The organism is Holophagales bacterium, assembly GCA_016699405.1.
Taxonomy (GTDB): Bacteria; Acidobacteriota; Thermoanaerobaculia; order Multivoradales; family JAGPDF01; genus JAAYLR01.
This window is the reverse complement of sequence record CP064972.1, coordinates 3,064,257-3,179,599: the sequence shown is the minus strand read 5'-3', so window position 1 is coordinate 3,179,599 and position 115,343 is coordinate 3,064,257. Positions and strand designations below refer to the sequence as shown.

The window sequence follows — 115,343 nt, the reverse complement described above, 5'->3', positions numbered from 1 at the left end:
GACCGACATCGCCCTCGCCTCGTCCCAGGGAGGCCAGCTGGTGGCCGACCGCTCGAATCCCGACTTCTACGTGCGCGGCTGGGAAGAGTCGGTCGAGCCGGAGGAGATGCGCGGGCTCCACGTCGAGCGGGAGAATCTCGTGGTCCGCGAGATCATGACGCCGGCCGTCTACTCGGTGCCCGAAGACACGCCGGTCTCGCGCATCGCCGAGACGATGATCGACAGCCACATCCACCGCGTGCTGGTGACCCGCGGCGAGCAGGTCGTCGGAATCGTCACGTCGTCCGACCTGCTCGGCCTCCTCGTCGAGCCGGAGTAGCCGCCTCGAGCAGCGGCAGGTACTGCTGCTCCTCCTGCGCGAAGTGCAGGCGCAGGATGGCGTGGAGCCCGTAGAGCACGCGCCGCAGATCGCGCAGGTCGTCGCCCGCCACCTCGCCCGGCGGCAGCTCGTCGAGCATGCGGCCGAGCAGCAGCGCGTGGTGCCGGATCTCCAGGTGCATCCGCTCCATCGGCGCCGTCGGATCGTCGCCGCCGATGCGCGCAGCCACCAGCGGGTAGACCTCGGCATCCTCGCGCTCGTCGTGCGGCAGGAGCTCGTCGAGCAGGAAGCGCCGTGCTTCCACCAACTCGGCGCGCAGTGCCTCGGGCGACATCCCCTCGAGCCGGTCGGCGGTACGCCGCAGTCCCTCGACGCCCGGCAGCAGTTGCCGGTGCTCCTCGCGCGTCCGCTCGCTCTCCCCCATCGCCCCGGCCTCGACCTTCGGCACGCGATAGACGAGCGCCCGCAGCGCGTTGAGGATCACCAGGACGTCGATCGCCTCCTGGGCCACCGCGCCGGCGATCGGCGGCAACTTGCCGAACGCGGCGGCGACCATGCCGGCAAGCGAGAGCGCCATCCCCGCCACCACGCTCTCGCGGGCGATGCCCAGCGAGCGCCGGGCGATCGCCTTGGCCTCGCCGAGCCGGTCGAGACGGTCGACGGTCAGCACGATGTCGGCGGCCTCCGAGGCGGCCGAGGCGCCGCGGGCCCCCATCGCCACGCCGACGTCGGCGGCGGCGAGCGCGGGCGCGTCGTTGACGCCGTCGCCGACCATCACCGTCGGCCCGTGCTTGCGCTCGGCGAGCACCGCCTCGACCTTCTCCTCCGGGTCGCGCTCGGCGAGGACGAGGTCGGCCCCGACCGCGCCGCCGACGACCGCGGCGACCTCCGGGCGATCGCCCGACACCAGGACCACCCGCCGGATCCCCGCCCGGCGGAGCGAGCGGATCGTCGCCACACAGTCCGGGCGCATCGGGTCGTAGAGGACCAGGGCGCCGGCGAGGCGACCGTCGACCGCGACGAACACCGGCGTGCCCCCTTCGAGCGAGCTCTCGCGCCGCACCCGGCGCACCGCCGGGTCACGTCGCAGCCCGGAGTCGGCGAGGACCCAGTCGAGTCGGCCCAGGGCGACCCCACGTTCTCCGACGACGCCGCGGATTCCGGCGCCCGCGATCTCCTCGACCGCGGTCGGGAAGGCGAGAGCGATCCCGCGCTCACGCGCCGAACGCACCACCGCGGACGCGAAGACATGCAGCGAGACCTGGTCGAGCGAGGCGGCAAGGCGCAGCACCTCTTCCGACGGCAGCTCGGAGAAGGTCTCGACCGTCTGGAGCGTCGGGTGCCCGGTGGTGATCGTGCCGGTCTTGTCGAGCAGCAGGATCTCGGCACGCGAAAGCGCTTCGAGCGCGCCACCGCCCTTGATCAGCACGCCGCGCGACGCGGCGCGCGAAATGCCGGCAACCAGCGCCACCGGCGCGGCGAGGATGAGCGGACAGGGCGTGGCGACGACGAGCACGGCGAGCGCCCGCAGCGGGTCACCGGAGAGCGCCCACGCCCCACCCGCCACCGCGAGCGAGAGCGGCAGGAAGTACACGGCGTAGCGATCGGCGAGTCGGGTGAACGGCGCTCGCGCCTGGCGCGCCTCCTCCACCAGGCGGACGATCGCCGCGTAGGTCGAATCGGCGGCGCTCGCCACGGCGCGCAGCAGGAACGGACCGCCGGCGTTGACCGTGCCACTGGCCAGGCGGTCGGACTCGAGATGCTCGACCGGACGCGATTCGCCGGTCAGGTTCGACTCGTCGAGCACCGCCGTGTCGCCCTCGACCAGGCCGTCGACCGGCACCGTCTCCCCCGGCTTGACCAGCAAGAGGTCGCCCGGCACCACCGCGTCCACCGGACGGGTCGTCCAGACTCCTTCTTCGAGACGATGCACTTCGCGCGGGGCGAGCGCGATCAGGCGGTGGAGCTCGCGCTCGGCGCGGTCCCCGGCGAAGGCTTCCAGGGTCTGCCCGCCGGAGAGCATCAACGCGATGATCGCCCCAGCGAGGAACTGGCCGAGGGCGAGGCAACCGATCATCGCCAGCAGCGCGATGACGTCGACGCCGATCTTGCCCTTGCGCAGGTCGACGAAGACGGCCCAGAGGAGCGGCGCGAGCGCCATCGCCGTCGTGGCACCCCAGATCCACGAGGCGACGGCCGCGGCACCGAGGAGTGCCGAGGCACCGCCGGCGAGAATTCCCGCCAGCGCGAGAATCGCGACCACTCGAGACATCGGGAGCTCCTTCGGAACGCGCCCTCAGGCGGCCGGGACGGCGTCCGCCGGCAGGTGATGGCGGAACCAGTCGCCGGCCAGGCGACCGACCTCTTCACGCCCGCGAGCCGTCTCCGGTCGTGCCTCGAACGGCAGGACCAGCACTTCGGCGGGAGCGCCGAGGCGACAGAGGGCGCCGACGGTCAGATCGAGCACCGGCTCGTCGTCGGCGTCGACGAGGAGCAGCGTCGGCGCGTGCACCGCCGGCAGGTGCGGGCGCACGAGGTCGGCTCGACCTTCGAGCGAGACGATCGCCCGCGCCAGCTCCGGCTCGCGCGCCACCGCCAGCAGCGTCGCCGCGACCAGCGTCCCCTGGGCGAGGACGCCGAAAGGGAGCGCAGCGAGATCGGGCTCGGCGCGCAGGGCGAGGATCGCCTGGGAGATCCTTCCCGAGAGCAGCTCGACGTCGTAGCGCAAACGACCCGAGAAGTGGTCGAGCGTCTCTTCCCAGCGCGTCAGCAATTCGACCTCGGCGACCGCGAGCGGCACGTCGAGCAGCGCAGCGGCCATCGGTTCGGCGTCCGGCGAGGGCTCACGCCGGGCTCCCACGGTGACGCGGAGCACCACGCCGAGGGGCGATGCCGGTCGGCGCAAGCTCCCCTCGAGGGCAGCCTCGCCCGAGCCGACGGCGATGAGCCGCTGCTCGATCCTTCGTGGGGTTGTCGTCGTCTCGCTCCCGTCCATGCCGGCCTCTTCCGGTCGCCCAAGGTTAGGCGGCGCTCCAGGGCTTGTCGCCGGTTCAACGGGTGGCGCCCGGCACCGCCCTTTTCGGGTAGTGCAAAACGCCGACCGGGCACTTCCGCCGCACCCTCGCGCGGGTCGCGCGCAACCGCCCTAGAATCAGGCCATGCCGACCTACCACCTCCCCGACGAGACGCCGGTCGTGCAGTTCGACCCGCTCCTCGAGCTTTCGCCCTTCGACCTCTTTCGCCGCCTGCGCGAGGCGCGCGGCCCCCGACTGGTCGACGTGCGTCCAGCGCTCGGCACGACGACGCTCGCCGGGGCCGAACACCGGCCGGACCCGAGCTGGGAGCCCGAGGACGAACGCGAGACGCTGCTCTTCGACGACGACGGAACGCTCGCCTGCGCTGCGGCACGTCGCCTCCAGGCGGCCGGCTGGGAGCGCGTCCGGGCGCTCTTCGGCGGTCTCGAGCTCTACGAGTTCGCGCTCGATCCGCAGGTCGTCGGCGAGAACACCTACCTCGTCCCGGTGGAAAACCCTCGCGGCGGATGACGCGCCCCCGTCGCAGCCTGTAACATGACGCCATGAGTGAGTAGTTCTCGAGCGGCCTAAGTCAGGAGGGCCTGATGAAGCGCGTGGTGACAGCCATTCTCGGCGGCGGACAGGGCGCGCGGCTCTTTCCCTTGACGCGCGATCGCGCCAAGCCCGCGGTGCCGGTCGGTGGCAAGTTCCGGCTCATCGACATTCCGATCAGCAACAGTCTGCACGCCGGCATCGACCGGGTGTACGTGCTGACCCAGTTCAACAGTGCGAGCCTGCATCGTCACATCTCGCAGACCTACCGGTTCGACGTCTTCCGCGGCGGCTTCGTCCACGTGCTCGCCGCCGAGCAGAACCTGACCAACCGCGACTGGTACCAGGGGACAGCCGACGCCGTGCGCCAGAATCTGCCCCGGCTCGGCGAAGGCAAGGCCTCGGAGATCCTCATCCTCTCGGGCGACCAGCTCTATCTGATGGACCTGCGCGAGCTCGTCGAATACCACCGCGAGCGCGGCGCCGACTTGACGATCGCCGTCAAGCCGGTGACCAAGCGCGAAGCCACCGGCTTCGGCATCCTCCACCTCGATCGCTCCGGCGAGGTGGTCGAGTTCGTCGAGAAGCCGAAGGACGAGGCCCTGCTCGCCAAGCTGGCGCTCGACGAGGAGACGCAGGCGGCGCTCCCGCATCCGGCGCCGCCCGGCTCGTTCCTCGCCAGCATGGGCATCTACGTCTTCAAGCCGGAGATCCTCGAAGAGCTGCTGGTCGGCACGCCACACACCGACTTCGGCCGCGAGGTCATCCCGGCCGCCCTGGGGAGCAAACGCGTCTTCGCCTATCCCTACACCGGCTACTGGGCCGACATCGGGACCATTCCGAGCTTCCACCAGGCGAACCTCGACCTGACGCTGCCGCTGCCGTCCCTCGACCTCTACAGCCCCGACTTCCGCATCTTCACCCACGCCCGCTTCCTGCCCGGCGCGAAGATCACGCAGTGCCTGGTCAACTGCTCCGTGCTCTGCGAAGGAAGCATCATCACCGGCTCGCGCATCTCCGACTCGATCGTCGGCATCCGTGCCGTCGTGCGCTCGGGCTCGGTGATCGAGCGCAGCGTCGTCATGGGCGCCAACTTCTACGAGCGGCTCGAGGCGCCGAGCGGCGACGTGCAGGTCGGCATCGGTCGCGACTGTCACATCCGCAACGCGATCATCGACTTCAATGCCCGCGTCGGCGACGGCTCGCGCCTCGTCAACGTGCACAACGTGCGCGAGCACGACGCCGACAACTACTCGATCCGCGAAGGGATCATCGTCGTGCCGAAGAACGCGGTCATCCCGCCGGGCACGGTCATCTGAGCGGCGAGCCGACTTGCCCCCGCTGAAGATCTGCCAGGTCACCGCCGAGCTCGCACCGTACGCCAAGACGGGCGGGCTCGGCGACGCCGTGGCCGGCCTCGCGCGCATGCTCGGAAACGCCGGTGCCGACGTGCGCATCTTCCTGCCGCTGTACGCTCCGATCCCACGGCAGGGGATCGAGATGAAGCCGGTCGACTTCATCCGCGACGTCGCGGTCCCGCTCGCCGGCGGCGAGGTCCGCTTCTCGGCCTACGTCACGCGGCTTCCGGCGAGCGTCGTCGACGTCTACCTGATCCACTGCCCGACGCTCTACCACCAGGACGCCGTCTATGCCGCGGGCTGGGACGAGCACCTGCGCTTCGGCCTGCTCGCCCGCGCGGCGCTCGAGTGCTGCCAGCGCATGGGCTGGTCGCCGGACATCGTGCACTCGCACGACTGGCACGCGGCGCTCGCCCCGGTCTACCTCAAGACCGTCTATGCCTGGGACCGCCTCTTCGCCGACACGCGCAGCGTGCTGACCCTCCACAACCTTGGCTATCACGGCGTCTTCGGCGGGCACACGGTCGGCGAGCTGGGGCTCGCCCCGTTTGCCGGCTCGCTCTTCCAAGACGACCTCGCCGCCGATCAGTTGAGCTTCCTCAAGACGGGCATCCTGCACGCCGACGTGCTCACCACGGTGAGCGAAACCTACGCCCAGGAGATCCTCACCCCCGAGCACGGATTCGGCCTCGACCCGCTGCTGCGCGCCCGTGCCGACCATCTCGTCGGGATCGTCAATGGCGTCGACTACGGAGAGTGGAGCCCGGAGAGCGACCCGCACCTGCCGTTCCGCTACACGCGCGACGACCTGACCGGCAAACGGAAGATGAAGACTGAGTTGCTCGCCCGCACGGGGCTCGTGGGCGACGAGCGGACACCGGTCCTCGGCATGGTGACGCGGCTCACCCCGCAGAAGGGGATCGACCTCTGTGCCGAAGCCCTTCCCGCGCTGCTCGCCGCACGCGACATGCGGCTCGTCGTCCTGGGGAGCGGGGAGCCGCGGTACGAAGAGCTCTTCCTGCGGCTGCAGGCCGCCTTCCCCGGCAAGGCCTGGTACTACCGCGGCTACAACGAGCCACTCGCCCACTGGATCGAGGCCGGCGCCGACGTCTTCCTGATGCCGTCGCTCTACGAGCCGTGCGGCCTGAACCAGATGTACAGCCTTCGCTACGGCACACCGCCGGTCGTCCGCAAGACCGGCGGTCTGGCCGACACCGTCGAGCTCTACGACTGGGAGCGTGCCTCCGGCACCGGATTCGTCTTCGACCACTTCACCTCCGCGGGTCTCGCCTGGGCGATCGACTACGCGCTCGGCACCTACAACTACCCTCTCGCCTGGCGGGCCCTGCAGGCCCGCGGCATGGCCCAGGACTTCTCCTGGGACGTCCAGGGACGCAAGTACCTCGAGCTCTTCGAGCAAGTGCGCGGCGGGTAGGACGTCCCCCTTCCCCCTGGGGAGGTCCCGCCGGGACGAAAAGCAGGGAAGAGGGAAGAACAGGGAAGAACCCTGGCACCTCCCTGCCTGCCTGCACCCACCTGCCCGAAAAGGCTGAAGCGGCGCAGGTCGGAGTCAGTCTGGTGGACGACGGGCGAAAGCGGCTCAGGATAGAACCCTGGCACCGTGCCCGGGAGCACCGTGCCCGGGAAAGAACCCTGGCACCGTGCCCGAGCGGCGTGAGATTCGGCGATCGACTTTCGTCCTTGTTGAATATGGGACGACACCTTCGTTATTTCCCCGAGGGGGCCCTCGTGGAGATCACCTGCCGCACGCTTCAGGGCCGGCTCCTGCTGCGTCCTTCGCCGCGCCTCAACGACCTCGCACTCGGCGTCCTCGGGCGCGCCCAGGCCAGATACCAGCTGACGATCCACGCCTTCGTCGTGCTGTCGAATCACCTCCACCTGCTTGTCTCTCCAGAGAGCCCCCAGCAACTCGCCGCCTTCATGGCCTTCTTCTCCGTGAACCTCGCCAAGGAGGTCGGTCGGTTGCACGAGTGGCACGGAACGATCTGGTCGCGGCGCTACCAGGCCATCGTCGTCTCCGACGAAGAGAGCTCTCAAGTTGAACGCCTGCTCTATCTGCTCCGCCATGGCGTCAAGGAGCACCTGGTCGCTGATCCGCGAGACTGGCCCGGTGCAAGTGGATTGGGAGCCCTCCTCGACGGCAGCCCAATCGAGGGTACCTGGATCGACCGGACGCTCGAACATCGCTTGCGCCGACGGCTTGGGACCTTCGATCCGCGCGCCTGCGAGTCGCGAGAGACGGTGCATCTCTCTCAACTCCCCTGTTGGCGATACTTTTCCCCGGAGCAGCATCGCATGCGGGTTGCGGACCATATCCGGATCGTCGACGAGGAGGGGCAGCGACTGACGGAAGAGCGAGGTTCGCCATTCGGCCGCGAACGCGTCTTGCGCCAGCATCCCCATGAACGACCGATGAGGACGAAGCGCACACCGGCCCCTTTGGTGCACGCCGCGACGAAGGCTGTCCGCCAAGCCCTCGTCAACGCTTACCGCGCCTTTCTCTCGGCCTATCGTCACGCCGCCGACTTGCTCAAGTGTGGCGACCGGCTCGTCCGCTTTCCCGAAGGGGCATTCCCCCCGCCGTTGCCAGCAAGCGGCTAGCGCCCACCGAGCTCAGTCAGGAGAGGGGTAGCGTTTCCGAATCAGGACGCCGAGAGACGTGTGTCATGAGCGCAAGTCTGAAGCGCGCTACCATCGGCCGATCCGAGGCTGGATCTCGAATCCAGGCGCTCGGAGCGCCCTCAGGCCGCCTCAAGTCGCGGACCGTTCTCTTGACTATCGAAGAGCGCGCCGCAGAGGAGACCGAGAGCGAGCAGTCCAGGGCGGAATCACGAAAGATCGCTGGCACCTCGATGCTACTAGCACCTCGATGCTGCTACGTCTCCTCTCCAGTCGCCTCACTCGCTCAACACAACTGCTCGAGATACACCGGCAGCATGCGTTGCCAGGTCGACCAGTCGTGGTGCCATTCCCCACCCCAGGGGTCGACGCGATTGGGAATTCCCTTTGATCCCAACAGTTCGGCCATTCTCCAGGAGAAATCCGGGTGTTCGAAACGGCCACCGCCGTAGGCGAGGAGCACGAAGCGGCGACGCAGCCTCTCGAGATCGGCGCCGCCGAGGCTAGGCAGGAAGTGCAGCGGCGAAGCAAAGTAGAAGTCGTCGTTCCACGAGCCTTCGAGCAGCGGCTCGAGGTTGAACGTTCCGCTCATGCAGAGCGCCGCGCGAAAGAGATCGGGATGGCGGCACAGCGAGGCGAGGGCATTGAAGGCGCCGAGCGACGCACCAGCAGCGACGATCGAGTGCCGCCCACCGCAATCCTGAAAAATCGCTGGCACCATCTCGTCGGCGACGAAGCGGTCGAAGGCATTCTGCTTCCACGAGCGGTGCCGGATGTCGCCCTCCTCGTGCACCCAGGCGCGACCCGCCAGGTCGTCGCAGCAGTAGAGCTTGATCCGGCCCGCGGCGAGCAGTGGCGCCACCGCGTCGACCAAGCCGAAGCTCTCGACGTCGCGCGCCGCTCCGCCCGCCGTCGGAAAGAGCAGCACCGGGGCGCCGTAATGGCCCCACGAGCGCACCTCGACCTCGGCGCCGAGGTGGCGCGAACGCCAGACCTCGCGGCCGTTCAACGCGACCGCCCGAGCCGATCGGCCTCGGTTCTGCGCCAGAACTGCACGAGACCCCAGAAGTGCTCGGTGAACTGCTCGACCTCATGCGTCGGGAAGAGCGCCGCCACCTTCCGTCGTACGGCATCCTTCGCCTCCGCCGTGCCGAAGAACTCCCAGGCCACCTCGTCGAGGTGGGCGAGATGCGTGGCGCAGAACTCCTCGAAGCGCTCGGTGTCGAACCGCTCGCGGGCGATCGCCGCGTAACCCGCGAGCTTCTCGGCGAACGGCACGTCGCGCCGGGCCACCGCGAGGTACGGCTCCCAGTCGAGCGTCTTGCGCATCCGCCGGCCGGTCGCCGCCGCGAAGATCGCCCAGCGGATCTTCGCCTTGACCAGCCAGGGGAAGTGGAAGTGCAGCGACGTGACCTGCGAATCGGGGCAGGCGTTGGCGAAGTCGATCGGGTAGAAGACGCCGTCCTGGCGCAGCGACTCGCAGGAGTTGAAGTCCCAGCCGAAGAAGCTGTTGATCGTCAGCACCGTGTCGCACAGCGTGCGGTATTCCGCTCCGTCGACGAAGTCGAAGTCGACCTTGTAGCGATCGTGCAGCGGCGCTCCCGGGTCGTAACGGATCACCGCGACCTGCGGACCGACGGCGAGCGCACGCACGAAGAGGTCGAACGGCAGCACCGCCTTCTGCAGGTGCATGATGCGCGTCCCGCTCGCGTCGTAGGCAGAGGCGAGCTGTTCCGGACCGTCGACCTTGTTGACCCCCACCCACGCGCCGCCGTCGTAGGGTTTGATGAACGCCGGGTAGCCCACCGCCTCACCCACCTTGGCGAGGTCGAAGAGTCTGGCGTAGCGCTCGAGCGTGACCTGCAGGTCCTCGCGCGGCTCGTAGGCCTTCGGCGGCAGCAGCCACGTGTCCGGAACCGGAAAGCCGAGCCGCATCATCGCCGCGTAGCTCGTGTGCTTTTCGTTGGCCTGGATCGACCACGGGTTGTTGAGCACGTAGAGGTCGTCCATCACCACCGCCTTCTTGATCCACTCGCGGCTGGTGTGGTACCAGTGCGTCAGGCGGTCGAGCACCACGTCGTAGCGACAGCCCTGGCGCAGGTCGAACGGCTCGATGCTCACCCGCTCGACCTCGATCTCCACCGTGTCGCCACCGATCGGCATGGCGAGGTCGAGCCGCTCGACGATCTGCTCGAAGCAGATCGGCCAGCAGAGATCGGCACCGAGCGACAGTCCGATCCGCTTCGTCACGTTGGCCATGGACGCCCTCCTCTCGAAAGCGGCGGGGAGTCTAGCAGCAGCTCCCTACTCGTAGACCATCCAGAGCGGCCCGGGGAAGAGCCAGGATAGCCCTTCCCGCAGGCGATCCCGCCAGTTCTCCCAGTTGTGACCGTCCCACGCCTCGACGTAGCGCACCTCCATGCCGGTGCGCTGCAGGATCGGCACCATCGAGCGGTTCTCGTAGATCAGCGACTCGTAGATGCCGCAGGAGACGAAGACCCGCTCGGCCACACGCTGCGGCTCCTCGCGAAAGCGGTTAACGAATCGCACCACCGGGTCGAAGACCGGCCCGCGGCGACCGGCGCCGATGTCGGCGAAGGCGAACGAGCCCGACTGCAACAGAAGACGCCCGAACCGTCCCGGATAGCGCGAGGCGGCGGCGAGCGACGCCACGCCGCCGAAGCTCGCTCCCATCAGGCCGCGTTGCGCCGGCTCCCGCCGCAAGGGGTAGCGCGCCTCGAGCGCCGGCAGCAGCTCCTCGGCGAGGAAGCGCGCATGACCCGGGTGATCGGCGTACTCGACCAGCCGGTCCGACGACGTGGTCAACGCCACCACCATCGGTGGAATCTCCAGGCGGTGGATCAGGTTGTCGAGCACCGTGCGCAGCGACGAGTAGCGCAGATAGTCGCCGCCGTCGTGGGCGACGAGGAGTGGATAGCGCCGGCGGGTGCGGAAGCGGGCCGGCAGGTAGACGTCGACCGGAACCGTCCTGCCGAGCCCCTCGCTCGCCACTTCGAGCGTCTCGAGGGCTCCCCGCCGCGCTTCGTCGTCGGGCAGCGTCCACTCCGGGCGCTGATAGGTCGCGCCGTGGCAGACCGAGTTGGCGCCGAACGGATCGTTGGCGAGGTGCGGATTGAGCGGATCGAGCACCAGTCGCGACCGGGTCTCGCCGCGCGGCACGATCTCGAGCTTGTACTCCACGCGCGAGCGCGGCGGCAGCTCCTGGATGAAGTACCAGAGGTCGGTCTCGCCGAGCCGGGTGAACGGCTGAGCCGAGGGCAGCCCGAAGACCCAATGCTGGAGATGCACCGACTCGGCCTCCCCGCGCCAGACGAAGGTGGCCGAGGAGCCCTCGACCAGCGGGAAGGCGTGCGCCGCCAGGAAGGCGTCGACGTCCTCGCGGCCCAACGCACCGCGGCGCTCGAGCTCGCGGATCGCCAGGGTCATGCCCGCTCCTCCGCCAGATCGACCAGGGCCCCTTCGGCGGTGAGCTGGCGGGCGCCGCGGGCATCGCGCAAGGCGAAGTTCTCCCAGGTGATCCGACCGCCGTCGTCGAGGGCCACCACCGCCGCCGGAGCGAAACGGCGGGCGAGCAGGGCGACGCGCAAGGGGTCGGCGAGGTGCAGGCGGCGGCGCGCGTGCGGCAGCGGAACGATCCCCTGGCAGAGGCCGAGACCCTCCTCGAGCACTTCGGCGTTGCCGGCGCCCTGCGGCGGCGAATCGTGGAACAGCACCAGCCGGTCGGTCGCCACCATCGCGCCGCCCGACCAGGCGAAGATCGGCATACCGCGCAGCGTCCGGTCGAGGCCGAAGAGGCGGAGTCGGTTGAGCAGGACGGCGACATGCCCGCCGGCGATCCCGACCGCCTCGCACGAACCGAGGGTGCGCCCCAGGGCTTCGACGTGGCGTGCCACCGCCGGGCGGGACAACGGCTGCCAACGCTCGTCGAAATCGCGCCGGATCTGCCGCAGACGTCGCCGGTGGTGCTCGTCGAGGTCGCGCAGCGACTCGAGGGCGTGGCGGCGCTCCGGCTCGAGCAGCGCCGGGTCTCCTCCCTTTCCGAGCAGCGCCCGCGCCGCCTCCTTGGCGAAGGCGAGGCGCTGCCGGTAGAGCTCCTGCAGGCGGCGCAGGAGGTCCTGCCGTTCGCGGTGCGCCGCGAAGAGCTCCGGATCGGCGCCGAACGCCTCCTCACCGCGTGCATAGAGCAGCAGGTTGACCGTCCGCCCCTGCAGGTGGTCGCGCAACTCGTCGTCCTCGCGCTCGCGCTCCTGCCAGCCGGCCGAGACGACGCCGATCCGCCCTTCGATGCCGGCGGCCCGCACGGCCTCGCCGAGGGTGCGGGTGAAACGCTGAGGACCGAGCAGGACGACGGGAGCCATGGGCTAGAATCCTAATGTCGAAACCGCCAGCTCGTCACCGCGCGGAGAACGGAGAGCTCATGCACGTCCTTCTCGTCGAGCCTCGCTTCCCTTCGAACCAGCGTCAGTTCGCCCGGGCGCTCTTTTCCGTCGGCGCCCGCGTCACCGGCATCGGCGAGGCCCCCATCGAGCATCTCGACGCCGAGCTGCGCGGTTGGCTCTACGGCTACGAACGCGTCCGTTCGGTCGTCGACGAAGGGGCGCTGCTCGACGCCGTGCGCCGCGTCCAGCGCCGCGAGTGGGTCGACCGGCTCGAGGCGACGGTCGAGGCGCACATTCTCACCACTGCCCGCGTGCGCGAGGCCGCCGGGATCCCCGGGACCTCCGTGCGCACCGCCTACCTCTGCCGCGACAAGCCCGCGATGAAAGAGGCGTTGCGCGCCGCCGGCATCCCCACGGCGCGATCCGCCGGCTGTTCCTCCAGCGACGAGCTGCGCGAGTTCGCCGAGTCGACCGGCTTCCCGCTGATCCTCAAGCCGCGCGATGCGGCCGGCGCTTCGGGAACCGAGCGACTCGACAGCGCCGGACAGATCGAGGCGGCGATCGAACGCTGGGGGCTCGACCGCGGCGGAAGTGTCGCCGTCGAGGAGTTCGTCGAAGGGCACGAGGGGTTCTGGGACACGATGTCGATCGGCGGCACGGCGACGCACGAGTTCATCTCGCACTACTACCCGAACGTGCTCGAGGCGATGCGGACGCGGTGGATCTCGCCCCAGGTCGTGGTGACCAACCGGGTCGATGCGCCGGGCTATGGCGAGCTGCGCGAGATGGGCCGCAAGGTGATCCGCGCCCTCGGCATCGGGACCTCGGCGACCCACATGGAGTGGTTTTTCGGACCGCGCGGCCTGAAGTTCTCCGAGATCGGATGCCGCCCGCCGGGCGTCGGCGTCTGGGACCTCTACTGCGCCGCCAACGAGTTCGACCTCTACCGCGAGTGGGCCCACGCCATCGTCCACGGCAGCCCGGCGAGCGCCCCGTCGCGCCGCTTCGCCGCGGGGATGATCGCGCTCCGGCCCGACCGCGACGGCGAGATTGCCGGCTACTCGGGCGTCGAGGAGATGTTCCGCGAGCACGGCGAGTGGATCCTCGACTCCCATTTCCCCACCCCCGGCACGCCGACCCAGCCGGTGGAGGCCGGATTCATGGCGAACGCCTGGGTGCGCGCCCGCCATCCCGACTTCGACGCCCTGCGCGGCATCCTCGACGCCATTGGCCGGACCGTCCACGTCTATGCGCGGTAGGAGGCCTGCGATCGAACAACCGTGCGAGCGGTTCCCGCGCCCGAGGTCGCGATTCCCGCTCTGCCTCCGCGTCGTCGGGTAGATCGGCGGCAAGAGCTGTTCCGCCCCCGAGACAGCGAGCGGCCAGGAGGTCTCCTATGAAGCTCCTCGTTCTCACCCTGCTCTTCGCGGTCCCCCTCGGCGGCAGGGCCGCAGCCCTCTCTCCGGAGCTGCCCGATCCCTCCGGCTTCCGCACCCTGCTTTCGAAGGCGGCGCTCCCGGCCGAATTGCGCGATTCGCTGCACCGCTTCCTCGCCGCGCCCGCGGTGAGCGCCGGCCTCGAAGGGGAGCAGCAGCCCCGGCTCGACGATCTCCTGGCTGACCCCGGGGAGCCGTACCAGGCGACCGACACGGTCGTCCTTCCCTCGCATCTGGCGCCGCGGCGGCTGATTCTCGCCGGTGACGGCACGGCGCCCTTCGTCGCCTACGAGCACGGCGGCATCGCTCGACACGGCCACCTCGTCTTCTTCGCGCGGCGCGACGGCACGCTGCGGGTCGAGCGCCATCTCACCTTCGCCAGTTCCTCGCCGCGCCCCGAGAAGCTCGATGTCGCCGCGCTCTGGCGCGAGGTTCGCAACGGCCACCCCATGCCGGCGAGGGACCGCGACATCTGACCCTTCGGCGCCGCGGAGCGCCCCATCTCGTTTGCGGGACGCTCGGCGACCGACGCCCGAGCTCGCCGGACGGGCGCTCGCGCGATCTCTACCGGCTGCGCAGGAGAACCGCCGTCCGCGGCGGAACGGCGAGACGAGGCGACGGCGCGAGCGACTCCTCCCTCCCCTCCTCACGGATGTCGTCGGGGCTCTCACGCGAGGTGTCGACGACGCGCAGCCAGCGTTGCCCGCGTGGGGGCTGCGGCAGGGCGAGCTCTCGCGGCTCGGTGGCCATGTTGAGGGCGAGGAAGACGTCGCAGTCCGGTGAGGCGGCGTGCTCGCCGGCGAGGTGCATGGCGAAGGCCTGCCCCCGGGGACCCCAGTCGGGACGGAACGGCTCGGCGCCGTGCCAGGAGACGTCGGGGCGCGAAGAGGCCGTGCTCCCGGCCCCGCGCAGGAAGTCACCGCGCCGTAGCACCGGGTGCGCGCGCCGGAAGGCGATCATCAAGCGGACGAAGCGCTGCAGTCCGGCGTGGCGCTCGTGCAGGCGCCAGTCGACCCAGCTCAGCGGCGTGTCCTGGCAATAGGCGTTGTTGTTGCCGCCCTGGGTGCGACCCATCTCGTCGCCGCCGAGCAGCATCGGCGTCCCCTGCGAGACGAGCAGGAGGGTCAGGAGATTGCGCGTGTGCCGTCCGCGCTGGGCCAGCACCTCGCGATCGTCGCTCGGCCCCTCGACGCCGTGGTTGAGCGAGAAGTTCAGGTCGCTCCCGTCCCGGTTCTCCTCGCCGTTGGCCTCGTTGTGCTTGCGCTCGTAGGCGCCGAGGTCGGCGAGCGTGAAGCCGTCGTGACAGGTGACGAGGTTGATCGAATGACAGGGCTGGCGTCCCGACGTCTGGTAGAGATCGGCGCTTCCCGACAGGCGCGTCGCCACCCGCCCGGCGAGCCCCGCCTCGCCACGGACGAAGCGGCGCATCTCGTCGCGGAACTTGCCGTTCCACTCCGCCCAGCGCCCCCAGGCGGGGAAGGTCCCGACCTGATAGAGACCCGCAGCATCCCAGGCCTCGGCGATCAGCGTCGTGTGGGCCAGGACCGGATCGCCGGCAATCTGCTCGAGCAGCGGCGGGTTGGCCAGGACTTCGCCCTGCTGGCCACGACCGAGAATCGAGGCGAGGTCGAAGCGGAAGCCGTCGACGCGCATCTCGGCGACCCAGTAGCGCAGGGCGTCGAGAATCATGTTGCGGACCACCGGGTGGTTGCAGTTGAGCGTGTTGCCGCAACCCGAGTAGTTGCGCGGCTGCCCCGTCTCCGGGTCGAGCATGTAGTAGACCTTGTTGTCGAGCCCGCGGAACGAATAGACCGGGTCTTCAGGCCATCCCGCATGCTCGGCGGTGTGATTGAACACCACGTCGAGGAAGACCTCGAGACCGGCTCGGTGCATCTCGCGCACCAACGTCTTGAGCTCCTGGACTTGGCGGCCGTCGCGACCCGCGGCCGCGTAGCCGGCCTTCGGCGCGAAGAAGCAGATCGGGCTGTAGCCCCAGTAGTTGAGCAGGCGCTCGCCGGTCTCCGGGTTCTCCCGTTCCACCTCCAGCTCGTCGAACTCGTAGACCGGCAGGAGCTCGACAGTGGTCACGCCGAGATCCTTGAGATACGGGATCTTCTCGATCAGGCCGAGGTAGGTGCCGGGATGGGCGACCCCCGACGACGCGTCGACGGTGAAGCCGCGGACGTGGAGCTCGTAGATCACCTTGTCGGGGAGCGGAATGCGAGGCGGCAGCGTCCCGTCCCAGTCGAAGTCGTCGTCGACCCAGAGGGCTCGCCGACGATTCCCGCCGTCGCCCGCGGGCTCCCCGTGTCGCACGTAGCGCACCGCCCACTCGCTGCCGCCGGTCAGCGCCCGGGCGTAGGGGTCGCTGAGCAGCCGGGTCGGGTCGAAGCGGTGAAACCGGTCGCTCGGCACTGGATGGCGGTCGGCGCGCCAGCCGTAACGGACATCGGTCGACAGCCCCTCGACCTCCAGATGCCAGACGTCGCCGGTTCGGTGAACGCCCGGATCGAGCGGAATCTCGAGCACCGGCTCGTGCTCCCCACTGGCGAAGAGGGCGAGCGTCATCGCCGTGGCGTGACGCGAGAAGACAGCGAAGTTCAGTCCCAGCCGCGTCTGCGACACGCCGAGCGGCAGCGGCCGACCGCGGTGGAGCCGCGGCACGCCGTCGATCAGGCCGAGAACCGCCTCGCGATGGGTACCGTTGCCGGGGTGGGCGGGCATGCACCCCGGATGATATCGATTGTTCGGCGTGAGGACTTGCGGCACGGGGCCGATCTCCTGCACCATCCGAGAGGCCGGACATCCCGCGAGGAGTCGGAGCATGGAGCATCGGGAGGAGCGAGAGGCGATCCTGGCCGCGGCCAGGCGCGCCGTGGCGGTGGGGCTGACGCACGGCACGTCGGGCAACCTCAGCGTGCGAGCGGGCACGGGGATGCTCATCACCCCGACCGGTCTCGAGTACGACTCGTTGACCGCTCCCGACGTGGTGCGCATGGGCCTCGACGGCGTCGTCGCGGCGGGCGAGCGCTGCGCGCCCTCTTCGGAGTGGCCGATGCACGCGGCGGTCTACGCCGAGCGCCCCGACGTAGCGGCGATCGTGCACGGGCACTCCCCCGCCGCCGCGGCCTTCTCCTGCCTCGGCCGCGACCTCCCACCCTTTCACTACATGGTGGCCGCCGCCGGCGGCGATTCGATCCGCTGCGCCCGCTACGCCCTCTTCGGCACCCGCGAGCTGGCCAGGAACGCCCTCGAAGCCCTGGCGCGGCGACGGGCCTGCTTTCTCGCTCACCACGGCTTCCTCACGCTCGGGGCGACGCTCGACAAGGCGCTCGCCCTCGCCGTCGAGCTCGAGTTCCTCGCCGAGACCTTCTTGCGACTTCTCCCGCTTCGCGAGCCGCCACGCCTTTCGGGCCCGGAGATGAAGAAGGTCATCGACAGCTTCGCGACCTACGGCCAGCAGCCGAAGACTTCCAAGCTGTAAGCGAAAACGAAGAGCCCGGCCGTCAGGCCGGGCTCCATGGTGAGGTGCGTCGATCGGTCGCCGACCGCGCTACGAGATCGTCCCGTCCTCGTGCACGGTCCAGACGTCGCCCTGGTTGAAGAGCTGCTCCAGGGTGCCGGCGCCGCGGCGATCGGTGAGGGCCCGGTTCTGGCTCGCCACCACGCCCTCGAACGTCGGGTGGTCGACGTCGCGCAGCACGCCGATCGGCGTCGGGAAATCCGGCGGCGACAGCTGGGCGATCATGAACGACAGCGTCGGGTTCTCGCGCGTCGCGTCCCAGACCAGGCAGTCGTCCGGACCGAAGCCGTCGGCGAAGCGGATGACCTCGAGCTCGGTCCCGTTGTGGCGGATGCCACGGTCCTTCGCCTTGCCGAAGACGAGCGGCTTGCCCTGCTCGAGCGCCAGGATGGCGTCGTCGCGAACCTCCTTCTCCGTCATGTAGGTGAAGGCCTTGTCGTTGAAGATCACGCAGTTCTGGTAGATCTCGAGGAAGGCGCTGCCCTGGTGCCGGGCGGCGGAGCGCAGCGTCTCCTTCATGTGCGGCAGCATGACGTCGACGGTGCGGGCGACGTACGTCGCTCCGGTGCCGATCGCCACCGAAAGCGAGTTGAACGGGAAGTCGACCGAGCCGTCCGGCGTCGACTTGGTCTTCTTGCCGAACTCGGAGGTCGGCGACGCCTGCCCCTTGGTCAGGCCGTAGATCCGGTTGTTGAACAGAAGGATCTTGACGCCGACGTTGCGCCGCAGCGTGTGGATGAAGTGGTTGCCGCCGATGGCGAGCGCGTCACCGTCGCCGGTGGCGATCCACACTTCGAGCTCCGGGCGCGCCAGCTTCAGGCCGGTGGCGATCGCCGGGGCGCGGCCGTGGATGGTGTGGAAGCCGAAGGTCTCCATGTAGTACGGGAAGCGGCTCGAGCAGCCGATGCCGGAGACGACGACGAACTTCTCGCGCGGCACGCCGAGCTCGGGGAAGACCGACTGGACGGCGGTGAGCACCGCGTAGTCCCCGCATCCGGGGCACCAGCGAACTTCCTGGTCCGACTGAAAGTCCTTGCGGGTGAGGGCGACGGTCTCAGTGGGCATTCTTCGACTCCAGGACCTGCTTGATCTCGTTGAGGATCTCGAACCGGTAGTACGGCTTGCCCTTGACCTTCGGGAAGCTCAGGACGTCGCGCAGGTAGCGAGCGCGAATGAGGAACGCGAGCTGGCCGAGGTTCATCTCGGGGATGAGGATGTTCTCGAAGCGCGACAGCACCTCGCCCAGGTTCTTGGGGAACGGGTTGATCCAGCGCAGATGGAGGCGGCTCACCTTCAGCCCCTCCTGCCGCGCCAGGCGCACGGCACCGTCGATGGCGCCGGCGGTCGAGCCCCATCCCAGCACGAGGAGCTTGCCTTCCGGCTCACCGTCGACCACCACGTCCGGGATGTCGGCCACCACGCGCGCCACCTTCTCGGCGCGGATCTTGACCATGTACTCGTGGTTGTCGGGATCGTAGGAGACGTGGCCGCTGCCCTCCGCCTTCTCGAGACCGCCGATGCGGTGTTCGAGCCCCGGCGTTCCCGGGATCGCCCAGGGCCGCGCCAACGTGACCGGGTCCCGATCGTAGGGGTGGAACCCGTTCGGGTCGACGCGGTAGTCCTTGCGCAGATCGGGCAGGTCTTCCGGCTTCGGCACCCTCCACGGCTCGGAGCCGAAGGCGAGGTAGCCGTCGGAGAGCAGGATCACCGGGGTCATGTACTTGAGCGCGATGCGACAGGCTTCGACCGCCGAGTCGAAGCAGTCGGCCGGCGACTTGGCGGCGAGCACCGGGAGCGGCGCCTCGGAGTTGCGGCCGAGCACGGCCTGGAAGAGGTCGGCCTGCTCGGTCTTCGTCGGCAGCCCGGTCGACGGACCGCCGCGCTGCACGTCGACGATGACCATCGGCAGCTCGACCATGATCCCCAGGCCGATCGCCTCCGACTTCAGCGCCATGCCGGGACCGCTGGTGGCGGTCACCGCCAGCGCTCCGCCGTAGGCGGCGCCGATCGTCGCGCACATCGCCGCGATCTCGTCCTCCGCCTGATAGGTGGTGACACCGAAGTTCTTGTAGAGCGTCAGCTCCTGCAACACGTCGGTCGCCGGGGTGATCGGATAGGCGCCCTTGAAGAGCGGCAGGCCGGCCCGGTGCGCCGCGGCGATGCAGCCGAGGGCGATCGCCGAGTTGCCGATGATGTTGCGATAGGTGCCCGGCTCGAGCTTGGCGGGCTCGATCTCGTAGCGCACCTGGAAGATCTCGGTGATGTCGCAGTAGTTCCAGCCCGCCTTGAGCACCTTGATGTTCGCCTCGGCGAGCTTCGGCTTGCTGGCGAACTTCTCTTCGACCCATTGGATGGTCGGGTCGAGCGGCCGGCTGAACATCCAGTAGACCATGCCGAGCGCGAAGAAGTTCTTGCAGCGCTCCTGGCTCTTGGTGTCGAGTCCGCTGTCCTTGAGCGTCTCTCGGGTGAGCTTGGTGATCTCCACCTTGAAGACACGGTAGGCGTCGAGGCTGCCGTCCTCGAGCGGGCTCGCCGTGTAGCCGGCCTTCAGCAGGCTGCGCTCGTCGAACTCGGCGGTGTTGATGATCAGCACGCCGTTGCGCTTCAGATCCTTCAGGTTCACCTTGAGCGCCGCCGGGTTCATCGACACCAGCACGTCCGGGGCGTCGCCCGGGGTGTGGATGTCGCGGTCGGCGATGCGGACCTGGAAAGCCGAGACGCCGGCCAACGTGCCGGCAGGCGCGCGGATCTCGGCGGGGAAATCCGGGAAGGTGGCCAGATCGTTGCCGACCAGCGCGGAGGTCGAAGTGAACTGGGTTCCGGTCAGCTGCATTCCGTCGCCGGAATCACCGGCGAAACGGATGACGACATCGTCGAGCTTCTCGGAGGCGACCTCGCGGCGTTCCGGCATTCCGGAACCTGCAATCGGCAAAGTCATGAGGTGGAACTCCCTGCGGATGCTTGGTTTGCCTGCATGGGCGCGGACTCTAGCACGCGCTGGGAGGCACTTCCCCGCCTGCCGGGGTGGGCGCCTGGTCGCCGATTCGGCAGGGAGAAATCCACTCCGGGGGGCGCAAGACGAGGCGCGGGGCGGCGTGCGGAGGTCACGCCACCCCGCGTCGGAGAACGTTCCCCGACGATCCAACCGACCGACCCTGGCGGCTGATCGCCTCCGACGACACCAGTGTGCCTCTTTTCAACGGACCGCTCCTGTCGGCTTCTCCGCTGGTCCACGGTCGGATCGTCCGTCATGGGGTGTAGGACGGAGCCGGACGTGCGACCGCGCCCTGTCGGACGGTCACCGACAGGACCTCGCGCCTTCCGCCGATTCTCCGCGCTTTCCACCGGTCCTAACCTGTCCTCGAACCCAGGGCGATGAGCCCGCCGAGACCCGGAGGATCGGTCATGACCAGCAAGAACCAGCTTCCAAGAGCCCACAGCAGCCGGATCGCGGCGCTGGCGCTTACCCTCGCTTCGTTCGCCGTCTCACCCGCTCGCGCCAATCACTGCGAGTTCATGGCCCTGCTGGGCGGTAGCGGGGACGAGAGCATCACCAAGGTCCTTTCCGACAGTCAGGGCAACCTCTACGTTGTCGGATCGACCACCTCGGTCGACTTTCCGGTCGCCAACGCGCCGCAGGCGACCCTCGGTGGTGCCACGGACGCCTTCCTGACGAAGATCGATCCGAGCGGCTGCACCATCCTCTTCTCCACCTACATCGGCGGCTCGGGGATCGACGAGGCGAATGCCGCAGCGTTCGACGGAAACGGCGATCTGTGGATCGCCGGCAAGACCACCTCGCCCAACTTCCCGGTGCTTTCGCCGACCTACGACGCCACGTGCGGCACCGACGGTCTCTGCAACGGCGGGGCGAGCGACGCCTTCCTCGTCGCCTTCGATCCTTCCGGCCAGAAGGTGGCGGCGACCTACTTCGGTGGCAGCCGAGACGATCAGGCAACGGGCGTCGTCGTCGAGTCGTCGGGCCTGGTGACCCTGGTCGGGCCGACCACCTCGACCGACCTGCCCCTGCTCGCTCCTACGCAGCGGGCCCTGATGGGCTCGACCGATGCCATGGTGGCGCGCTTCACCACCGAGCCGTCCTCCCCGACCTCGCTGACCCTGAAGCTCTCGTTCTCGACCTACCACGGCGGGCGGGCGCTCGAGCGGGTCGCCGCGGCCGCCCTGACCACCAAGGGTCTGCTCGTGGTGGTCGGCAGCACGCAGTCGATCGACTTCCCGGCGGTCAATCCCCTGCAGAAGTCGGGCCTGCGTGGCACCGACGACGCCTTTGTCGCCGCGTGGTCGCTTGCCGATCGCAAGCTCGTCTTCTCCAGCTACCTCGGCGGGGACCGGGTCGATTACGCCAGGTCGGTCACGGCGATCGGCACCGAGGTGGTGATCGGCGGGCAGACCTGGTCGACCGACTTTCCGCAGGTCGGCGCGACCACAGTTCCCCGGCTCGGACCGAGTGACGGCTTCGTCACCCGGATGAACGCCGGCAATTCCGTGGTCGTCTACTCTCGGCTCTTCGGGGGCACTGGCGCCGACAGCGTCGAGTCGGTCGCCGTCAACGGGCTCGCCGAGGTGCTGATCTCCGGGGCGACCTCGTCGCTCGACCTGCCGGTGACTCCCGACGCCGAGCAGCCCCGCTTCGCCGGCGGCAGCACCGACTCCTATTTGGCGCGGATCGCGAACAGCACCCAGGAGGTGGCCTACGCTAGCTACATGGGCAGCACCAACACCGACCTGGCGACTGCCAGCTTCGCGCTGCCCGACGGGTCCTGGTTGATGGGCGGTCGGATCGAGCTCGACCCGGGCCCGGAGACGCTCGGGATGTGCGATGGCTACTACGCCCTGATCGGTCCGACGGCCAAGATCCGCCGCTAGGCGAACGCAGCTCGGCCGCCGACGGCCGCCACCGCGGGCCCGCGATCACCACGGTCGCGGGCCCTTGGCGTTGCCTGGGGCTGGCTCCCGTCCGGCGAGTGCGTCATACTGACCGGGCGATTCACGAATCCAGCCGAGAGCTCCTGCTGATGCCGGCTTCTCGCCCCCCGCGCCGTACCCCGGGATCTCCCAGCGCACGAAAACCACCGACTCGGCCGGTCCCGAGCCCCCCGAGCTCCCGGCGCACCCGGGCGGACGATCCGACTGCGGTCCTCGAACAGGTCGAGCGCGTGGCGCGACAGTGGCGAGCGGCCGTCGATGCCTCGAGCGAGGCGATCTTCATGCTCGATCCCGACCATCGGGTGCGTCGAGTCAACCGCAATGGCGCCGAGTTCGTCGCCCGCCCGTACCTGGAGATCGTCGGCCAGCGCATCGAGGACCTGCTCCCCACACCGCTCCTGCAAGCTTACGCTTCAGCAGTGGTCGTCGAGGGAGAGCACCGCGTCGAACTCGAGGTCTGGCTGCCGGCGACTCGCCGCTGGTTCCGGCTCACCCTCGACCCGATCCGTCGCGACGAGCCGGGGCTCGACGGGGCCGTGCTCTCCTTTGCCGACGTCACCGCGCGCAAGCTCGCCGAACGGGCGACGGCGCGGGTCCTCGATCAGCGCCAACGCTTCGCCACCCACCTCGTGCGAGCGCGCGAAGAGGAGCGAGCGGCCATCGCCCGCGAGATCCACGACGAGTTGGGCCACGCCCTGACGGCGCTCAAGCTCGACCTCGCCTGGATGACGAAGCGGCTCCCCGCGAACCATCCCGAGTTGGCCGAGCGGATGACCGCACTGGTGGGCTTGACCGACCACACCATCGCCGCGGCTCGCCGGCTGACCACGGAGCTGCGACCGGCCATCCTCGACGACTTCGGACTGCCAGCCGCCATCGAATGGCTGGGCGAGCAGTTTTCGCGTCGCTACGGCATCCCCGTCGCCTTCGTCCGCGAGCCCGACCTTCCCGACGCCCCGACGCCGATCGCCACCGCGGCGTTCCGCATCGTTCAGGAGGCCCTGACCAATGTCGCCCGACACGCCGACGCGAAGCGCGTCGACGTCGCCCTGCGTCACCGCCTCGCCGGCCTCGAGCTGACGATCCACGACGACGGACAGGGGTTCTCTCCCAGCGCCCGGCGTCGCAGCGGATCGTTCGGGCTCATCGGCATGAACGAACGGGCAATGGCGGTCGGCGGGTCGCTGACCTTGCGCTCGCACCCCGGCCGTGGCACGACGATTCGAGTGCGCCTGCCGCTCCTCAGGAGAAAGCGATGATCCGCGTCTTCCTCACCGACGACCACGCCATCGTGCGCGAGGGGTTGAAGCGAGTGCTCTCCGACGCTCCCGGCATCGAGGTGATCGGCGAGGCGTCGAACGGACACGAGGCGCTCGATCGCCTCCGATCCGTCAAGCCCGACGTCATGGTGCTTGACCTCAACATGCCGGGACGTGGGGGCCTCGAGACGTTGCGCGAGATCCGCGATCAGTACCCGAAGGTCCGGGTCCTGGTTCTCAGCATGCACCCGGAGGACCAGTTCGCTCTGCGCGTGCTGCGCGAGGGGGCCCGCGGCTACCTCAACAAGGGTTCGGCGGCCGAGGACCTGGCGCCGGCGGTGTTGAAGATCGCGGCAGGCGGAACCTGGGTCAGCCCGGCCCTGACCGAGCGGATGGTCGAGGTGATCGGCGGCAAGAACGAGGAGCAGCACGAGAAGCTCTCGAGCCGCGAGTTCGAGGTGTTGCGCGCCCTCGCGCGCGGTCGCACGGTGTCGGAGATCGCCGGCGACCTCTTCCTCTCGGTCAAGACGGTCAGCACCTACCGCACCCGCATCCTCGAGAAGATGGAGCTGCGCACCACTGCCGAGCTGATGCACTACGCCATCGAGCGCGGCCTTGTCGACTAGCCGTCGACCTGCTGGCTAGGCGACCGGCGCGGCGGGCTGACCGGCGGCCTGACGCGCGGCGCTCACCAGGTCGAACGCCTGCCGGCGCATCGCGTTGCGCTTCGCGGCCTCTTCGGGGAAGCTCGGGCGATACCCGAGACGGTCGGGGTCGACCGTGTACGGCTTCATCAGGTCCTGCTTGCCGACGATCGACTGCTCCCGACTGTAGAACGCCATGTCGTAGTTGTTCGACATGATGATCGCCTCTTCCGGGCAGGCATCGACACAGTAGCCGCAGAAGACGCAGCGCAACATGTCGATCTCGTAGACGATCGGGTACTTTTCGACGTTGACGTCGGGCTGCTCGGCGGCCTCGATGCGGATGCAGTCGGCAGGACAGTTGGTGGCGCAGAGGAAGCAGGCGACGCACCGCACCGAGCCGTCGGGACGGGTGGTGAGGATGTGGTGCCCGCGATAGCGATGGGAGTACTCGCGCCGCTGCTCGGGGTACTGGATGGTCACCGGCTTGCGCAGGCGGAAGAAGTTGCCGAGGAAGTGCCGCATCGTGATCAGCAGACCCGGCAGGAGCGGCAGGTAGAGCCGCTCGGCCACCGTCATGCGACGTGGCGATACTTGCCGCGGGTGATCCTGGATGCCCGGCTGGCCGAGGGCGTCGGAGTTCATCGGTCGAGCTCCCCCGCGATGATGTTGAGCCCGCCGAGCGTGGCGATCACGTCCGAGACGGTGTGCCCCTTCATCAGCGTCGAGAAGGTGGAGAAGATCGGCAGGCAGGGCGGCCGCACCTTGACGCGATACGGTTTGGCTCCCCCGTCGCTCAGGATGTAGAAACCGAGCTCGCCGTTGGCCCCTTCCGTAGGCACGTAGCACTCACCGGCCGGGACCTGGATGCCGTCCATGATCAGTTTGAAGTGGTAGATCATCGACTCCATCTGGTTGTAGCAGGCCTCCTTCGAAGGAAGCGCCACGTGCGGATCGTCGACGATGTACGGGCCCTCGGGCATCCCACGGTCGAGCAGCTGGCGGATGATCGACAGCGACTGCTTGATCTCCGCCATGCGCTGGCGGTAGCGGTCGAACACGTCGCCGCCGTGGAAGACCGGAACCTCCCATTCCACCGTGTCGTAGAGGTCGTAGGGATGGGCGCGGCGCACGTCGTAGCCGACCCCCGAGGCCCGCAGGCAGGGGCCGGTCCAACCCCAATTGACGGCATCCTCTCCGCTGATCGCGGCGATGCCGACGGCGCGGTCGAGGAAGATGCGGTTCTTCGCCACCAGGCCGTCGACGTCGTCGACGAGCGGCGGCACGGTCTCGAGCAGCCGCCGGCAGTGCGCTTCGAAGTCGGGCGGCAGGTCGGCGAGCAGTCCGCCGATCCGGCAGGCCGACACGGTCAGGCGCGCCCCGCACACCGACTCGAGCAGCCCGTAGATCTCCTCTCGCGGCTGGAAGAAGTACCAGAAGTTGGTCAACGCGCCGAGGTCGACGAGCGTCGAGCCGTTGGCCACGCAGTGGTCCATGACGCGCGAGAACTCGGAGAGGATGGTGCGCGCCCAGACCGCCTTCGGCGGCACGACGACCCCCAGCATCTTCTCCACCGTGCGGCAGTAGGCGACGTTGTTGATGAACGAAGAGCAGTAGTTCAGCCGGTCGGTGTAGGGGATCACCTGCTGCCAGCTGTGGGTCTCCGACATCTTCTCGAAGCAGCGATGGAGGTAGCCGACTTCGACCTCCGAGGCGACGATCTGCTCGCCGTCGAGCGTGGCGACGAAGCGGAACGTGCCGTGCATCGCCGGATGCGAAGGGCCGATGTTGATCGTCATCCGCTCGAACATCGAGTCCTCGGTCTCCGGGGCCTCGGGCTTCGGATGGAAGATCTTGTCCTCGGTGAGGATCCAGCGCCGCGCCGGGTCGTAGTCCTTGCGCAGCGCGTGCCCCTGGAAGCCGTCGTGACAGAGGAGCCGGCGCAGGTTCGGGTGGCCCTCGAAGCGCAGCCCGAACATGTCCCAGGCTTCGCGCTCGAACCAGTCGACAGCCTTCCAGACGCCGACGAGCGAGGGCAGCACCGGGTCGTCTTCGCGCACCCGCACCTTCAGACGCAGCCGCTCCGCCCGTGGCACCGAGTAGAGGTGATAGACCGCCTCGAAACGCTCGTCACGATCCGGGAAGTCGACGCCGCAGAGGTCGAGCAGCATGTCGAAGCGGGTCGCCGGGTCGTCCCGCAGAGCGCGGGCGAGCTCCGGCAGGACCTCCCGAGCCACCACCCAGGTGGGCTGGTCGAGACCCTCTTCGGGGACGACGCTCCCGGCAGGGAAGCGCTCAAGCAGCGGCGTTGGCATCGCGGTCGCTACCGGCACGGGCCTTCTCCCTCTTGAGCCGGGCCTTGCGGTCGCGGCCCACCTTCTCCTTCAGTTGCAGGATGCCGTACATGAGCCCTTCGGGCGACGGCGGACAGCCCGGCACGTAGACGTCGACCGGAATGATCTCGTCGATCCCCTGCATGACGTGGTAGGCGCGGTAGAAGCCGCCCGAGCAGGCGCAGGCGCCCATCGACACGACCCACTTCGGATCGGGCATCTGGTCGTAGATCTTCTTGAGCACCGGAGCCATCTTGTCGGTAATGGTACCGGCGACGATCATCAGGTCACTCTGGCGGGGCGAGAACCGCACGACCTCGTAGCCGAAGCGCGACATGTCGTAGGTGCTGGACACCACGCCCATGAACTCGATCGCGCAGCAGGCCGTCCCGAAGGGAATCGGCCAGAAGGAGTTCTTCTGCGCCCAATCGGAAACCGCCGAGAGCTGCGTGGTGATCCAGGATTCCCCGGTAAGCTGCATGGGCCCTCCCTTGGGCGGCGCGCCGGGCGCGCGAGCTCGACGATCCTACCGTAGCTCGACGCGCGGTCCAACGTGGTCGAAGGCGCGACCGTCAGGCGACAGGGAGATCGCCGAGACTCCGCCGCAGCTCGACGGAGAGCTCGCGCAGGCGCGCGGCGTGCCGCTCCTGCGCCGCCATCACCGAAGCGAAGACCTCGCCGGTCGCGGCGTCGACCTCGCGCTGCATCCGCGGGTAGAGCGACTCGTTCTCGTAGCGCTCCTCGGCGAGCGCGGTGGCGAGATCGTGCCCTTCGCCGCGCACCTGGCCGGTCGCCTCGAGTTGAGCGATTGCCAGCGCATCCTTCTCGGCAGCCAGCTCGAGCCAGGCCTTGGCGAGGTTGGCTCGCCCGTCGCTCTCGGCGCGCCGGGCGTAGGCGCGGAAGCGGGCGGCGGCGGCCGCCTCGGCGGTGAATCCGGTCTTCAGGTACTCTTGCCCACGAGGCAGTCGCGACACCTTCTCCTCCTTGCCTGGGGCGCCCCGGACGACCGCGGCACCCCGCATGCGGTCGGGGCGATTCTACCAGGGAGAAGGGGCCGCTCCTGCCGCCAAACTCCGCGTCCTTGCCTGCGTAATCTCCCCAGGGACTCACCACCTTGCCGATGAAATCCACCTCCCGTCGCTCGCTCGCGCTCGCCGCGGGCCTGGTCGTCTCGGCGCTCCTCGGCCTCAGCGACTGGCCGGTGCTCGCCCCGCTCGGCAAGGCCGTGGCGGCGCTCCTGGCGCTCGTCGCCCTGCTCTGGACGGTGCGCGTCGTCTGGCGGCGGCTGCTCTGGCGCGTCGGTCGCCGCCTGGCGTTCTCCTACTTCCTCGTCGGCGTGTTGCCGATCCCGATGCTCGTCCTGCTCATCGTCGTCGGCGGCTACCTGCTGTCCGGGGCCTTCCTCGGTCACCTCTACCGCGATGCCGCGAGCTCCGTGGTCGGCGAGCTCGCCGCCACCGCCGAGTTGGCGGCGACGAGGCTGCAAGCGGGCGACGCACCCGCCAAGCTCGTCGCGTCGCGGGCCGACGACCCGGTTCACCTGGCGATCTACCGGCAGGGGCGACGGGTCGCCGGCAGCGAGCTCGCACCCTCCTCGTTCCCCGCCTGGATGGTCGGCGCCGAGACCCCACGCACGACACGACGTGAGCCGAATCCGACGTTCGTCGCGCTTGCCGACGGCACGCTCGCCCTCGCGACCGCGCGCCTTCGCGGCAGCTTCGGCGTCGTCGCTCTCCGCTCCAACGGGCTCGACGAGGCGCTGCAGGCGGCGATCGACGCACGCGTCAGCCTCTTCCGCTCCGACGACCCACGCCGCAAGCCGGTGACGTTCTTCGAGTTCGGCGGCCGGCGGGTGGCGCTGCGGCAGTTGCGCTTCGGTTCGACCCCGGCCGAACGCGCGGCGTTCTACGCGCGCTTCCCTCCGCGGCTGGCCGGAGCGCCGAGCTGGCGCGAGCGGCCCTGGATCGAGTGGGTGGAGCTCTCCGGCGCGGTGCGCGCGCTCGACTCCGGCACCGAGGTGGCCGACTACGCCGCGGCGGCGCTCGTCGCCTCGCCGGAGGCTCTGCGCGAGCACCTGCTGGCCAGCTCGGCGGAGGTCGACACGACCGCCTGGCTCCTCTTTCTCGGCCTGGCGGCGGTGCTGCTCGACATCTACGTGGTCGCCGCGGCCATCGCCCTGACGATGATCTTCGGGCTCTCGCGCGCCGTCAACCGGCTCTCGTCGGCGACCGAGGCGCTCCGGCGGGGCGACTTCCAGAACCGCATCCGCGTCCGGCGCCGCGACCAGCTCGGCGAGCTCCAGAGGTCGTTCAACGCCATGGCAGCGCATCTCGAGGAGCTCGTCGCCACGGCGGCCCAGAAGGAGGTGCTCGACAAGGAGCTCGAGCTGGCGCAACGCATCCAGCAGGACCTGCTGCCGCGCGAGACCCTCAAGCTCGCCGGCGTGCGCTTCTCCACCTCCTTCGAGCCCAGCGCCGCGATCGGCGGCGACTACTTCGACATCCTGCGCATCGACGACACGGCGATCGCCGTGGTGATCGCCGACGTCGCCGGGCATGGACTCCCAGCCGGTCTGCGCATGGCGATGCTCAAGGCCGCCCTGCGCATCCTCGTCGAGAACGGCGAGACGCCGCGCAACACGCTCAGCCGTCTGGGAGACATGATCCGCTCCGAGCGCCGGACCTTCGTCACCGCGACGCTCGCCCGCTTCGAGCCTGCCGACGGGCGCCTCCTGCTGATCAACGCCGGCCATCCGCCCTGCTACCGCATCCACGCCGGCGGCGTCGAGGAGATCCTGTTGCCGAGCCCGCCGCTCGGCCTCCTCGGTCAGGCGTTCGGCGAGCGCGAACTGCGCCTCGGCGACGGCGAGTCGATGGTCTGGCTGTCGGACGGACTGATCGAGGCCCGCAACGCCGCCGGCGAGCCGTTCGGCTACGAGCGGGTCGCCGCCGCACTGGCGGGACCTGCCACTCCGCCCGAGGCGGTGCGCGACCGCCTGCTCGCCGCCGTTCTCGCCTTCATCGGCAAGGAGCCGGTCGAGGACGACCGCACGGTGGTCGTGCTCTCCTACCGCCCGGAAGTCACGCCGAAGAGCTCGTAGACCCGCCGAACGTAGCGCCGCGTCTCCCGGTACGGCGGCACGCCGTCGTAGCGGTCGACCGCCCCTTCGCCGGCGTTGTAGGCGGCGAGGGCCAGGTGCAGCCGCCCGGCATAGCGGTCGAGCAGCCAGCGCAGGTAACGTGCCCCGGCCTCCAGGTTGCGCGCCGGGTCGAAGAGCTCGTGCGGCGTCACGTCGAAGCGCAGGGCGGTCGCCGGCATGAGCTGCATCAGCCCTCGCGCCCCCTTGTTCGACACGGCTCGCGCCCGGTAGCCGGACTCGGCGGCGACGACCGCGGCGATCAACCGCGGGTTCAGATCGTGCCGCTGACCCGCCGCGGAGATCTCTGCGCCGAACGGCCGCGCCGTCGTGTCGGCATCGGGCACGAAACGCAGGCTGAAGGGAGAGAGCGGCGCCGGAGGCTCGGGCTCCTCGACCGCAGACTCCTCGATCTCGTCGTCCACCACCCGCTCGACGCGGAGCAGGGAGAGCTCGATCCGGCCGCCCGCGGCGAGCTCGAGCTTCGCCCGCTCGCCGACGACCTCGTAGGAGCGCACCTTGAGAATGTCGCCCCCGGTCAGAACGACCAGGTCGGCGCCGCTCGGTGCGACCGCGAGCAATCCCGACGCCACCGCCGCCCGCAGGAGGGCGTGCCACCGGAGGTCGCCGAACCGCCGCTCAGGCGCGGGGATGGAATCGGTCATAGACCCGCTTGAGTCGTTCGCTGTGGACGTGGGTGTAGATCTCGGTCGTCGAGATGTCGGCGTGCCCCAGCATCGTCTGCACCGCGCGCAGGTCGGCGCCGTGCTCCAGCAGATGGGTGGCGAAGCTGTGGCGCAGGGCGTGCGGATGGAGATCGGCGATCCCGACGGCGCGCCCGTAGTCGCGCAGCAGTTTCCAGAATCCCTGGCGCGTCATCGCCGCGCCCCGCCGGTTGACGAAGACGGCGTCGTGACGACCGCGCGCGAGCTGCGGTCGCACCTCGCGCAGATAGCGGCGCAACCACTCCTCGGCGGCCTCGCCCACCGGGACGACGCGCTCCTTCTCCCCTTTGCCGAAGGCGAGCAGGAAGCCGCTGTCGAGGCGGAGCTGGACGAGCCGTAAGCCGACGAGCTCGGAGACGCGGAGGCCCGTGGCATAGAGCAGCTCGATCATCGCGCGATCCCGCAGGCCCGCCGGCTCGGTGACCTCCGGCGCCCCGAGCAACGCCTCGACCTGTCCCTCGTCGAGCACCTCGGGCAGGTGGCGCAGCGTTCGCTGGGCGAGCAACGGGAGTGACGGGTCGTCCGCACGCTCGCCCCGGCCGACGAGGTAGGCGTAGTAGCCACGGATTGCCGCCAGCGCCCGATTCACCGATCGCGGCGCGATCGCCCGCCCGCGAAGCCGGCGCAGGTGCGCCGCGAGGTCGGCCGCGTTTGCGCCGAGCGGGTCGACGCCGAGCCGCTCGAGATCGTCGCCGAGCCGCACGAGATCGCCGAGATAGGCCGAGGCGGTGCGCGGCGACAACCCCCGCTCGAGCTCGAGCGCCTCGACGAACGCCGACAGGAGCCGGCGCCAGGGCGCCTCGGAAACCTTCACGCGAAAAACGGTCGCGCGTCCCGACCGACGAACGGGTTGTCGCGTCGCTCCGCCTCGAGCCAGGTCTCCGGACCGTGCCCCGGCCAGAGGAGGAAGTCGCCCTCGAGCGCGAAGAGCTTCTCGCGAATCGAGCGGACGAGCGCCTGGGAGTCCCCCCCCGGGAGATCGGTTCGCCCGACGCTGCCGCGAAAGAGCGTGTCCCCGCAGACGATCTGCCGGGAGGTTCGCTCGACGAGGCAGACGCCGCCGGGGGTATGCCCGGGCGTGTGCAGGATCTCGAGCGAGAGACCGGCGACCTCGAGCCGCTCGCCCTCCACCAGCCATCCTGCCGGCGCCGGACAGGGACGCGCTCCGAGCAGCGCTTCGAGCTCGGGCCACTGGGGTGCTTCGAGGTATGGCAGGTCGGCGCGATGGATGCGCACGCCAATGCCGAAGCGCTCGGCGAGGTGAGCGCAGTGCGAAATGTGGTCGACGTGGCCGTGGGTGAGCAGGATCGCCATCGGCTTCCGCCCCGAGTGTTCGATCGCCTGGACGATGCGCGGGCTCTCGGCTCCCGGGTCGACCACGGCGAGCTCGGAGCCCGAGGCGGCACCGAGCAGGTAGCAGTTCTCTTCCAGGGGGCCGACGGTGAGTCGTTCGATCCACATCGTCGCTATTCTACCGGCCCGGGCCGGCCCCATCGGCGGAGGGCATCGCCAGCGCCCGCAGGTAGAAGCCCTGGTGCCCGGTCGCCGGGTCGGGACAGACCACGACGCGCCAGGTCGCCTCCTGCCCGGAACCCTCCACCTCGACGCGAGCCCCCTGGCCAAGCACCGCTCCGGAGACGCGACCGAGCCGGACCAGCGGCTGGCCGTTCAGCCAGAGAGTCCCCGGGCCGGCCGGCGAGAACTCGAAGCGCCGCCTCCCGAGCCAGCCGGGCTCGCGGCTCTCGAACCTCGCACAGCCGCCATCGGAAAGGACGCGCCGGGCGTCGACATAGCCTTCGAGCCCGCGCAGCGCGGGATCCTCCGGTCGCGGATAGGCGACGGTCGCCGGCGGGCCGCTGTCGCTCCCCGCATCCCCGAGCTCTGTGGGGGACGCCGGCGCCGTTCGCCAATCGAGACGAAACGCCTCGTTGCGCCCCGGGGTCAGACGGAAGAGGCCACTGCGCCCGTCGTGGAGCGCCACGATCCGAGGATCCTCCGCGAGCCGTGCCAGCAGAGCCGGGGCGGTGCCCTCGCGCTGCAGCGCGAGATGATCGCTTTCGAGGATGGCGGCCGTCAGGAAGACCGGATCGGGCTCCGACCCGTCGAACAGCGCTTCGTGGGCCGCGAGCTTGTCCGGGTACGGCAAGGCGGTGAAGACGGGGTCGAGCATCGCGAGGTAGCGCGCCTGGGGAGCGAAGAAGAAGAACACCTCCGCGTAGCCCCAGTGAGCCGCCACGCGCGCCCCCGCCGGCATGGCGCGGCCGAAGGCCGCCCAGTCGGCCTCGCGACCGGACCGCGGTCCTCCGCCGACGAGCGTCTCGGCGGCCGCGGAGAGCGCCGCAAGCGAGCCGACCAGCGTGATCGCCGCCGCGACCGCGCCGAGCGGTGCGCTGCGCCCGCCGGGAAGGGGCAGACGCGCGCCGGCCGTGCAGCCGCGCGCCGCGAGGCTCCAGGCGATCGCCACCGTGGCGAAGCAGTAGAAATAGACGCCGAAACGCCACATCGCAAGGTACATCACGCCGAAAAGCGCCGCCGCCACGACGAAGGGTCCCGCATCGAGCCGCCCTCGCTCCGGCTCTCGCGGCACCACCGGACGCCGCGCCGCCCAGACCGCGACGGCGAGCAGGAACCAACCGAAGTTCGCCCCGAGCACCACCGACGCGGGCGCCGGGAGGATCTCCGCGCCGACATCGAGCACCCCGCGCCAGCGGAAGAAGGCAATGTTCTGCGCCGCCCAGATCGCGAGGTTGGCCGGAAACTGCGGGTGGGCGACGAGGCCGCCGGTCACCCCGAGGGTCGTGTAGAGCGGGACCGCCCAGTCGAGGTGCCGCTCGCGTCGCCAGCGGTCGAGCCACCAGAGGGCCGCCAGACCGAGGAGCAGGTGGAAGGCCGTGTACGAGAGCGCGAAGAGCGCACCGATCGGCGCGAGCCAGCGCGGGCGCCGTGCCGCCGCCGCCCAGGCGGCGAGCAGAAGCAGCGGCAAGGCCAGCAACTCCGGTCGGAGCCGCGCCAGCCGCGAGGTGGCATCGAGCGAGAGGAGCGCCACCGCGAACGGCGCGAGCAGCCCGAGCCGACCGATCGCTACCCAGGAGAGATAGCCGATCAGCGCGAGCGACAGGGCCGCGAGCAGCGCCAGGGCAAGGCGCCCCCCAGCAGTCGAGGTCCCCTCGACGACGAACGGCACGAGGAGCCAGTGAAAGAGCAGCTCCTTGTCGCCGAAGCCGTCCCGCATCAGCGAAAACCGCGCCCAGGGAAAGGTCGCGAGGCCCGGTGCGTGCGCGTACTCGCGCGCCACCGCCAGATGGTAGTAGGAGTCGAGGTCGGGCAGCTCCGGGACGCGCCAGGCCAGCACGCCCGCCAGCCCGGCGAAGAGCACGAAGCTCGCGGCGAAGAGCGCGACGCGGGAACCGAGCCGATTCGCCGGAGTCAAACGCGCCGCCTCCGCCGCGCCCGGCTCAGGGCGATCCGGCCTTCGAGTGCAACCGGCAGAGCTCGACGATCTCCGCCTCCGACAGCACCTCGGTGGCGGACTTGGCGCGGCGGAAGATCGCCTGGACGAGATCGGGCGGTGCCGAGAGCCCGCGCTCGGTCAGCCAGTAGACGACATTGGCCTGTCCGCTCATCGGTCCGACCTCGACCTCCTGGCGCCGGCCGATCATCGCCGCCGGAATGCCGGAGTAGATCCGGTCGGCGAGCCAGTCGTCGCCCTTGGCCTTCGCCTTGAGGATCGCGGCGGCGTGGATCCCGGTCTGCGTCCGAAAAGCGTCGCGCCCGACGATCGGGTAGTTGTCCGGAATCGGAATGCCGGTCGTCGCCGCGACCTCGGCACAGAGCGCCCCGAGCCGATCGAGCGGCCGATCGATCCAGCCCATGAGCTGGAAGTTGACCAACAGCTGGTCGAGCTGTGTGTTGCCCACCCGTTCGCCGATGCCGAGCAGGGTCCCATGCAGGCGGTCGGCCCCGGCCTCCGCCGCGGCGATCGCGTTGGCCACCGCCAGACCGCGGTCGTCGTGGCCGTGCCAGTCGACCTCCACCGCCACGCCGGTGGCGTCGACCACCGAGCGGATGAACCGCGTCACGTTGCGCGCCCCGACCGGCGTCGCATGCCCGACCGTGTCGGCGATGCACACCCGCCGCGCGCCGGCAGCCACCGCCTCGGTGTAGAGCCGCCGCAGATCCTCGGGCGCGGCGCGGGTGGTGTCCTCGGTGACGTACATCACCGGCAACCCCTCGCCGACGGCGAGCTCGATCGCTTCGCGGGTGAGCCGCAGCATGCGGTCGAGCTCCCATCCCTCGGTGTACTGGCGGATCGGACTCGAGCCGAGGAAGCAGGCGACCTCGATCGCCAGGCCGGTGCGCTGGGCGATCTCGACGATCGGCTCGATGTCGGCGCGCACGGTCCGCGCGGCACAGTTGGGCGAGATCGGCAGCCGCCGCTCGGCGATCTCGCGCGCCAGCCGTTCGACGTCGCGCGCCACGTGCGGACCGGCGCCGGGCAGACCGATGTCCAGCGCGTCGATGCCCAGCTCGACGAGCCCGTGCAGGATCTCGACCTTCTGCTCGATCGACGGCGTGCGCACCGAGGGCGACTGCAGCCCGTCGCGCAACGTCTCGTCGTTGAGCAGCACCCTTCCGCGGGCCGGAAGCGGGAGCTCGCCCGCGCGGTTCCAGTCGTGGACCAGCTCGCTCTCGCGCGGCTGCATCGACAGGCCGCCGTTCAGCGACGAGCGGCGGCCGGCGCGGCGATCGCCCGCGCCAACCGGTCACCGAGCTGCGACGTGGTGAGGGTACCGCCGAGGTCGACCGTGCACTCGCCGGCACGGAGCGCCGCGGTCACCGCGGCCTCGATCTCGCGTGCCGCCTCGGCGTGGCCCAGCGTGTCGAGCATCAGTCCGGCGGAGAGCACCGCACCCACCGGATTGGCGCGTCCGGTGCCGGCGTGCTTCGGCGCCGAACCGTGCACCGGCTCGAACATCGACGTCCGTCCGGGATGGAGGTTGGCCGAGGCGGCCACCCCCAGTCCGCCCTGCAGCGCCGATCCGAGGTCGGTGAGGATGTCGCCGAACATGTTGTTGGTCACGATCACCTCGAACTGCTCGGGCGCTCGCACCAGTTGCATCGCCAGGGCGTCGACGAACATGTGCGACGAGGCGATCGACGGGAACTCGCCCGCCACCGCGGCGAAGACGCGCTGCCAGAGGTCGTGCCCGAAGCGCATGACGTTCGACTTGTCGGCCATGCACACCTTGCTCCGCCCGTTGGCGACGGCCCACTCGAAGGCGGCCCGGATGATGCGCTCGACGCCCTTGCGCGTGTGGATCTCTTCCTGCACCGCCACCTCGTCGGCCGTGCCCTTCTTGAAGAAGCCGCCGACGCCGACATAGGCCCCTTCGGTGTTCTCGCGGAAGACGAAGAAGTCGACGTCGGCCTCGCGCTTGTCCTTGAGCGGACAGAGCCGCGCGTCGAGCAGCTTGCAGGGGCGGAAGTTGATGTAGAGATCGAGGTTGAAGCGCGTGCCGAGCAGGATGTCGGCGGCGTGCCGCATGTCGGGGATCCGCGGATCGCCGTAGGCGCCGATGAAGATCGCGGCAAACTCGTCGCGGTAGCGCTCGAGCGTGCCCGGGGGAATGCTCACGCCGGTGGCGAGATAGTGATCGGCGCTCCAGGGTTCGTGAACCAGCTCGAGCGGCAGGCTCCAGCGCTCCGCCGCAGCTTCGATCACCTTCACCGCTTCCGCCGTCACGTCCCGTCCGATGCCGTCGCCGGGCAGCACCGCGATGCGCTGCGGACGGCGATCGCGGGGATCGACCGCACCTTGTGAAGTCATGGCGGCGGATGCTAGCACAGCGATTTCGCCCGTTCGGCGGCGCACCGTCGCCGCAGCATGCGGCGCAGAAGGACGAGGTCAGTCGAAGCGGAGGAGGTGAATCACACCGCGGCCGTCCTCTTCCGACAGCACCAGGACTTCCGGCCGCGCGTCGCCGTCGAGATCGACCGCGAGGACCTCCGGACGCTCGGCGAACGCCCCGGCGCCGCCCGGAGCGAGGCCGGAATGCCTTTCAAGATCTAGGCGCGAGCCGATGGCTGATCCGGCAGCGCTCCACGGCAGCCAACCTCACTCTGAAGGCGGGCGCGAGAGCTTTCTCTCTAGGTCTCGAATCTCGTCGCCCAACTGAACGAACCGCCTAGCCGACTTCTTCACCTCGCGTCTCGCAAAGAACTCCCTCGCCTCGGCTGAGAGGGCAGGAGCTCGTTTACCCTCCCCGATCTCCACAAGGTAGGCTTCGAATAGAGAACGATCGACTTCCGCCACGGCACCCGTCAGGAGTTCGCGAGCCCGAGCCATCGTCGAATTGGTCGACTCAGCCCCACTTTGACTCACAGCTTTCGCAATCGGAGCACCACCGTACTCCCGATAAAGCGTATCGGCGATCTCCGTCTGCTCGGCGCGCAGTTCTCGCAGCCTGTTGCGTTGCCAGTTGGGGTCCTTGGCGCAGCCCCCATTTGCAAGGGAAGCGACGACAAGAGCTGCGCAACCCACATGCCGAAACCACAGGCGCCCACACCCTCCGGCAAATGCCCCAGCAGCCTGAGGTGTCCTAACTGCACCCTCAAAGAACGGCATCTCAACCTCCTCTCCCGGCTACACAAGATCAACCGCTAAGCGCTCCCTCTGCGGTCCTTGATCTTCCTTTCGATCATTCTCGACTGCGGCCGGAACACATTTGACGGTCTCGCCGGATCTGGCTTGAGAATTCGGCGCACGCCCCCCCACACATGCAAGCCAAGGAGCCTCGCCGCGAGAGATACCGGCGGACGAAGGGCTCTCCATTGCGGCTGCGGAGTCCCTCTTCATCCGACGAACACTGGCACTGTGCTCGTTCGTGCCACACGATTCATCGAATCGCTGAGCTGCACGTCGAGGGCGTAAGAGCCGAGTGGCGCCCTAGCTGGTATCGGAAGGTCAATCGTGGTTTCAACGATACCTCCCCCGTTGTCCAAGGGCTGAAGGTTTGAGATGCTCGATGCCGCCTCGTCTCCGTTCGCCAGCTTGAAGGTGAGTGCCGCCCTCACTTGGATGCTGTCCGAAGGGTTGGGGGAGATTGCCAGCCAAGTTACGCGAATCTGGGAGGTGTTGCCTGGAGCCACTTGTGCAGGTATCGCCTCGACACTAGTAATGCCGAGATGGAATCCCTGCGAAGGTTGGTAGTTTGCCGTTCTGACAGCCTCGTCTCTGTTGGCGAGCCTTCTGTCCTGAGCTCTTCCTATTGCATAACCGACGCCGGCACCCGCTGCAGCACCGACAGCTGCATAGCCAACGATGTTGTCCTTGTGCCCGGTCGCAACCGCGACGACAGCTCCAGCGAGCCCCCCGAGTATCGCTCCGATCTGGGAGGCTTTCCCCGTGCGGGAAGTAGCACAGCCTTCGATCGGGACAAGTAGGACGGTGAGAATAGCAAGAACCGACAGACCCTTCCTCATGGCGTTCCCCCTCCTGGTCGTTTAGCAGGTCGAACCTGTTTCGATGAAACACCAGGGCTGAAGCCCTCAAAGGCCTCTTTGATCCGCCTGATCGCCTCAAGGCGCTGAAGACTAGCCTTCTCGGCAATGTCTGGCGGCGCCGTGGGATCCGCCATGATTCGAGAGGCGGCGTCTCTCGCCTCGATGAGCTGGTTGTTGGCCAGCTCTGAATCGATCACAGCGATCTTGTCCCGCCAGGCCTTAGCTTCCTGTCCCGCTGCCAGGGCGGCTACCCGCGAACTGACTTCCGCTTCGGCTACCTGCCGGCCAAGCGCAGCTAGCGTCGACAGCTCGCTGGCGATCTCTGCGCCCAGGCCTGCGCACTCCGTCGATGCCACCCCAATCTGCGTTCTAGCTTCCTCGAACCTCTCCTGAGATTGAAAGACGGCGATAGTCTCTCCAAGACCTTCGACTATCGACTTGCAGGCCTCCACCCTTCTCCTTCGCGCCGTCTCAGCAGCATCCTGCTGCTTCCGAGCCTGAGTCGCCCGCGCTAGCTCAGCGCTTGGCCGGGGCTCTCGCGCCGCCGGCGTTAGACTCACCTGGACGAGGGGAGGCGTCGGTATCGGAGTCGACACACTTCCGCCGCGTGAGTTCACTACTCCGGAATCCGTCGACTTCACTGACGCTGGTACTCGGCTTTCTCGGATGAGAAACGCCACAGCGATGAAGGCGGTGGCGATCAAGGCGGTCAGTTGTGCGATTCGCCGGAGGCCTTCGAATCGCCGGTCTCCCTTGTCCACTAGCCGCTCTGGCCTGGAAAAGCCAGAGTCGCCCCAGGGTACCGAAATGAGCTGCTCAGCAAGCGTCTTCCCCACTGGGTGACCCAGTGCCTGTAGGCCACGCCCCACGAGTGTGCTGTGAACATAGTCAGCGACCTCGGATACGCGGAGATTCTGAGAGGCCGCATACTCGAACAAGGCGCGGGTCTCAACCGGCTGGAGTGTGCGATCGACCAGATAGTCCGAGAGCTTCTCTTCAAGCCGTTCCTGGGCTCTCTTTCTACTTTCGGCTTCAAGCTCCTTGAGAACATTCTCGATTGCCTCAGGTGTCTCAAGTCGCTCGAAGGCTTCTCGGAGCCGCTTTGGGTAGCTCTCAATGAGCTTCTCACTCTCGTGCTCACCTCCGTACTTCCGGAGGATCATCGACCTCGACCCCGACATCCTCATGAAACCGAGCTTCTTCGCCCAGAAATCACCAATGAGCCGGTAGTGGGCAGCTATCACCTCGGCAGAGATCGCTGCGGCCTGTCGATGGTCCAGGAAAAGAACTTCAAACGGATTCGTCGAGGTGATCGTGGTCCAACCACCAGTGGGTTCGTCGAAATCAGGAGGAAGCTGTGTGAGGCCTCCCGTCCTGGTCGCGGCACGAATTTGGTCTTCGAGAGCACAATGCTGGGGAGGCGCAGCCGGTTCGCCTGATTCGAACTCTGAAAGATCGAGGCGCAGCGTCGAGGCTTCACGGAAGTCGGTTGGCACGTCTCTTGGTGCTTGGCGAGGAAGTGACACGACCCCCTCAGTTCCGCTGGGAAGTGCGAGATCCGCGTCCTTTTTTTCCCGCGGAAGGCCCGGCAGAGTTGGTTCAGGTCGGTCGTCAGGCCGCTTCACTTCGCCTCTCCGTTTCTTCTCCCTCGACAGTACAAAGCCTCTTGGTCCCGGGGACCGGCCTCGGCCATGCTCTTGCGGTGAGGTTCTCTCGCTGAGGAGAGAAAGAAGAGATGACAAACTCCTTGGTAGGCACCAGCCTCAGCAACAATGACAAGCTGCGACACTTGGTCGAACCAGTTCATGCGTGGACTGTGAGGGAGGCAACTCTCTCCCTTAGAAGTGCGAGACGTCGCCCGAACTGAAAGTCCTCGTTCTTAATCTCCAATTCCCGGCGGCCATGGGGCGGGAAGTCGGCCAGCACTCTTAGAATTCCGTCCGAACTCCATGCCATCTCGATTCGGACCTGTCCCTCCGGGTTGTTCAGCTCGAGGCGACCGCGCAACTCACACTCGTCAGGCGCTCGCGATTCGCCCTCGTATACCTCCAATACCGCGCCCGCGGGAGCCCGATAGCTGCGCTCGGCCGTGACCGGGACTCGAGTGTCCCTCTCAACGAGGCAGTCGACCCTGGGTCTCCCGTCCTCCAAAACCTTGACTCCCATTCCGTGTGAAAGGACATCTGAGACGTCCTCGCGATGGACTCCGTACAGGGCAGCACCAACCGCGATTGCCGTGTCGTAACTGAATCCCTCAATGTGTCGCTGCACCCTCTTCCCGGAGACCCTCTCGATCATCTCCGCGATCATGGGCATCCGACAGGAACCACCTGCGAGTACAATCTCGTCGATATCAGACCATCTCACCCTTCGAGTACCAGCCTTCGTCTCGATGCTGACCTCGTCGAAGAGCGTTTCGCAGATTGCTCGGCATCGATGAAGAAGATCCGTTGAGCGCTCCTCGAAGTAGAATTCATGATTCTCTCCCGAGGGCCGCACTCTCAAAGACGAGTGAGTAGACTTGCGATGGAGTGTGAGTACCAAGTCCTCTCCGCCGTGCGTCATGGCGACTTCAACCTGCTCGCATTCGCTTAGTTCGTGCTTCGCTCGCCTCGCGTGTCTCTGAAGCTCGAACCCCCGTTCCTCGGGAACGTGAACTCCCGTTGCGCGGAAGGCAGCAGCAGCTAGGTACCTCTCGATGAGATCATCGAAGTCCTTCCCGCCGAGCGAGTTGTCTCCGCGAGTCGCCTCAACCGTGGCAACTCCACTTGCCATCCGGAGGAGGGTCGCATCGAATGTCCCTCCACCGAGGTCGAACACGAGGATGCGCAGCTCCTCCTTCCTGCCCAGGCCAAAAGCGAGGGCTGCTGCAGTCGGCTCGTTGATCATCCCGACTACACGAAACCCTGCAGCCTCCCCAGCCAGTTTCGTTTCGTTGCGCTCCTTGTCCCCAAAAGACGCAGGAACAGTAATCACAGCGTCAAGCGCAACCTTCCGATCGTCTGTCTCATCGAGTTCTCCTGTCTTGCGAAAGTGCCTGATGGCCTGCTTCTTCAGGTACCGAAGGAGAATCGCCGACATTCCCGCCGCGCCGAACTTGAAGCCTCCAACCTCATAAGGGGCCGCCCCTCCATGTGCAGAGTCGAGGGGCTTCCCAATGTCGCGCTTGAACAACTCGAAAATGGTATGCGGGAGAACTCCTTTCCTCTCCACAGCTGCGCAGCCAACATACGCATCTCGCCCGTCAAACGAGATCACGGATGGGACCTCCGTATTGCCTTGGCCGTCTCTTATGACGGTTGGAACGCCGCCGTCGCCCACGCACGCGACGCAGCTGAAGGTGGTTCCGAGGTCGATTCCAACGAGAGGCATGTTCCGTGCTCCAGGGCTCCCCGCCACTTCCCCTCAGATCAACGTCCCGTCTGTTCGAAGGACTCGCCGAGCAACTGAAGCAAGGTCTTGACTTCCGAGATGAAGACGGGCTCGACCTCTCTCTTTGCAGGTGGCTTCCCTGACTCAATAATGAACTCACCTCGGATTTCACCCTCAATGAGGGCTCTCTGAGATGGGCTTAGGGTGACCTTCGCGTCCTCTGAAAATAGCCCCAAAGCCACGCCACAGTAGTTCACAATCTCGAGAAAGCGATCGAATCGCCTCATGGTGGTGTTCTGGAAGGTCGTCCCGCCTGCTTCTGGGAAGAAGCGGGCAGGCGACACGGCTTCAAACCACGACACCGCGCCATGCAGGTCCTCACAGTCTTCGCCGAGCACGAGTCCCGCAGCCGACTGAGCGCCGCTACCACCAGGTGGAACTCTGAGAGTCGCAGGCCGCGGACCCTGCTCCTGCCGCGCTGACGACTGGTCCATCACGACTAGACCTCCAGCGACCTCGCTCTTGTACCGCGGCGACTGCTTCTGGAATAGCAAGGCCTCATCGAGAATAGCCCCGGCGTCGTCGAGCGCATTGATTAGCATGGCCTTGAAAAGCTGTGCCGCGGAGCCCTCCTCAGAGAAGCGACCAAAATCTATCCAGGAGATCAGGCGGGCCGCGTTTCCGCCCCAGTGCATTTTCAGGTTGTCGCGACCGATTTGACGGAGGAGCTCTCCCTTCGCGCCACAGGACTGGGCTGCGTCGGTGCTTGCGAGTAGCGAAGCCGAGTAGAAAACGATCGCTGCGAACTCCACGGCCAAAGTGCGCCGGAGCCACATGACTTCCGGGCGATTGGCGTGGCGGATCAGCCCTTCGCGGATGAGCGCCTCATTCTGCCGAAGCACAAGATTAAGTCGCGCTGCAAACTTGCTCGACGAGAGGTTCTTCTCGCCGAGAGCGACAGCGGCAGTTTGAGAGAACAGCAATTCTCGCAGCGCGTGGTTTCTCTGAATCAAATCCGACACCTGACGACCGGCGAGTTTAATGGAAGCGTCAAGTGCGATCCTGTTTCGGAACCACAGACTGATGTCGGTTGTCCCCCCTCCAACGTCGAGGCAAAGAGCAGCGAGCTGAATCTCCGCTCTGTCTGAACGATTGGCGATGATTCGGTCGCTAGCGAAGAAGTGGCCGGCGGCTTGTCCCTCGATCCCGAAGGAAATGTCCCGAAATTCGGTCCTCCCCGCGTCAGCTGCGCCCTGCTTCACGTTAAGGACTCGCGTAGTCTGGTCTTCGAGGAGTCGCTGACGGACTCGCGACCAATCCTCTCTGAAGAGACCTATCATCAGCGGCGAGAAGGCCTTCGGATAGGAGCAGAGGAGTTGACAGGTACTGGGGCGCTCCCTCGCGACCTCGAGCAGGATCAGGAACAGGATGCTCTCAAGAAAGAGGTCCGTCTTGCGATCCGTCTCGTTCCACTTAATGTCTCCGTGGACCTCGTTCGGTAGTTGGAATTCCGGCGGATCTTTGCGAGGGAAGAAGGCGAAATAGTCCAGGAAGAGATGGTCACGGCTCGCAAGGCTTAGGAGTCGCAAGGTCGTCGCAATCGGGAGTTCGACCTTCTCGTTTGGAACGAACTCTCTAAGGAGGACTTCACTGGCCGCTGCGCCCCCCGTACTTAGTGAGCGAAGGTGCGACGGAAAATCGAAGCTCCATTGCTCGGCCATCGCGCCGCCATCAGCTGCATCAAGACGGTAGATGTTCGTGTTAGAGGTTCCAAAGTCTATTCCGACATGGAGCTGGCCTCCCCTGCGCTGGCTCGCCGCGTCGTCGGTCCTCAATAGCAGTACTACTCCTGCTGAAGCTCTGCCTTGAGCTGAGTCCTGAAGCTCCAAATCGACGGCTTCAGGGAAGGGATCATCGCCCATCATCTGAACGGTTCGCGTTTCCCCCCTCTCGCGCTCATCCAGAAGAACCGACGGCGCTCCTGCCAGCGGCGAGGCGACTAGGTCGGCCAAACCGTGCTGGAAGAGGTAATAGCGTCGCCAATCAGGCCCGAGGTACTGAGGGAACAAATACAGGACTGGGGGCATCACCTCTCTGATTCGCCCTTCTCCCTCCATCGGAGCCTTGTACTTGTACAACTTCCGGACCTCGACGGATTCGGCCACCTTGCCGTCCCAAACGGGAAGTCGGAAGGAGAACACGACTCCCGCTTCGGTGGCGCTGTATTCGGGCCGGAGCACCTCGATCAGACTTCGAGGTGCAAAGAAGTCGAGTATCTCCTTCCTGAACGGAAGTACGAACTTTGCGTCTTTGTTGCCTGCGGCTTCCGACTCCGGAAGAAACGCTCCCCCGCCTTTGGCGGCAATGAGTGTATCTGTCAGGAAGAACTTCTCTGGCCTTATCCAAATGGCGTCGCCAAGGTCCTCTCGATCGATGACGCTACCCTTGTCGGCGGTGAAATGCCGAGCGATAGCTCCTTCGGGATCAGCCACTGCGCCGAGATGGGTTGATCGCTTGGTGCGCCACACTTTGACGTCGCGGCCGAGAGTCTGAGACGAAATCACCACAATGAATGGGTGCTTGGTGCGGTTTCGGCCAGTACGGAGAAGGACGTCGGATGGCGAAGCGCCGGTGTCTTCGCCGGCCTCCAAAGGCCGGAGAACTTCTCTGTAGATTCCATAATCTCGGAGACCCAACGCCGTATCGGCACCAAGGTGATACTGGCTGACCTCCACGGGAAGGGTGGCCGACAGGCTCGCCCCCCCCCCCAGATCCTCCAACCAAGCCTTCACGAGACTGTTGATGTCCGCGATTGCTTCGTCCTGTGATGCAAGAGGCCTAAGGCGATGCTCCAATTCCCGAACCCACTTCGCCAGATACTCCCTGTCCTCGCCTCCATCCGGAGGCCTCAGGACGCCCTCCCGATGAAAAAGCGAGGGGTATTGGCGGAGCTGCTCCGCGTACCCAGCTCCCGTATATACGAGAGTGGCCGGGGACAACGCACCCAAGGGGATTTCCCTTTCGCGCGCCTGAGCCGGCCGATAGCAAATGAGAAAGACGTCCTCCCATCGATAGGGTCTTCGCGGCTCTAACTCAATCGGCCTTGGGCTGAGGCGACGAAGCGCTTTACTGAACAGACCGTCGTCCGTCCGAACCGGCACGATGGCGACTTCTTCCTTGTGTAGCTTGGAGAGAGCCAACAGGCTGAGCAGCCCGCGCCACTCTTGGATCAACTCCGCTCGCAACGGGTGCTTGGAGTCCCGTCGCAGCGCCGCCTGAAAAGTGAGCGGCCGCGCCCAGATGTCTGGCACTGAGCTTAGGCCTCGGCTCTTGGCCTCGTCGCTCACCAGGAGCCCAGCGCTGATAGCCTTCAGCACTCCTGCCGAGTTGTTGCTCCACAGAGCAGCCCGGGCCACGCTCGCAACATTGACACCCTTTTTCTCATCAAGCGCAGGAAGGTACAGGTGCATGTTTGTCGTCATCGCTCACCTCATTCCCTGCGGACCGGGGACTTTCAACCTGTCCTGAGCAAAGCGCCTCGATGCAGTGACGAAGCCAGAGAGGAGACGATTCGCGGCGTCAGCGCCCCGCTGGGGCGCGGTATCTGGGTAGTTGAGGACAGAAATGAACCCGTTGAAGTCTCCCCCATCGGTTCCTCTCACTACCTGACCAACACCTCGCTCGTTAACTTGACGTGGTCGCGGCTGCTTCTCGGACCAGAGCTGCTCATCGAGCAGCGCCCCGGTCTCTAGTAGCTGAACCCGATCGTCACTCGACATTCCGGCCAGCCACCGCAAGTAGTTCTTTCCAAAGGCCGCGGCTGCCTCCACCTTCTTTCTTTGAGTGGAAGATTTCGGATCGAACCGCTCTAGGTCTTCGCGCTTGGGATCGATCTTGAACCACTCCTTGTACCAAGTTGCCCCGGCGTCCGATGGTCCGGTGACCTCGAGGCCGTAGGTACTGACGGCGTACGCAAAAAGCGTCATCCCGATCATGTTGAAGCGGAAACGCTCCTGTTCCGCCCGAAGCGCTTCTTCGCGGCGTGTCACCGGCAGGGACTCGAAGGTCACGATCTCGTCGTTGCGGGCCGCAGTGAAGAAGCTGCGCACTGCTGGCATCGGCTTCGAGTTCTCCCAGAAATCTAGGGTCGCCAGCGCTGCGGCTAGCTCCACATAGTGGGGCCGATTGTTCTGATTGTTCGCGCCAGCGCCGAACTCGCCGACACTCTGCGCCAACTTGTCTCCCAAGAGGTAAAGGTCATCAAAGACGAGTTCGGTATCACGAAGAGCGTAATAGTCGAGCGCAGCTCGAGTGGCAAGAGGAAAGTCCTTCCAGGTCACGAACAGCTTGTCGGCCTGGCTCGCCGGCACATTCGAGTCGAAGGTGAAGTAGGGCAGAACCAGACACCCACCAAGCGTTACACGACTCTGCTCCCCGAGCCTCGCCTTTTCGTGGTACTTGATGAGATTCCTCGACCCAAACGTCGGTACCCCGGCCGCCCCTGTGCCGCCAAATATCGATCCCGCGAGGAACACACGCGCATCCCCTGGTGCGGGAACCTTCGACAGATCGTCCCAGAATGACCGCCAGGGGTCTTCCTCGTCTGCGGGGTGCGCCATTACTGCTGCGCCGATCGACGGGTGCCCCCGGAACCCCTCATTCAGTTCCGTGGCCAATTCCTGAGAGGTGAAGAGCACATCAGCGAGTTGAGCCAACGGGCGATTCTGCTGCTCGAGGATTGGATACTTGATGTGGGCCGCCAGCGTTGCATCGTGCTTGGGAAGCACGCTCCACACGACCTTCGTAGCGTCAGGCGGCGTCAAGATCTCTGTTCCGAACAGGCCATCGATACCGCCACCTAGGAGCTTGCGAACATCCCGATACTCGTCGAGCAGCTTCTTCGTTCTGGCTAGGTTCCCGTTGTTTTGATCTGGGTCAACCAGGAAGAAGAAGAACTCCCGCGGCCCTTGGCCAGCAGCGCAGAGGTGGATAAGCGCTTCAGCAACGCGAGCGCCCGTACCTCCGATGCCGATGTAGTAGTAGCGTGCCATCGCCCCCTCCCGCCCTCAGCGCCTACCCAACATGCAGTACATGACCCCGCGTGGCGACAGGAGCAGCGACGCAACCCAGAATAGTACCCAGGTCAGCAAGGATGACGAGATGACAAGGAGCAGATAGTCGCGAGCGATGAAGCTCTCGTCCGCAAAGCTCAGGACCACACCGGCGACAGCACCAACGCACGCGATCAACTCAACGAAGAACCAGACGTTCCAGGTCCTGCGCGCTCCAGGCATATCACCAGCCGTTTTTTCGCGACTCCCGTAGAAGAACCAGTGAGCACATCCGGCGAACCCCACCAATGCGGCAATCGCCAAAGTCACTCGGAATACCCGTACGAAGTCGACCGTGGTTGCCTGGGCTAGCGAGATGCTGTCGGCTAAGTAGTTCCCGAGCGGAACGCCACAAATGGCCCAGAGGACTCCAGCGAGTGTGAGTGCGACGATGTAGTTCACCGGGGAAGTTCGCATTTCTTCTCTCCTCAACCGAGTTTCTTGACCGTCACGAACGCTCTTGCGAGCGGAGGGGGCTGCACCGCGAGACTGGCCCCAATCAGCTCGTCGACCAACCGCTTCAGGTTTAGGGTCTTGGCTGGGCCATCGGCTGGTGTTGGATTGTCCGACGAAAGCTCTGAAACCCAACTCGGTGCCGTAAACGCACCTGCACCACCGACCCGGAAGAGCAATTGAAACTCATACTCCCCAGGAGGACCGGGCAGATCGAGCGCGATAGTCGTCGAGACCTTGTTGCCAATGGCAGTCGCGGTGAGGAGTTTCAGTGCCTCAGTCGGCTTACCGGCCATCCCTCTTGCTCCGGTACGAACCTCGATCTGGATGCCCGTTGGGTCGACTACTGGGGATGCCATGATCGGGTCGTACTGAAAGTCGACGCGAAGTACCCCTCCAGTTCCACCTCTTCTCAAAGCGAACTCGAACTCGTCGGCGGCGCCTGGCGCATGACGAAGATTCAGGTCTTTGGAAGTCGGGTCCTTGCTAACAGCTACTGAGTAGTGCCGCACGATCTTCGGAGAGACCAGCAGGAGCCTATTCCTGTCGATGTAAGGCCTTGCGGAGAGGAGTTCGACCAACTCCTCGATTCGGTCCTGCTCGCCGAAGAACAGAAGATAGAAGGGGCGCCGCGTTCTTGGGTTACCCGGCGTTGACTTGTAAGGGAACGACGGAACGCGTGCATCAAAGACCATCCCGTCGAATTCGCTCATGACGGGGAGAAGTCCAACGCTGCACCCTAGTTCGAGGCAGTTCCTCCGGATCTGAGAAACCACGAGGTTCACATCGTTGTCATGTTGAAAGAGGTCCGTGACGACAATCGCCACAGCTTCGCTAGCGGTGCTCGCCGGCCGCCCGACCAAGGTGCTTGCGGCCAGCGGGCCGGGCCTTGGGCCCTCTCTCAGAAACACCTGGTCGATGTTGGTCTGTTTGAAAATGCCGGGTTCGTTGTAGAACACCGCCCCCTTGGCACTTCGAAACTCGTCTCGACTCACTTGGCGAATCGCCTCGCCGAACTTGAAGTACCGCACCGTGGAGTCGCGGAGTCGATTCTGAACGGCTCCCTCAAGCTCATCGAGAAGTGTCAAGTACTCACTCCTCGGGTCGACTGCGAAGCCTGCCATAGAGGGAGTTGCATCCAGGCACACGTCAACGCGCACGGACGTCGCCAAGGGTTTTCCCGGCGCGGTAATGGAAGGGTCGGCCAGGAGTTCTAACTTGCTCGGGACCTTCTTCGTGTTGCCACAGCCGGTACAGACAACGACAAGTAGTGCGATGATTGCCAGCGTGGAATGGGCAAGGTACGGACACCGATTCCGCTTCATGACCCCCCCTCCTTCGACCCCCAGCGACTTCAATGTTCCAGCGAGGCGACGAGCCCAGGCTTGCGCATCCCGATCCGCAAGCGGCCGACTACGCGTCGGCACAACGGTAGCACACAGAGACAAGAAGTCTCCCGCCCCGTCAGGTAGGGTTCGAGTTTCGCTCACGAGAGGGAAGGGCCACGAAAGAACCGCTCCGATTCTGCGATCTGCCTGTCGTCTAGGGATCGTCCGCCGCGCCGCCAACGCGGCGACGAATGAACTCCCGACAGGACACCTGTCCTACCACCCCTGGGCCCAGGGACCTCAGTGCCCATCCTGCTCGACGAAGAATGAACTGAGAAAGGTCGGACTGCCCACAGCAGGCTGCACCCGGCTAGCGCCTGCCAGAGGAAGCCGGCTCCGACCTGGACGAGGGAAGGTCCCGCCAGGACCTGCTCGATGTCGAGCTCCTATCAACGCGCTCGCCGGAGAGGCTGATGGCAAGCGGGGTGTCGTTTCGCCGGCGGTGAGTCGTACCTCAATAGCCTCCCGCGGCTCAGCGGCAAGGTCCAATGCGACCAGGCGACGAAAAGCAGCAGGTCGCGTCGCCCGTCGCCGTCCAGATCGACGCCGAGAAGCTCCGACGGCGCGCCGGAAAGTTGCAGCGACACGCGCGTCGTCGGCAGCTCGCGCGCCGCCGCTCCAGCTTGCACACTCCCGTGGAACCCGAGCAGCAGGCAGAAGACGAGGCGACCGGCGATCGAGTGGCGCATGTCAGGAGAACGCCGAAGCGGGCTGGCGATGACGCCGCCTCAACCGGGCGCCGGCAGATGCGCGGGCAACGCCTCGCGCACCGACGTCCCGAGATCGAAGGCGAACGGCACGCGCGGACAAAGGAACGCCGAGTGCGGACGGAGCCAGAGCGCGGGATCGGCGTCAGGCAGCGCCTCGGCAAGGAGGCTGGTCTCGGTCACCGCGACACGAACCGGGGCGTGCTCGACCGTCGGGTGGAACGCCTCGACCCGGCGCAGCCGGCCGCCGAGCAGCCCATAGCCACGGGGTCGCTCGCGGAAGTAGGCCACCGCCTTCTGCCACGAGCCAAGATCCGGCCCCGGCCCCGGCGCACCGGCCCCCGGCTGGGCCTCGAGGCGCAGCGCCGAGCCCGCGGCGACCGACCAACGCCAGGCGTCGAGGTCGGCGCCGAGACCGCGCGGCGGGAAGTCGAGCGACGCCGCCATCGCCGGCTGATGGCCGACGAGGCGCGCCCCGGCCACCACCCAGGCCGGCACCAGCATGCGCAGGAAGAAGACCGACGCGATGTCGTCGCCGTCGCGCACGTAGAGCCGCAGGTTGCACTGCGGATAGGCGAGTTGGAGGAAGGGCGCGAGCTCGTGATGCAGCTCTTCCTGTCGGAAGAGCACCGCCGAGACGAACGCCTCTCGACGGCTCCCCTCGCCGTGTGCTTCGACCCGCAGCGGCTCCGGCAACGCCGGCACCGCCTCGACGGGGATCGCCCAGTTGAGGTAGAGGCAGTCGCGGATGACGGTATGGAGGATCATCGGCACGTCGGTCGCCGGCAGAGTGGCGGCCGGCGGCTATTCTCCCCCGGTCGACCCGCGCTGGCGAGACCGCAGGTCACGAGCGCACCGCCGACTCGCTCAGCCGGACACCTGGATCGCGCGGCCGAGATGGCGTTCGCCGAGCTCGCGGGCACGGCTGCGCAGCTCGCGCTCCCACAGCGCCTTCTCTTCGGCCGGCAGGAAGGCGTGGCGGAACCCGGCGAGGGCGAGCTCGGTCAGCGTCTCGGCGCTCCAGCCGAGCTCGTCGTGGAGGCGTCCGAGCTCGCCCGGCAGGTCGATGGCGAATAGCGCCGGATCGTCGGAGTTGATCGACAGCTCGGCCCCGGCCACGCGCAGTCGCGCGATCGGGTGGCTCCGCAGGTCGGGCGCCACTCCGAGCAGCAGGTTCGAGGTGGGACAGAGCTCGAGCGGCACGCGGTCGGCGACGACCTCGGCGAGCAGGGCCGGATCCTCCACCGTTCGCACACCGTGGCCGATCCGCTCGGCGCCGAGCGCCAGCGCCGCCCGCACCGAGGTGGGACCGGCATGTTCGCCGGCGTGCGCGACGCGATGCAGGCCGCGTCGCTCCGCTTCGGCGAAGTGCGGGGCAAACGGCTCGCAGGAGAACCGCGCTTCGCTGCCGGCGAGGCCGAGGGCCGCGACGATGCCGCGCCGCGCGCCGGCGAGCGCCCACTCGAGCGTCAGGTCCGCCGGCGGCACACCGACATTGCGCACGATGTCCGGGATCAGCCGGAGGCGCACTCCGGTCTCCTCCTCGCCGGCCGCGATCGCCACGGCGACCGCGTCGAGCACCTCGCCCGCTTTCGCACCGTTGGCGACGTGGGTCGAGATGGTGAAGTGCGCCTCGCAGTAGACGATCCCGCGGGCGGCCTGAGCGAGGAGGAAGTCGCGCACCAGACGCGCGAAGTCCTCCGGATCGCGCAGGCAGCGCGAGCAGGCGAGATAGACCTGGACGAAATGCTCGAAGTCGCGGAAGCGGAACCAGTCCGTGAGCCCCGCCTCGTCGTCGGCCGGCAGCGCGACGCCGTGGCGTCGGGCGAGGGCGAGCAGCGTCGACGGGGCGATCGCACCCTCGAGATGGACGTGGATCTCGGCCTTCGGCAACTCGCGGAGAAAGGCCGCGATCCCGTTCGAGGCGCCGCTCATCCTCGGGCGACCCGCTCGCGCAGTCGATCGAGAACGGGCGCCGGCACGAGCCCGGAGAGCTCTCCCCCGAGCGCGAAGACCTCCTTGACCAGCCGGCTCGAGAGATAGATGAAATCCTCGCGCGGCATCATGAAAACGGTCTCCACCCGCGGATTCAGGCGCCGGTTCATCAACGCCATCTGGAATTCGTACTCGAAGTCCGAGACGGCGCGCAGGCCGCGCACCACCGCCTGGGCGCCGATCTTCTCCATGAAGTCGACGAGCAGCCCGGAGAAGCTCTCGACCCGGCACCACGGCTTGTCGGCCACCAGATCGGCGATCATCGCGACCCGCTCGTCGAGAGTGAAGAGCGGGCGCTTCTCTTCGTTGCGCAACACGGCGACAACCACCTCGTCGAACATCGGGCGGCAGCGCTCGATCAGATCGAGATGACCGTTGTGCACCGGGTCGAACGAACCCGGGTAGACGGCGATGCGGCGCGTCTGCCGGTTCATCGCGAGCCCTCCGAGAGATCGAAGGCGACCTGATTGAACTGGGCGTCCGAGACCCGCAGGAGGACGAACCTCGCACCCGCCGGAACGTCGACGACCAGCGATTCGTGCCGCCCGTCGAGCAGTCCGTCGCACGCCACGGCCGGTCGCCACTCGCCGCCGTCGACGCTCGCCTCGGCGGTGCGCAACGGCGAGAGCTCGTCTTCCACCTCGACGACGACGCGCCCCGCCTCCCGCCGCGTGGCGATGCGGCGCGGCGGCGTGTGGTCGACGACGATCGGCTCGCTCGTCCGTTCGTCGACGAGCGGCTCCTCGCCCGGATTGCCGCGCCGGTCGCTCGCCCTCAGACGGAAACGGTAGAGACCGTCGGGCAACGCCGCCGCGTCGAACGAGAAGTACTCGTCGGTGGTCGGCTCGCCCATCGGCAGCCAGCGCTCGGCGCCCTCGGGACGGAAGGCGAGCTCGTACTCGAGCGGGTCGCCGTTCGGCTCGTCGACCTTCCAGCGCAGGGTGCGATAGCCGAGCTTGAAGAGCGGCTTGACGCGCCCGTCTCCCGACGAGTCGACCGGCCGAAGCGTCGTGAACATCCCACCGCGCGCGGCGTGCAGCGGCTCGAACACCTGCTCGGCCGGGTTGTAGCCGGTCGGCACCAGGATCTGTCCCGGCTCCATCGCGCCGAAGCGCTCGACGCGCGGCCGGAGGTTCTCCTGGCGATAGCTCACTTCCACCGAGACGAGCCGTGGCGTCGCGGCCCCATCCCCTGTCAGCTCGGCCCGCCACTGCAGGTAGCGTCCAGGGCGAATCGCGCTGACGGCGATCTCCCGCCCCTCGCGCGGGTCGCTCCAGGCACTCCAGCTCTCGTCGGGGTCGGCCGTGCCGCCGCTGCGCAACGAGAAGCGCACCCGTGTGCCGACCGGACTCTGTCCGAGCCAGGTGAGCGTCCCCCAGCGCGCCACCTGCCCGGCATCGAGCGACGGACTCGTGAGCACCGCCGACGCCTCGCGACCCGCACCGAGCCGATAGAGCGCCGCACCGTTCGTGGTCAGCACGGCCGGTCGCGTGCCGCCGGCAAACGCGACGATCTGGCGCTCCTCGAGGTCGCGCTCGAGCACCAGCCGCGGCCCAGGCAGGGTAAACAGCCGCCCTTCGACGCCCGTCGCCACCCAGAGGCGGTCGGCGTACCAGAGCAGCGCGAAGACCGTGTCCTCGGCGAGCTCGTCGACGCGCTCCACCCGGCCCGCCGCATCGCCGCGCCAGATCTCGCTGCGCGGCCCCTTCCCCGCTGCCGGTCGAGCGGGCGTCGGCGCCGCGGCAGCATCCCCCTCGGCGGCAACGGTGACGGTCACCTGGGGCTCGCCGGAGGGGCTCGCGTCGGCCGACGGGCTCGCCGGCGACGGCGCCGCCGGCGCAATGCGTGCCCCCGGCTCGACCCAGCTCGCCTCCGAGGTGACTGCCGCGGCGTACCAGCTTCCCGCGGGCCCTTCGACGAGGGCCGCGATCTCGGGTTGCGGGGGATCGACGAGCGTGCGGACGGAGCCGTCGACCTGGCGTTCGAGCAACAGCCCCTGGCCGGCCGTGCCGATCAGCAGCGACCCGTCGGCGCGCCGCAGGAGCGCACGCACATGCGTGTCCACCCCGTCGAGCAGACGCTCGGACTTGCCGTCCGGATGCACCCGGAACAGGCGGCCGTGCGTCCCCGTCGCGACGAGCAGCGCACCGTCCGGCTCGACGACGAGCGCCCAGACATAGTCCTCGCCCGAGGTGAAGAGCGTCTCGGGCTTGCCGCCCTCTTTCAGCCGATAGACCTTGCCGCGCGGTGAGGTTGCCGCATAGATCGTCCCCTGGCCGTCGACGGCCACGGCGAAGACCTCCGGCTCCGGCGCGGTGAAGAGCACCGTGACGTGGCCGTCCGGCTCGACGAGCAGTACCTTGCCGGCGTTGCCCGTGCCGACGATCCAACCCCGCGGGTGCGCGGCGACGGCCAGGGCGAACGGCTCGTCGAAACCGGCGATCCGGTCCATCTTCGCCCCGAGCTCGATCGCGCCCACCGGGTCGAGCCGGACCCGGTCGAGCGTGCCGCGCAGAAAATCGACCGCCGACTGGACCTGGAAGATGCGCACCGGCGCGGCCTCAGCCGCCGCCACCACGACGAACCCGGCAGCGCCGGCGAGAGCCGCCACGGCGGCGAGCGTGACCAGACCGCCGCGACGGACGAGAGAGCGGATTCGCATCAGGGCTTCTCCTTGCCGACGAGCACGCTCGGCCGGCGGACCTCGAGCTCGACTCGCGCCATGCCGACGAGCGGCGCGGCGAGCGGAACGCGCACCCGCTGGGCCACGGCCAGGCGCAACGGCCGCTCGTCGGTACGACCGGCGACCAGGCCGCGCAGCGACTGCCAGGTCCCTGGGAGCCGCGGCAGCGTTTCGCCCGGCGAGGCGACGCCCCGTGCCGGCAGGAGACCGAGCACCGAGAGCTCACGGCGCGTGGAGAGCGAGCCGAGGACGGCGAGCGCCTGGTCGAGCGTCGTCGGATCGACCGGCTCGGCTTCGAGTTGGGCACCGTCGATGCTGGCGCCATCCCCGACCAGGAGCGAATAGCGCCCGGCCGGCAGGTCCGCCGGCAGTGTGATCTCGACGCGGCGCCGTTCGGCGGCGCCACGGAACGGCGCGAGCGTCACCTCGATCCCGAGGCGCTCACCCGCCCGGACCAGCGCACGATCGGGCCGAACGGCGAGCAGGGCGACCGCCCGGGGCGCCGCGAACGGCTCGACGGCGAGCTCGGCGCGCTCGAGCGACGCGTCGGCGAGCGGGTTCGTCGTCAGGTACGAGGTCACGGCGACCAACCAGTCCACCATCTCCTTGGCCGGGGCCGCTCCGTCGAAGCTCTGGGCCATTCGCAGCTCACGGCCGTCGGCGAATACCAGCCGGAGCTCGGCGTCGACGCTCTCGGCCGCCACCGCAGCCGCCACGTCGAGCGCCCCCACGGCGCTCGCCGCGATCAGCGCGGGAAGGAAGCGCGAGACCTGCGCGATCCGCACGGCGACCGTGCGCCCCGCCGGCCCGCCGACGCGCACGACGAGCCGAAGCATCGGGGCTGCCGCGCCGATCCGGCCGCGAACCCCGGCGCTCTGGTCGAACACCAGGGCACCCACCACCGGCCCGGTATTCGAGAGCTTGAACGAGCTCGCCTGGCTCGCCACCACGGTGATGATCTCCGCCGTCGCCATCGGCAGAGCGGTGGCACCGAGCCCGATGAACGGATGCCCGAAGGCGAGCAACTCGTTGCCCCGTCGCTCGGTCACCGTGCCCGTCGCGGCGATCTGCAGATCGCCGTCGACCAGAACTCCGGCCACGGCACTGCCGTCGCGGAGCTCTCCGACCGGCGCCCCCGAGCCGCCGCTGCCGAAGGCGCCGAGCGGCGCGAGCGCCTGCTCGAGCCGGGCACGCGAGGCGATCGGGAAGCCGCTCGCCGTCCAGAGCAGGGCGGGAGCGCCGCCGCCGGGACGACTGGCCGCCGTCGCCAGGGCCGCGAGCTCACGATCGGCGAGGTCGGCCGGCAGACGCAGCGCCGCGAGGTCGACCAGCGCCAGGCGCGGACCGGCCGAACGCGGAGCGACGGCCTGCGCACCGCTCGCCGCCCCACCGGGGATGGCGCGCATCGTGTCGATCGGCGTGATCCCGGCGAGCGGGTCCTTGCCGAAGGTGAAGCCGAACGAAACCGCGCCGGCGAGCCTGCCGTCGATCCACACCGGGCTGCCGCTCATCCCGGCGACGACCCCGGTGCGCTCGAGATCGTGACCCGAAAGCCGTGCCAGCAGATAGCTGGTCCCCGGGGCGACGTTGCGCAGGACGCCGACCACCTCGATTTCGAAACGTTCGGGCTCGGCTCCGGCGAACACCGAGATGCCGTAGCCGCGCTGGCCCGGCCTCGCCTCGTCGACGTGGAAGGTCTCGTCCGCCGACCTGGCGGAGGTGGACGCCAGCAGCGCCAGAGCCACCCCCCACGCTCCAGCGTGGCGGCGAAGCCGATGCCTCATCGTGCCACCTCCGCGAGCAGACGCTCGGCGGGGAAGCTCCCGGCGCGAACGATCCTCACCTCCCCACGCTCGACCGCCACCAGCGTCGAAGGCAACCCGCCCGCCAGCTGGCCACCGTCGACGACCCAGTGCTCGCCCGGCTGCTCCTCGAGCCAACCGGCCACGACAGCGGGGTCGAGCATCGCCGGTTCGCCGGAGAGGTTGGCGCTCGTCGCGGTGAGCGGGCGCCCGAGCGCGGCGAGCAGCCTCCGCAGGAGCGGATGCGCCGGCACGCGGACGGCCACCCGCGGCTCGCCGGCGCTCGCCGCGAGCGGTGCGGTGAGCGGCAGGAGGAGCGAGAGCGGCGCCGGCCAGAGGTGGGCGAAGCGGACCAGAGCCTCGGCCCGGCCATCGACGGGAAGGCTCGCGACGGCGGCGGCGGCGCCGACGACGACGGGAAGCGCCTTGCCTGCGTCGCGTCCCTTGAGCGCCATCAGGCGAGCGACCGCGGCCTCGTCGGCGGGATCGACCGCCAGCCCGTAGCTCGACTCGGTGGGGATCGCCACGATCGCTCCGCGGTCGATCGCCGCCGCCAGCTCGCCGATCCCCTCGCCCTCACGCCAGAGACGAACGGCGCTCATGCGCGCGGCCTCCGTGCCGCCTCGAGCATCTCGGCGGCATGCGAGCGCGTCCGCTTGGTGATCTCGGCACCGCCCAGCATTCTCGCGATCTCTTCGACCCGCTCCTCGGCGGAGAGAGCCCGCACCTCGGCGAAGGTCCGTCCCCCTTCGACGCGCTTCTCCACCTTGAAGTGCCGGTCGGCGTGGCAGGCCACCTGCGGCAGGTGGGTCACGGCGAGGATCTGCCCGGCGGTCGCGAGCCGCTGGAGCTTGCGACCGACCGCCGCCGCAGCCGCCCCGCCGATGCCGGCGTCGACCTCGTCGAAGACCAGCGCCGGTCCGCCGGCCACCGCTTCCCCGCGCGCGGCGAGCTGCAGGGCCAGGAAGACCCGCGAGAGCTCGCCCCCCGAAGCGATCCGCCCGAGCGGTCGCGGCTCTTCGCCCGGGTTGGGCGAAAAGGCGAAGACGACGGCGTCGAGCCCGGAGGAGCCGAATTCGACCGCTCGCCCGTCGATCTCGAGCGGGCTGTCGGCTCGCGCGCGCCGTTCCAGGCGGACGGAGAGACGAGCCCGTTCGAGCGCCAGGTCGGCCAGCTCCTCGGTCAGCCGCGTCGAGAGCCCGCCGCCCCAGCGTTCGCGCCCCGCCGACAGTGACAGCGCCGCCCGGCGATAGTCGGCGAGCGCTTCGGCGATCTCCTTTTCGAGATCGTCGCGGTGGCTCTCGTCGTGCTCGAGCTCGCCGAGCTCCTCGGCGATCCGCGCTCGCGCGGCGAGCAGCTCGACCGTCGACCCGCCGTGGCGCCGCATCAACCGCTCGAGGCCGGCGAGACGCTCTTCGATCGCGTCGAGCCGCCCCGGCTCGTCGTCGCCCGACGGCAGGAGGGTGCGCAGCTCGCGCGCCGTCTCGCCGAGGCTCGCGGCGAGCTCGGCAAGGGTACGGGCGGCCTCCTCGACCCCCGGCTCCCAGACCGCGACATCGAGAAGCTGCTCGCGCGCTCCGGCCAGGCGGTCACTCGCCGAGGACTCGCCGTCGAGCAGCAGGTCGAGCGCGCCGCCGAGCCCGCGTTCGATCGCCTCGCGATGACGCAGCTGATCCCGTTCGCGCCGCAGCTCGTCCTCCTCGCCGGCGTGCGGGCGGACACGGTCGATCTCGCCGAGCTGGAAGCGCAGCAAATCGAGACGCTCGGTGCGCAGGCGCGCATCGCCGCGCAGCCGCTCGAGGCGCGCCGCGAGGCCAGCCCATCTCTCGTATGCCTTGTCGACGGCGTCGAGCAGCGCCGCAGCCTCGTCGCCGCCGCTGCGATCGAGCCACGCTCGCTGCAGATCCGGCACCGCCAGGCCGAGCTCCTCACGCTGGCCGTGGATGCGCAGCAGGAGCGGCGCCAGCTCGGCGAGCAGGCGCAAGGTCACCGGCTGGTCGTTGAGGAAGACGCGATTGCGCCCCTCGCGGCCGATCTCGCGGCGCACGACGATCTCGGCCCCGTCGACCTCCACACCGGCCTCGCCGAGCAGCGCCGCCGCCGCGGCGGCTCCGGGACCCTGCAGCCGGAAGACGCCGCTCACCGCCAGCTGTTCGGCTCCGGCGCGCACCAGATCGCTCGCCGCGCGCGCCCCGCCGAGCAGCGCGAGCGAGTCGACGACGATCGACTTGCCGGCGCCGGTCTCGCCGGTGAGCACGTTGAGGCCGGAGCCGAACTCGACGCTGGCTCCGGCGAGCACGGCGAGGTTGCGGAGGTGCAGATCGACGAGCACGACGGGATCTCCCGAGTCGCGACGCTCAGCCGCGGCGGAAGGAGGGCACGTACTCCGGGTCCTCCTGGGACCGCCGCTCCGCCATCAGGAAGTCGTAGAAACCGCAGCGCGCCAGGCCCGGGAAGGCCCGGCAGATGTGCGGGCGCGCCTGGTAGACCGTGCAACGTCGGGTCTCCGGGTCGAGGAAGCGGCACGCGTTGCCGAAGATCTCGTCCTTGCGATGACGCAGCACCCGTTTCGTCCCTCCCTCCACCGGCTTGCTGAAACGCGCGGCGGCGGTGCGCTCGGAGAGACCGAAGTGGCGGGCGAGTCGGCGGATGTCGGCCGCCGTCACCTCGATGTGCTCGTAGGTGCAGCAGTAGGCGGGGCAGTTGGAACAGTCGAAGAATTGCCGGTGCGCGGACACCGGCGCATTCTACCCGCCCGGCGAGCCGGGACGAGGGCGCCGACGGCCGAACGGCAGGATGCGTCGCTCGCCGGCGGCCGGCGGGTCGATGCACGCCCGCTCCATGCCGGCGGCACACGCCGTGGCGAGAAAGCGACCGGCAAGGTCCGGTCGCCCGGCGCGCGTTCCCACGACCATCGCCGCTTCGAGTGCCAGCGAGCCGCGCTGCGTCCCCGCGTCGACGATCGCCCGGTCGAAGGCGCGAGCCGCACCCTCCACGTCGCCCGACATCGCCAGCTCCTCGGCCGCGAGTTGGGCGACCTGCGAGCGCTCGACCTCGGCGAGCGATCCCGCACTCGATTCGAGCATGCGCAGGGCCCGCTGCGCTGCCTCGGCATGATGGCCGTCCCAGCGCTCGACGACCGCCGTGCCGAACTCGGCCTGAGCCGGGGTCAGCGAGCCGGCGGAGCGCGCCTCGGCGAGCAGGCGCGCCGCGTCGCCACGCACATCCCCGAATGCGAAGGCCAGCTGCCAGGAGGCGCTGCTGTCGAGCGCCCCGGTGCGCAAGACCAGCCCGGGATTGGCCATCGGCGAGAGGCTGCGGGCCGCCTCCTCGGCGGCGCGGTCGAGCTCCTGCCGCGCCTTCGCCAGGTCGCCCGAGAGCCACGCGAGGCCACCGCGCGAGAACGCCTCGAGCCCGGCAGCGAGCGCTCGCTCGCTCTCGCTCCTCGCCGCGCTCGGCGCCAGCTCGGCGACCGAGGCGAGGAGCTCGCGAAAGTCGCGTTCGCTCAGGCGCCGCGTCGGTCGCAGGAGGCCGGAGGCCCGCTCGCCGACGTGTTTGATCGTCGTCAGGCCGCGCACGAGAGGGGCCGCCGGCGCAGCGACGAGCGCGGCCCCGGGGGCTCCCGGCCGCGGCTCGGCCGCCGTGTCGACCGATGGCGCGGCCGGCGGCGTGGCAGGCGGGGCGGACGGCGTCGCGGCGACCATCGACGCGCGCGGGTCCGGCGGCGGCGCGACGTCGGTCGCGCTCCCTCGCGGGACGAGCGGCGCGCGCTCCGTCGGCTTTCCCGCGGGCGCTGCCGTCGGTGTCGGCAAGGCATCGACGGCGGCGTGACGGGCGCTCGATGGCGGCGCGATCGGCGTCGCCGCCGGATCCAGCTCTCGATCCATCGCCCGGTTCTCGGACGCTCCCGGCGTCGGCTGCGGCCGGAGCCACGACCAGCCGAGCCCGACGACGACCGCGGCGGCGCCGAGCAGAGCGAGCGTCACCCAGATCGACGAACGCCCGCCCCGCGCCACTGCCACCCCGCCGCGGGCGAGCGGTACGCGAGGGCCCCCCGCCTGGGTGCCCGCGCTCGGCGTCACCACCGTGGGCTCCTGGCCGAAGCGGCCGGCCGGAGCGGGCTTCAACGAGGTCGCGGCGGTCCACGGCGCCGTGATCCCCGCGGCCTGGGCGAGCTCCACCGCGAAGGCGACGCAAGTGTCCGGCCGCTCCCCGGGCTCCTTGGCCAACGCGCGTTCGAGCACCCGATCGAGCGCCTTCGGCAGTGCCGGGACCTTGCGGGTGATCGGCGGCACGGGCTCGGTGACGTGGCGGTGGAGCACGGCGAGGGCGCTGTCGCCGCGGAACGGCGGATCTCCGGCGAGCAGCTCGTAAGCCAGGACGGCGAGCGCATAGCGATCCGAGGCCGGGCTCGCCGTCTCGCCCCGCGCCAGCTCCGGCGCCATGTAGGCGGGAGTTCCGACGACCGCACCGGTGGTCGTCAGCCGGGTCGACGACTCGGCCGACTTGGCGATACCGAAGTCGGCCAGCGAGAGCCGGCCGTCCTTGCCGACGAGGACGTTCGACGGCTTGACGTCCCGGTGCAGGATCCCCTCGCCGTGGGCCGCGTCGAGGGCTCCGGCGAGTTGCCCGACCCACTCCACGACCTGCTCCACGGGGAAGCTGCGACCCTCCATCCGGTCGGCAAGCGATCCGCCTTCGAGGAGCGGCATGACCAGGAAGGCCACGCCATCCTCCTCCCCGAAGTCGTAGACCGGCAGGATGTTCGGATGGTTGAGCGCCGCCACCAGGCGCGCCTCGCGGAGGAAGCGCTCGCGGAAGTCGGCCTGGGCGGCGAAATGCGGCAGGATGAGCTTGACCGCCACCGCGCGTCCGAGGCTTCCGTCGGTGGCGCGGTAGACCTCGGCCATGCCACCGCGACCCAGCGGCTCGCCGAGCTCGTAGCGCCCCACGCGCTGACCGGAACGGTTGTTCGACGTCATCGTCGTCTGGACCTAGCGCCGACGGATGAAACCCCTGGACGACCCGTCCCCTGCGGGGGAGGTCGACGCGGGCGATCACGACGGAGCGGCGGCAATCCTCTCCGGTCCGCCGCGCTCACGCAAGAGGCGGCCCGGTCAGTCGGCAATTCCGGCGAGGGCGAGGAAGCGGCGCAGCAGGGTCGAGGCTTCGGGCGACGGCCGCAGCGAACGGCGCAGCCGCTCGAGCGCCTCGGGGTCCGGGAGGTAGTCCTCGCGGTAGGCCCGCGCCCGCTCGATCATGCGCGCCGGATCGAGCTCGACGTGGAACTGGGCGCCGTAGACGCGGGTCGCACCGAGGCGGAACGCCTGGTTCGGACAGCGCTCGCTGCGGGCGAGCTCGATCGCGCCCGGCGGCAGATCGACGACGCGATCGTGATGACCGAGCTGCGCCGCGAAGCGCCGTGGCAGACCGGCGAGCCAGGGGTCGGCGGCACCTTCCTCCGTCAGCTCGACGTCGAAGGTGCCGATCTCGCTCCGCGCCGCATCGGTGACCACGCGCCCACCCAGCGCCTGGGCGATGAACTGGTGACCGAAGCAGGAACCGAAGAGCGGCCGGTCCGCCGCCGCGAGCTCGCGCACCAGCCGGCCGAGCGGCGCAGTGAACGGATGCTCGTCGGTGACCGAGTGGGCCCCGGCACCGCCGACGATCACCGCCGCGAAGGTCGAGCAATCGTCGCCGGTGATCTCCGGGCGCTCGACGAGGTTCCAGAAGGCGAAGCGTTCTCGCGGCAGGCCGCTGAAATGGACGAAGCAGTCGCGCTCCTGGAGCTCCGGGAGCTCCTGGTCGCGGATCTGCAGCAACAGCACGCGGGGTGGGGAGGCGGTCATGCCGAGGGTCGCGGACGACCCGACGCCGGCGCTCGAGCGCCGGCGCCGGTCGACGCGTCTATCTTCCGGTGATCCCCAGGAAGGCGCGCATCACGTGCACGGCGACCTCCGGGTTCTCGCGCAGGCGGCGCATCGAGTAGGGGTACCAGTCGCGCCCGTAGGGGACGTAGACGCGCAGGCGGTGTCCGGAGGCGATGAGGATGCGCCGCAGCTCGGGATCGACACCGAGCAGCATCTGGAACTCGTAACGGTCGCGCGGCACTCCGAGTCGTTCGACGAGCGCCGCTGCGCCGCAGGCCAGGTGCTCGTCGTGCGTCGCGATGCCGACGTAGACGCCCTGCCGCAGGGCCTTTTCGAGCGCCGCGAGGAAGTTCAGGCGCACCGTCTCGTAGCCCTTCCAGGCTACCGCCCGCGGCTCGATGTAGATCCCCTTGCAGAGGCGGATGTTGGCGCTCTCGGCCGGCAGCGCGGCGATGTCGGCGAGCGTGCGTCGCATGTAGGCCTGGAAGACCACGCCGAGGTTGCCGTGCCTGGGCTGCAGCTCGTGGTAGATGCGCAGCGTCGCATCGGTGGTGGTGTGGTCCTCCATGTCGATGCGCACGAAGTTGCCGTTGCGCTTCGCCGCCGCGGCGATCCGGTCGACGTGGTCGCGGCACACCTTCTCGTCGATCTTCAGGCCGAGCGAGGTCGGCTTGATCGAAATGTTGGCGTCGAGCTTGCGCTCGGCGATGGCGGCGAGCATCCTCTCGTACTCCTCGACGTTCGCGACCGCCTTGGCGGGGTCTTTCACCTCCTCGCCGAGCAGGTCCATCGTGGCCATCGCCCCCTCGCGGTTGAGGTCGGCGATGGTCGCCAGTGCGTCGTCGAGCGTGCCGCCGGCGACGTAGCGCGAGGCCACGCGACCGACGATGAACTTCGGCACCCAGGGAAGGGTGTGGACGATCAGCCCGTGCAACAGGCTCATGGTGTGGCCCTCCGGGGCGCCCGCAGGCGCCGCGGTCAGAGCGCCGTCGCGGCGGCCGTCGTCGGCTGTGGCTCGTCCACCACCCAGCGCACCGCCCGCGAGCATGGGCAGACCCCTCCCACCCGCCGCAGCGCCGGCATGTGCGCCGCCGCCTTCTCGCGCGGCAGCGAGCCGGACGAGACCTGGTCGAGCAGGGAGAGGAACTCCTGGAAGTCGCGTCCGGCCAGATACGACTCCGGCAGGACGCGGCGGAGATGGGCAACGAACTCGTCGCGCGACACGAACGCCTGGCCGTCGACACCCACCATCTGGAAGGCTGGGACGCCGCGGCGGCGAAAGAAAGCGATGTGAGGCAGCTGCAGCAGCTCTTCGAAGGCGACGCCGCGCTCGCTCCCCCGCCCGGCCTCGAGCCGGGCGAGCGTCGCCTCGGCCTCGCCGGGCGTGAGCTCCGGCAGCCGGGCGCGCAGGAAGCGCAGGTTGAGGTCGCGGACGAGCTTGCGCAACTCCTCGTAGTACTGGGACTGGGCCTCGTCGTTCTTCATCGGCTTGAAGCCCCAGCGCACGTTGGTGCCGCCACCGCGCTCGTCGCCGAACATCTCGAGCCCGCGCGGCACCCACTTGTTCAGTACCTTCTGGATCATCTCCATCGAGATGGCGATCCCGCCCTGCGCCGCCCGTTCGACCCAGCGGCGCAGCGGGACGACGCCGGCTGCGAGGTGGAACGCCTCCTCGCGCAGCATCTGCGGCATCGACTCGGCCATCGGCGAATAGGAGGACACCTTCTGCATCGCCAACTGGTACTTGCCGACGCGGTCGATCAGCGCGCAGAAGACGACGTTGTCGACGAACGAGTCGAAGTCGATGTTGAAGGCGCCGAGCACGTGCGAGCCGGTCCGCATGTCGAGGATCTCCTCGACCAGCTCGCGGCTTCCGGCGCCCGTCGCCGCCGACCAGTCGTCGTCCACCAGGAGATGCAGCATCTGGTAGCCGTGCCGCAGCTCCTCGGCCATCATGCGCAGGATCCAGACCTGCTCTTCCTCGTCGGCAGCGCGCGAGAGGGTGAGCTGGTGCTGCTGGATCGAGCCGAACTCGGTCGACGCCTGGGCGCGGATCATCGCGAACAGATGGCGCGCCTGCTCCTCGGGGATCGCCGTCGCCGAGGTCCACTTCGCCTCGCCCTGGCGCTCGCCGCACTCGACGACGCCGCACATGCCGCATTCGCGGTAGGCACAGAGCTTGAAGCGCGGCTCGCGCGGGAAGTGCGTCTCCCATTTGTCGACCAGAAAACCGTAGTCGGGCAGGTAGAGATCGCGGAACCGCTCGACGGCGGCGTGATACGGCTTCGGCAGGAGGGTCTCGGTCATGCTCATGAGGGAGGCTCTCCGGATCTCGTCGCGTGGATGGACGGGAGTTGGCTCACAGACGCTTGAGCAGGGGGCGGATCGGCGCGGGCTCGAAGCCGAGGGTGGCGAAGAAGGACACGAGCTCCGGGCGGCTCTCCTCGACGAGGGTGCGCACCGCGGCCGCGCCCTGTGCTCGGAAGTGGGCGAAGAGCGCCTCGGCCAGGGCTCGCCCGACGGCCTTGCCGCGATGCTGCGGATCCACCCCGAGCACCTCGATCCAGCCTGTCGGCTCGGCGAAACCGAACTCGCCACGCCGCACCTCGCCGAGCATGAAACCAGCCACCGTGCCGTCCACCTCGGCGACGAGAGCTCCCTCCGGGTCGCGGCGCAGCCAGGTGGCGACGCGATCCTCCCAGAAGCGCGGGTCGTAGCCGCCGCCGGTCGTCTCGACGATCCGCACGACCTCGGTCAGGTCGAGCTCGTCGAGCGGGCGGACGCGGACGGTCGCAGCGGAAGCCATGGATCCTGCTCTCCCCGGATCGGGCGCTCCCGGACGGGAGCCCTCGACGATTGTAGCGGCTCGCAGCCCCGCGCCGCCAGCGCCGCGCGACGAAATCGCGATCCGAGACGCCGGATTGCCGAGCTTGCCGGTCCGCAGCTGCCGCTCAGCCGCGCAGGCTGCGTCCGACCTGCTCGTGCGCGTGGTAGCTCGAGCGCACCAGCGGACCGGCCTCGCAGTGGGTGAACCCGATCTCGGCCGCGAAGGCGCGATAGCGCGCGAACTCGTCCGGGTGGACGAAGCGGTCGACCGGCAGGTGCTCGCGGCTCGGCTGGAGATACTGCCCCAGCGTCATCACCTCGACACCGGCGGCGCGGATGTCGCGCATCGTCGCCTCGACCTCGTCCGGCAGCTCACCGAGCCCCAGCATGATGCCGGTCTTCACCCGCCCGCGATACGAGCCGGCGTCCCGCCGCCGACTCGCTTCGGCAAGCAGCGCCAGCGACTGCTCGTACCGGCTTCCGGGCCGCGCCGTACGATAGAGGCGTGGCACCGTCTCGACGTTGTGCGAGAAGATCTCCGGCACGGCGGCGAGAACCACGTCGAGCGCTTCGGGCACCCCGCGGAAGTCGGGAGTCAGTACCTCCACGCTGCATTCCGGCACCCGACGGTGAATGGCGCGAATCACCGCCGCCCAGTGCGCCGCCCCGCCGTCGTCGAGATCGTCGCGATCGACCGAGGTGATCACCGCGTGGCGCAAACCCATCGTCGCCACCGCTTCGGCCACGTGCTCCGGTTCCTCGGCGTCGACGCCCGGCTTCGGACGCCCCGAGGTCACGGCACAGAAGCCGCACCGCCGGGTGCAGATGTCGCCGAGAATCATGAACGTCGCGGTGCCGTGCTCGCCCCAGCACTCGTAGATGTTCGGGCAGCGAGCCTCCTCGCACACCGTGTTGAGCTTGAGGCGCGTCACCAGACCGCGGACCTTGTGGTACTCCTCCGGTGTGGCCAGCTTGATGCGCAGCCAGGAAGGCCGCCCCTCCCGCCGCGCCCGCGCCGCCGGCGCGGCTTCTGCTTCCACGGCCTTGCGGCCGATCGTGACCAGTGCGTCGCTCATCGCCCCGAGTCTATCAAGGGGCCGTCGACATCTCAGGAGAAGGACCGCGTCGAGCTCGACGCTGACAAGACCCAAGACGTCTGGGTAAGAAACAGCGAGCCACGAGGCACGAGGCTGCACCTCGATGGAGTCGCCGACGAACGGACGCGACGGCGATTTGTCTCGGGATTCGAGACCCCGGCCGCGATGTCCCCGCCGGCGAGCCAGGAGGTGCTTCTTCGGTCGACGCGATACCGACCCGCCGCCGCCGTGCTCGCGGGAGTCAGAAGAGGCGCGGCGGCCAGTTTCCCCACCCAGACGTCTTTGCGTTTTCTAGCCAGCAACCTCTTCCGGCTCGCTGGCGGCCTACGCGCGGGCCACCGGCGAGCGGAGGGTCACGTCTCGAAATCGAGCGCGACGTCGAGGGCGGGGGCGCTGTGGGTCAGCCAGCCGACGGAGATCAGGTCGACGCCGGTCTCGGCGATCGCACGGATCGTCTCCGGACGGACGCCGCCGGATGCCTCGGTGATGGCGCGGCCGGCGACCCGTTCCACGGCGCGACGCAGCGTGGCGACGTCCATGTTGTCGAGCAGCACCGCCTCGACGCCGACCGCCAGCGCCTCCTCGAGCTGAGCGAGGGTGTCGACCTCGACCTCGATCCGGACGAGGTGGCCGACGTGCGAGCGTGCCTTCTCCACCGCTGCGCGCACCGAGCCAGCCACCGCGAGGTGGTTGTCCTTGATCAGCACCGCGTCGTCGAGACCGAAGCGGTGGTTGACGCCGCCGCCGCAGCGCACGGCGTACTTCTCGAGCGCCCGCAGGAGCGGCGTCGTCTTGCGCGTGTCGGCGACTCGGGCCCGCGTCCCCTCGATCCGCCGCACGAGGTCCTGAGTCGCCGCGGCGATACCGCAGAGGCGGCCGAGCAGGTTGAGCGCGGTCCGCTCGGCGGAGAGGAGGGCCCGCGCCTTCCCGGTGAGGCGAGCGAGCGGCGTGTCGGCCGCGACCTCGTCTCCGTCGCTCGCCAGGCGCTCGAACGTCATGCCGGCGTCCAGGAGAACGAAGGCGTGCAGCGCCGCCTCCAGCCCGGCGATGCGGCCGGCGCCCCGGGCGACGACGGACGCCCGCGCGAGCGCCGCGGGATCGACGATCGCCTCGGTCGTCAGGTCGCCGGCGCGCCCGAGGTCTTCCGCCAGCGCCCGCCGGACGACGTCGTCGTAGAGCAACGGCGAGAGCGAGCTCATTGCGCCACCGCCGTCTCGTCGCGGTCGGATCTCCCGAGAGGTCGAAGGCGCGGATACGCTCCGTCGAGCTCGGCAACGGCGAAGCTGCGCTGGGCCAGCCGTGCATCGGTCGCCGGGAAGTCGCAGCGGAAGTGCCCTCCGCGACTCTCCTGGCGCGCCCCAGCCGCCGCGGCGATCAGCCAGCCGGCGGTGGCGAAGGCGCCGAGCGAACCCGGAGGCGCCGGCGTCACCTCGCGAGCGAGCCGTTCGACCGCCTCTGCCAGTCCCTGTCCGTCCCGCACCAGCCCGACCCGCCGCCACATCAGGTCGCGCAGCTCCGCCTCGCGCTCGCCCGAGGCCGCAGGTCCTTGCGGCAGCTCCGGCAGCGCTTCCCGTCGCGCCACGGCCGCCAGCTCGGCGTGCGCCAGGTCGCGCGCCACCCGCGCGCCGAACACCAGGGCTTCGAGCAGCGAGTTCGAAGCCAGCCGATTCGCGCCATGCACGCCCGTCGACGCGACCTCGCCTGCCGCCCAGAGCCCCGGCAGGGAGGTCCGTCCCTCGCCGTCGGTGGCGATCCCGCCCATGTGATAGTGCGCGGCGGGAGCGACCGGCATCGGCACGAGCCGCGGGTCGATGCCGGCGGCGAGGCAGGCCGCCAGAACCGTCGGGAACCGCTCGGCGAAGCGGCTACCTACCGCCTCCCGAGCGTCGAGGAAGACCCGTCGCCCCGCCTCGAGCTGCCACCAGATGGCGCGGGAGACGACGTCGCGCGGAGCGAGCTCGGCGAGCGGATGCTCGTCGACCATGAAGCGCACGCCCCGCTCGTCGACCAGCACGGCACCCTCGCCGCGCAACGCCTCGGTGAGCAGCGGCAGGGGATCGGCCCCGGCAGCGAGCGCCGTCGGATGAAACTGCACGAACTCGAGGTCGGCGAGCACCGCCCCGGCCCGTGCCGCAAGCACCAACCCGTCCCCAGACGCCTCCGGAGGATTCGTCGTGTGGCGGTAGAGCCGCCCGATCCCGCCGGTGGCGAGCACGACGGCCCGCCCGCGGTGCAGCACGCGTCGCCCGTCGTCGTGGCGGGCAAGGACGCCGACCACCCGACCGGCGGCGAGCACGAGCGCTTCGGCGTGCGCCGGGGCGAAGGTCCGCACGCGCGGCTCACGCCGCACCGCCTCGACGAGGGCGCGGAGGATCTCGCGCCCGGTCGCATCGGCGGCATGCAGCACGCGGCGACGCTGGTGCGCCGCCTCCTGCCCGGCGGCGAGCGAGCCGTCGCTCGCGCGGTCGAGCCGGGTCCCCAGGGCCAGCAGGCGTTCGATCGCCTCCGGTCCCGATTCGACCAATCGCTCGACGCTGGTCGGATCGCACAACCCGGCACCGGCGGCGACGGTGTCGGCGGCATGGAGGGCTGGCGAGTCGTCGCTCCCGACCGCCGCCGCCACTCCGCCCTGCGCCCATCCTGTCGCCGCGCCCTCACCGAGCGGCGCCTTGGCGAGCAGCGTCACGCCGCGATCCGCGGCACCGAGCGCCGCGGTGAGGCCCGCCGCCCCGGCGCCGACGACGATGACGTCGCTCCAGAGCTCTTCGCCGACTTCGCGACTGCCGACGTTCATGGCTCCTCCCTTACCGCCCCTTACCCCGCCCGACGGCGAGCATCCGCTCGACCGCGCGGCGCGCCCGGCGCGCAAGCTCCGGCTCGATCTCGACACGATGGGTCAACGTCTCGAGGCTGCGCTGGATGCGCGGCAGGGTGATGCGCTTCATGTGCGGACAGAGGTTGCAGGGCCGCACGAACTCCACGTCCGGGAACTCCACGGCGACGTTGTCGCTCATCGAGCACTCGGTGATCATCGCCACCCGCGGCGGACGGCGGTCCGCCACGTAGCGGATCATCCCGGCCGTCGATCCGACGTAGTCGGCGGCGGCGAGCACCTCCGGCGGACACTCCGGATGCGCGATCACCGACACGTCCGGCCAGGCCTGCCGGAAGAGCGCCACGTCGGCGGCGGTGAACCGCTCGTGCACCTCGCAGTGCCCCTTCCAGAGCACCACGTCGACGTCGGTCTGCGAGGCCACCCAGCGGCCGAGGTACTCGTCCGGGAGGAAGATCACCTTCTCCACTCCCAGCGACTCGACGACTTCGACGGCGTTGCCCGAGGTGCAGCAGATGTCCGACTCCGCCTTCACCTCCGCCGTGGTGTTGACGTAGGTGACCACGGGGACTCCCGGATGGAGCTCGCGCAGGCGACGGATGTCGGCGGCGGTGATCGAGTCGGCAAGCGAGCAACCGGCGGCGAGATCGGGGATGAGCACCGTCTTGCCCGGGTTGAGCACCTTCGCCGTCTCGGCCATGAAATGAACGCCGCAGAGCACGATCACGTCGGCCTCGGTCGTCGCCGCCTGCTCTGCGAGCGCAAGCGAATCCCCCACCAGATCGGCCACCCCGTGGAAGATCTCGGGCGTCTGGTAGTTGTGCACCAGGAGGACCGCGTTGCGCTCCCGCTTGAGGCGCTGAATCTCGGCCACCACCGGCGCGTGCAGCGCAATCTCGGCGGCGGGCAATACCCGCGAGAGACGCGCCCGCAACCCGGCAGCCGCCGCTTCCACGGCGAAGTCCGAGGTGAAGGCGGTCTCGGGAATCTCGATCGTCTCGGTCGCACTCATCGTTCGCTCCCTGCTCCCGTTCAGCGCCTGCTGCTAATGCTCCACCTGAGCATAAGGAGGACCAAGAAAAAGGCCGACCTGCTCGGCGCACTTAGACTACGAATGAGCATAAGCAGTTGTCAAGAGGCCGAGGCTGAGGAGCCCAGGCTCCTTCGCCGCCTGGAGAACGCTCAGGAAGAGCGAGCCCCGTCGAGGCGTGAGCGCAGCGCCGGGATCTCGCGCTTGAGCGCCAGCACCGTCCCGGTGTAGCGCCGCAGCTCCTTGACGAAGCTGGTCTTGCTCTCGCCGGTCAGGCGCTGGAGGTAACGGACGGGGAGCTCCTCGACTCGCCAGCCGAGCAGGTGCCCGGCGAGCAGGAGGCGGATGTAGTAGTCGCCGTAGCCGTAGAAGAAGTCCCATTGGCGCTTGAGGGCGAGGATCCGCTCCCGCTCGGCGACCCAGAAGCCCGCCAGGTTGTCGGTGGTCGAGATCCCGAGGGTGCGGCGGACGAAGAGATTGAACGTCCGGCTGCAGTGGTAGCGGAAGCGGTGCCCCGGCATGTCGCCGCCGGAGAGGAAGCGCGAGCCACCCACGAGGTCGGCCTTCCCCATGCCGGCGAGCAGCCGCGGCAGCTCGAGCGGGTTGTGATTGAAGTCGGTGTCCATGGCCAGGACGAACTTGCGACGCGCCATCTCCACGCCGTCGCCGATCGCCGTGCCGAGCCCGGTCCCCTTGGCGCGGTGGTGGAATCGGACGTGCCGGTAGGGCTTCAGCCGCTCGGCCAGGTAGGTGTCGCTGCCGTCGACGCTGTCGTCGACCACCAGCAGCTCGAACTCGCCGCCGGTCGGCGGCTCGAGGATGGCCAGCAGCGTGTAGATCAGCAGCTCGACGTTCTCGCGCTCGTTGCGCGTGGGCATGATGACCGAGAGCACGGAATCCTCCGGGGCGACGGCGAATCTCAGCCGTCGATCCGCTCGAAGACGAACCAGCTCTCGAGGCCGAGGAACATCGTTCCCCGTTCGAGCAGCCGGAATCGGCCGGCGGAGAGCGCCAGCACGCGACGCACGCTCGAATTGCGGAACATGAAGGCCGGGCGCAGCTTCTTGATGCGCAGCAGCTCGAGCGCCGTCAGCGGCAGGCGAAAGGTCTGGTTGGGGGTGAAGAGCGCCAGGCGGCCGCCCGGCACGAGCGCGGCATGGACCGTCGCCATCGCACGCTCGGGGTGCGGCAGGAACTCCCAGCAGTCCATGAGGACGATCGAGTCGAACGGCTCGTCGAAACCGGTGGACTCTTCGACGTCGGCACAGCGGACCAACGCCTCTCCGTCGAGCCCGAGCGCCGCGAGCTTGGCCCGGGCCGACTCGCACATGCGCGGCGAGTAGTCGACTCCGAACGCCTCGACGCCGCGCCGGCGGAGCTCGGCGAGATAGCCACCGGTCCCGCACCCGACCTCGAGCACGCGCCCGGGGCGAGGCGCGAGCGCCGCGAGGTAGCGCTCGATCCCCTGGGCGAAGAACCGGTGATTCCGATCGCGGTCGTAGGCCGCGCTCAGCTCGTCGTAGTGGCTGCGGACCGCGAGGTCTCCCAAGCCGGCGCTCCCAGGGCTCGCCGCACGGCGTTGGCGACCCGATCGATCTCGTCCTCGGTGAGCGTGGTCGCCGAGGGGAGGGTGAGACCACGCGCACCGAGTCGATCCGCGACCGGGAAGCTCTGCCCCGGTCGAACGAGCTTCGCGTACGGTGGCATGTGGTGCAGCGGATAGAACACGGTGCGCGAGTCGATGCCCGAGGCGGCTAGCGCGTGGGCCAGCGCATCGCGGTCGAGCGACGAGCCTTCCGGCAGGACCAGATTGAACATCCAGAACGAGCTCGACGACCGGCGGGTCTCCGGCGAAAGGAGCAGACCGAGCCCGTCGAGACGCTCCCGGTAGCGCGCCGCGTTGCGACGACGCGCGGCGACGAGCTCGCCGAGGCGTTCGATCTGCGCCAGTCCGACCGCCGCCTGAAGGCTGGTCATCCGGTAGTTGAAGCCCACCTCTTCGTGCCAGTAGCGGCGGGCCTTGTTCATCCCGTGGTCGCGGAGAAACGACATCCGGTCGGCGAGATCGGCCCGCGAGGTGACGCAGGCGCCGCCTTCGCCCGTGGTGATCGTCTTGTTGCCGTAGAACGACAGACAGGCGATGTCGCCGAAGCTGCCGATCGGCCGGTCGTCGAAGCGGGCGCCGAGGGCCTCGGCAGCGTCCTCCACCACCGCCAGGCGATGGCGCTCGGCGATGGCGAGCACCGCCTCGAGATCGCACGGATGTCCGTAGAGATGGACCGGAAGAAGCGCCTTGGTCCGCGGAGTGATCGCGGCCTCGACCAGGCTCGGGTCGAGACCCCAGTCCTCCTCGCGCACGTCGACGAGCACCGGGGTCGCACCACAATAGAGAACGGCGTTGGCCGTCGCGGCGAACGTCAGGTCGGGAACGATCACCTCGTCTCCCGGACCGATTCCCAGAGCGGCCAGCGCCAGGTGGAGCGCGACGGTGCCGTTCGAGGTGGTCAACGCGCGCTTCGTTCCGGTGGTTTCGGCCAGCGCCTCCTCGAAGCGATTGACGTAAGGGCCGATCGAAGAGATCCAACCGCTCTTCACGCAGTCGACGACGTACTCGAGCTCTCTTCCACGCAGGTCGGGCTCGGCAAGCGGGATGCGCTCGCGGACGGCCGGAGCGGCGGTCGGTTCGGAGGATGCCATGCGGGGCGCTACGCTAGCAGCCTGCAAGAAGCTGGGCAACGCTCCCTTCGGGTAGGCGGCGCTGAGTCCGGCCGGAGCCGTGGGACCCGACGGAAGAGCGACCCGCTCGCCGTGCCGGCCTCCTTTCGAGGGGCCTCAACCGGGGTGGCGGGTGCCGGGCAGGCCCACGCCGGGCGCCGGCCGCTCGCGAAGGACGTCGCGGCGGAAGCGGAAGAGCCCGGCGGGGCGCCCGCCGGTCCGCGTCTCGACCTGCCCGGTACCCTCGACCAACCCACCCTGCTCGACCAGGCGGCGGAAGTTCTGCTTGTGCAGCCGCACCCCGGCGAGCGCCTCGACCGTGCGCTGCAGGCGCGACAGGGTGAACGCCGACGAGAGGGTCTCGAAGACCACCGGTCGATAGCGCAGCTTGCCGCGCAGGCGCCCGAGGGCCGAAGCCAGGATCCTCCGGTGGTCGAGCGCCATCGCCCGGCCGAGGGTCGCCTCCCCTCCCGCCTTCCCGCGTCGCAGCGTCGTCTCCCCCGTCCGGTCGCGCTTCGCTTCGGCGACCTTCTCGACCTCGTAGAGCAGCTCGTACCGGTCGAGCACCCGTTCCCCGTTCCACGGTGCACCACCCAGCCCGAAGGCGATGTCCGCCCGCTCGCGGCGCTGGGAGCGCTCCGCCGGCACCGCCTCGACCCAGCGGTCGAGCGCCGGGGCGATCGATTCTTCGATCACCGACGGGCGACCGTCGCGCCAGTCTTCCCAGGGGAGGAAGTCGTAGACGTCGAGCCAACTCGCCCCGGCCGCTCCCGATGGCGGCGCCTCGCGCACCAGGGCCAGGTAGGCGATCGAGATGACGCGGGGGCCGCCGGCGCGCTCGGCCGGATCCCGATCGCGGTTCCCGAAGGTGTAGAGCTGTTCGACGTAGCCGAGACCCAGGCCGGTCTGGGCGCGCACCCAGCCGCGAAGGGCGAGCTCGAGCGTCCGGTCGGCGTCGGGCTCGAGCGGACCGAAGGGCAGGCTCCATTCGCCGTCGCGTCCGCCGAGCCGATGCCCCGGCTCGCGCACCGCCAGTAGGCGCGGCGCCTCGTCGGTGACCGCGACGATCACCGCGTTGAGCCCGATGACCACCTCGCGCGGCATCGAGCTATCCCTTGATGACCCCGAGAGGGCGAAGCCGGGCGACCTTTCGGCTGATCCCGGCCCGCTCGACGACGTCCACGACCTCGGCGACGTCCTTGTACGCCTCCGGCATCTCCTCGGCGATCGTCGCCATGCCGTCGGCCATCACCACCACACCGCGCTCGGCGAGCTCGGCCTTGAGATCGCGCCCGCGCGCCGCCGCCTTCGCCTTGTGGCGCGACATCCGCCGGCCGGCGCCGTGGCAGGTCGAGCCGAAGGTCTCGGCAAAGCCGCGCGGCGTGCCGACGAGCACGAAGGAGTAGCGCCCCATGTCGCCGGGGATGATCACCGGCTGGCCGACCTCGCGGTAGGCCGCCGGCGTCTCCGGATGCCCGGGCGGATAGGCGCGCGTCGCTCCCTTGCGGTGGACGCAGACCTGGCGCCGCCGACCCTCCACTTCGACGGTCTCGAACTTGGCGATGTTGTGGCAGACGTCGTAGACGACGCCGAGCCCCAACCGCTCCCACGGGCGCCCCAGCGTCGCCGCGAAGCTCTCGCGCACCCAGTGGGTCATCACCTGCCGGTTGGCAAAGGCGAAATTCGCCGCCGCCGACATTGCCGCGAGGTAGCGCCGCCCCTCCTCCGAGCGGATCGGCGCGCAGCAGAGCTGCCGGTCGGGCAGCTCGATGCCGTGGCGTCGCGCCGCGTCCAGCATCACCTTCAGGAAATCGCTGCAGACCTGGTGGCCGAGACCGCGTGAACCGCTGTGGATGAGCACGGTGATCTGGCCGGCGAAGAGGCCGAGGGCGTCCGCGGCGACCGGGTCGTGGATCTCGTCGACCACCTGGACCTCGCAGAAGTGGTTCCCCGAGCCGAGCGTGCCGAGCTGACCGCCCCCGCGCTCGAGAGCGCGAGACGAGACCTCGTCCGGATCGGCACCGCGCAACCTCCCTCCCTCCTCGATGTGTTCGAGATCGGCGGCGACGCCCATCCCCTCGCCCACCGCCCACGCGGCACCCCTCTCGAGCACCCGCGAGAGCTCGCGCGGCGGCAGCTTGAGGTCGCGGCGGCCGGCGCCGACCCCCGTCGGCACGTTGCGGAAGAGCTGGGCCACGAGCTCGCGCATGCGCGGGCGCACCTCGTCGACCGAGAGCTCGGAACGCAGCAGCCGGACGCCGCAGTTGATGTCGTAGCCGACGCCACCCGGCGACACCACCCCTTCGTCCACATCCATCGCGGCCACCCCGCCGATCGGGAAGCCGTAGCCCCAGTGGATGTCGGGCATGGCGATCGAGGCGGTGAGGATCCCGGGCAGGTGCGCGACGTTGGCCACCTGCTGCAGGCTCTCGTCGCGCTCGATCTCCTTCATCATCGCCCCGCTGGCGTAGACGATGCCGTCGACCCGCATCCCGCCGTGCCGCGGGATGCGGTAGCGCCATGGATCGAGCCGTTCGACCTTCACGAATCGCTCAGATGTCGAAGATCACCTTGGCTCGCCAGAGCCCGTCGACCTGCTCGACGCTCAGTGCGTGGTAGGTGATCGCCTTGACAAGCACCTTGATCGGGTGGCGCGTCGCATCACGTCGCTCGCCGGCCGCTTCGATCTCCGCATGCCACTCCGAGCCGCGCTGCTCGGCGACCACGCGTGCCGAGCGTGGCAGGAAGCCGCCGACCTCGAAGCGGTAGAGCAGCTCTTCGAGCACGCCGTGGAGCAACAGGTCGGGGGATTCGGCAGTGACGGTGAGCTTGCGCACTTCGTCGTCGCCCAGCTTCTCCGGCTCGGTCACGATGGCGGTGAACGCCGCGATCGCCTCAACGATCAGTTCGGCTAGGGTCGGGGCTTCGGCGGTGAAACCCACGTCCCCGGTGTGGTCTAGGAAGTGGAAAGACACAGGCCTCGTACCTCCTCGGCTGGCACTGCGATCATTTCGCGCTCGAACCGGGCAGCGAACGCCGGCACGAAACGCTCGGCGACCTCGGCGAGCCCGGGCTTCAGCCCTCGCTCGCGCTCGATCGAGGTCAGGGTGACGCTCGGCATGCCGCAGGGGACGATGCCGGCGAAGTAGGCGAGATCGGTCGTCACGTTGAGCGCGAAGCCGTGCGTCGTCACCCAGCGCGACAGGTGGATGCCGAGGGACGCGATCTTGCGCTCCTCGACCCAGACGCCGGTCTCCGCCGTTCCCTCCCCGGGCGCGGCAGCGATGCCGTAGCCAGCGAGCGTGTCGACGAGGGAGAACGACAGATCGCGCACATAGCGCCGCACGTCTCGGCGATCGGGGTTGAGCGAGATCACCGGATAGCCGACGAGCTGCCCGGGGCCGTGGTAGGTCACCTGTCCGCCACGGTCAGTTTCGATCACCTCGACGCCACGCGCCTCGAGCCAGGCGCGCGGCGCCAGCACGTCCTTCTCGGTGGCGTTCCGCCCCAGCGTGTAGACCGGAGGATGCTCGAGCAGCAACAGATGCTCTTTCCCCTCGCCGCGTTTGACCCCTTCGCGCACCGCCAGCTGCAGGGCCAGCGCCTCGGCGTAACCGACGCGCCCGAGATACGTCCACAGCGTCTGTCGCATGGACGCATTCTATTCCTGCGAAGCCCGGGGTGCCGGGGGTGGGAGGGCGACGCACCTGCCGCAGCAGTGGTCGCGATCCGCTCGAGCCGCGACGCGATGGAACGCCTGTCGCTCGGATCCCGCGCAGCCCTTCTTGGCGACGAGCGCCCAGTGCAGGGCGCGACCCCGGGTGGCGCCGTCGCTGATCCCCCGGGTCCCGCCCTGCGGGCCGCCTCAGGCGTACGGCTCGAGCTCCGGCCAGGGGCCGAGAAGTGCCTTCTTGACCGCGTTCATGAAGTGGTCGGCGTCGGCGCCGTCGACCAGGCGGTGGTCGTAGGTGATGCCGAAGTAGGCCATCGGCTTGATCACCAAGTGGTCGTTGCCGTCGGCGTCGGTCTCGACCATCGGCCGCTTCTCCACCATGCCGATGCCGAGGATCGCCACCTGCGGCTGGTTGATGATCGGCGTGCCGAAGAGCGAACCGAAGACGCCCGGGTTGGTGATCGTGAAGGTCCCGCCCTTGACCTCGTCGGGCGAGAGCTTCTTGGCCCGCGCGCGGTCGGCAAGATCGTTGGCGCCCTTGGCGAGGCCGACCAGGTTCAGCTGATCGGCATGCCGCAGCACCGGCACGATGAGGCCCCAGTCGAGCGCCACGGCCATGCCGAGGTGGATGTCTTTCTTGAACACGACGTTCGTGCCGTCGATCGAGGCATTGAGCTTCGGGTTCGCCTTCAGGCCGGCCGCCACCGCCTTGAAGATGAACGGCATGTAGGAGAGCTTCGTGCCGTTGACGGCGGCGAACTTCCCCTTGGCCTTCTCGCGCGCCGCGTGGACCTTCGAGAAGTCCATGTGGAAGACCGTCGTCACGTGCGCCGAGGTGTCCTTCGAATAGCGCATGTGGGCCGCGGTGATCTGGCGGATCTTCGACATCGGCTCGATGGTCACGTTCTCGTTGGCCGTGTAGGCCGCGACGTGGAAGCCGGTGTCGACCTTCCCGCCCGCCGGAGCCGAAACGCCGGCCGGAGGCGGAGCCATGGCAGCCACCGCGGGGGCCGGCGCCACGGGCGCCGGCGCATTCTGGCGTCGTTCGAGGAACCCCTCAATGTCCTGCTTGGTCACCCGGCCGTGAATGCCGGTGCCGACGACCTGGGCGAGGTCGACTCCCTCCTTCGCCGCGATCGAACGGACCAACGGGCTCGAGAAGCTGCGCAGGCGCTCCTGCAACGCCGCCTGCGGATCGTCCGCTGGGGCCGCTGCGGCCGCCGGTGCTGCCGGCACGGGGACCGGGCTGACCGCCGAGGCCGCGGCAGGCGCCGCCGCGGCAACCGCGATCGGGGCGGGAGCGGGCTCGGCAGGAGCCTTCGGTGCGGGCGACACGGACCCTTCGCCGCCGGCGCCGATGCGCGCGACGACGGTGTGAACGGGCACCGTCGCGCCCTCGGGGAAGAGCACCTCGAGCAGCACGCCAGAGTCCGGGCTCGGGATCTCGGCGTCGACCTTGTCGGTCGAAATCTCGAAGAGCGGCTGGTCGCGCTCGACCTTCTCGCCGGGCTTGACCAACCACCGGGTGATCGTTCCCTCGGCGATCGACTCGCCCATCTGCGGCATCACGACATCGCTGGCCATCGTTCTCTCCGTCCGTTCTGCAGGTTCAGTAGGCGAGCAGCTGGCGCGCCTTCGCGATCAGTTTGGGGACATCGGGCAGGTAGGCCGCTTCGAGCGGCGGGCTGTAGGGCACCGGCGTGTCGGGGCAGCAGAGCCGGGCCACCGGGGCATCGAGAAAGCCGAAGGCGAGCTCGGCGATCCGCGCCGCCACCTCGGCGGCGAAGGAACCGGTCTGCGGCTCCTCGGAGAGCACCAGCGCGCGGTTGGTGCGACGCACCGAGGCGAGCACCGCCTCGTCGTCCATCGGCTTGAGCGTGCGCAGATCGACGATTTCGAGCTCGATCCCTTCCCCGGCGAGCGCGGCCGCCGCGTCGAGGGCGACGTGGACCATCGCGGCCCAGGTCACCACCGTGAGATGGCGGCCCGCGCGAGCGATCCGTGCCCTGCCGAGCGGCACGATGCCGTCGCCCTCCACCAGCTCCTCTTTGATTCGGCGATAGAGGAACTTGTGCTCGAGGAAGATCACCGGGTTGGGATCGCGGATCGCCGCCTTGAGCAGACCGCGGGCATCCGACGGAGTCGACGGCGCGACCACCTTGAGGCCCGGCGCATGACAGTAGTAGCCCTCGGGGTTGCCGCTGTGGAACGCCGACCCGTGCACGCCGCCACCCGACGGGCCACGCAGCACCAGCGGCACCTTCTGGCCCCAGCGATAGCGCGACGTACCCGCCGCGTTGACGATCATGTCGAAGGCGTTGGCCATGAAGTCGATGAACTGAAACTCGACCACCGGCTTCATCCCCATCATCGACGCGCCGATCGCCGCCCCGACGAACCCCGACTCGGAGATCGGCGTGTCGATCACCCGCTCGGGACCGAAGCGGTCGAGCAGGCCTTCGGTGACCTTGAAGGCGCCGCCGAAGCGGCCGATGTCCTCGCCGAGCAGGAAAACCGTCGGATCCGCCGCCATCTCTTCGGCGAGCGCCTGACGAATCGCCTCGAGGTAGGTGGTCTCGCTCACGCCGTCACCTCCCCGGGCTCGTAGACACCGTCGAAGGCGCGCTCGGCCGGCGGCAGCGGCGAGTCGAGCGCGAAGGCGACGTCCTCGTCGAGCTCGCGCTGCAGCCCGGCGACGATCGTCGCCAGCTCCTCGCGACTCGCCAGGCCGCGGTCGACGAGATGGCGTTCGAAGCGCCGGATCGGGTCCTTCGCCTCCCATTCCGCCTTCAGCGCCGCCGGAACGTAGGAAGCATCGTCGTGCTCGGCATGACCCTTCATCCGGAAGGTCTTCACTTCGATCATCGCCGGACCACCACCGGCGCGCGCACGCTCGACCGCGCGGCGGGTCGCCTCGTAGACCGCGAGCACGTCGTTGCCGTCGACGATCGAGGCGGGAATGCCATAGGCCGCGGCGCGCTGGGCGAGGTCGCGGATGCGCATCTGCCGGTCCGTCGGCGTCGAATAGGCGTAGCCGTTGTGCTCGGCGATCACCACCAGCGGCACCTGCAACACGGCGGCGAGGTTCATCCCCTCGTGAAAATCGCCGGTCGAGGTCCCGCCGTCGCCGATGTAGGTGAGGGCGACCCGGTCGACCTTCTGGAGGCGGCTCGCCAACGCCACCCCGGCCATCATCGGGATGAGCGCCCCGAGCATCGAGATCGGCGCCATCACGCCGCGCGACAGGTCGCCGAAGTGCAGGTTGCAGTCCTTGCCGCCGGTCGGGCTGCCGCCGCGCGCCATGTACTGCATGAAAATCTCGCGCGGCCGGATGCCGCGCACCAGCAGTGCGCCGAGATTGCGGATCAGCGGCGCCAGGACGTCCTGCGGCGCGAGCGCACAGGCCGTGCCGATCGAGATCGCCTCCTGCCCGCGGCTCGAGTAGAGACCGCCGACCACCTTCCCCTGGCGGTAGAGGTTGGTCAGCCGGTCTTCCACCGCCCGATTGAGCGCCAGCCAGCGGTAGAGCTCGAGCTGGCGCTCGCGCGACAGGTCGGAGGGCGACAGCAGGTCGCGCGCTGCAGCGGCCGCCGGATGCAGGGGGCCGAATCCCTTGCCCGCTTGGCTCATCGTCGCCTCGTCAGCTGTGGATCGCGTGCCCGAGGGCGGCGTGCGCCGCCTCGGCGACAGCTTCGGAGAGCGTCGGATGGGCATGGATGGTCCGCACGATCTCCTCCGTCGTCGCCTCGAGGCGCAGGGCGACGCAGGCCTCGGCGATCAGCTCCGTGGCATGCGCGCCGACGATGTGCACGCCCAGGACCTCGTCGTACTTCTTCTCGCGCACGATCTTCACGAAACCGCCGGTCTTGCCGAGGATGCGCGCCTTGCCGAGGGCGGTGAAGGCGAACTTGCCGACGGCCACGTCGTAACCGCGTTCCCGTGCCTTCGTCTCGGTCAGTCCGACGCTGCCGACTTCGGGCTCGCAGTAGGTGCAGGAGGGGACGTGGTCGTAGCGCAGCGGCTCGGGCGACAGACCGGCCATTGTCTCGACGGCGAGGATTCCCTCGGCCGAGGCGACGTGCGCCAGCCACGGCGTGTTCACGACGTCTCCGATGGCGCAGACCGTAGGCGCCGAGGTGCGCATGTGATCGTCGATCGGCACGTAGCCGCGTTCGGTGGCGACACCGACGGTCTCGAGGCCGATCCCTTCGGTGACTGGGGCACGACCGACCGCGACCAGCAGCATTTCGGCTTCGAGCGTCGTCACCTTGCCGTCGCGTTCGATCTGACAGCGGACGCCGCTGTCGGTCTTCTCCACCGACTGCAGCTGTGCGCCGGTCAGCACCTTGAGGCCGCGCTTCTTGAACTGCCGCTCGACCTCCTTGCTGACCTCCTCGTCCTCGATCGGCAAGACCCGCGGCAGCATCTCGACTAGCGTGACCTGGGACCCGAACGAGTGGAAGATCGAAGCGAACTCGCTTCCCACCGCCCCGGCCCCGAGCACGACGAGCGACGCCGGGACCCGCTCGAGCTCGAGGATGTGGTCGGAGTTGAGGATCCGCTCGCCGTCGGTCGGCGCGATCCGCAACTCGCGGCAGACCGAGCCGGTGGCGATCAGCACGTGCTTCGTGGTGATCGTCCGCGTCCCACCCTCGCCGCTCACCTCGACGGCGTGCGGGCCGGCGAGCCGGCCGAAGCCGCGGACGCCTTCGACCTTGTTCTTCTTGAACAGCGCCTCGACGCCGCGTGCGTTGGTGTCGACCACGCCTCGCTTGTAGAGCTGGACCTTGAGCATGTCGAGGCGCGGATCCGCCGTCTCCACACCGAAGTCACCGGCATGCCGGATCTCGTCGAGGATCTCGGCCGAACGCAGCAGTGCCTTCGTCGGAATGCAGCCGCGCAGCAGGCAGGTGCCGCCGTAGCGCGCATCCTTCTCCACCACGGCGACCTTCATGCCGAGCTGTGCGGCGCGGATCGCCGCCACGTAGCCACCGGGACCGCTGCCGATCACCACGAGGTCCTTGTCGAAGCTCTCGGCGGCAACCACGTTCCCCGGCGCCGCTGACGGGACCGGCGCCGGAGCGGTCGAGACGGCTGCAGCGGCGGGCGGCGGCGGCACCGGGGCCGGCGAGGGAGACGGCGCAGGAGCCGCAGCGGGCGGGGCGACGGCGGCCGGCTGTTCCCCGGTCTCGCCGATCTGCGCCACCACCGTGTGCACCGGAACGGTGGCCCCCTCGGCGAAGCGCACCTCGAGCAGCACTCCGGCGGCCGGGCTCGGGATCTCCGCGTCGACCTTGTCGGTCGAGATTTCGAACAGCGGCTGATCGCGCTCGACCTTCTCGCCGGGTTTGACCAGCCACTTGGTGATCGTCCCCTCGGCGATCGACTCGCCCATCTGCGGCATCACGACATCGGTGGCCATCGAACTCTCCATGCCGGCCGCTGGGCCGGGCTCGCTCGGGATTGGGTGACTCGGCGCCCGCTCGGGGCGCTGGGGAACTCGCCCTCTACCTTATCCGATCCGGCACGCCCTCCGCCCCGCGAGGTCGGCGGCGACTTCCCGACCGAACGGGTCGGCTCTGCCGGAGAATCCGCCGCGCCTCCGTGCGGCGCCCGGACCGCCAGGTCAGCCGATGCCCGTCGGATCGACCGGCACGGCGCGGAACTTCCCGGGCTTCTCCTCGAGGATCCGACCCACCGGCATGTCGGGATCGTGCTGGAAGATGCAGAGCCACCGCTCGGCGGCGAGCCGCGGGACCCAGCGCTTCTTGCTGGCCAGCGTCTCCATCGGGAAGGCGTCGAAGCCCATGATCCAGGGCAACGGCGCGTGTGCTGCGGTCGGCACCAGATCGGCGAGGTGCGCCGCACGAGCGCCGTCGCCGCCATCGACCGTCACGATGCACAGGTCGCGGTTGTGCCCGGGGGCCTTGACCGCCGTGACGCCGTCGATCGGCGTGGCGAGGTCGTCGAAAAGCTCGACCACGCCGGCCTCGAACAGCGGCTCCCAGTTCTCCGGCAGGTAGCTCACACTGTCGCGCTCGTTCGGCGAGCGGGCGTGCTCGACCTCGCCGCGGCAGAGCCAGTAGCGCGCGTTGGGGAAGGTCGGCACCAGCTTCTCGCCCGCGCGAACGGTGTTCCAACCGCAGTGGTCGAAGTGCAAATGGGTGAGCAGCACGTGGGTCACGTCACCGAGCGCATAGCCGGCGGCGCGGATCTGCTCGGGGAGGCGCCTGGCCCCCTCCTCCATCCCGTACATCGCCTGCGACTTCGCGTCGAGCTTGTCGCCGATCCCGGTGTCGACCAGCAACAGCTCGCGGCCGCTCGCGACGAGCAATGCGTTCGTCCCCATCCGGATCCGGTTCAGCTCGTCGGCCGCCTTCACACGGCTCCACAGGGGCTTCGGCACGACCCCGAACATCGCCCCACCGTCGAGGCGGAACTCGCCGTCGTGAACCACCGTCAGGTCGAATCGTCCGAGTCGCATGATGGGCCGCGAGTGTAGCCGATCCTCGCGCGTCGATTCACCGCGCCGTCGACGGACGGCGATCGCGGTTCTGGAAATCGAGCATCCAGCCGGGGTACTCCGGCGGGAGCGCACTCGCCGCGTCGAGGCAGGCGATCTGCTCCGGGGTCAGCACGAGCTCGGTGCACGCCAGGTTGTCGGCGAGTTGCTCGCGGCTCTTGGCACCGAGGATGACGCTGGTGACGAACGGGCGCGTCAGCTGCCAGGCCAGGGCGACGCGCGCCACGCTGACCTCTTGCGCTGCCGCCACCTCGCGCAGCGCCGCGAGCACCCCCGGCAGGCGGCCGCGGTCGACCGGAGGGAAGTCGAACGAGGTACGACGGGCCCCCTCCGGTCCCGGCCGGTCGGGATCGAACTTGCCCGACAGCAGGCCGCCGGCGAGCGGGCTCCAGGGCAGGATCGCCAGCCCCTCTTCGACGCAGAGCGGGACGAGCTCGCGCTCGATGTCGCGACCGGCGATCGAGTAGTAGACCTGAGCCGAGACGAAGCGCGGCAGGTGTCTCGCGTCGGCCTGGGCGAGCGCCTTCATCGCCTGCCAGGCGGCGAGGTTGCAGAAGCCGACGTAGCGCGCCTTGCCGGAGCGCACCACGTCACCGAGCGCCCCGAGCGTCTCCTCGATCGGCGTGTCGCGGTCGAGCCCGTGAATCTGGTAGAGGTCGACGTAGTCGAGCCCGAGCCGTCGCAGGCTCTCGTCGATGCCGTGCAGGATGTGAGCCCGGCTCAGGCCGATCTGATTCACCCCGGGCCCCGTGCGGCCGCGCACCTTCGTCGCGACGACATAGGTGTCCCGGGGCCTTCCGAGGGCGGCGAGCGCCGCGCCGACCAGTCGCTCGGATTCGCCCTCGGAGTAGACGTCGGCAGTATCGAAGAAATTGACGCCGCCGTCGAAGGCCGCGCCGATCAGCGCCTGCGCCTCGCCCGCCCCGAGCCTGCCGACGACCTCCCAGAACCCCTTGCCGCCGAAGGTCATTGCTCCGAGGCAGAGCTCGGAGACGTAGATTCCGGTCCTTCCCAGCAGTCGGTAACGCATCGCAGGCTCCTTCGTCTTCTCGTCGGTGGGACGCGGTCAGCTTTCCGGCTTCTTGCCGGCCTCGAGCACGCCGCCGTGGCGCTTGTCGGCGCGCAGCAGCAGAAACGCGAAGATCAGCCCGGCCACGCCGAGGGCGGCGAACATCGTCTGCGTCGCGGCGTAGTCGTGGGTGCGGTCGATCAGGTAGCCGCTCGCTTTGGGGAAGACCATCAGCCCGACGTTCTGGATCGCGGTGAGCAGGCCGAAGGCGGTGCCGACGCGGCTCTCCTCGACGACCATGGGCACCGAGGGCCAGAGGGCGGCCGGCACCAGCACGAAGGCAGCGCCGAGGACGAGCATGCTGGGAATCGGGCTCCAGTGCGTCAGCCCCATCGCCAGGTGCGCCGGGATGAGCATCAGCGAGCCGACCACCATCATCGAGGCGCGGCGGCCGATCCGGTCGAGCAACCCGCCGGCGAACGGGGCGCAGACCATCGAGGCGAAGATGACGATGCTGGTGATGCCGCCGGCGGTGCTGAACATGTGGAAGAAGCTCGAGAAGACCTGCATCAGGAAGCCACCGCTGTCGGTCGCGTCGCCCGGGAAGCCCCACTTCGTGACGAACATGTCGGTCGACAGTGCGGTGAACGGGAAGATCGCGCTGTAGAAGGTGACGCAGAGGAAGACCACGTACCAGTAGGACGAGCCGAACTTGCCGATGTCGGAGAAGACGATCTTGTCTCCCGCCCCCGCCTGCGGCAGGGAGAGCGCCCGCTCGCCGCGGTGGTCCATGACGTTGTAGACGAGGTTGCAGAGCAGCGAGAAGCCGCAGAGGATCGCCGCCGCCCAGAGGGCGTACTTGTAGTTGCCGAAGTAGGTGGCGATCATCTGCTCGGTGTTGAAGCTGAAGAGCGTCCCCAGCCGGCTGAGCGTCAGGCTGATGCCGAAGGCGAGCGCCAGCTCCTTGCCCTTGAACCAGCGGGCGATGATGGCGCTCTGTGCCACCACCAGCGACTCGGAGCCGGCGCCGAAGACGAAGCGTCCGGCAAAGAGCGCCCAGGTGCTGTCGGCCAGCGCCACGATTACCGCCCCGAGAGTCACCAGCGCCGAGAACAGCAAGCTCGCCTTGCGCGGTCCGAGCCGGTCGATCAGCATGCCGCCGAAAAAGACGATGGCGATCGCTGCCAGCGAGTAGGCTGAATAGAGGTCCCCGATCGTCTCTCGCCCGAGGTTGAGCTCCTTGATCAGCGTCGGCGCCAGCGCCCCGATGCTGTCGTACGCGAAGTACGAGCCGAAGGTCAGCAGGCTGAGGAAGAAGAGGAGCACGAAGCGGTAGGCCCGCGTGCTCGGGTGGAAACCGCCGGCCGAAGAGGTGACGGGGGCGGCGACGGCGGGATCGGGAACGGACGACGTCATCGGGCTCTCCTCGCGGGACAGGGCGGAGGCGGCAGGCCCGCGGCCCACGGCTTCCAGGAAGGGGCTATCAAATCACGCCTCGGGCGGCGAGGTCGGCGAGCTCGGTGGGCCCGAGCCCCAACCACTCGCCCCAGACCAGACGGTTGTGGGCGCCGAGCTCCGGCCCGGCCCACAGCGTGCGACCGGGCGTCGAGCCGAGCTTGGGAGCCAGCGCGGGCAGGATCAGCGACCGATCCCCGACCGGTGTCGCTTCGAACATGCCCCGCGCCTGGAGGTGCGGATCGGCGACGAGATCGTCGACGCGATGGACCGACCCGGCCGGCACCGCCGCCGCGGCCATCGTCGCCAGCACTTCGGACAGCTCGCGCCCGCGCGTCCACTCCGCGATCGCCTCGTCGATCTCGACCTGGCGCGCCACCCGCCCGGCGTTGGTCGCCAGCCCGGGGTCCGCCGCCAGGTCCTCGCGGCCGATCGCCCGCATGAAGCGCCGATAGATCGCCTCCCCGGTGCCGCCGATGACGACGTGACGGCCATCCCGGCAGGGATAGAGGTTGGTGGGAACGACCCCGGTGATCGTCGTTCCCGAAGGTTGCCGCACCACGCCGCGGCCGGAGAACTCGGGCACGGTCGCCTCGAGACAGTTGAAGACCGACTCGACGAGCGCCACGTCGACCACCTGGCCCGCTCCGTCGCTCCCCCCCTGCTGGCGACCGAGGAGCGCGAAGGCGATCCCGAGCGCGGCGTGCAGACCGGCCAGCGTGTCGCCGAGCGAGAGATTCGCGCGGACCGGCGGCTCGCCGGGATGCCCCGTGAGATAGCGCAGACCGCCGACCGCCTCGCAGACCGAGGCATATCCGGGAAGCGGCGAGGACGGCCCGGTCTGGCCGTAGCCGGAGACGCGCGCGTAGACGAGCCCCGGATTCTCCGCCGCGAGGTCGTCGGGGCCCAGCCCCCAGCGCTCCATCGTCCCCGGGCGGAAGTTCTCGATCAGCACCTGGCAGGAGGCGGCGAGGCGGCGCACCAGCGCTCGCCCTTCCTCCTGACGAAGGTCCGCGGTGACGCAGAGTTTGTTGCGCCCGACGCTTCGCCACCAGTACGACGTGCCGCTGTCGTCGAGCAGCCGCCAGCCACGGATCGGATCGCCGGCCCCCGGCGGCTCGACCTTGACGACTTCGGCCCCGAAGTACGCGAGCAGCGTGCCGGCGAACGGCCCGGCGAGGAGCTGGCCGAGCTCGAGGACCCGGATGCCGGCGAGCGGCAGCTGCAGATCGCGGCTTGCGCTCACGGCTGCGCGACGACCGGCAATTCGATCGTGCTCGCCTGCCCGGGGGCGCGATAGACGCGCTGCACCGCTCGCCGGTAGTCCTGCGGCTTCGCTTCGAAGAGGCTCGGCACGAAGCTCTGCGGATTGCGGTCGTAGAGCGGGAACCAGCTCGACTGGATCTGCACCATGATCCGGTGCCCCGGCAGGAAGACGTGGTTGGCTGTCGGCAGAGCGAAGGAATACGCGAGCGGCGCGCCCGGCACGAGCGGTGCCGGCGTCTCGAGGCTCTCACGGTAGCGACCGCGGAAGACGTCGGCCGCGACCATGAGCTGATAGCCACCGAGCTCGGGCTGCGCGGCCACTTCGTCCGGGTAGACGTCGATCAACTTGACCACCCAGTCGGAGTCCGTTCCGCTGGTCGAGGCGATCAGGTGGACGACCGGCTGTCCGCTGATCTTCACCGGCGCCTTCAGGACCTCGCCCGTGTAGGCCAGCACGTCGGGGCGGCCGGATGCCTCGCGCTGGTCGTCGACGAGCCATTGAGACCAGGTCATCCCCGCGCCGTAGCCGATCGGCTGGATCGGTCGCGCGCGGTACGGGACCGGCTTGGCGGGATCGGAGATGTACTCGTCGAACGGCTCCTCGCCCCTCTCGGGAGCCGACGGCGGATCGAAACCCACCGTCAGGCCAGCCCGGAGGTAGAGCGGCGTCGGCTTCGGCTCGCAACCGCTTGCGCAGCCGGAGGGCCAGGAGGAGAGCTGCCGCCAGACGTTGGTTCCGGTTTCGAAGGCAGCGACGGGCGGAATGATGGCGGACGGGGTCCCCACCCGCAGGTACCGCTCGAGGAACGGACCCAGAATGTCGCGCCGGAAGGTCAGCGCCGTGTCGCTGCCGAACCGCAACGGGCCGAGCGAGCTGCCGTCGCCGATCGCCTGGCCATGGTGCCAGGGCCCGAGCACCAGGTAGACACGATCGTTGGCGGTGTCTTTCGGCTCGAGCGCCCGGTAGACGGCGAGCGCGCCGTAGATGTCCTCCTGGTCCCAGAGGCTGTGGACGAGCATCACGGGCGCGGTGAGCGGCCGGTCCGCGAGGACACGGTCGACCGCCTGATCGCGCCAGAAGGCGTCATAGGCCGGGTGAGCGAGGATCTTCCGCCAGAAGCCGATCTGCTCGAGTCCGTGCCGCCGTCCGAGCTCCCCGGCCGAGCCCGCCGAAAGGAAGGCGTCGTAGTCGTCGAAGTGGCTCGTCCACCACTTCACGTCCGACTTGCGCGTCCCGACCTGGTTGTAGAAGTACGGCATGTTCTGCTGCCGGAAGGCGCCGTTGTGGAACCAGTCGTCGCCTCGCCAGCCGTCGACCATCGGGTTCATCGGCACCGCCACCTTGAGGGCGGGGTGCGGATCGACGAGCGCCATGAGCGGCAGGAAGCCGTCGTACGAGATGCCGAGGATGCCGACCCGACCGTTGCTCTCCGGAAGGTTCTTGACCAGCCAGTCGATCGTGTCCCAGGTGTCGGTCGCATGGTCGACCGGGGTCGGGTTCTGCGGTCCGGAGAGCGGGCGGTTCATCACGTAGTCGCCCTCCGAGCCGTACTTGCCGCGCACGTCCTGGACGACGCGGATGTAGCCGCCCTCGACGATCAGGTCGGTGGCGTTGTCGTAGCCCTGCAGGACCGGCCCGAGGTGCGAGCTCTCGGCGTGGCCGGTGAGCGCGCTGGCGTCGTAGGGCGTACGGGTCAGCAGGATCGGCGCGTCGTGCGCGCCGCGCGGCACGAGGATGACGGTGTGGAGCTTGACCCCGTCGCGCATCGGGATCATCTCCTCGCGCCGCACGAAGTCGAAGCTCTCCGTCGCCGGCGTGAGCTTCTCCGGCGTCTCGCTCGGGAAGGCGGCGTAGGTCCCCGCGGCGGGCGGGGTCTCGGCCCGGACCGGCGAGACGATCGACCCCAACATGACGAGCGCCCGCACCGAGAAACCGGCGACCCGGTCGACGACCTTCTTCATCGCGCTCTCCCGGACGCGGCGGGAGTGCATCTGGGCCGCGCCCCGGGCGTGAGGAAACCGCGTTTCCCGCAGCGAGTCAAGCGGAAGGGGAGGCGGCGACTCAGCCCTGTCGGCTCACCATCTCGCGGATCCAGATCGGCGCGAAAGGCGACGTGCAGCCCTTCGAGACGGGATAGTCGCGATAGAGCCCGAGGGCCTCGCCGATGGCGAGGGCGCGTTCGCGGTGCTCGGGGAAGTGAATGCCGATGCCGGCGAGGCAGAAGTTCATCGTCCACTGCGCCGCCGGATCGGCCGTCGGCATCTCACGCTCGATCCGGTCGAGCAGGGCGGACAGGTCGAGCCCCTGCGGGCTCTTGCCGATCCGCCCGGAGGTGAGGGCCCAGCCGGCGCGGGCGGCCCAGGGGTCGCCGTCGGCCATCCACACCTGCCGCAGGGCTTCCTTCTCCGGGTGCTCCTTGACGACGTAGGCATTCAGCCAGTCGGCCAGTTGCGAAGCGTTCGCGGCGCGGACGAGGCGGTCGACGTCGGCGCGCGCGAGCTTCTTGAGGTCGAAGAGCAGCACGGCGAGGAGGCGCGCGTCGAGGTTGCCGGTCTCCCAGAGCTCGAGCGCCAACGCATGATCGACCTTGATCTTCTTGGCGAGCGCCCGGATCTCCCCGAGCTTGACTCCGAACTGGTTCTCCCCCGCTCCGAACTTCCGGTTGTGCGCTCGCACACTCGGGTCGGCGAGCGACTCGAGCTTCGCCATCACTTCGTCACGGGTCATCGCTCTGCTCCGGTCCAGGCTGAACCAGGCTAGCGCAGGTGCTGCCTGGCGAAGGGGAGGGACTCCTGGCCACCCGGCATCGTACGGCCGACCCAATTACCAGCAGTCGAACCGACCACAGGCCGCGGCGCGCAGCGTGTCCCTTCCGGCCCGCCCGGACGTGACCTCCCGATCGCTCTGCGTGGGAAACCCTGGTTACGACCTCGTCGCCCTCTGGCGCATCGCCGCCAGGACACCGCGCGACTCTGGCGAAATCGCGATGAAGCGGACCGCGGCCTCGCCCGCGAGCTCCCGGGCAAGGGCGTCGAGGGCCGGATGCTCTTCGACGCAGGGGATGCAAGAGGTCGACCACCAAGTCAGGACGACCACGCTGCCTCGAAGAACGGCCGTGTCCCAGGTTGCCGAGTCCGCTACCGGAGTGCCTACGAGATGAGGAATCTCGGCTCCGAACGAGAGACTCCCGACCGACTCGTTGCCGCGCCACTGGTACCGAAGCTGTCCACTCTCGAGGAGGCCCACGCCGAGCACGGCGACACGGGAGCCTTCGAGGGCCACAGGAATCCGCAACTCCTCCAAGGCTCGCGAAGCGGTCACCGACAGTTCACGGATTCCGACCCTCAGGGTCCCATCGCGGAGTTTCGCGATGACCGCCGCGCGCCGTTCTCCCGCTCGCATTCCGCGCACCACCCACACATCCGAAAACTCTGAACCGTGGGACAACCGTGCGTGCTCCGGCTCGGCGAGCGCCATCCGCTCCGCGATGGCGGACGGTGGAAGCCCCCGAGTCCACTCCGCGATCTCCCCCGCAGCCAACCGACTGACCGCCAACCACCCGAGGACGAGAACGACCTTGAAGGCGTCTCGGCGAAGTTGGCGACGGCGCTTCATCAGGTGCGATCGCTCGGATCCACGTATCGAGAACGACTCCGTCCCATGTCTCGGGTTGACAGGCAAGAGACGGTGGTCAGGGCCCCACGGCCTGCTCGGCACCGTCGTCGCTTCTCTTGTTACCACCCCTGCCCGTCCGCCCCCGACCACGCCTCGAGTCCTCCGAGCTCGAATCCATCGCTGAAGATCTCGAGACGCTCAATGAAGATGTCGTCGACCCCGTTCGTGTCGTCTGGGACGAGATTGCTTGCCGTCGAATCGAACGCCACGGAGTGACCGTCGCCGGAGATCGACAGGTAGGAGCTCTGACCATTCGCCTGGGCTTCGGGAAAGGCAGCTGACACGAGGACCACTGTCCCCAACGGGAGATCGCGCCGGAAGACGTCGGTAACTCCGTTCCAGTCCGCCGGAACGAGGTTGCTCGCGTCGCTCGCGAAGGCGATGAACCGCCCGTCGTCCGAGATCGAAGGCCCGCCACTTGCGCCGTTCGCCTCCGCACCGCTCTCGACGACGGAAACTCGTGTCGTCATTCCCGTTTGGCGGTCGTGGACAAAGACGTCGGCGACCCCGTTCGCGTCTGCCGCGACGAGATTGCTGGCACCGGAAATGAATGCCACGTACCGGCCGTCGGCGGAGATCGAAGTCTCGTTGCTCGTACCGTTCCCCTGCGCGCCGCTGTTGTCTACCGAGACGCGCGAGGTCGTTCCCGTCTGACGATCGTGAACGAAGCAGTCCCAGCTTGCGTTCGTGTCTCCCGAGACGAGGTTGCTGGCAAGCGAGTCAAAGGCCACGAAACGACCGTCGCCCGAGATCGACGGCGAGAAACTGCCGGCGCTTGCTTGCCCCCCGGCGCTGCTCACCGAGACCCGCGTGGTCGCCCCCGTGAGGAGGTCGTGAACGAAAACATCGAAGGTGCCGTTGGTGTCATTTGCGACCAGGTTGGTGGCGACGGAGAAGAAGGCCACGAATCGCCCGTCTCCGGAAATCACGGATCCGAGACTGACGCCGTTCGCCTGGGCTCCATTCCCGGCGAGTGAGGCCCTTGTCGTCGTCCCGGCCTGACGGTCGTGGACGAAGACGTCCCGGGACCCGTTGGTGTCCGATCCGACCAGATTGCTTGCATCCGAAGAGAACGCCACGAAACGGCCATCGACGGAGACCGAAGGAGAATAGCTGAGAGCGTTCCCTTCGACACCATTGCTGCTTACCGAAACCCGCGAAGTCGTTCCGGTCTCGCGGTCGCGGACGAAGACGTCCGTGGTCCCGTTCGTGTCTGCCTCGACGAGGTTGCTGGCATCGGAGGCGAAGGCCACGAAACGGCCATCGCTGGAGATCGACGGGCGACCAAGGCTGCCGAGGTTCGCCTCGACGCCTGCCGAATCGACGGAGACTCGCGTGATCTCGCCCGCGACCGCGGCGGTGGGCGGCCAGAAAGCCAGGAGGGCGAGAAGAATCGAGCGGATTCGAGGCATGGAGACCTCCTTCGTGGGGGAGTGCGCCGTTTCACGGCATGGTACGGTCAATTGTCGCACACTGGCCTCCACCCGGAGGTCCCTCCCCAGTGAATGGCATGGTGACGGGCCAGCAAGGAAGGGACGCCGCTCAAGCGTCGCCCTTCTTCCGGGTCGGCTGCCAGTCGAGGTGGAGTTGCTTTCGAGAAGCTGCACGCTCGCGCAGGTAGAGGTTGATGAGGGTCTAGTACGGGATCGCCGTCTCCTGAGCGAGGCCATTGAAGTCGCCGATGGTCGGCACGTCGAGACGAAGGGTGACCTTCTTCTTCAGCTGCCGGGCGCAGGGGTTCGGGCGTGCGTGCGAGAAGTCGGCGTCCTTGCTCATGACTCGAGCCTCGCGACGCACTTGATCTGCTCCTTCCGACTGGCCTTGCCGGCCGAGATGAGGCGACCAACGCCGCCCTTGGCGCGATCGCAGTGGCAGATGAACAGCACTCGAAGGGACGAGCTCAGGCCGAGAAGGACGAACCGGCCTGCGCCGTGGAAATGATCGTGGTCGTCGATCAGGAGCGCATGGAGGTCAACGAACACCGACACGACCTCAGCAGAGGAAGACCCATGGCGGCGCCGGTCGAGAAGGTCTGGCAGCGGATCCCACTCGAAGCGGGGGCTCCGCGCCATCACGACATGGTCATTGCGTTGTCAGTGCTGCGCCAGGGCTTCCTTGACGAGGGACCCGGCACAGGTCGCACCCTGCGAACAGCGACCAACTGCCCTTTCGCTGGACCGATGCGGCTCCTGCCGCTCGGTCGAGGTGCGTTTCGCGATTCGTGCGCTGGTCGAGCGCCTCGCGCGAGCGGGGCTCGCCCGGCTGGCGGAGCCCCCGCTCGCGCGGAAGGGTCAGGCGATGGTGACCTCGGACGTGAGGTAGACGTCCTGGATGGCGTGAAGGAGGGCGGCACCTTCCTTCATCGGGCGCTGGAACGCCTTGCGACCGGAGATGAGGCCCATGCCGCCGCCGCGCTTGTTGATGACCGCCGTGCGCACCGCTTCGGCGAGGTCGCTCTCGCCGGAGGAGGCGCCGCCGGAGTTGATCATGCCGATCTTGCCCATGTAGCAGTTGACCACCTGCCAGCGCACGTAGTCGATCGGATGCTCGGCCACCAGCGTGCCATAGACCTTCTTGTGCGTCTTGCCGAAACCCTTGAAGGCGTTGTAGCCGCCGTTGTGGGTCGGCAGCTTCTGCTTGATGATGTCGGCCCCGAGGGTCACGCCGAGATGGTTCGCCTGCGCGGTCAGGTCAGCCGCCGTGTGGTGGTCGACATCGCCCTGCTTGAAGCTGGGGTTGCGCAGATAGCACCAGAGAATGGTGGCCATCCCGAGCTCGTGCGCCGCGGCGAAGGCCTGACCGACCTCCTCGATCTCGCGGTCGGCGTCGTCGGAGCCGAAGTAGATCGTCGCACCGACGGCCGCGGCCCCCATGTCCCAGCACTGCTCGATCTGCGCGAACATCGTCTGCCGCGCCCCGTTCGGGTAGGTCAGAAGCTGGTTGTGGTTGATCTTCACCACGAACGGGATCTTGTGCGCGAACTTCCGGGCCACCAGCCCGAGCCCGCCGAGCGTGCAGGCCACCGCGTTGCAGCCCCCCTCGATCGCCAGCCGCACGATGTTCTCCGGGTCGAAATACACCGGCTCCGGCGCGAACGAGGCAGCGGCCGAGTGCTCGATCCCCTGGTCGACCGGCAGGATCGAGACGTAGCCGGTCCCCGCCAGGCGCCCGGTCCCGTGAATTCGCTGCAGATTGACCAGCACCGGGGGAATGCGGTCCGAGACGGCGAAACAGGCGTCGACCTGGTCCGGCCCGGGGATGCGGATCGTCTCCTTCGGCACTCCCGCACAGCGGTGGCTCAGCAGACTCTCGGCCTCGGCGCCGAGCAACTGCGTGATCTTGGCAATCTCTCCCATCGTTCCCTCTCCTCTCGGGACATTCGTGCGGATGCTATCGCGTCGCAGACCCGCGGGGTCGTGAAAGGTGACTCGCCGGGGCGCACCGCGTCACCGGTTGCCGCGACGGCGAGCGCGGCGAGCCAGGGCGAGCGCCCGGTCGATCGTGGCCAGACCGGAGCGCGCTCGCGCCAGCTCCTCCTCGGTCGCCGCGCAGCCGGCAAAGCTCTCGCGCAGATAGAGCGCGACCAACTCGGTGACCGGCGCGGCGACCTGCGGAAATCGTGCCGCTGCGGCGTCGGCGAGCGCCAGAGGCGGCACGGAAGCGCCGACCCGCAGGCCGGCACTGCGCAGCGAGCGGCGCAGACGAGAGTAACCGTCGGTTGCCGTCCACGCGGCACGGCGCCGCCGTGCGAACCAGACCACCGCCGCCGCGGCCACCGGCGACAGCACGGCCGTGAGGACAAGCGCTCGTCGTCCCCAGGCCGGCGCGGCACCGCTGGCACCACCGGCCGGGACCACGACCGGCGTCGTGGGAGCGGCCGGTGGCGGCTCCGGCCGGCGCAGTTGCTCCATCAGACGATCCCAGGCGGCGCGCAACGCACCGATCAGACCCACCTGGTCGTCGAAGTCGAAGCCCAACACGTAGCGGTCCCACTGGAAGACCAGCCCGTCGAGCGCCTGCCGGGCATAGAGCAGGAAGTCGGCCGGCGACGCGCCGGGCATGCCGGACGGCGGTGTCGGGTCGAAGACCTGCCAGCGGCCGTCGACGTACGCCTCGACCCAGGCGTGCGCGTTGCTCTGGCGGACGATCAGCGCCGACTCCCAGAGGCTCTCCTCGGCCCCGTAGAAGCCGGTCACCAGCCGCGCCGGGATGCCGCGGGCACGCAGCGTCAGTACCATCGCCGAAGCGAAGTACTCGCAGTGGCCTTCGCGGGTGCGGAAGAGGAAGTCGCCGATCGGATCCGCTCCGCCGCGCCCGACGAACGCCGTCGAGTAGCGCAGCTCACGGTGGAACCGCGCCTCGAGCCGCCCGGCCTGAACGAGCGGCGTTCCCTCCCCCGCCCAACGCCCCGCCAACTCGGCGATCTCCGGCGTGACGCCGGCGCGATCGAGCGTCGGGTCGTCGGCCTCCGGCTCCACGGCGGCGCTCAGCGGTCGTGGGCCGAGGAGAGCGACGTACTCGACCTGGCGCGTCGGCGCGAAACGCAGCAGCGCCGCGCCACCGCGGTCGACATCGAGGGTCGGCAGGTCGGCGTCGACGGCGATCGTCTCGACCGGCAGAGCGAGCCCGGTGGTACCGAGCGGCTCGAGGAAGATCCGCATCTCCCCCACCGGCTCCCCCGGAGCGAGCCGGAAGCCGAGGAAGCGCTCGGGCAGGATCCCCTCCTCGCGCGGCGAACGCCCCCACGACCGCCCTTCCCAGCGCTCGTAGGTGGCGGCCTTGAGGCGGATCGACTCGGGACGCGGCGTCTGCCGCGCCGGCACCAGGCGCAAGGCGACCGCGGTGTTCTCGCGGATCCGGCCGATGAGGTCGAGGCTCATCTCGTCGGAGAAGCCCGCGGTCCGGTCCGGCGGACCGGTGAACCCGGCGGGCGCGGTGACGAGCGGGGTCCGCACGCGCGGCAGGATGGCGAAGAGCGGCACGGCGGCGAGGAGGGTGCCGCCGACAGCGAGCACGAGGAAGCGTCCGACGGGGAACGGCGTCGCCGGCAGCTCCTGGTGGCCGAAGCTTGCCAGCAGGTGCAGGAAGGCGAAGCGCAAGAGCGCCACCACGGCGAGCGCCAGGAAGGCGACGAGATAGAGCACCACCGACGGATGGACGCTGGTGGCCATCGCCGAAAGGAAGAGGAAGAAGACGCCGACGAGCGCCTGCCACTTGTCCCGCTCGCGGCGCAACGAGAAGAGCTTCGCGGCGAGCGCGAAGAGGATCAGGTGGACGACCGGTCGCAGCGGCTGCGACCTTCCGAAGGCCAGCGCCTCGGCGATCAGCACCGGCAGGTAGGCGAACCCCAGCGCGTTGAGCGCCCAGTTCGGCAACCAGCTCTCCCGCCCCAACCAGGCGCGGCGGAGCTGCACGGCGACGGCGAGCCCGAAGAGCGCGACCGCTGCCCAGGCCGCCGCCCCGTTGAGCGGCAGGGGCAACGGAGCCAGGAGGGACAGCGCTCCGAGCCAGAGTCGCTTCTCGCGCGCGAAGGTCACCGACCGCCTCCCGGCGCCGCCAGGCGGAGCTGCCGAGCCGCCGGGTCGCTCGCCGCGAGCTCACCGCGGACGACCGGCACGGGGCCGAGCAGCGCCAGCGTCTCGAGAATCGTCCGCCGCTGCCGCGGACCGCCGGCGAAGGGCAGGAAGCGGTCGCGGGTCACCAGCTCGACGTCGTAGCCGCGGGCGAGATGGTCGACGGCCGCGGTCGCCGCCTCGCTCACCAGCACCTCGAAGCGCGCCGCGAGCGCCGCTTCCGGCCGGGCGCCGATCGCGTTGTCGAGCAGAATCGAGAGGCGCAACGTCTCCTCGGCCTCGCGCTCGGTGAAGACCAGGCTACCCAGCCGGGCCGTCTGCTTCCAGTGGATCGAGCGCGGGTCGTCGCCCGTCCGGAAGGCCCGCAGCCCGTGCAGCTCGTGCCCCCAACCGGCGCGACGCGACGACTCCTCACCCGACAACCCGCCGCGATCGAGCTCGACCCCGCCGGCCGGGAAAAGCTCGGGGTAGATCAGCAGCTCGCGGTCGAGCGGGTAGCGCAACCCCTTCCGGAAGAGCCCGAGGGGGAAGAGGCTGGCGACATGGGCCGAGCGCAGCCGCTGCCGGCCTCGTCGCGGGAAAAGCAGCTCGACCCTGCCGCGCGCCCGTCCGCCCGGCACCAGGAAGGGGACGAGCCGCGCCCGACCCGAACCGTCGACGGTGATCTGCAGCAGCCAGCGCGGCAGCCACTTGCCTCGATGCTGCACGGTGAACCCGGCGAGGGAGGGACGGCGGGCGAACACCTCCTCCGGCAGCTCGAGGTCGATGGCCAGCCGGCGCAGGTTGGCGCGCGACGACAGACCCGAGACGACCAGCAATCCGAGCATCGACGCCAGGACCATGTAGAGCGCATTGTTGCCGGTGTTGGCCGCGGCGGCGGCCACCAGCACGGCGAGCAGCAAGTAGCTCAAGCCGACGCGGGTGATGCGGATCCCCTCCGGCGCCGGGCGGGAGGCGAACCAGCTCCGCAGACGCACCGCGGCGGCGCGGATCCTCGCCGCCCTTCCCAGCGAGCGGCGAACCGACGTGTCGAGCGAAGCGACGGCGACCGACGTCATTCCGCCTGCCGGGTCAGAGCGGAACCGGGAGGCCGGCCACCAGCTGCTCGAGTGCCCGGCGCGCCGGGTCGCCGCTGCCGCTTCCCCGCCGCAGCACGACCCGGTGGCCGAGGACCGGCACGACGAGGCGCTGGACGTCGTCGGGGACGACGAAGTCGCGCCCTTCGCAAATCGCCAGGGCTTGCGCGGCGCGACAGAGCCCCTGCGCCGCGCGCGTCGAGACGCCGAGCTGAAACTCCTCGCCGCGCCGCGTCGCCTCGCAGAGCTCGAGCACGTAGTCGGCGATCTTCTCGGCCAGCCGCACCTCGGGAACCAGCCGCTGCAGCGCCGCGAGCTCGTCGGGTCCGAGCACCGCGGGGAGCTCGGCGAGGGTGCGCTCGACGCCGCCCGAGAGCAGCAGATCCCGCTCCTCCCGCCGCGGCGGGTAGCCGAGGCGCAGCGACATCTCGAAGCGGTCGAGCTGCGACTCGGGGAGCGGGAACGTGCCGATGTACTCGTGCGGGTTCTGCGTCGCCAGGACGAGGAACGGCTCGGGCAGCGCATGGCGCTGGCGCTCCACGGAGACGCGCCGCTCGCTCATCGCCTCGAGCAGGGCCGACTGCGTCTTGGGCGTCGCCCGGTTGATCTCGTCGGCCAGCACGATGTTGGCAAAGAGCGGTCCCTGGACGAACTCGAACGCCTCGCGCCGCTGATTGAAGATCGAGACGCCGATGATGTCGGACGGGAGCAGGTCGGAGGTGAACTGGATGCGCTGGTACTCGAGCCCGAGCGAGCGGGCCAGGGCCTGGGCGAGGGTGGTCTTGCCGACTCCGGGGACGTCCTCGAGCAGAACGTGGCCACGAGCCATGAGGCAGACGAGCGAGAGCCGGATCGCCTCGGGCTTGCCCCGCACGACGCGGGCGACGTTCTCCTCGAGGCGCCGGATGGCGGCGGCCACCTCGGGGGGACTGAGCGAAAGAGTCATCTCCCTCTCCTACGGACAAGACCCGATTCCGGTCGACACGGCAGCGGAGGGCGGCTCCCGAGGCGCGACGCCGCTCGATTCTACTGGACCGGCCGGCGTCGATTCCCGGCCAGCCGAGCGATGACCGGGGCGCGACGCGAGTGCGATGCACGGCGGAATTGACAGCCCTGCGGCCGGTCACGTAACTTGCCGCGAGACCTTGAGGAAGCCCATGCCCCGCATCTCCTGCCTCGCCCGCCTCGCCGCCGCCCTCGCCCCCCTGCTCGTCGCCGGAGCCGCCTCCGCGACCTCGTTCGTCGCCGTCTCGGACGCCGACCTGACCGCGCAGGCCGATTTGATCGCCGTCGTTCGGGTGGAAGAGCGGCTGGCACCGGAAGGCGAAGGGCGCCCGATGACGCGCTATCGCGTCGTCGTCGAGCGGCTCCTCAAGGGCGACGACCCCTCCGCCGCCTTGACCGTCGAGGTCCCGGGCGGAGTGCGCAAGGACGGTGTCGGTCAGCGGATCTGGGGTGCTCCGTCGTTCGCCGACGGGGAGTCGGCGCTCCTCTTCCTGCGGCGGGGAAACAGCGGGGCTTACCACGTGCTCCATCTCCTCCAGGGGGCCTTCCACCGGATGGAGATCGACGAGCGCCCGGTGGCATTTCGCGACGCGCGTGAAGCGAGCGAGCTCTCGCTCGGCGACCGCGAGGCCAGTCGCGATTTCAAGCGTGTCCGCGATTTCGACCGCTTCGCCGACTGGGTCGCCGATCGCGCCGCGGGGATCGCCCGCCGGCCGCAGTACTTCGTCGCCGTCGAGCCGCAGCAGGTCGAGACGCTCGTCGAGCGCTTCACGCTCTTCGAGGAGAACGGCTTGAACCTCCGCTGGTTCCAGTTCGACGTCGGCGGATCGGTCACCTATCTGGCCTACCAGGACGGCCAGCAAGGGCTCACCGGCGGCGGCTTCGCCGAGTTCCAGCAGGCGTTGCGCGATTGGAACAACGAGACCTCGACGCCGATCAACCTGGTCTACGGCGGCACCACGGCGCTTACCGGCGGCCTCGACACCTACGACGGCGTCAACACGATCCTCTTCAACGACCCGAGCGCCGAGATCGAGGACACCTTCAGCTGCACCGGCGGCGGCACGCTCGCCTTCGGCGGGCCGTGGTACTCGACCTCGACCACCGGGCAGTTCGGCGGCAGGACGTTCATCCGCATCCAGGGCGGCGACATCGTCACCAACGACGGGATCTCCTGTTTCTTCGAACGCAGCGGCAATGCGAGCAAGGCTGCCGAAGAGCTGTTCGCCCACGAGATGGGGCACAACCTGGGCCTCGGCCACGCGAGCGAGTCGAAGACCGAGACCGACAGCACGCTCAAGCAGGCGTTGATGTACGCCTACATCCACAACGACGGGCGCGGCGGCCAGCTCAACAGCGACGACATCCTGGCCCTGCGGGCGCTCTACACCGTCGGCGGCGGCGTTCCCACCTGCGGCGCTGGCGGCAGCGTGCTCTGCCTGCTGAACAGGCGCTTCCAGGTCTCGGTCTCCTGGCAGAACCAGTTCAACGGCCGTTCCGGTGTCGGCGGCGCGGTCACCAACACCGATCTGTCCGGCTTCTTCTATTTCGACGACCCGTCGAACATCGAGCTCATCGTCAAGGTGCTCGATTTCGGCACCGAGATCAAGGTCTTCTACGGCCAGTTGACCAACCTCAACTTCCAGCTCAAGGTTACCGACACGGTCACCGGGCGCACCAAGACCTACACGAACACCACGGGCGACTGCGGCGCGATCGACCCGGACTTCTCCAAGGCAGCGGCGCTCACCGCTCCGGCAGGGCTCAGCGAAGACAGGTCCCTGCTCGAACGGGCCGGAAGCTGCTCCGACTCGCCGACGACGCTCTGCCTGCTCGATGGCCGCTTCCGCCTCACCGTCGACTGGCGCAACCAGTTCAACAGCACCAGCGGAACGGGCGGCGCCCGCCGGCTGTCGACGCTGACCGGAGCCTTCTCGTTTACCGATCCGGCCAACCTCGAGATCCTGGTCAAGACACTCGACTTCGGCGACAAGTTCCTCGTGCTCTACGGATCGCTGTCGAACATCGAGTACACCCTCCGTGTGACCGATACAGTACGCGGCGTCAGCCGGAATTACCTCAACCCGGCCGGCAACTACTGCGGCGGAATTGACACGACCAGCTTCCCGAAGTGACCAGACCCGGAGCGGCACCCGCCCCGGGTTGGTCGGGTCTCGGGATCGTCGTCATCAGTCTGTTCGCGACCGCATTCGGATTCAGTGTAGTCAGAGTACTCACCCCATCGGTGACGAACTGGATCGAGTCGTTCCTTCACGCCTCAGAGTCGCCCTCACAGGCGCTGGAGCGCGTCCGCGGAAAGGAATACGCCGCGGCGATCGGGACGATCTCGCTTCGAATCCCATCGCGAGACAGGTATGGGCTGGCTGACGCCGTCGATCTCCGCGACGGAGGGGCCTTCTGGGTGCGTTACGACCTCGCACCACGCCGCCCGCTGTACCTCGGTTCGTTGGAAGAGGTTCGCCGGAGACCCGATTTGGCGCGCGAGCTAGTCGCCGAAGGGCTCTGGATAGTCGTCGCCCAACCAGATTCCGAGCCGCCCGAGCTCTGGACTTCGGCAGACCTTGAGAGCTGGCTCGCCGGGGCCAATGCTCCTTAGGCTGACTTCCGGCCTCGCCGGCCCAGTTCTCATGGCGCTCCTCGGCTGGAGCGTCCTCGCCTCAGTTGGCGCGCTGCGCGACCGGTCCTTGACCCTTCGAACGGCCTATGCCTTCCTCGTCGGACAAGCACTCCTTGCGATCGCACTCTGGTCTTTGTCTCTCGCCGAGTGGGTGCGACTCGATCGAGCCGGAATCTTGTCGGTGGCCGGCTCGCTGGCTTCGGTGGCCGCCCTGTTCGGCCTGCTGATGAAGCGAGTACGGCGCCTTCGAGGAGGGCCACCAGCCAACCTCCTGTCGCGCTCCTCGGCACGCGGAGGCCCAGCTTCGGTGTTCCTTGTCTCGCTCGCCACCCTTATCGGAGGCGGCCTCCTTCTGAGATCGGCAACAGACCCGGTCCACGATTTCGACGGCCGCGGAACTTGGGCGACGTTGGCGCGCTTCGTCGCTGCCGAAGAGACAGTGCTGCCTAGGGCGTTCACCGACGAGACCATCTACGTCTCCCACTCCCACTATCCGTTGATGATGCCGCTGGGCCAAGTTGTGAGCGCAGCCCTCTCTCGCCGGTCGCTAGCGCTCTTCTCGGCAGCTCCCCTCTACGCGCTCTTCTACCCGGTCCTCCTCGTTCTGGTTTTCGAGGGAGGGCGACGCCTGGCAGGCCGACAGGCAGCCACAGTTACGACTCTACTCGCGTCGCTGCTGCCCGTAGTCGCCAGCAACCCAGACGGAGGTGCCGGCGGCGTCTATAGCGACCTACCGCTCGCGTGTTTCCTCGGTGGTGCGCTCTTGCTGGCCATCGAACGCAGGTTCGTCGCGACACACGCTGCACTCGCTGGCCTCCTCTTCGCGGGAGCCCTGCTCTGCAAGAACGAGGGGATGATCCTGGTGCCTGTCTCTCTCGCCGGGGCCCTCTTGGTGCGACAGAGACCTCTTCACCATCTGGCAGCACGGTTTGCGCTCGGAGCTCTACCGGTCGCGGCCGCGGCCGGGCTGCTACTCGCATGGAGGGCGCGAATTCCGGGTCGTTTCAACGAGAACTACCTCGAGAGGCTCTCGCTCGGGAACCTTCTCGCTAGATTGCCCCAAAACCTCGCCGGACCGGCCAAAGAGGCGGTCGGGATGCTATTCCGTTTCGAGGATTGGGGCTTCTTCTGGTCGATCGTCATTGCTTCCATACTCCTTGGGCTTCCACAGCTCCGCCGACGCGCCCCGCGCCCGCTCCTTATCGCTGCGAGCTCGCCCCTCTTGATCGCCGCTACGGCCTATTCCGTCAACCCAGACCTTGGCCTGGTGCGAGTGACGTGGAACCGCCTTCTGATTCAGGTCCTGGTGCCGATCCTCTTCCTAAGCGCAACTGTCACGCGCGGAACCCTCCGTCGCCTTCGAGCTTGGGGAAGCTTCGAGCGCTTGGCCAGGGCTCGCAACAACCTCGCCGAATGGGCGCCGGCCTCCTCACCCTCGAGTTTGCGCATGACCCTGAGGGCCGCACTCCTCCTTGGTGTCTTGACCGCGGCTTACCTCCCGTCAACGTTTCGCCAAATCTCATCTGCTGTCGGCCCGGACTGGGGCGATCCCCTCCTCAACCTCTACTTCATCAAGTGGGGGGCGCAGCGCATCGCCCACGGACTTTCGGGCTTCTGGACGGCTCCGTTCTTCCACCCCACCCAGGGCACGATGACGCTCTCGGATCATCTGCTCGGCCCGGCTGCCGCGACCTGGGCCCTCGGGCTCGTCGGCGTCGGCCCGGTCGCGGCCTACAACCTGCTCCTGCTCTTCTCATTCGTCGGCAGCGGTCTGGCAACCTACTGGGTCCTCGCCCGTTCCGGTACGAGTAGGAAGGCAGCGCTCTTCGGGGGCATCGCCCTCGCCTTCACCCATTTCCGCTTCGACCAGCTCTCGCATCTGCAGATCCTGCTGATGCCCTGGATTCCGCTGGCCCTCTGGAGCTTCGATCGCCTCCTCGCCCGGCCGACGGTCGGGCGAGCTGCTCTCTTCTTCCTGTTCTACGCCCTCCAGGTCTCTGGCGGAACCTACCTCGCCTACATGCTGCACTTTCCGCTCGCCATCCTGGCGGTCAATCGCCTGTTCGACCGGAGCTCGCGGTCGCGGCTCGGCGAGCGCGGGGCGATCGCCGTCCTCGCGGCGACCGCCTTCGGCTGCGGGGTGGTGGCGCTGAGCTTCTTTCTGCCTTACCTCCGCTACGCCTCGACCCTCGGCATCCGGCGCGAGACGATCGACATCGTTCCATACGCCGCCGTGGTCTGGAGCTGGCTCACCCCGACGGCGCGCAGCCTCGTCGACGGCCTCGGCATCGGCCCGCCCTACCGGGGCGAAAACGGGCTCTTCCCGGGGTTCCTGCCGCTCGCCTTGAGTGTTCTTGGTCTTCCCCTGCTCTGGCGCCTCTGCCGGGGGCCGCGCTGGTACGATCTCGACCGCGACGCCAGGCGTCTCCTGCTGGCCGGGGCGGGCGCCGTCGTGCTCGGCCTGGGGTTTGCCGACTTCTACACGCTCACCGAGAACGATCGGCCGAGCTGGCTCCGCGGCCTCGCGCTGCACCACTACAGCCGCCCGTCGATGGTCTTCTTCGCCGGGATCCTGCTGATTGCGGTCGCCCTCGCGCGCAGCCGTCGAGCGGATCGACCCGACCTTGGGGAGTCTGACGGAGGAGATCTGGTCGGGATCGACCCGATCTGGATTCGCGGGCTCCTCGCGAGCGGTCTCGTCTCGACGCTCCTTGCCCACCCCATCGTCTTCTTCACGCTGCGCTCCTGGGTCCCCGGAATGGACGGGATGCGCGTGCCCCAGCGATTCTGGGCTTTCGCGCTTCCCGCTCTGGCCTTGGCGGCCGGCGTCGGCCTCGACGCCGTGACGAATGCTCTGCGCTCGTCCGCTGCCCGCCGCCTGCTGCCACTGACCGCCTGCGCGTTGCTGGCCGCCGAGCTGGCGCCGAAGTCGTTCGAGTGGACTCCCGTGGCCTCGCAGACCGATCTGCCGAAGAGTAGTCAGTTCCTTCGCGACGAGCCCACGGTGCGCGGTGTGCTCGTGCTCCCGCTCTTCGGCGACCACCGCGAAGCCGAGCGAATGTGGCTCGCCAGCTTCCACGGCAAGCCGATCGCCAATGGCTACAGCGGTTTTCTCCCGGCAAGCTACCGCGCCTTCCAGGAACGTTTCGACCCGTTCCCGGTATCCGACGATCTTCACGACCTCCGCCGCCTCGGCCTCAGTCACCTCGAAGTGCACTGGGATCTCTTCGAGGCGAGCACTCGCCGTACCGCCTTTGACCGGATTTCCGCCGCGGAGAGAGCCGGCGTGCTCAAGGTGGTCTTCGAGGAAGAGCCGGTGGTGATCTACGTGTTGCCTGACGATTGAGCCGGGGAATCTCGGCTTGGTTTCCCGCGGCCCTCGCCTTGCGGAGCTTCGAGAAGCCGAGTCGTTCTGGCTCGACGGTCTCTGGCGCTCGAGCATCCCCCCCAATGTCTGCGTTGCAGGAGGCGGGCGCTCCCGACTCCACCCGCTTGACCGAGGCCACGAGCGCTTAGCAGCGCTAAGGCTCGTGCGGACGCCGGTCAATATTGCTTCAGTTGCACCAGGTCGACCGCCGGAATGGAAGCCAGAACCTCGCCGGCCGGAGCCTTCTCGACACGTCGATCGACGAGTCGAAGCTCGACGCACGCACGCCCGGGGCCGAGGCGCTTCTTGCCGAAGAGCGTCACCAATGAGTCGTCGATCGCCGGTGAGAGACCGCTCTTTTCGAGAGCGAGAACGACGCCGCTCGCCCACACCCAGGCATCTCCAACCGCACCGACGCGCGCACAACCGCCAGGCTTCGTCCCAGCGGCAGCGGCGCCACGCGCGGCATCGACGACTGTTTCGAGCCCTGGAGGAGTATTCAACCAGAGCTCCCGGCGATCGCGTATCGTCGTCGCCCAGGCGGGGCGCAGAACGGCCGCAAGAATCACCGATGCGGCAGCGAATCTCGCCGTAGTCCCTGCACCGCGCGCACGGAGACATGCGACTACGGCGCCTCCGACGCTCGCCAACGTCGCAGCTCCGACGCTCACGATCACCGGAACCAGGAACGTGACCAGGTAGGGTAGTGGCTCGCCGACGATGCTGGCCGCCGCAAAGAGCCCGGCAGCCAGCGCGGCGCTGGCGACCGCGAGCATCGCCAAAGCGATGCGATCCCGTCGCCAGGCGGCAATCGCGGCTGCGGCTACCAGGGCGAGCAGCAACACCCTCGTAGGGCGACCGCTTCGATCCTCCTCGGGTCGAGCGGCAGGCTGTGACTGCGACTCGAACAGCCTGTGCAAGGCCCGCGCGCAATCGTCGACGCTGGCACTCACCAGTTCCCGCCCCCCTGCAAGACCGACGATGTCGCGATGGCCGTCGCGATGCCGAAAGGTGCGCGCGATCAGCGACATGTTCCCGGCCTGCTCGCCGCCCCGATGCGGGCCGAGCTGCTCGACGAGCGGCGGAATCCAGAGCGCCCCGGCCGAGAGGCCGGCTGCGAGGGCGAAGGCCCGAGAGCGACGCGAACGAGCGACTTCGAGGCGCGGCGCGAAGTGGCGCACGGCGAGGCAGACGAGCAGCACGGCGCCTACGACCGGCGCCGTCCCGAGATGAGTCTGCACGGCGATGGTTGCGGCAAGCAGGACCGCTCCCAACGGCGCCGAGCGATTGACCGCGACAGCACTCGCCGCGGTCAACAGAAAGAAGACCGGCGCGACTACTTGGAACGGGGGCCAGGGGTTGGCCAGCTCATTGCTAGTGAAAGCCAACGGGAGCACCAGCACTCCAAGAGCCACCGCCAGGCTGGCGGTGCGGCCGAGGTAGCGCCAAGCGAGGAGAAGAGCGCAACCAGCCGCCGCGGCGTGCATCAACAGGGCGCCGACGATCAGAGCGAAGGAAGCCTGGCCGAGGAGAAGATAGCTTGGCACCAGAGCGACGAAGCCGGCCGGTCCCGGCTGCGCCCAACCGAATCTCGAATAGGCGCCCACCGCTCGCTCGAACGCGATGACCTCGCGAACGGCGACCTCGATCGTCGCCAAATCGTTGTCGAACAGAGTCTCGGGCCAGGGGCGCAGCACAGAGCGCAAGAGCGCAGCGACTATGGGGGCCAAGGCGACCGCGCCCGTCGCCGCCACAAGAAGGTCAAGCAGTCTGGGGATACTAGCGCGGCTCCCACCAGCCCTCATCGCCGGGCTGCGGACCCTCGCCGAAGGGGCTGAGGGCGAGAATTCGGTCACTGGCTTCACCGTTTTTCCGCCATTTCGATCCTACCTCAGGTTGGAACTTGCCTTTGTCACGACAGACGACCGAGAGAGTGCTGAACGTCTGTCCCTCAAGTGGAGGCCGGACTGCGGACTCCAAGTAGTGAGTTTCGAAACACCGGCCGTGTGAAGACATGTACTTCGCAACACTGATGCATCGGCTATCCTAATTGCGGCTCAATTTCGGGCCGGAAAGGAGCTCGGACTCCATGTCACCTCCTGCACGATTCGGACAAGTCTTAATTGCTCTGTTCGGACTTGCCGGACCCTTCCCGACGGACCTTCCAGCGGTTCAGTTCTACCCGCGGAACTACTTCCTAAACACCACAGCTGGAATCGGCGACGCGACAACCTGCACGGCCGAGACCTATGGGGTTCGTGGGAGCTACCAACGAACCTACGCCTACTCCGCGAATCACTGCGCCGGAACTGAGCTTTTCATCTGGGCGAAAGGAGTGCCGGACCCCTGGTCCGAGGAGCATTTCTACGCCGAGAACGGGTTCATCAAGCTCATGGACGACACGGGTGATGCGAACGGAGGCAATCTGAACTTCCTCCACGCTCTCCGTGACCACAGCTCTGGAAGAAAGGGCATCGAGGTCTTTGTCGACGGCATCGTCAACGACTCCGCCTTCATGGACCATCCAGGCTATTGGGTGGAAACCTGGGAAGGTGGGACCTGCCCGGGCACCTGGACGAACTCTGAGTGGCAAGAAGGCTTCGAAGAGAACACTTGGATCGGGACTATCGATTCTTGGCTGTTCGACTGTCGGGCTGGTCGCCTCTGCGAGGATGGCAAGCTGTATCCAGTCGAGGTCATACAGCGGAACGGTGGCAGCAAAGAACCCGGGGGACCCGTAGACCATTTCTGGTTCGCAAGGTGGCGGGACCCATTGGCAGGGAACCAGTGGAGGGGACTCGGTCCAATTCGATTCTGGTGCACCGGGGCCGGTTCGGAATGGTGTTCGACGGCGTCCGAAGCCCACTACCTTGTTGATTGCGAGGTAAGCCCGACCTGCTTCAACTGTCCCGACCCCTAGCTCAGCGTCTCATCCTCGGCTCCGGGTGGCCGGAATTCTGAGGCTCAGGGCCACTCCGGAGCCGACACTAGCTCTGTCTGACGATCAAGTCGGCGCCGCAGCACCTCCGCCGCCTTTCGGTGCGAGGGAGATCTCCGCCTCACCCCCGTCCCAGCGGCGGCGCAACTCTCCTGCCAGAACCCACTCCGGATCGAGAGCGACGCCGAAGCGCTTCGCCACCGTCTCGCGGACGATGATCATCAGGTCGAGGACGTCGGCGGCCGTCGCGCCGCCGGTGTTGACGATGACGTTGGCGTGCTTCTCGCTGATCCGCGCCCCGCCGATCTGCGTTCCTTTGAGGCCAGCGGCCTCGATCAGGCGTCCGGCGTGGTCCCCGGGGGGGTTCTTGAACACCGAGCCGGCGTTCGGCTGCCCGCCCGGCAGGGCCGCCTGCCGGCGCCTCGCCAGCTCGGCGATGCGGGCGAGCGCCGTCTGCCGCTCGGCGGTGCGCAGCTCGAAGAGAGCTCGGGTGACGATCGCTCCCCGTGCCCCGAGGTTCGTCCGCCGATAGGACGGCTCGAGCTCGGCCGCCGCCACGCGGCGCCGTGTCCCGTCGGCTTCGACCAGCCGCACCGACACGAGCACGTCGCGAATCTCGCTGCCGTAGCAGCCGGCGTTCATGTAGACCGCTCCCCCGACCGTCGACGGGAATCCGGCAAACGCTTCGAGTCCCGAGAGGCCGTGCTCGGCGGTCCGTCGTGCCAGGCGCGGCATCGACGCCGCCGCCCCCGCGCTCACCCGCTCGCCGCGCACCGCAGTCCGCCGCAAGCTGCCGCCGAGCCGGACGACCAGACCCGGCATCCCCTCGTCGGGAACGAGCACGTTCGAGCCGAATCCGAGCAGGAAGAGCGGCACCCCGAGCTGGCGCGCCGACGCCACCGTCGCGGCGAGAGCGCCCTCGGTGCCGACCTCGGCGAACAGCTCGGCCGCGCCGCCGAGGCGCAGCGTCGTCGCAGACGCCAGGACGACATCCCGCCGGCAGGCGACGCCGGGGATCTCCCCCAGGCGGCATTCGAGCGTCCGCAGAGGCTCGTCGTCAGATCGGGCGATCGGAATGCGTCCTATGCAATCGAACCGTTCCCTCCGCTCGCCCGCACGGGCGTGGCGCTCCGGGGAACGGGGGTGGCAACGGATAGTATAGAGACCCCGCAACCCGGGCGGCCCCGGAGATCAGGAGACGAGACGATGGCGGATCAGAAGGCAGAGCGGTTGAAGGCGATCGAAGGGGCGCTGACCCAGATCGAAAGGCAGTTCGGCAAGGGCTCGATCATGCGGCTCGGGCAGCGGGAGGGCCTCCAGCTCGAGGTCATCCCCACCGGCTCGCTGGCGGTGGACTCGGCGCTCGGCGTGGGCGGCTTCCCGCGCGGGCGGGTGGTCGAGGTCTTCGGTCCGGAGTCTTCCGGCAAGACCACCCTGGCGCTCTCGGTCATCGGCCAGGCCCAGAAGCGGGGCGGCATCGCGGCGTTCATCGACGCCGAACACGCGCTCGACTCCGAATACGCCAAGAAGCTCGGCGTGGACATCGACAACCTGCTGGTCTCGCAGCCCGACAACGGCGAGCAGGCGCTGGAGATCGCCGAGATGCTCGTGCGGTCCAACGGCGTCGACGTCGTGGTCGTCGACTCGGTGGCGGCGCTGGTGCCGCGGGCCGAGCTCGAGGGGGAGATGGGCGATTCGCACGTCGGCCTGCAGGCGCGTCTCATGTCGCAGGCGCTGCGCAAGCTCACCGCGATCGTCTCGAAGTCGAAGACCTGCCTCGTCTTCATCAACCAGATCCGCGAGAAGATCGGCGTGATGTTCGGCAACCCGGAGACGACCACCGGCGGCCGCGCGCTCAAGTTCTACGCCTCGATGCGCATCGACATCCGGCGGATCGCGGCGCTCAAGGACGGCGACGAGGTCACCGGCAGCCGGGTCAAGATCAAGGTGGTGAAGAACAAGGTCGCCGCCCCCTTCCGCCAGGCCGAGTTCGACCTCGACTACGGCGAAGGGATCTCGCGCACCGGCGAGCTGATCGATCTCGGCATCGAGCACAAGGCCGTGATCAAGAGCGGCGCCTGGTTCGCCTATGGCGACGTGCGTCTCGGCCAGGGGCGCGAGAACGCCAAGCAGTTCCTGCGCGACAACCCCGAGCTCACCGACGAGCTCGAGACGAAGATGCGCAAGGCGCTCGGCCTGCCCGCCCTCAAGGAGGCCGAGGAGGCCGCCGCGAAGTGAGCCGCAGCCGGCGGTGGCTCGCGCTGCTCGGCGGAGCGCTCGGAGTCTGCGCCGCCGCGAGTGCCGCGTCCGACGCGGCCGGCCTGCGCCTCGCGGTGGCCGGGCCGGCCTGGGCGGGGGGCACCGCGACGGTCCGGGTCGTGCCGCTCGCCCAGACGCCGTCGGCGCGGGTCGTCGTCCTGCTCTACGCCGAGGATCGCCTGCTGGCCAGCGCGACGGTGCCGCCCGCGGGCGGCACCGTGACCTTCTCGACTCGCGGGCTCGCCGCGGGGCCGCAGGAGCTCTGGGCGAAGGCCGGAACCGCGCAGGGGCGAGCTACCTTCCGCATCCTGCCGCGCGGGTTCGGCCCTGCCGCCTCGTTCGGGTTGGTGGCCCTGCTCGCCGCCGCGGCTCGACTGAGCCAGCGGACCCGCCGCGACTGACCGTCGCCGGTCAGCGACTCGCCGCCTTCGCCAGGCGGGCCCACCAGCCGGGCGCACCCGTCGCCGCAGCCCGCCCGGCCGACTTCATCAGCTCGCTCGCCGCCATCGGCAGGAGAGCGAGCACGCCCTTGCGCAACAGCTCGGCGATCAGCTCGAGCCGCCACGCGCGCTCCGGTCGACTGCCCTCGACGAGCTCGCCGAGCGAGGTTTCGCCGTCGATCGCCAACACCAGCTCGCGGGCTCGTTCGCTCAACGGAAGGATCTCGTCTTCCCGCAGGTCCTTGACCCAGACGGGGAAGAACTCGTCGAGCAGGTCGAGAGAAAAGGCGAGGTGGTTGCGGAAGAAGAGGACCTGCTCCTCGGCCGCCTGCTCGACCAGCAGGTCGGCGAGGTGGATCTCGCGGCTGGCGCTCTTCGGCGTCTCACCGACGCCCTTGACGTCGAGCACTTCGCGGACCGCCAGACCGAACGCCGCCTGCAGGAAGCGAAAGTAGGAGCCCCGCACCAGCTGGTAGAGGTCGCCGAGGGCGATCTGGTCGCGCATCCCCTTGACGATCCGGCTTTCGAGAGGCGAGAGGCGCTCGCCCGGGAAGTGCTTCCCCGGCCCGAGGACGATGTTGTCGTGGACGAAGACGCGGCGGATCCGCGCCAGCTCGTCGAGCCAGCGCGCGCCTTCGAGTGCCAGCGCCACCGACGAGAGCGCCTCCGGCAGCAGCTCCTCTCGGGGCGGCAGCTCGGCCTCGAAATAGAAGATTCCGTGGGGCCAGAGGAAGATGTCGCAGACCAGGTCCTGGATCTGCCGGCGCAGGGCGTCGAGCACCACTTCGGGCGAGAGGATGCCGAGCGCGTTCAGGGCGACCCCGAGGCGCTTGCCGTCCTTCTGGCAGAAGGTGAGTGCCTTGACGAGGGCCAGCTCGTCGATGAGCCCGCCGACGAGGAGGTGCTGTCCGAAGAACTCCGCCGCCTCGCTCGAATAGCACGAGACGACCTCCCCGTCCTGGAAGTAGATGCGCTTCTCGCGGCCGGCGCGGCGGATCACCAGCGCACCCGTCCGCTGATCGTTGTGCGCCCACTGCAGCAGGTCGCCGATCGGAAAAGCACTCAGCCGGCCGGAGAACTCCATCGGCGCGCGATGTTAGCGGTCGCCCGCCGGGGTGACAACCTCCGCACCCCCCTCTATGCTCTCCCCATGATCCGACCGACCCTGCGCGCCGTGCCGGCGCTCGCCGCCCTCGCCTTCGTCTTCGCCGGTCTGGCTCCAGCCGCGAGCGCCGCTTTGGCGCCCTGTCGCGCCTGCGCCGGGGTCCTGGTCGACGATCCGCTGGTCCTGCTCGCCGCCGCCCCGGGCGCTCCCGCCCTCGCTTCGGGGGCCTTTCTCGCCGCCGGGTACAACCTCACGCCCGACAGCTACGCCTCGCCGGCGGTCGCACGCGCCGTCGAGAAGGCGGGCCTGATCCCCTGGGTGAGACTGGGCTTCCGTACCGCGGCGCCGCTCGTCGACCACGCCACCGACCTGCAGCTCGAGTTCGCCGCGGCCGCGGAGCTGGCGCGCCAGGCTGGCCCGCAGGCGCGCTACGAGATCGTCTGGACACCGGTGGCCGGCGACGTCACTGCCGCGGACGAGGCCTTCCTGCTCAAGCGGGCTGCCGTGGCGATCACCGGCGCCGAGCCCGAGGCCGAGATCGCCAGCGGGCCCCTGCCGGCCGACGAGGCGTTCCTGCGCGCCTTCTATGCCGAAGAGGTGGCCGCCTATCTCGATCTCGTGACCCTCTCGCCGCCAGCGCTCGCCGACCTGCCGCGCTTCGCCGCCCTCGTCGCCGAGCTCGACCCCGGCCGGCCGCTGGCGATCGACGCCCTGCCCTTCCCTGCCGACCCGCGGCAGGCCCCTCTCGAGGTCGGACGCTGGCTCGCCGCCGGAGCCTCGCTCGTGCTCTTCCGCACGCCGACGCTGACCGCCGAGTCGCTCGCACCGCTGCGAGTGCTCGCCAACGAGCTCGTCGGGGACCTCTCGCTCGACCCAGGCTCGGCTCCCGGCGGAGCGGAGGCGATCGCCTTCGTGCGCGGCGAGGACCTCGGCTTGCGGCTGCTGGTCGCCACCCCGGAGGACCGAGGCACGGCGACGCTGCGTTTCGACGACCCGCAGCTCCGCGAGCCGCTCGGCGTCGATCTGAAGACCGGTACCGCGACGCCGCTGCCCGCGCCCCGTCGCGAGGGACCGGGGCTCGTGCTGCGATTGGCCCCGGCGGGACCGGTAGCGCTCCTTCGCCTGTCCCGGCCGACGGTCGCCGAGTTGGCGGGGATCTCCGAACAGGTCGACGTCGCCGGTGAGCGCCCGATTCCGGTCGAGGAGATCCTGCGACGCCTGCAAGCCTCCGAGGACGCCCAGCAGCGTCGTCTCCTCCACTACCAGGCGGTGAATGCGACGACGCTGCGCTTCCAGCTCGGCTCCGGTGTGCAGAGCCTCGAGGCGACCTTCCAGGGCGAGTACTTCGTCCGCCAGGGGCAGGCTTTCGATTGGGCGTGGCAGGAGCTCTACATCAACGGCGTTCGCTGGAAGGGCAAGAAGCTGCCCGAGATCCCGTTGATCCAGCCCGAGAAGGCCGCGGCGATGCCGCTCGAGATCCGACTCGGCAAGGAGTATCGCTACCGCCTCCGTGGGACGGAGACGATTGCCGGCCGCAGCACCTGGGCGGTCGAGTTCGAGCCGACCACCGCCGCCGCACCGGGCCGGACCCTCTATCGCGGCACGGTCTGGGTCGATCGCGAGACCTTCCATCGCGTCCGCAGCCGCACGCTCCAACTCGGGCTCACCGGCGAGGTGCTGTCGAACGACGAGACGCTCGACTACTCCCCGGTCGACGCCAACGGCCAGCCGACCGCCTGGTCCCGGGAGGCCTACGTCCTCCCGCTTGCGGCCCGCGGCCAGCAGATCCTCTCGGTGGTCAATTCCGCCACCGTGGTCGAACGGGAGACGACGCTCAGCCGGCTGCAGATCAACGGTCCGACCTTCGACGCGCGGCGCGAGGAGGTGCTCGCCTCCGAGTCGACGATGGTGCGGGACACCGACAAGGGACTGCGCTATCTCGTCAAGGACGGCACCGGCGGCGAGCGCAAGGTCCAGGAGAAGCTCGTCACTCACAAGCTCTTCGCTCTCGGCGGAGCCTTCTGGGACGGTGCGCTCGACTTCCCGGTGCCACTCGTCGGCGTCAACTACTTCGACCTCGACTTCCGCGGCGGCAAGCGGCAGCTCAACGCCTTCTTCGGCGGGGTGCTCGGCATCGTCAACTACGCCGACCCGCGCTTCCTCGGCACCCGGATGGATCTCGGCGTCGACGCCTTCGTCTTCGGCTACCCGCTCGGCGATTCGATCTACCGCAACGACAAGGAGGTCGTCGCCGAGACGGTGCGCGAGCTGCCGGCTCGCGTGACCCTGAACGTCGGCTATCCGCTCGGCAGCTACGGCAAGCTCGAGGGAACCTACCGGCTCTCCTACTCGAACTACCGCAAGGGCGAGGAGACGGCGAGCGACTTCCGGATCCCCTCGGACCACCTCGAACAGCGCCTCGGTCTCGAGCTGCAATTCGCCCGTTCCGGATACCGGCTGCGCTTCGACGGCGGCTATCACCGGCGTTCGACCTGGGAGCCGTGGGGCTATCCCGGCAACCCCGAGTACGACCCCGAGGCCAAGGACTACCTGACCTGGGAGGGTTCGCTCAGCAAGAACTGGTACTTCGCCGAGTTCCGCAAGCTCGGCCTCGAGGTGGACTACCTCGGGGGATCGGACCTCGACCGCTTCAGCAAGTACGGCTTCGGCTTCTTCGGCGGCAACCGCGTTCACGGCTACCAGATCGGCAAGGTCCGCGCCGAGGAGGCCTGGGCCGCCCACCTCTCCGGCGGCCTGGAGATCGGCAAGGCCTTCCGCCTCGAGGCGATCGGCGACGTCGCCTGGGCGACCGACGCCGCCTCCGGCCTCGACCGCGAGCTGCTCGCCGGCGTCGGCTTGACCGGCTCGTTCATCGGCCCTTGGGAGACCCTGGTCAATCTGGATCTCGGGGTACCGGTGGCGGGGCCGGACGACGGCTTCACGATCTACATCGTCTTCCTCAAGCTCTTCCGATGAGCCCGGCGGACGAAGCCACCGCTCCGGACGACGATCCGGACGTCGCTGCCGTCGTCGAGGTGGTCCTCGGTGACGTCGTCGACCTGCACGGCTTCGCACCCCGCGACGTCCCGGAGATCGTCGCCGCAGCGCTCGATGCCGCCGAGGCAGCGGGCCGCAAGGCGCTGCGTCTGATCCACGGGCGCGGGATCGGGGTGCAGCGCGACGTGGTGCGCGCGCTGCTCGCCCGCGACCGGCGGGTGCTCGACTTTGCCGACGCTCCGGCGGAAGCCGGCGGACGGGGGGCGACATGCGTCAACCTGAGGTGATCGCTCGTGGTCGGGGTCAGTGGTGGCAGCGTCTCGCTCGTCGCCTGCGCCTGCACATCGCCGGGCCGCGACTCAGCATCGCCTGGAGCCCCGGCTACACCTTCCGCCTCCCCGGGGGCCTGCACGATCCCGAACGCGGCGAACGGATCCTCGCTTTCCTCGCCGAGGAACGGCTGGTGCGGCCGAACCGCGTGCTGCTCCCCGAGCCGATCGGCTGGGAGGAGCTGCGCCTGGTTCACACCGACGGCTACCTCGAATCGGTGCACGAGCCCCGAGGCCTCTCTCGGGTCTTCGGGGTCGACCTCACCGAGGCGCAGCAGGAGCGGTTGATCGAGGCCCAGCGGACGATGGCCGCCGGCACGGCGATGGCGGCCGAGGCCGCGCTCCCCCGGCGTTCCGTCGCCTTCAACCTCGGGGGCGGATTCCACCATGCCCTGGCCGACCGCGGCCAGGGCTTCTGCCTCTTCAACGATCTCGCCCTGGCGGTCGGCCGCCTGCGCCGCCAGGGCTTCGCCGGCCGGGTCCTGATCGTCGACCTCGACCTGCACGACGGGGACGGAACCCGACGCATCTTCGCCGACGACGCGTCGGTCCACACCTTCTCCATCCACAACGCGCCATGGGGCGACGAGCAGGCGGTCGAGTCGACGTCGGTGTCGCTCGGCGCCGGCGTCGAAGACGAGCGGCTTCTCACCACCCTCGCCGAGCAGCTTCCGCCCCTTGCCGCCCGGTTCCTGCCCGACCTCGTGCTCTACGTCGCCGGCTGCGATCCGGCGGGCGACGACCGGCTCGGCAACTGGAAGCTGACCGCCGACGGGATGCTGCGCCGCGACCGATTCGTCTACGAGACCTTCCGTCGCCTCCGCCAGCCGCCGGCGTTCGTCGGCGTGCTCGCCGGCGGCTACGGCGAGCACACCTGGCGCTACAGCGCCCGCTTTCTCGCCTGGATCGTCTCCCGCAGACGGATCGAACCGCCAAGCAGCGAGGAGCTCACGCTCGACCAGTACCGGCGAATGGCCCGGGCCCTCTCCCCGGCCGATCTCCAGGGAGCGCGAAGCGACGACGACTGGAGCCTGTCGTACGAGGATCTCGCCGGCAGCCTGGGCGGATCCGCGCAGGAGTCGCGTCTCGCCGGTTTCTACACCCGACAGGGCGTCGAGTTGGCGCTCGAACGCTATGGCTTTCTTGCCAAGCTGCGACAGCTCGGGTTCCAGCCGGCGATCAGCTTCGAGCTCGACCACCCGGGCGGGCAGACGGTACGGATCCACGGCGACGCGGCGCGTCGCGAGCTCATCATGGAGCTGCGACTGCGGCGCGATCGGCGGACGCTGCCCGGTTCCGAGCTGCTGTTCGTCGAGTGGCTGCTGCTCCAGAACCCGCGCAGCCCCTTCTCGCCCTCCCGACCGGCGCTACCGGGACAGCGAGCGCCCGGTCTCGGGCTGCTGCGCGACGTGATGTCGCTTCTCGTGATGATCTGCGAACGGCTCGGCTTCGCTGCCGTCGGGTTCGTGCCGTCTCACTACCATCTCGCCGCCCAGTCCCACGACCTGCTGCGTTTCGTCGACCCGTCCGCCGAGGCACGCTACCGTGCCTTCGCGACGGCGCTCGCCAACCTGCCGCTCGGCGAGGCGAGCCGCGCCGCGGGCGACGGCCGCGTCGTCGACGAGGTCACCGGCCAACCGGTGCGATGGGCCGGGACGCCGATGGTGCTGCCGGTGCTCGCCGCGTTGCGCGACCAACTCGGCGGCGACGCCTACCTCGAGGAGGTGGCGCGGCTCAGCGCCGGGATGCGGTACCGCCTGGTCGGCCCGAAGCCGGAGACGCGGTTCAGCGCACGGTCGTAGCCGGCGCGAGCGCGTCGGCTGGCAACGCCTGCGGAACCCGGAAGACCGGCAGCACCCGGTACTCGGCATCGAACCAGCGCGTCCGCTGGAACCACCAGAGCCAGCGCTTTTCGCGGCTCGCGGCGAAGGCCGGGTCGGCCAGGGCGGCCTCCCAGGCGGCGGCCACCGCCGGGTCGGCAAGCTGCCGCCGCGCCTCGTCCTCGAGCACCGCACCGCCGATCCACTCCTTGAGCTCGAACACCAGACTGAGCATTCCCCAGGCAAGCAGCGAATCGGGCGCCTCCGGCTCGAGCAGTTGCACCGCAACCTCGAAATCCGGCTGGTCGGCGGGGATCCACAGCGTGCCGGCGGGGATCGTCCGGCGCTCGCGCGTCCAGCTGGCAGCGGCGGTCACCCGCGTCAACCCCTGATAGGGCCGTTCGGCGGCCTTCGGCTCCCCGAGGCGTGCCACCTCCACCTCGATCTCCACCGGAGCGGTCGTGCGGCTCACGCGCAGCCCGTGCACGGCGAGGCGCTCTTCGATCGCCGGCCAGCCGGCCTG

General features: G+C 68.9%; 94 protein-coding genes and 1 pseudogene (2 of these 95 cut by a window edge). 21 read left to right on the top strand and 74 right to left on the bottom strand.

The genetic code is table 11. The annotated features are described in order from the left end of the window. Nucleotides 1-319, top strand: partial view of a CBS domain-containing protein gene (locus IPJ17_13105; protein QQR72447.1) — the 3' portion only. It extends 158 nt beyond the left edge of the window; the window shows 319 of its 477 coding nt (coding positions 159-477); its start codon lies off the left edge, out of view; the stop codon is at nt 317-319. On the opposite strand, the gene IPJ17_13100 is transcribed toward IPJ17_13105, so the two are convergent. Together IPJ17_13100 and IPJ17_13095 are read right to left on the bottom strand one after the other, a co-directional pair. Next, nucleotides 276-2,591: a heavy metal translocating P-type ATPase gene (locus IPJ17_13100; protein QQR72446.1), complete on the bottom strand. Its 2,316-nt coding sequence runs from the start codon at nt 2,589-2,591 to the stop codon at nt 276-278. The genes IPJ17_13105 and IPJ17_13100 overlap by 44 nt on opposite strands. Nucleotides 2,592-2,615: 24 nt before the next feature. Further along, complete coding sequence (locus IPJ17_13095) at nt 2,616-3,314, bottom strand: alpha/beta hydrolase (GenBank protein ID QQR72445.1); 699 nt, start codon at nt 3,312-3,314, stop codon at nt 2,616-2,618. Nucleotides 3,315-3,477: 163 nt separating this feature from the next. Between IPJ17_13095 and IPJ17_13090 the strand changes: the two genes are divergently transcribed. The 4 genes from IPJ17_13090 to IPJ17_13075 all read left to right on the top strand — a co-directional run bounded on the left by IPJ17_13090 (nt 3,478) and on the right by IPJ17_13075 (nt 7,865). Next, a complete protein-coding gene (locus IPJ17_13090; GenBank protein ID QQR72444.1) occupies nt 3,478-3,864 on the top strand; it encodes a hypothetical protein in 387 nt (128 codons plus the stop codon). A 74-nt stretch (nt 3,865-3,938) separates the two neighbouring features. Then, a complete protein-coding gene (locus tag IPJ17_13085) occupies nt 3,939-5,204 on the top strand; it encodes a glucose-1-phosphate adenylyltransferase (protein QQR72443.1) in 1,266 nt (421 codons plus the stop codon). Between the two features lie 13 nt (nt 5,205-5,217). Next, nucleotides 5,218-6,678 carry a glycogen synthase gene (locus IPJ17_13080; GenBank protein QQR72442.1) on the top strand — a complete coding sequence of 487 codons (1,461 nt, stop codon included), beginning with the start codon at nt 5,218-5,220 and terminating at the stop codon, nt 6,676-6,678. 314 nt (nt 6,679-6,992) lie between these two features. Further along, on the top strand, nt 6,993-7,865 hold the full coding sequence (locus IPJ17_13075) for a transposase (GenBank protein QQR72441.1): 873 nt from the start codon (nt 6,993-6,995) through the stop codon (nt 7,863-7,865). A gap of 304 nt (nt 7,866-8,169) precedes the next feature. Here the strand turns inward: IPJ17_13075 and IPJ17_13070 are convergent, their stop codons facing one another. The 4 genes from IPJ17_13070 to IPJ17_13055 are packed head-to-tail and all read right to left on the bottom strand — an operon-like array spanning nt 8,170 to nt 12,262. Continuing rightward, nucleotides 8,170-8,892, bottom strand: a complete 723-nt coding sequence (locus IPJ17_13070) for a hypothetical protein (GenBank protein ID QQR72440.1) — start codon at nt 8,890-8,892, stop codon at nt 8,170-8,172. Further along, nucleotides 8,889-10,142, bottom strand: coding sequence for a hypothetical protein (locus tag IPJ17_13065; GenBank protein ID QQR72439.1), 1,254 nt, complete (start codon nt 10,140-10,142; stop codon nt 8,889-8,891). Before IPJ17_13065 ends, IPJ17_13070 begins: the two co-directional genes overlap by 4 nt. A gap of 45 nt (nt 10,143-10,187) precedes the next feature. Then, nucleotides 10,188-11,330 (bottom strand): enterochelin esterase, encoded by a 1,143-nt coding sequence (locus tag IPJ17_13060; protein ID QQR72438.1) that lies wholly within the window; start codon nt 11,328-11,330, stop codon nt 10,188-10,190. Further along, nucleotides 11,327-12,262 (bottom strand): Type 1 glutamine amidotransferase-like domain-containing protein, encoded by a 936-nt coding sequence (locus IPJ17_13055; protein QQR72437.1) that lies wholly within the window; start codon nt 12,260-12,262, stop codon nt 11,327-11,329. The genes IPJ17_13060 and IPJ17_13055 overlap by 4 nt, the downstream gene beginning before the upstream one ends. A 59-nt stretch (nt 12,263-12,321) precedes the next feature. On the opposite strand from IPJ17_13055, the gene IPJ17_13050 reads away from it, so the two are divergent. Both IPJ17_13050 and IPJ17_13045 read left to right on the top strand, forming a co-directional pair. Beyond that, nucleotides 12,322-13,542 carry an ATP-grasp domain-containing protein gene (locus IPJ17_13050; protein ID QQR72436.1) on the top strand — a complete coding sequence of 407 codons (1,221 nt, stop codon included), beginning with the start codon at nt 12,322-12,324 and terminating at the stop codon, nt 13,540-13,542. 137 nt (nt 13,543-13,679) lie between these two features. Then, nucleotides 13,680-14,195 (top strand): hypothetical protein, encoded by a 516-nt coding sequence (locus IPJ17_13045; protein ID QQR72435.1) that lies wholly within the window; start codon nt 13,680-13,682, stop codon nt 14,193-14,195. An 88-nt stretch (nt 14,196-14,283) separates the two neighbouring features. Here IPJ17_13045 and glgX read toward each other — a convergent pair whose 3' ends face one another. After that, nucleotides 14,284-16,443: a glycogen debranching protein GlgX gene (glgX, locus tag IPJ17_13040; protein QQR76167.1), complete on the bottom strand. Its 2,160-nt coding sequence runs from the start codon at nt 16,441-16,443 to the stop codon at nt 14,284-14,286. Between the two features lie 100 nt (nt 16,444-16,543). Between glgX and IPJ17_13035 the strand changes: the two genes are divergently transcribed. Continuing rightward, the gene (locus IPJ17_13035) at nt 16,544-17,203 is read left to right on the top strand and encodes a class II aldolase/adducin family protein (GenBank protein QQR72434.1); all 660 of its coding nucleotides are present in this window, start codon (nt 16,544-16,546) and stop codon (nt 17,201-17,203) included. Between the two features lie 69 nt (nt 17,204-17,272). Here the strand turns inward: IPJ17_13035 and IPJ17_13030 are convergent, their stop codons facing one another. Together IPJ17_13030 and IPJ17_13025 are read right to left on the bottom strand one after the other, a co-directional pair. Beyond that, nucleotides 17,273-18,307, bottom strand: a complete 1,035-nt coding sequence (locus IPJ17_13030; GenBank protein ID QQR72433.1) for a 2-oxoacid:ferredoxin oxidoreductase subunit beta — start codon at nt 18,305-18,307, stop codon at nt 17,273-17,275. Continuing rightward, nucleotides 18,297-20,180, bottom strand: a complete 1,884-nt coding sequence (locus tag IPJ17_13025; GenBank protein QQR72432.1) for a 2-oxoacid:acceptor oxidoreductase subunit alpha — start codon at nt 20,178-20,180, stop codon at nt 18,297-18,299. Before IPJ17_13025 ends, IPJ17_13030 begins: the two co-directional genes overlap by 11 nt. A gap of 467 nt (nt 20,181-20,647) precedes the next feature. Between IPJ17_13025 and IPJ17_13020 the strand changes: the two genes are divergently transcribed. The 3 genes from IPJ17_13020 to IPJ17_13010 all read left to right on the top strand — a co-directional run bounded on the left by IPJ17_13020 (nt 20,648) and on the right by IPJ17_13010 (nt 24,074). Then, on the top strand, nt 20,648-22,129 hold the full coding sequence (locus IPJ17_13020; protein QQR72431.1) for an SBBP repeat-containing protein: 1,482 nt from the start codon (nt 20,648-20,650) through the stop codon (nt 22,127-22,129). Nucleotides 22,130-22,419: 290 nt separating this feature from the next. After that, nucleotides 22,420-23,448 carry a PAS domain-containing protein gene (locus tag IPJ17_13015; GenBank protein QQR72430.1) on the top strand — a complete coding sequence of 343 codons (1,029 nt, stop codon included), beginning with the start codon at nt 22,420-22,422 and terminating at the stop codon, nt 23,446-23,448. Beyond that, nucleotides 23,445-24,074, top strand: a complete 630-nt coding sequence (locus tag IPJ17_13010) for a response regulator transcription factor (GenBank protein QQR72429.1) — start codon at nt 23,445-23,447, stop codon at nt 24,072-24,074. The genes IPJ17_13015 and IPJ17_13010 overlap by 4 nt, the downstream gene beginning before the upstream one ends. 15 nt (nt 24,075-24,089) lie before the next feature. On the opposite strand, the gene IPJ17_13005 is transcribed toward IPJ17_13010, so the two are convergent. The 4 genes from IPJ17_13005 to IPJ17_12990 form a co-directional block, all read right to left on the bottom strand. Next, on the bottom strand, nt 24,090-24,671 hold the full coding sequence (locus tag IPJ17_13005) for an NADH-quinone oxidoreductase subunit I (protein QQR76166.1): 582 nt from the start codon (nt 24,669-24,671) through the stop codon (nt 24,090-24,092). A gap of 62 nt (nt 24,672-24,733) precedes the next feature. Beyond that, complete coding sequence (locus tag IPJ17_13000; GenBank protein QQR72428.1) at nt 24,734-26,425, bottom strand: NADH-quinone oxidoreductase subunit D; 1,692 nt, start codon at nt 26,423-26,425, stop codon at nt 24,734-24,736. After that, entirely contained in the window at nt 26,388-26,906 is a 519-nt protein-coding gene (gene nuoB / locus IPJ17_12995) for an NADH-quinone oxidoreductase subunit NuoB (protein QQR72427.1), read from the bottom strand. The genes IPJ17_13000 and nuoB overlap by 38 nt, the downstream gene beginning before the upstream one ends. 91 nt (nt 26,907-26,997) lie before the next feature. Next, entirely contained in the window at nt 26,998-27,399 is a 402-nt protein-coding gene (locus tag IPJ17_12990) for a hypothetical protein (GenBank protein ID QQR72426.1), read from the bottom strand. 146 nt (nt 27,400-27,545) lie between these two features. Between IPJ17_12990 and IPJ17_12985 the strand changes: the two genes are divergently transcribed. Further along, on the top strand, nt 27,546-29,525 hold the full coding sequence (locus IPJ17_12985) for a SpoIIE family protein phosphatase (GenBank protein ID QQR72425.1): 1,980 nt from the start codon (nt 27,546-27,548) through the stop codon (nt 29,523-29,525). Here IPJ17_12985 and IPJ17_12980 read toward each other — a convergent pair. From IPJ17_12980 to IPJ17_12955, 6 genes are read right to left on the bottom strand one after another with little or no spacing between them, the layout of a single operon-like run. Beyond that, a complete protein-coding gene (locus tag IPJ17_12980; GenBank protein QQR72424.1) occupies nt 29,492-30,226 on the bottom strand; it encodes a lytic transglycosylase domain-containing protein in 735 nt (244 codons plus the stop codon). The two genes, IPJ17_12985 and IPJ17_12980, sit on opposite strands and share 34 nt — an antisense overlap. Next, nucleotides 30,201-31,163: a site-specific tyrosine recombinase XerD gene (gene xerD, locus IPJ17_12975; GenBank protein QQR76165.1), complete on the bottom strand. Its 963-nt coding sequence runs from the start codon at nt 31,161-31,163 to the stop codon at nt 30,201-30,203. The genes IPJ17_12980 and xerD overlap by 26 nt, the downstream gene beginning before the upstream one ends. After that, nucleotides 31,097-31,747: an MBL fold metallo-hydrolase gene (locus IPJ17_12970; GenBank protein ID QQR72423.1), complete on the bottom strand. Its 651-nt coding sequence runs from the start codon at nt 31,745-31,747 to the stop codon at nt 31,097-31,099. The genes xerD and IPJ17_12970 overlap by 67 nt, the downstream gene beginning before the upstream one ends. A gap of 10 nt (nt 31,748-31,757) precedes the next feature. Continuing rightward, on the bottom strand, nt 31,758-33,716 hold the full coding sequence (locus tag IPJ17_12965) for a hypothetical protein (GenBank protein QQR72422.1): 1,959 nt from the start codon (nt 33,714-33,716) through the stop codon (nt 31,758-31,760). Nucleotides 33,717-33,741: 25 nt separating this feature from the next. After that, nucleotides 33,742-34,989 (bottom strand): 2-isopropylmalate synthase, encoded by a 1,248-nt coding sequence (locus IPJ17_12960; protein ID QQR72421.1) that lies wholly within the window; start codon nt 34,987-34,989, stop codon nt 33,742-33,744. A gap of 14 nt (nt 34,990-35,003) precedes the next feature. Continuing rightward, nucleotides 35,004-36,113, bottom strand: coding sequence for an isocitrate/isopropylmalate dehydrogenase family protein (locus tag IPJ17_12955; GenBank protein QQR72420.1), 1,110 nt, complete (start codon nt 36,111-36,113; stop codon nt 35,004-35,006). Between the two features lie 96 nt (nt 36,114-36,209). Between IPJ17_12955 and IPJ17_12950 the strand changes: the two genes are divergently transcribed. Then, nucleotides 36,210-36,356, top strand: a complete 147-nt coding sequence (locus IPJ17_12950) for a hypothetical protein (GenBank protein QQR72419.1) — start codon at nt 36,210-36,212, stop codon at nt 36,354-36,356. A 45-nt stretch (nt 36,357-36,401) separates the two neighbouring features. Here the strand turns inward: IPJ17_12950 and IPJ17_12945 are convergent, their stop codons facing one another. The 51 genes and pseudogenes from IPJ17_12945 to IPJ17_12695 form a co-directional block, all read right to left on the bottom strand. Further along, a complete protein-coding gene (locus IPJ17_12945; GenBank protein QQR72418.1) occupies nt 36,402-36,911 on the bottom strand; it encodes a hypothetical protein in 510 nt (169 codons plus the stop codon). Nucleotides 36,912-37,138: 227 nt separating this feature from the next. Further along, a complete protein-coding gene (locus tag IPJ17_12940; protein QQR72417.1) occupies nt 37,139-37,768 on the bottom strand; it encodes a hypothetical protein in 630 nt (209 codons plus the stop codon). Continuing rightward, a complete protein-coding gene (locus IPJ17_12935; protein ID QQR72416.1) occupies nt 37,765-39,285 on the bottom strand; it encodes a hypothetical protein in 1,521 nt (506 codons plus the stop codon). Before IPJ17_12935 ends, IPJ17_12940 begins: the two co-directional genes overlap by 4 nt. Before the next feature lie 307 nt (nt 39,286-39,592). Next, nucleotides 39,593-41,161, bottom strand: coding sequence for an Hsp70 family protein (locus IPJ17_12930; protein ID QQR72415.1), 1,569 nt, complete (start codon nt 41,159-41,161; stop codon nt 39,593-39,595). 38 nt (nt 41,162-41,199) lie between these two features. Then, nucleotides 41,200-44,643 carry a hypothetical protein gene (locus tag IPJ17_12925; GenBank protein QQR72414.1) on the bottom strand — a complete coding sequence of 1,148 codons (3,444 nt, stop codon included), beginning with the start codon at nt 44,641-44,643 and terminating at the stop codon, nt 41,200-41,202. A 3-nt stretch (nt 44,644-44,646) separates the two neighbouring features. After that, nucleotides 44,647-46,212 carry a hypothetical protein gene (locus IPJ17_12920; GenBank protein ID QQR72413.1) on the bottom strand — a complete coding sequence of 522 codons (1,566 nt, stop codon included), beginning with the start codon at nt 46,210-46,212 and terminating at the stop codon, nt 44,647-44,649. Between the two features lie 15 nt (nt 46,213-46,227). Next, nucleotides 46,228-46,689 (bottom strand): hypothetical protein, encoded by a 462-nt coding sequence (locus tag IPJ17_12915; GenBank protein ID QQR72412.1) that lies wholly within the window; start codon nt 46,687-46,689, stop codon nt 46,228-46,230. Between the two features lie 11 nt (nt 46,690-46,700). After that, a complete protein-coding gene (locus IPJ17_12910; GenBank protein ID QQR72411.1) occupies nt 46,701-48,050 on the bottom strand; it encodes a hypothetical protein in 1,350 nt (449 codons plus the stop codon). Nucleotides 48,051-48,502: 452 nt separating this feature from the next. Then, entirely contained in the window at nt 48,503-48,802 is a 300-nt protein-coding gene (locus tag IPJ17_12905) for a hypothetical protein (GenBank protein ID QQR72410.1), read from the bottom strand. 39 nt (nt 48,803-48,841) lie between these two features. Further along, nucleotides 48,842-49,594, bottom strand: coding sequence for a DUF2071 domain-containing protein (locus IPJ17_12900; protein ID QQR72409.1), 753 nt, complete (start codon nt 49,592-49,594; stop codon nt 48,842-48,844). Between the two features lie 93 nt (nt 49,595-49,687). Next, complete coding sequence (add, locus tag IPJ17_12895; protein QQR72408.1) at nt 49,688-50,755, bottom strand: adenosine deaminase; 1,068 nt, start codon at nt 50,753-50,755, stop codon at nt 49,688-49,690. After that, nucleotides 50,752-51,249 carry a pantetheine-phosphate adenylyltransferase gene (gene coaD, locus IPJ17_12890; protein ID QQR72407.1) on the bottom strand — a complete coding sequence of 166 codons (498 nt, stop codon included), beginning with the start codon at nt 51,247-51,249 and terminating at the stop codon, nt 50,752-50,754. The genes add and coaD overlap by 4 nt, the downstream gene beginning before the upstream one ends. Further along, nucleotides 51,246-53,477 carry a hypothetical protein gene (locus IPJ17_12885; GenBank protein QQR72406.1) on the bottom strand — a complete coding sequence of 744 codons (2,232 nt, stop codon included), beginning with the start codon at nt 53,475-53,477 and terminating at the stop codon, nt 51,246-51,248. Before IPJ17_12885 ends, coaD begins: the two co-directional genes overlap by 4 nt. Then, nucleotides 53,477-55,282, bottom strand: a complete 1,806-nt coding sequence (locus tag IPJ17_12880; protein QQR72405.1) for a hypothetical protein — start codon at nt 55,280-55,282, stop codon at nt 53,477-53,479. Before IPJ17_12880 ends, IPJ17_12885 begins: the two co-directional genes overlap by 1 nt. Then, nucleotides 55,279-55,902: a threonylcarbamoyl-AMP synthase gene (locus tag IPJ17_12875; GenBank protein QQR72404.1), complete on the bottom strand. Its 624-nt coding sequence runs from the start codon at nt 55,900-55,902 to the stop codon at nt 55,279-55,281. The genes IPJ17_12880 and IPJ17_12875 overlap by 4 nt, the downstream gene beginning before the upstream one ends. Then, complete coding sequence (recN, locus tag IPJ17_12870) at nt 55,899-57,632, bottom strand: DNA repair protein RecN (protein ID QQR72403.1); 1,734 nt, start codon at nt 57,630-57,632, stop codon at nt 55,899-55,901. Before recN ends, IPJ17_12875 begins: the two co-directional genes overlap by 4 nt. Before the next feature lie 25 nt (nt 57,633-57,657). Continuing rightward, the gene (locus IPJ17_12865) at nt 57,658-58,038 is read right to left on the bottom strand and encodes a YkgJ family cysteine cluster protein (protein QQR72402.1); all 381 of its coding nucleotides are present in this window, start codon (nt 58,036-58,038) and stop codon (nt 57,658-57,660) included. 9 nt (nt 58,039-58,047) lie between these two features. Then, the gene (locus IPJ17_12860) at nt 58,048-60,282 is read right to left on the bottom strand and encodes a protein kinase (protein ID QQR72401.1); all 2,235 of its coding nucleotides are present in this window, start codon (nt 60,280-60,282) and stop codon (nt 58,048-58,050) included. A gap of 135 nt (nt 60,283-60,417) precedes the next feature. Further along, nucleotides 60,418-61,149, bottom strand: a complete 732-nt coding sequence (locus tag IPJ17_12855) for a type 1 glutamine amidotransferase (GenBank protein ID QQR72400.1) — start codon at nt 61,147-61,149, stop codon at nt 60,418-60,420. A 58-nt stretch (nt 61,150-61,207) separates the two neighbouring features. Then, nucleotides 61,208-62,113: a proline dehydrogenase family protein gene (locus IPJ17_12850; GenBank protein ID QQR72399.1), complete on the bottom strand. Its 906-nt coding sequence runs from the start codon at nt 62,111-62,113 to the stop codon at nt 61,208-61,210. Between the two features lie 35 nt (nt 62,114-62,148). After that, nucleotides 62,149-63,483: a phenylacetate-CoA oxygenase subunit PaaI gene (locus tag IPJ17_12845; protein QQR72398.1), complete on the bottom strand. Its 1,335-nt coding sequence runs from the start codon at nt 63,481-63,483 to the stop codon at nt 62,149-62,151. A gap of 46 nt (nt 63,484-63,529) precedes the next feature. Beyond that, nucleotides 63,530-63,976 carry a GNAT family N-acetyltransferase gene (locus IPJ17_12840; protein QQR72397.1) on the bottom strand — a complete coding sequence of 149 codons (447 nt, stop codon included), beginning with the start codon at nt 63,974-63,976 and terminating at the stop codon, nt 63,530-63,532. Between the two features lie 145 nt (nt 63,977-64,121). After that, the gene (lipA, locus tag IPJ17_12835) at nt 64,122-65,072 is read right to left on the bottom strand and encodes a lipoyl synthase (GenBank protein ID QQR72396.1); all 951 of its coding nucleotides are present in this window, start codon (nt 65,070-65,072) and stop codon (nt 64,122-64,124) included. Between the two features lie 374 nt (nt 65,073-65,446). Then, nucleotides 65,447-66,292, bottom strand: a complete 846-nt coding sequence (gene nadC, locus IPJ17_12830) for a carboxylating nicotinate-nucleotide diphosphorylase (protein ID QQR72395.1) — start codon at nt 66,290-66,292, stop codon at nt 65,447-65,449. Beyond that, on the bottom strand, nt 66,289-67,887 hold the full coding sequence (locus IPJ17_12825; GenBank protein QQR72394.1) for an L-aspartate oxidase: 1,599 nt from the start codon (nt 67,885-67,887) through the stop codon (nt 66,289-66,291). The genes nadC and IPJ17_12825 overlap by 4 nt, the downstream gene beginning before the upstream one ends. Before the next feature lie 10 nt (nt 67,888-67,897). Next, on the bottom strand, nt 67,898-68,938 hold the full coding sequence (gene nadA / locus IPJ17_12820) for a quinolinate synthase NadA (protein QQR72393.1): 1,041 nt from the start codon (nt 68,936-68,938) through the stop codon (nt 67,898-67,900). A gap of 170 nt (nt 68,939-69,108) precedes the next feature. Then, nucleotides 69,109-69,849 (bottom strand): glycosyltransferase, encoded by a 741-nt coding sequence (locus IPJ17_12815; GenBank protein ID QQR72392.1) that lies wholly within the window; start codon nt 69,847-69,849, stop codon nt 69,109-69,111. A gap of 26 nt (nt 69,850-69,875) precedes the next feature. Beyond that, a complete protein-coding gene (locus IPJ17_12810; protein ID QQR72391.1) occupies nt 69,876-70,505 on the bottom strand; it encodes a class I SAM-dependent methyltransferase in 630 nt (209 codons plus the stop codon). Further along, nucleotides 70,466-71,653 carry a DegT/DnrJ/EryC1/StrS family aminotransferase gene (locus tag IPJ17_12805; GenBank protein ID QQR72390.1) on the bottom strand — a complete coding sequence of 396 codons (1,188 nt, stop codon included), beginning with the start codon at nt 71,651-71,653 and terminating at the stop codon, nt 70,466-70,468. The genes IPJ17_12810 and IPJ17_12805 overlap by 40 nt, the downstream gene beginning before the upstream one ends. A gap of 135 nt (nt 71,654-71,788) precedes the next feature. Next, the gene (locus tag IPJ17_12800) at nt 71,789-72,775 is read right to left on the bottom strand and encodes a hypothetical protein (GenBank protein QQR72389.1); all 987 of its coding nucleotides are present in this window, start codon (nt 72,773-72,775) and stop codon (nt 71,789-71,791) included. A gap of 4 nt (nt 72,776-72,779) precedes the next feature. Continuing rightward, a complete protein-coding gene (locus IPJ17_12795; GenBank protein ID QQR76164.1) occupies nt 72,780-74,162 on the bottom strand; it encodes an RtcB family protein in 1,383 nt (460 codons plus the stop codon). A gap of 61 nt (nt 74,163-74,223) precedes the next feature. After that, complete coding sequence (locus IPJ17_12790) at nt 74,224-74,646, bottom strand: archease (GenBank protein QQR72388.1); 423 nt, start codon at nt 74,644-74,646, stop codon at nt 74,224-74,226. Next, entirely contained in the window at nt 74,628-75,323 is a 696-nt protein-coding gene (lipB, locus tag IPJ17_12785) for a lipoyl(octanoyl) transferase LipB (GenBank protein ID QQR72387.1), read from the bottom strand. Before lipB ends, IPJ17_12790 begins: the two co-directional genes overlap by 19 nt. A gap of 213 nt (nt 75,324-75,536) precedes the next feature. Next, nucleotides 75,537-76,928: a 2-oxoglutarate dehydrogenase, E2 component, dihydrolipoamide succinyltransferase gene (gene sucB, locus IPJ17_12780; GenBank protein QQR72386.1), complete on the bottom strand. Its 1,392-nt coding sequence runs from the start codon at nt 76,926-76,928 to the stop codon at nt 75,537-75,539. Nucleotides 76,929-76,953: 25 nt separating this feature from the next. Further along, on the bottom strand, nt 76,954-77,928 hold the full coding sequence (locus IPJ17_12775; GenBank protein QQR72385.1) for an alpha-ketoacid dehydrogenase subunit beta: 975 nt from the start codon (nt 77,926-77,928) through the stop codon (nt 76,954-76,956). Then, nucleotides 77,925-78,974: a thiamine pyrophosphate-dependent dehydrogenase E1 component subunit alpha gene (locus IPJ17_12770; protein ID QQR72384.1), complete on the bottom strand. Its 1,050-nt coding sequence runs from the start codon at nt 78,972-78,974 to the stop codon at nt 77,925-77,927. The genes IPJ17_12775 and IPJ17_12770 overlap by 4 nt, the downstream gene beginning before the upstream one ends. A gap of 10 nt (nt 78,975-78,984) precedes the next feature. Beyond that, nucleotides 78,985-80,766, bottom strand: coding sequence for a dihydrolipoyl dehydrogenase (lpdA, locus tag IPJ17_12765; protein ID QQR72383.1), 1,782 nt, complete (start codon nt 80,764-80,766; stop codon nt 78,985-78,987). 204 nt (nt 80,767-80,970) lie between these two features. Further along, nucleotides 80,971-81,828, bottom strand: coding sequence for an MBL fold metallo-hydrolase (locus IPJ17_12760; GenBank protein QQR72382.1), 858 nt, complete (start codon nt 81,826-81,828; stop codon nt 80,971-80,973). A gap of 37 nt (nt 81,829-81,865) precedes the next feature. Then, a complete protein-coding gene (locus tag IPJ17_12755; protein ID QQR72381.1) occupies nt 81,866-82,897 on the bottom strand; it encodes an aldo/keto reductase in 1,032 nt (343 codons plus the stop codon). A gap of 36 nt (nt 82,898-82,933) precedes the next feature. Then, nucleotides 82,934-84,292, bottom strand: a complete 1,359-nt coding sequence (locus IPJ17_12750; GenBank protein ID QQR72380.1) for an MFS transporter — start codon at nt 84,290-84,292, stop codon at nt 82,934-82,936. 67 nt (nt 84,293-84,359) lie between these two features. Continuing rightward, complete coding sequence (locus IPJ17_12745; GenBank protein ID QQR76163.1) at nt 84,360-85,559, bottom strand: CoA transferase; 1,200 nt, start codon at nt 85,557-85,559, stop codon at nt 84,360-84,362. Between the two features lie 14 nt (nt 85,560-85,573). After that, entirely contained in the window at nt 85,574-87,508 is a 1,935-nt protein-coding gene (locus IPJ17_12740; protein QQR76162.1) for a CocE/NonD family hydrolase, read from the bottom strand. A 151-nt stretch (nt 87,509-87,659) separates the two neighbouring features. After that, a complete protein-coding gene (locus IPJ17_12735) occupies nt 87,660-88,325 on the bottom strand; it encodes a DNA alkylation repair protein (GenBank protein QQR72379.1) in 666 nt (221 codons plus the stop codon). Nucleotides 88,326-88,520: 195 nt separating this feature from the next. Next, entirely contained in the window at nt 88,521-89,075 is a 555-nt protein-coding gene (locus tag IPJ17_12730; protein QQR72378.1) for a TlpA family protein disulfide reductase, read from the bottom strand. A gap of 257 nt (nt 89,076-89,332) precedes the next feature. Further along, entirely contained in the window at nt 89,333-90,685 is a 1,353-nt protein-coding gene (locus IPJ17_12725; GenBank protein QQR76161.1) for a PD40 domain-containing protein, read from the bottom strand. A gap of 130 nt (nt 90,686-90,815) precedes the next feature. Next, nucleotides 90,816-91,049, bottom strand: a pseudogene (locus IPJ17_12720) (antitoxin). Continuing rightward, on the bottom strand, nt 91,046-91,345 hold the full coding sequence (locus IPJ17_12715; protein QQR72377.1) for a BrnT family toxin: 300 nt from the start codon (nt 91,343-91,345) through the stop codon (nt 91,046-91,048). The pseudogene IPJ17_12720 and the gene IPJ17_12715 overlap by 4 nt, the downstream one beginning before the upstream one ends. Before the next feature lie 219 nt (nt 91,346-91,564). Continuing rightward, nucleotides 91,565-92,629 (bottom strand): class I fructose-bisphosphate aldolase, encoded by a 1,065-nt coding sequence (locus IPJ17_12710; protein ID QQR72376.1) that lies wholly within the window; start codon nt 92,627-92,629, stop codon nt 91,565-91,567. 90 nt (nt 92,630-92,719) lie between these two features. Beyond that, the gene (locus IPJ17_12705; GenBank protein ID QQR72375.1) at nt 92,720-94,810 is read right to left on the bottom strand and encodes a DUF3488 domain-containing protein; all 2,091 of its coding nucleotides are present in this window, start codon (nt 94,808-94,810) and stop codon (nt 92,720-92,722) included. After that, entirely contained in the window at nt 94,807-95,904 is a 1,098-nt protein-coding gene (locus tag IPJ17_12700; GenBank protein ID QQR72374.1) for a DUF58 domain-containing protein, read from the bottom strand. The genes IPJ17_12705 and IPJ17_12700 overlap by 4 nt, the downstream gene beginning before the upstream one ends. A 13-nt stretch (nt 95,905-95,917) precedes the next feature. After that, nucleotides 95,918-96,868 (bottom strand): MoxR family ATPase, encoded by a 951-nt coding sequence (locus tag IPJ17_12695; GenBank protein QQR72373.1) that lies wholly within the window; start codon nt 96,866-96,868, stop codon nt 95,918-95,920. A gap of 211 nt (nt 96,869-97,079) precedes the next feature. On the opposite strand from IPJ17_12695, the gene IPJ17_12690 reads away from it, so the two are divergent. Both IPJ17_12690 and IPJ17_12685 read left to right on the top strand, forming a co-directional pair. Continuing rightward, on the top strand, nt 97,080-99,062 hold the full coding sequence (locus IPJ17_12690) for a matrixin family metalloprotease (protein ID QQR72372.1): 1,983 nt from the start codon (nt 97,080-97,082) through the stop codon (nt 99,060-99,062). Between the two features lie 1,950 nt (nt 99,063-101,012). Next, on the top strand, nt 101,013-102,911 hold the full coding sequence (locus IPJ17_12685; GenBank protein QQR72371.1) for a hypothetical protein: 1,899 nt from the start codon (nt 101,013-101,015) through the stop codon (nt 102,909-102,911). 197 nt (nt 102,912-103,108) lie between these two features. On the opposite strand, the gene IPJ17_12680 is transcribed toward IPJ17_12685, so the two are convergent. Continuing rightward, nucleotides 103,109-104,797: a hypothetical protein gene (locus IPJ17_12680; GenBank protein QQR72370.1), complete on the bottom strand. Its 1,689-nt coding sequence runs from the start codon at nt 104,795-104,797 to the stop codon at nt 103,109-103,111. A gap of 224 nt (nt 104,798-105,021) precedes the next feature. On the opposite strand from IPJ17_12680, the gene IPJ17_12675 reads away from it, so the two are divergent. After that, on the top strand, nt 105,022-105,852 hold the full coding sequence (locus IPJ17_12675) for a hypothetical protein (protein QQR72369.1): 831 nt from the start codon (nt 105,022-105,024) through the stop codon (nt 105,850-105,852). 84 nt (nt 105,853-105,936) lie between these two features. Here the strand turns inward: IPJ17_12675 and murB are convergent, their stop codons facing one another. Beyond that, nucleotides 105,937-107,043 carry a UDP-N-acetylmuramate dehydrogenase gene (gene murB / locus IPJ17_12670; protein QQR72368.1) on the bottom strand — a complete coding sequence of 369 codons (1,107 nt, stop codon included), beginning with the start codon at nt 107,041-107,043 and terminating at the stop codon, nt 105,937-105,939. A 33-nt stretch (nt 107,044-107,076) separates the two neighbouring features. Here murB and recA point away from each other — a divergent pair, with 33 nt between their 5' ends. Both recA and IPJ17_12660 read left to right on the top strand, forming a co-directional pair. Continuing rightward, nucleotides 107,077-108,108, top strand: a complete 1,032-nt coding sequence (gene recA, locus IPJ17_12665) for a recombinase RecA (protein QQR72367.1) — start codon at nt 107,077-107,079, stop codon at nt 108,106-108,108. Continuing rightward, entirely contained in the window at nt 108,105-108,530 is a 426-nt protein-coding gene (locus tag IPJ17_12660) for a hypothetical protein (protein QQR72366.1), read from the top strand. The genes recA and IPJ17_12660 overlap by 4 nt, the downstream gene beginning before the upstream one ends. A 10-nt stretch (nt 108,531-108,540) precedes the next feature. Here the strand turns inward: IPJ17_12660 and IPJ17_12655 are convergent, their stop codons facing one another. Beyond that, complete coding sequence (locus tag IPJ17_12655; protein ID QQR72365.1) at nt 108,541-109,653, bottom strand: DUF4388 domain-containing protein; 1,113 nt, start codon at nt 109,651-109,653, stop codon at nt 108,541-108,543. A gap of 66 nt (nt 109,654-109,719) precedes the next feature. Here IPJ17_12655 and IPJ17_12650 point away from each other — a divergent pair, with 66 nt between their 5' ends. Genes IPJ17_12650 through IPJ17_12640 form a run of 3 tightly spaced genes read left to right on the top strand, consistent with a single transcriptional unit; the run spans nt 109,720 to nt 114,802 of the window. After that, entirely contained in the window at nt 109,720-112,650 is a 2,931-nt protein-coding gene (locus IPJ17_12650; GenBank protein ID QQR72364.1) for a hypothetical protein, read from the top strand. Beyond that, nucleotides 112,647-112,958, top strand: a complete 312-nt coding sequence (locus tag IPJ17_12645; GenBank protein QQR72363.1) for a Smr/MutS family protein — start codon at nt 112,647-112,649, stop codon at nt 112,956-112,958. Before IPJ17_12650 ends, IPJ17_12645 begins: the two co-directional genes overlap by 4 nt. Then, on the top strand, nt 112,940-114,802 hold the full coding sequence (locus IPJ17_12640; protein ID QQR72362.1) for a histone deacetylase: 1,863 nt from the start codon (nt 112,940-112,942) through the stop codon (nt 114,800-114,802). The genes IPJ17_12645 and IPJ17_12640 overlap by 19 nt, the downstream gene beginning before the upstream one ends. Here the strand turns inward: IPJ17_12640 and IPJ17_12635 are convergent. Further along, nucleotides 114,786-115,343, bottom strand: partial view of a M14 family metallopeptidase gene (locus IPJ17_12635; protein ID QQR72361.1) — the end only. It continues 1,275 nt past the right edge of the window; 558 of the gene's 1,833 nt are visible here — the last part of the coding sequence; the start codon falls outside the window, past its right edge; the stop codon is at nt 114,786-114,788. The two genes, IPJ17_12640 and IPJ17_12635, sit on opposite strands and share 17 nt — an antisense overlap.

Bases quoted from the DNA above. Each gene is read 5' to 3' on its own strand.
- IPJ17_12685 (QQR72371.1), top strand. From the start codon at position 101,013: ATGACCCTGAGGGCCGCACTCCTCCTTGGTGTCTTGACCGCGGCTTAC.
- IPJ17_12845 (QQR72398.1), bottom strand. From the start codon at position 63,483: ATGAGCATGACCGAGACCCTCCTGCCGAAGCCGTATCACGCCGCCGTC.
- IPJ17_13005 (QQR76166.1), bottom strand. From the start codon at position 24,671: ATGACGGTGGCCGAGCGGCTCTACCTGCCGCTCCTGCCGGGTCTGCTG.
- IPJ17_12770 (QQR72384.1), bottom strand. From the start codon at position 78,974: ATGAGCCAAGCGGGCAAGGGATTCGGCCCCCTGCATCCGGCGGCCGCT.
- IPJ17_12955 (QQR72420.1), bottom strand. From the start codon at position 36,113: ATGACTTCACAAGGTGCGGTCGATCCCCGCGATCGCCGTCCGCAGCGC.
- IPJ17_12980 (QQR72424.1), bottom strand. From the start codon at position 30,226: ATGACCGATTCCATCCCCGCGCCTGAGCGGCGGTTCGGCGACCTCCGG.
- IPJ17_13090 (QQR72444.1), top strand. From the start codon at position 3,478: ATGCCGACCTACCACCTCCCCGACGAGACGCCGGTCGTGCAGTTCGAC.
- IPJ17_12795 (QQR76164.1), bottom strand. From the start codon at position 74,162: ATGCGGGTCGACGGCATCGTCTACGCCAGCGGGGCGATGATGAAGGAG.
- IPJ17_13100 (QQR72446.1), bottom strand. From the start codon at position 2,591: ATGTCTCGAGTGGTCGCGATTCTCGCGCTGGCGGGAATTCTCGCCGGC.
- IPJ17_12640 (QQR72362.1), top strand. From the start codon at position 112,940: ATGCGTCAACCTGAGGTGATCGCTCGTGGTCGGGGTCAGTGGTGGCAG.
- add (QQR72408.1), bottom strand. From the start codon at position 50,755: ATGAGCGGCGCCTCGAACGGGATCGCGGCCTTTCTCCGCGAGTTGCCG.
- IPJ17_12645 (QQR72363.1), top strand. From the start codon at position 112,647: ATGAGCCCGGCGGACGAAGCCACCGCTCCGGACGACGATCCGGACGTC.
- lpdA (QQR72383.1), bottom strand. From the start codon at position 80,766: ATGGCCACCGATGTCGTGATGCCGCAGATGGGCGAGTCGATCGCCGAG.
- recA (QQR72367.1), top strand. From the start codon at position 107,077: ATGGCGGATCAGAAGGCAGAGCGGTTGAAGGCGATCGAAGGGGCGCTG.
- lipB (QQR72387.1), bottom strand. From the start codon at position 75,323: ATGCGACAGACGCTGTGGACGTATCTCGGGCGCGTCGGTTACGCCGAG.
- sucB (QQR72386.1), bottom strand. From the start codon at position 76,928: ATGGCCAGCGATGTCGTGATGCCGCAGATGGGCGAGTCGATCGCCGAG.
- IPJ17_13045 (QQR72435.1), top strand. From the start codon at position 13,680: ATGAAGCTCCTCGTTCTCACCCTGCTCTTCGCGGTCCCCCTCGGCGGC.
- IPJ17_12715 (QQR72377.1), bottom strand. From the start codon at position 91,345: ATGGCGCGGAGCCCCCGCTTCGAGTGGGATCCGCTGCCAGACCTTCTC.
- IPJ17_12725 (QQR76161.1), bottom strand. From the start codon at position 90,685: ATGCCTCGAATCCGCTCGATTCTTCTCGCCCTCCTGGCTTTCTGGCCG.
- IPJ17_12840 (QQR72397.1), bottom strand. From the start codon at position 63,976: ATGGCTTCCGCTGCGACCGTCCGCGTCCGCCCGCTCGACGAGCTCGAC.
- IPJ17_13035 (QQR72434.1), top strand. From the start codon at position 16,544: ATGGAGCATCGGGAGGAGCGAGAGGCGATCCTGGCCGCGGCCAGGCGC.
- IPJ17_13010 (QQR72429.1), top strand. From the start codon at position 23,445: ATGATCCGCGTCTTCCTCACCGACGACCACGCCATCGTGCGCGAGGGG.
- IPJ17_13050 (QQR72436.1), top strand. From the start codon at position 12,322: ATGCACGTCCTTCTCGTCGAGCCTCGCTTCCCTTCGAACCAGCGTCAG.
- IPJ17_12805 (QQR72390.1), bottom strand. From the start codon at position 71,653: ATGGCATCCTCCGAACCGACCGCCGCTCCGGCCGTCCGCGAGCGCATC.
- IPJ17_13085 (QQR72443.1), top strand. From the start codon at position 3,939: ATGAAGCGCGTGGTGACAGCCATTCTCGGCGGCGGACAGGGCGCGCGG.
- IPJ17_13020 (QQR72431.1), top strand. From the start codon at position 20,648: ATGACCAGCAAGAACCAGCTTCCAAGAGCCCACAGCAGCCGGATCGCG.
- IPJ17_12850 (QQR72399.1), bottom strand. From the start codon at position 62,113: ATGAGCCTGTTGCACGGGCTGATCGTCCACACCCTTCCCTGGGTGCCG.
- IPJ17_12885 (QQR72406.1), bottom strand. From the start codon at position 53,477: ATGCGAATCCGCTCTCTCGTCCGTCGCGGCGGTCTGGTCACGCTCGCC.
- IPJ17_13060 (QQR72438.1), bottom strand. From the start codon at position 11,330: ATGACCCTGGCGATCCGCGAGCTCGAGCGCCGCGGTGCGTTGGGCCGC.
- IPJ17_12650 (QQR72364.1), top strand. From the start codon at position 109,720: ATGATCCGACCGACCCTGCGCGCCGTGCCGGCGCTCGCCGCCCTCGCC.
- IPJ17_12675 (QQR72369.1), top strand. From the start codon at position 105,022: ATGTCACCTCCTGCACGATTCGGACAAGTCTTAATTGCTCTGTTCGGA.
- IPJ17_12700 (QQR72374.1), bottom strand. From the start codon at position 95,904: ATGACGTCGGTCGCCGTCGCTTCGCTCGACACGTCGGTTCGCCGCTCG.
- IPJ17_12755 (QQR72381.1), bottom strand. From the start codon at position 82,897: ATGCGTTACCGACTGCTGGGAAGGACCGGAATCTACGTCTCCGAGCTC.
- lipA (QQR72396.1), bottom strand. From the start codon at position 65,072: ATGAGCGACGCACTGGTCACGATCGGCCGCAAGGCCGTGGAAGCAGAA.
- IPJ17_13095 (QQR72445.1), bottom strand. From the start codon at position 3,314: ATGGACGGGAGCGAGACGACGACAACCCCACGAAGGATCGAGCAGCGG.
- IPJ17_13055 (QQR72437.1), bottom strand. From the start codon at position 12,262: ATGGCTCCCGTCGTCCTGCTCGGTCCTCAGCGTTTCACCCGCACCCTC.
- IPJ17_12910 (QQR72411.1), bottom strand. From the start codon at position 48,050: ATGAAGCGGAATCGGTGTCCGTACCTTGCCCATTCCACGCTGGCAATC.
- IPJ17_12940 (QQR72417.1), bottom strand. From the start codon at position 37,768: ATGAGGAAGGGTCTGTCGGTTCTTGCTATTCTCACCGTCCTACTTGTC.
- IPJ17_12800 (QQR72389.1), bottom strand. From the start codon at position 72,775: ATGCCGCGCGAGGTGGTCATCGGGCTCAACGCGGTGATCGTCGCGGTC.
- IPJ17_12760 (QQR72382.1), bottom strand. From the start codon at position 81,828: ATGCGACTCGGACGATTCGACCTGACGGTGGTTCACGACGGCGAGTTC.
- IPJ17_12920 (QQR72413.1), bottom strand. From the start codon at position 46,212: ATGGCACGCTACTACTACATCGGCATCGGAGGTACGGGCGCTCGCGTT.
- IPJ17_12915 (QQR72412.1), bottom strand. From the start codon at position 46,689: ATGCGAACTTCCCCGGTGAACTACATCGTCGCACTCACACTCGCTGGA.
- IPJ17_13065 (QQR72439.1), bottom strand. From the start codon at position 10,142: ATGGCCAACGTGACGAAGCGGATCGGACTGTCGCTCGGTGCCGATCTC.
- IPJ17_13025 (QQR72432.1), bottom strand. From the start codon at position 20,180: ATGACTTTGCCGATTGCAGGTTCCGGAATGCCGGAACGCCGCGAGGTC.
- IPJ17_12970 (QQR72423.1), bottom strand. From the start codon at position 31,747: ATGTGGATCGAACGACTCACCGTCGGCCCCCTGGAAGAGAACTGCTAC.
- coaD (QQR72407.1), bottom strand. From the start codon at position 51,249: ATGAACCGGCAGACGCGCCGCATCGCCGTCTACCCGGGTTCGTTCGAC.
- IPJ17_12695 (QQR72373.1), bottom strand. From the start codon at position 96,868: ATGACTCTTTCGCTCAGTCCCCCCGAGGTGGCCGCCGCCATCCGGCGC.
- nadA (QQR72393.1), bottom strand. From the start codon at position 68,938: ATGAGTGCGACCGAGACGATCGAGATTCCCGAGACCGCCTTCACCTCG.
- IPJ17_12880 (QQR72405.1), bottom strand. From the start codon at position 55,282: ATGAGGCATCGGCTTCGCCGCCACGCTGGAGCGTGGGGGGTGGCTCTG.
- IPJ17_12750 (QQR72380.1), bottom strand. From the start codon at position 84,292: ATGACGTCGTCCGTTCCCGATCCCGCCGTCGCCGCCCCCGTCACCTCT.
- IPJ17_12735 (QQR72379.1), bottom strand. From the start codon at position 88,325: ATGACCCGTGACGAAGTGATGGCGAAGCTCGAGTCGCTCGCCGACCCG.
- IPJ17_12690 (QQR72372.1), top strand. From the start codon at position 97,080: ATGCCCCGCATCTCCTGCCTCGCCCGCCTCGCCGCCGCCCTCGCCCCC.
- nadC (QQR72395.1), bottom strand. From the start codon at position 66,292: ATGAGCTCGCTCTCGCCGTTGCTCTACGACGACGTCGTCCGGCGGGCG.
- IPJ17_13030 (QQR72433.1), bottom strand. From the start codon at position 18,307: ATGCCCACTGAGACCGTCGCCCTCACCCGCAAGGACTTTCAGTCGGAC.
- IPJ17_12710 (QQR72376.1), bottom strand. From the start codon at position 92,629: ATGGGAGAGATTGCCAAGATCACGCAGTTGCTCGGCGCCGAGGCCGAG.
- IPJ17_12875 (QQR72404.1), bottom strand. From the start codon at position 55,902: ATGAGCGCCGTTCGTCTCTGGCGTGAGGGCGAGGGGATCGGCGAGCTG.
- IPJ17_12655 (QQR72365.1), bottom strand. From the start codon at position 109,653: ATGGAGTTCTCCGGCCGGCTGAGTGCTTTTCCGATCGGCGACCTGCTG.
- IPJ17_12945 (QQR72418.1), bottom strand. From the start codon at position 36,911: ATGCCGTTCTTTGAGGGTGCAGTTAGGACACCTCAGGCTGCTGGGGCA.
- IPJ17_12855 (QQR72400.1), bottom strand. From the start codon at position 61,149: ATGACCGCCTCCCCACCCCGCGTGCTGTTGCTGCAGATCCGCGACCAG.
- IPJ17_12740 (QQR76162.1), bottom strand. From the start codon at position 87,508: ATGTTGGGGTCGATCGTCTCGCCGGTCCGGGCCGAGACCCCGCCCGCC.
- IPJ17_12730 (QQR72378.1), bottom strand. From the start codon at position 89,075: ATGGCGCTCGCCGAGCCGGAGCACGCACGGTTGTCCCACGGTTCAGAG.
- IPJ17_12825 (QQR72394.1), bottom strand. From the start codon at position 67,887: ATGAACGTCGGCAGTCGCGAAGTCGGCGAAGAGCTCTGGAGCGACGTC.
- IPJ17_12930 (QQR72415.1), bottom strand. From the start codon at position 41,161: ATGCCTCTCGTTGGAATCGACCTCGGAACCACCTTCAGCTGCGTCGCG.
- IPJ17_12905 (QQR72410.1), bottom strand. From the start codon at position 48,802: ATGCGCCACTCGATCGCCGGTCGCCTCGTCTTCTGCCTGCTGCTCGGG.
- glgX (QQR76167.1), bottom strand. From the start codon at position 16,443: ATGCCCGCCCACCCCGGCAACGGTACCCATCGCGAGGCGGTTCTCGGC.
- IPJ17_12960 (QQR72421.1), bottom strand. From the start codon at position 34,989: ATGCAGCCGCGCGAGAGCGAGCTGGTCCACGACTGGAACCGCGCGGGC.
- IPJ17_12860 (QQR72401.1), bottom strand. From the start codon at position 60,282: ATGACGTCGAACAACCGTTCCGGTCAGCGCGTGGGGCGCTACGAGCTC.
- IPJ17_12925 (QQR72414.1), bottom strand. From the start codon at position 44,643: ATGACGACAAACATGCACCTGTACCTTCCTGCGCTTGATGAGAAAAAG.
- nuoB (QQR72427.1), bottom strand. From the start codon at position 26,906: ATGCAGCTTACCGGGGAATCCTGGATCACCACGCAGCTCTCGGCGGTT.
- IPJ17_12985 (QQR72425.1), top strand. From the start codon at position 27,546: ATGAAATCCACCTCCCGTCGCTCGCTCGCGCTCGCCGCGGGCCTGGTC.